Below are 115343 nucleotides of genomic sequence, written 5' to 3' on the forward strand. Positions count from 1 at the left end.
AGTCTGCCCGGCCACCGTCTGCCGCGTGCCCTGGAACGCGTGCACGCCGACGATGGCCGCCAGCAGCGAGGTGCGCACCACGGTGCCCTTGCCGGTGCGGTTGCGCTCGTGCAACGCCGCGACCACCCCGTAGGCGCCGTACATCCCGGCCAGCAGGTCACCGATCGGCACCCCCACTCGGGTCGGGTGGTCCGGGTCCGGCCCGGTCAGCGACATCAGCCCGGCCTCCCCCTGGGCGATCTGGTCATACCCCGCGCGCCCGCCCTCGGGCCCGTCGTGACCGAACCCGCTGATCGAGAGCTGCACCAACTGGTCGTTCAACTCCCGCAACCGTTCCTCCCCGAACCCGAGCCGGTCCAGCACCCCGGGCCGGAAGTTCTCCACCAGCACGTCAGCCCGCTGCACCAGCGCGGTCAGGGTGTCCCGGCCGTCGTCGCTCTTGAGGTCCAGGACGATGGACTCCTTGTTCCGGTTGCAGGACAGGAAGTAGGTGGAGATGTCCTGCTCCTCCCCCACGAACGGTGGCCCCCATCCGCGGGTGTCGTCCCCGGCACTGGATTCGACCTTGATCACCTTGGCCCCCAGATCCCCGAGCATCATCGAGGCGTGCGGGCCGGCCAGGGCTCGGGAGAGGTCGACGACGACGATGCCATCGAGCGGAAGTGCCATGGTGTGCTCCTTAACGGGTCGGGCGGCTCAGGTCGCGGTGCAGCGCGGAGGTCAGGTCGGTGGGGCGCCGGCCCAGCAGGGCGCGCAACGCCAGGTCGCTGCCGCACAGCCCGTACCGGTCGTACCAGTCGAACATGGCGGCCAGGTCCTCGACCTCCTGGGCCGGGCGACCGTTCTCGGTCATCGCGGCGCGCCACTGCTCCAGCGGCTGGGCGGTGGCGTGCACCTCCCGGCCCACCAGGTCGCCCAACACCCTCGCCTGATCCTGCGAATCCAGTCGCTGCGGCCCGCACAACTCGAACGTGCCGTAGATGGTGGCCTCATCCTCGAGGAGGACGACGGCGACATCGGCCACGTCGTCCAGGTCCACCGGGGTGAAGGGTGCTTCGGGCGAGTACGGCACGCGGTAGCGGCCCTCCGAGCGGGCCGGTTCCAGGTAGCCGAGCAGGTTCTGGGCGTAGGTGGCCGGTTGCACGATGGTCCAGTGCAGCGGACGAGTGCGCAGCGCCAGTTCGGTGCTGGCTTTGCGCAGGTGGTGCGGCATCGCGGGCACGTACGGGGCCAGCACCGAGTGCAGAATGAAGCGGCGCACCCCGGCCGCCACCGCGGCATCGGCCACCCGGGCCCCGATCGCGTCCTCCTCCGGGTGCATGTTCGGGGGCACGTGATAGACCGCGTCGGCGCCACCGAACGCCTCGGTCAACGCCGTCGCATCGGTGAAGTGGGCGGTGCGGGCCGCCACGCCCTGGCCGCGGAACTCCTGGGCCGCCGCCGCGCGCCGCACCAGGGCGATCGGCTCATGCCCGGCCCGGCGCAGCCCCGCGATGACGGCTCGGCCCGTCTTACCGCCGGCACCGGTGACGACCACGCGCATCGGCACACCTCACAGGTAGTCGTAGGGCGAACTGTGGGCACCACCGGACAGGCTGGCATAACCCGGGCCGCGGTCGAAGAACGGCTCGTCGGTGCCGCGGGCGGCCCGCAACTGCCGGCGCAACTCCGCGGTGGCCTCGACGTCCACCGCCGGTGGCTCCACCAGGTCGGCCATGGCCTGCGCGTCACCCGGGCCGCCATCGGCCAGCACCACGCCGTAATCCTCCCGGGCCGCGCGCGGGGAGACCTTCCGCCACCACACGTCACGGGCCACCAGGTCCGCGTCCCGGTCGAGCGGGTCACCCCACCCGCCGCCACCGGTGGTGCGGATCCGGATCACCTGACCGGCGCGCACCGGGACGGCATCGGCCAGGGCGTCCACCTCCTGCTCCGCCTCCCCGCCGGGGTCGATGGTGACCTGGAACGGGGTGCCGGCCTTGCCGCCCTTGACGCCCCAGCAGGCCAGGATGGACCGGTCGGCGATGGACATGAAGTGACCATCGGACAGCATCCGGATGTGCTTCTCATAGCCGAGCCCGCCGCGGAACCGCCCGGCGCCACCGGAGTCGGTGGCCAGGCCCAGTTTCTCCACCCGGAACGGGAAGCGGGACTCGGTGAACTCGGTGGGCAGGTTGCGGGAGTCGGGCACCACGTGGATGGTGTCCTCCCCGTCGGCGTAGTAGCGCCCGCCGGAGCCGCCGCCGAGCACCTCCCGCATCAGGTAGGGGTTGCCGTCGTCGTCGTTGCCGTACACGCCGGTGTAGCGGATGGTCTCCTGGTCGGCGGGCATCCGCCCGTCCACGGCCTTGGCGACTGCGCCGGCGAGCACCCCGAGGATGCGCAGGATCACGAAGGTGCGGGCGTTGGTGGGGGCGGGGAACTCCGGGGTGATCAACGTGCCCTTGGGTGGGAAGCGCATCTCGATCAGCGGGGAGATGCCCTCGTTGACGTCGAGTTGTGCCATCCGCTCGGGGCTCTCGGCCAGGTTGCGCAGGATCGGGGCGACCCACTTCTTCAGGAACGCCCCGTCGGCGTAGTCACCGCAGTGGTTGATCGGTCCCTTGGCCTGCGGGGAGGTGCCGGTGAAGTCGATGATCAGGCGGGGGCCGTCGTCGGGACCGCCGGTCTCCTCCTTGGTCAGGGCGATCCGTTGGGTGTGCAACCTCGGGTCGTCCACGCCGTCGTGCTCGGCGTAGTCCTCCCACACGAACGTGCCGGTGGGGATCTGGGAGAGGATCTCGCGGCGGAACGTGGCGGTGGTGTTGTCCAGGATGGCGTCGAAGGCGGCGAAGACCTCATCGCGCCCGTACCGCTGGAACAACTCCCCCATCCGCCGGGCGCCCATCAGGCACGCCGAGCACTCCGCGTCCAGGTCCGCGGCCAGGGAATCGGGCATCCGGGAGTTGCGGGTCATGATGCGCAGGGCGGCGGTGTTGGGCACCCCTTCGTCCCAGAGTCTGATCGGGGGGACCATCAGGCCCTCCTCGAACACCGACGTGGCGCCGCTGGGCATCGACCCGGGCACGGCGCCGCCGATGTCGTCGTGGTGGCCGAACGCCTGCACGAACGCCACCACCTCGGGTCCGTCGCCGGAGTCGAAGAACACCGGGGCGGTCACGCACAGGTCGGGCAGGTGGCCGATGCCGCCCTCGGAAGCGTAGACGTCGTTGTGGAAGAACACGTCCCCGGGGCGCATGTTCTCCAGCGGGAATTCCCGGATGATCGGCTGCACCAGCGCGGAGTAGGACCGGCCGGTGAGTTTGCGGGCGTGCTTGTCGTGGATGCCGGCGCGGTAGTCGTGCGCGTCCCGGATCATCGGGGAGCGGCTGGTGCGCCCGATCGCGGTCTCCACCTCCTTCTCCACCGAGGCGAGGTAGCCCTCCACGATCTCGACCACGATCGGGTCCACGTCGATGCCGGAGGTGAGCCGGTACGGTCCGTCCCCGCCGGGGGCACGACGGCCGACGGCGGGGATGGCGCTGCCTGCTTCGGTGGCGCTGCCTGCTTCGGTGGCACTGCTTGCGTCCGTGGCGCTGCCGGTTTCCGTGGCACTGCCGGCTTCCGTGGCACTGCCCGTTTCCGGACCGGGGCTCGTCCCGCTACGCGCGGGCGGAGTCGTCGTCGTGTGCTTCCCGTCGGGGGTCTCGGTCATGATGCGTCCTCCACACGGGCGATGATCAGGTTGCCGAAGTCATCCACCCGGGCGGCGAAGCCCGGGTGCAGCGGCACGGTGGCGCTGAACTCCTCGAACACGGCCGGGCCTTCGATGGTGTCGCCGGCGCCCAGGCGGTGCCGGTCGATGACCGGGGTGTCGTGCCAGTCGGAGAAGTACACCGGGCGCCGGGAGGTCACCGCCCGCTCGGCACCGCGGCCGGTCTCGATCCGGTGCGCCTCGGGTTTGCGGATCGGGCCCACGCCGGTGACGCGCAGGTTCACCCACTCCACCTGCTGGGTGTCATCGCCGCGGAAGTCGTAGCCGTACAGGCTCCGGTGCTCGGCATGGAAGGCCTGCGCCACCGCGTCGGTGAACGCGGCGTCCACCGGGCCGTCGGGGACCGGCACCCGCACCTCGAAGGCCTGGCCGAAGTACCGCAGGTCGGCGCTGCGCTCGAACCGGCGGTCGGCGGGGTCGAACCCCTCCCGGGCCAGGGCGTCGTCGGCCTCGGTGGCGAGCTGGTCCAGGACCTGCTGCAGACGGGTGGTGTCCAGGTTGTCGTGGCGGGCCACGGCGGTCTGGACGTAGTCGTTGCGGACATCGACCGTCAGCAGCCCGTAGGCCGAGGTGTTGCCGGGGTTGGGCGGCACCACGATGCCCCGCAGGCCGAGGATGTCCACCAGCCGGCAGGCCAGCAGCGAACCGGACCCGCCGAAGGTGACCATCGGGAAGTCGCGGGCGTCCAGTCCCCGCTGCACGGTGACCTGACGCAGCGCGTTGGCCTGGTTCCAGGCCGAGATCTCCAGGATCCCGCGGGCGGCCTCCTCCACCCCCAGTCCGAGCCTGGCCGCCAGGTCCGCGACGCCGCTGCGGGCCGACTCCACGTCCAGGGGGATCTCCCCGCCGAGCAGGTGCGGTGGGATCCGTCCCAGGATCACGTGGGCGTCGGTGATGGTCGGCTCCGTCCCGCCCTGGGCGTAACACATCGGTCCCGGATCGGCGCCGGCCGAGCGTGGCCCCACCTTCAGGGTGCCCTCGGGGCTGATGTGGGCCACCGAGCCGCCGCCGGCGCCGACGGTGACCACGTCGATCATCGGGATCTTGCTCGGGTAGGGCCCCACGTGCCCCTCGGTGGTCAGGGCCGGGTGGCCGTCCAGCACCACGGAGACGTCGGTGGACGTGCCGCCGCCGTCCAGGGTCAGCACGCTGGGGAACCCGGCACGCCGTGCGATCACCGCTGCCCCCAGGGCGCCGGCGGCAGGTCCGGACAGCACGGTGGTGATCGGCTGGTGCACCACTTCCTCGGCCGAGAGCACACCCCCGTTGGACTTCATCACGTAGAACGGCAACCCGCGCGGGGCAGCACCCGCGGTGGTGCCGGCCGGGCTGGGGGGCGGTGCGTCGTCGTTCTTGTCGTCGCTTCCGGGTCCACCCCCCGCGGTGGCGCCGTCCGGGCTGCCGGCCGGACCGTCGTCGTCGCTCTCCGGTGCGCCCCCGGAACTGGCCGTGAACCGGTGCAACTGGGCGGAGATGTTGGTGACGTAGGTGCGGATGTTCGGCTTGACCGCCGCATCCACCAGCGTGGTCACCGACCGCTCGTACTCGCGGTACTCCCGCAGCACCCGCGAGGACAGCGAGATGTCGGCTTGCGGGTACTCTCCGGCGATGATCTGCGCCAGGTGCTCCTCGTGGGCGGGGTTGGCGTAGGAGTGCAGCAGCGACACCCCGATGCTGGTGATGCCGCGGTCGCGGAAGTAGCGGGCGGCGGCGACCACGTCCTCGATGTCCAGCGGGCGCACCTCGGAGCCATCCGCGGCCAGCCGCCCGCCCACCGTGCGGACCAGGTCCACCGGCACGATCCGGTCCGGCTTGACCCAGAAGTAGCTGTTCCCGTACCCGTCCGGCACCGACTGGCGGGCGATCTCCAGCATGTGCAGGTAGCCCTCGGTGGTGATGAACCCGAGGTTCTCGACCTTCTCCTCCAGCAGCTTGTTCGTGGCCACGGTGGTGCCGTGCGACACGGCGGAGACCGACGCACCCGTCAGCCCGGTGGCCTGCAGGACCTTCTCGATGCCCGCGATGAACCCCTCGGCGGGATCGGCCGGAGTCGAGGGCGTCTTGGTGGTGGTCAGTTCCCCGGTGTCCTCGTCAACGGCGACGACGTCGGTGAACGTTCCCCCGGTATCGATGCCGATCCGGATACGGCGAGTGGCGCCCATGCAACTCCAAACGTTGTACGTGCCCCGATTGAACCGCGACCCACCCGCCGACTTCTTCGGCAACACCTGCCGGAAAACCCCTGCCCGGGTAGTCCAATGCGATGAAAGTCCGATCACCGGCCGAACACGCCTGCAGCGGCACTGAGCGATTGGTGCCAGTTCGCCGGGCAGCGATTTGTCGGGAGCGACCGAACCGCTCCCGATCACCCGCAACTGCCGGGCCCCGTCGCCGTCGACCGGGTTAAGGTGACGCGAGCAACACCCGGTCTGGTTCGAGGAAGGTCAGGCGATGACGATGCGGCGGATGGTGCGCCATGACTGAGCGCGGCGACCTGTGCTTCTGGTCCGCCCGCGACCAACTCCGTGCCCTGCGGGAACGCCGGATCAGCGCCGAGGAACTGATGCGGGCCACCCTCGAGCGCATCGGCGCCGTCAACCCTGCCGTGAACGCGGTGGTCAGCCTCGACCCCGAGCGCGCCCTGGACGCCGCCCGCCGTGCCGATGAGCGGCTGGTGCGCCAGGGCCCCGACGGCCCGCTGCACGGCCTGCCGGTGGCGCACAAGGACACCCACGTCACCGGCGGCATCCGCACCACCCACGGCTCACCGCTGCACGCCCACGACATCCCCGACGACGACGAACTCGTCGTGGCACGGATGCGCACCGCCGGTGCGGTCAGCTTCGGCAAGACGAACGTGCCGGAGTTCGCGGCGGGTTCGCACAGTTTCAACCCGCTGTTCGGCGTCACCCGCAACCCCTACGCCCTGGACAAGTCCGCCGGGGGCAGCAGCGGGGGTGCCGGGGCCGCCCTGGCCACCGGGATGCACGCGCTCGCCGACGGCAGCGACATGGGCGGTTCCCTGCGCAACCCCGCGTCCTTCTGCAACGTGGTGGGACTGCGTCCCTCCCCCGGGCGGGTGCCCACCCACCCAGCGGTGCTGCCGTGGTCGACGCTCAGCGTGCAGGGCCCGATGGCCCGTGACATCGACGACCTCGCGCTGCTGCTGTCGGTGCAGGCCGGCCCGGACGACCGCGTCCCGATCGCGCTGAGCGAGCCCGGCCAGACCTTCGCCCATCCCGAGCCTGCCGACCCGACCCGGCTCCGAGTGGCCTGGACGCCGGACTTCGGCGGCCTGGTACCGGTGGACGAGGCGGTCCTGCAGGTACTGCGCGCCAACGTGGGGACCTTCGCCGACCTGGGCTGTGCGGTCACCGAGATCAGCCCGGACCTGTCCGGTGCGGCCGAGACCTTCCGCACGTTGCGCGCCTGGCAGTTCCAGCACAACTTCGCCGACCGGATCGAGGCCCACCCCGATCAGTTCAAACCCAGCGTGGTGGCCAACGCCGAGGCCGGGCGGAACCTGACCGGACGCCAGATCGCCGCGGCCGAGGCACACCACGGGGCGCTGTTCGCGCGCATGCACCGCTTCTTCGCCGACTACGACGTGCTGCTGGCCCCGGTGAGCCAGACCGTGCCGTTCGACGTCGAACTGGAGTACCCGATGCAGATCGCCGGGGTGGACCAGCCCGACTACCTTGAGTGGATGGCGTCGGCCTACATCATCAGCATCACCGGCGCCCCGGCGCTGTCGGTGCCCGGAGGCTTCACCCCCGAGGGGCTCCCGGTGGGGCTGCAGATCATCGGCCCGCACCGGGCGGACCTGCGGGTCCTGGAAGTGGGCAGGATGTTCGAGGCGGCCACCCGTTTCGCCGACCGGCGGCCGGACATCGCGGCACTGGCGGGAGCCGCGCCGCTGACCAGCCGCTGGGACCCGGCGCCGCACACGTGACCGGGCCGGGTTAGCCAAGGAGGAACGGCGTTGATCGAGGACATCGATACACTCACCACGCGTCTGCACGACGCCGGTTACCTCGCCGATGAGGGCACCAGCACCGCGGCCTGGGTCGCCTGGCGCACCCAGCGGCCGCTGTTCTGCGAGGGTGAGCCGGGCGTGGGCAAGACCGCGCTGGCCCAGGCCATGGCCACCGTGCTGGGCCGCGAACTCGTCCGGCTGCAGTGCTACGAGGGCATCGACGCCGCCCAGGCCCTGTACGACTGGGACTACCCCCGCCAGCTCCTGCACGTGCGCGCGAGCGCCGCCGCCGGGGACGTCACCGACGCCAAGGCGTTGGAGAGCGGGTTGTGGACGCGCCGGTTCCTGCTCGAGCGGCCGCTGCTGCGGGCCCTGCAGGTGCCCTCGGTGCTGCTGATCGATGAGATCGACCGGGCCGATGACGAGTTCGAGGCCTTCCTGCTCGAACTGCTCGCGGACTTCACCGTCTCCATCCCCGAGTTCGGCGTGGTCCGTGCCGAGGTGCCCCCGCTGGTGATCCTGACCAGCAACCGCACCCGGGACGTCCACGACGCGCTGAAGCGCCGCTGCTACTACCACTGGCTGCCGCACCCGGGCATCGAACGCGAGGTCGCCATCGTGCGCTCCCGCGTTCCCGAGGCGACCCAGGCGGTGGCCGAGGGGGTGGCCCGGATCGTGGGCGCGCTGCGCGAGGTTGATCTGCTCAAGCCCCCGGGGGTGTCGGAGAGCATCGACTGGGCCACCACCCTGGTCGCGATCGGGGCCGGTGAGATCGACGTCGAGACGGCCGCGCGCACCCTGGGCGCGGTGCTGAAGTACCACGAGGACCAGGAGGCGGTGCTGCCGCGCCTGGGCGAACTGGTGGCTGGATCGGTGTGAGCGCGGTCCCGGCGCTGGAGGCCGAGCTGGTCGGCCTGGCCGCGGCGTTGCGCCGGCACGGGATGGCGGTACCCGGTGGGGCCGTCGCGGCGGCGTTGACGGCGACCGGCGCGCTCGGCGAGCCCTCCCGGCGCCACCTGTACTGGGCGGGCCGGCTGGCGTTCTGCACCTCCCCCACCGACGCGCGCACCTACGACCGTGCGTTCGAGGCGTGGTTCAGCGACCGTTCCTGGGTGAAGCAGGTGCGCCCCAGGCCACTGGAGCCGGTGCTGCGGGACCGCCTGGAACTCTCCGACGGTCTGGCCGGCGACCCCGACGCCGACACCCCGCCACCGACCGCCAGCAGGACCGAGATCCTGCGCAGCCGTGACCTGAGCGAACTCACAGCAGCCGACCGGGAGTTCGCCCACCGCCTCATCGCACGGCTACGCCGTCGTCCCGCCACCCGGCGCACCCGCCGCACCCGCCCGGGCCGGCGGGGCCGGACCGACCTGCGCGCGATGGCCCGGGAGGCCATGCGGCTGGGCGGGGAGACGATCCGCTGGCGTCACCGCACCCACACCCACCGCCGCCGCCGGGTGGTGGCGCTGGTGGACGTGTCCGGGTCGATGACGTCCTACGCCGACTCCTACCTGCTGTTCGGGCACGCGCTGCGCCGCAGCGGCCGGGACAGCGAGGTGTTCTCCGTGGGCACCCGGCTGACCCGGCTCACCGAGCCCCTGGGCGCGCTCGACCCCCAGGCTGCGTTGGACCGCGCCGGTTCCCGGGTCTCGGACTGGGCCGGCGGCACCAGGCTGGGCACCGAACTCAAGACCTTCCTGGACCGGTGGGGCCAGCGCGGGATGGCCCGGGGCGCCGTCGTCGTGGTGTTCTCCGACGGCTGGGAGCGCGGCGGTGCCGACCTGCTCGCCACCCAGGCCCGGCGGCTGCGGCGGTTGGCGCACACGGTGATCTGGGTGAACCCGCACCGGGCCCGGCCCGGCTATGAACCGCTCACCGCGGGGATGCGGGCCGTGCTCGGCCACATCGACGCGTTCGTGTCCGGGCACAGCGTGGCGGCGCTGGAGGAGTTGATGGACCGGATCGACGCGGCCTGACTATGCGACGGCGGATCCGGAGCAATTCGCTCAGGACTCGATGTCCAGGTCTACCTGGAAACCTCGTGCAAGTGCTGCCAACCAGCCTCACAGGTCAGTCTGGCTGCTCGTGAGACTGAGCCCGGCGTCCGGGTGGTAGGTCCAGAAGGCGGTGTACTCATCCCATCCGCTACGCGATCCGCACGGGATCCTCCGCTTGCTCGGCCAGCGCCGCGATCGCTCCCTCGAAGCACTCCGCCGGCGGGTTCACCAACCCCGCCCCCACCTGCCCGACGCCGGCGAGGCGCCCGGCCATGCCGGTGTTGATCTGCGGCAGCACACCGGTCTCGACCACCTTGGCCACGTCGATGCCGGTGGGGGCGCCCCGGAAGGACAGGATCGGCACCCCGAACCGGGGGTTCTCCGCGGTGGTGATCTGGTACATCAGCCGGGTCGCCTCCAGCGCGTCGGGCACCTCCCCGCCCACGAACCGCACGATCGCCGGGGCCGTGGCCATCACGAACCCTCCGATGCCGGCGGTCTCGGTGATCGCCGAGTCCCCGATGTCGGGGTTGGCGTCCTGCGGCCCGAAGTCACCGAGGAAGAGCCCCTCGGGGGTGTTCGCCGGGCCGGTGAACCACTGGTCGCCGGTGCCGGAGGTCTGGATCCCGAAGTCGGTACCGTTGCGGGCCATCACGGTCACCACCGAGGACCCGGGGACGCCGGCGCCGGCGCTGGTGAGGAGTTTGCACGCGGGCATGCCCAGGTTCAGGAAGAAATGATCGTTGCCCCCGATGAACCGGACCACCTCGGCGACGTCGGCCGGGGAGGCACCGGACTCCACCACCGCGGGCAGCACGTCCCGCATGAACATCAGCGTGCCGGCCCGGTTGCGGTTGTGGCCCTCATCGCCCATCTGCACCATCTGGGCGATGATCGCCATGATGTCGATGCTGCCGGTGGCACGGACCCCGTCCCGCAGGATCGGGCCGAGCACCTCGGTCATCCAGCGCAGCCGGGTGATGACGCTCTCCTCGTAGGCGCCGTAGCGCAGCACCTTGCCCAGGCCCTCGTTCAGCGAGCACCAGGAGCGCCGCCCGGAGGCGGGGTCGGTGAGTTCGAACATCCACATCGACGAGCTCACCACCCCGGCCATCGGGCCGACGGCGCCGCGGTGGTGGCATGGCTCGAACGTGAAGGTGCCGCGGGCCAGTTCGGCCTCGGCCTCCTCCGGGGTGCGGGCCAGACCCTCGAACAGCACCGCCCCGATCATCGCGCCGCGCAACGGACCGGACATCCGCTCCCACTCGATCGGGGGCCCGGCGTGCAGGAAGTGGCCGCGCTCCAGCCCGACCGCCTCATGCGCGGGCCGCACGTCGATGAGTTCGGCGCCGGCGGCCATCATCCGCTCCACGGCGGTGGCGTTGGCCCGGGCGCGCCGCGGATCGGCGACCACCCGGCTCAGCGGCTCACTCGTCCCGTCGGCCGGGGGCGCCCACTGCACGTCGGTGACGTCGACACCCTGGGCGCGCATCCCCTCCGAGAGCAGCGAGGCCCCCACGGCCACGACCGAGGGTGGGGCGGACAGCAGTTCGCGGGTGGACATCAGGCACCTTCCTTGACGAGGTCGGCGGCGAATCGTGCCGCGGCGGCGTTGGACGTGTGGACGACGGCGCCGGCATCGCGCAGTGTCTCCGCCTGCCGGTGCAGGCCCTGGGGGTCGGCGTCGGTGCCGCACAAGGAGACGACGACGTCGAGGCGGCGACCGTCCGCCCGCGCCGTGGCGAGGGCTGCTTCGAGCGCCGGGGCGAGTTCGCCCGCCGGGTTCTCGTGCGCGCTGTACCCGAGGACGACATCGAGCAGGATCACCCGGGTCCGGGGGTCGGCGGCCTCCTCGGCGATGCGGGCCAGGCGCAGCCCGCCGTCGATCATCGGGTGCGGGCGGCCCTGGGTGAGTTCGTCGTCGCCGAAGTCGACCATCAGGTGCCCGTCGTGGCGCAGGTCCGCCGGCAGCGCCAGGTCCGGGTGCAGGGGGATGTTGGAGTGGATCGGCCCGAGCGATTCGCCGGCCACGATCATCGCCTCGTCGCACAGCGTGCCGCCGGCGAACAGCCCGCGCAGCAGGCCCGGCTGGCCGGTGGGCTGTGCATCCGGCTGCGCGGCTCGCCGCTCAGCCGGCTGACCGTCGGATCGGGTGGCCGACTGGCCGTCAGGCTGGCCGGCCGCCGGCTCAGCTGCGGGCGGGGACCACACCGGCCACTGCGGAACCGGCCGGTCCAGGTGGTCCAGCACCGCCTCGGCGGCCTCGGTGATGGTGGGTTGGCCCTCCCCGAGTAGCGCGAACAGCACCGGGGTGGCCAAGCCGGCGGCGAACTCGCGCAGGTCGGCCGCGACCCCCGGGTGCGGGGGTTTGGACACCAGCACGATGACCTCGGTCTGCTCATCGGCGTCCAGGGCCGCCAGCGCTGCGCGCGCCGAGCGGCCGGCCACCAGCTCCGACAGGTCCCGCCCACCCAGACCCAGGCAGTGCGAGATGCCCACCCCGGCGGTGTGCAGCAGGCTGGTCAGGTGCTGGGCGCCGGTGCCGGAGGCGGCCGCCACCCCGACCGGGCCGCGGGCCAGGTGGTTCGCGAAGCCCAGGCCCACGCCGCCCACCACGGCGGTGCCACAGTCCGGGCCCATCACGAGCAGGTCCCGCTCCGCGGCCAGGTCCTTCAACGCGATCTCCTGCTCGATCGGCACGTTGTCGCTGAAGATCATCACCGAACTGCCCTCGGCGAGCGCACCGGCGGCCTGGACGTAGGCGTGCGGGCCGGGCACCGAGACCACCGTCAACGGGGCCCCGGTGCGGCGCACCGCCCAGCCGGCGCTGCGGGGGGCGGGCTCGCCGGAGAAGGAGCCTGCCCCCGAACCGGCCTGGCCGATGGCCGCGATCTGGGCCTCGACCTGCGCCAGCGCCGCGGCGACGGCGTCGTCGTCCTCGGCCTCGATCGCCACGACCAGATCGTTGGGGCTGGCCTCGGCCGGGATCTCAAAGCCCATGCCGGCGAGCAGGTCCAGGTTCAGTTCGGTGGCCATCGCCACGTTCGCCCGGCTCACCCCGGGGCCACCGGCCACGGCCGCGCTCACCTGCATCAGGGAGACCGAATCGATGTACTGGCCACCTCGCACCTCGACGTGAGTGGTCACGAGACCTTCCTTTCTGCCGCGACGTGTGTGGTCGCGATCAATGCGTCATGCAGTCCCCGGAGCAGGTCAGCCCCCGAGGTGTGGCCCAGCGCCAGCACCGAGCGCAGTTCGGGTCCGGCGTCGCCGCCGGCGGCCAGGGCGACCAGTGCCCGCCGCAGTGGTTCGGCGGCACGGGCGTCCGCGGCCCCGCGGGTGGAGGTCACGGCCGCGGCGGTGGTGCGGCCGGCGCTGAGTTGGACGATCCGGGCCGCTGCCGCGCCGATCCCCGGGGTGCCCAGCGCGGTATGGGCCAGGATCGCGCCGGCCAGGATGTCATCCCCGCTGGGGGTCACGCCCGGCCCGCGCCCGATCAGGCCGGGTGCGTCGGTGACCAGGGTGGCCGGGTCGGCGAACCCCGAACTCCACTGGTGGGTGATGGTGGGCCAGGGCCCGGCGCCGGCAGCCGACCTGGCGCGAGTAGTCCGGTGCGACCGGTCAACCGGGCGGAGTGAACGCGGCGCCGCGGTGCGCAACACGTCGGCGATCTGCGTGATCGCCCACGACGACGCTGCGGCGGGCAGCGCCCCGATGCGCAGATCCAGATCTGCCTGCACCGCCACCTCGCGCGGCCCGCACCGCACCCGTCCACCCCCGACGACGAGCGGGGCGCCGCCGTCCAGGTGCGGCGCCAGCAGCCGGCGACCGGTCAGCCCGGGCGGCAGGCGCACCGCATCCGGGACCACGATGCCGCCGTCGTCCACGAGCACCACGCACGGGTCGGCGCCGTCGCCACGCGCGCCGGCGTCGCCGTCGTCGCCGTCGTCGCCGTCGTCGCCGTCCATGAAACCGAGGTAGGCCGCGGCCGAGGTCTGCAGCAGCACCCGCAACCGGCGCGGCGCGCCCGCGAGCGTGGCGGCGAGGGCACGGTCGGCCCGAGTGGTCAGCACACCCATCACCTCCCGCAGCCGTGGCACCGACGGTAGTGCGCAGCGGTACGCTCGACCCATGGTCGAAGTTGCCAATGATGCCGCTCCGAGTCCACACATTCTTCCAAAGGTTCTCGAGGGTGAGTGGGGGTACGGCATCACCGTCGCCGAGTTGGTGAGCCTGCCCGCCCTGGCCGGAACCCGCGTGCTCGCCGGCGCCACCGGGCTGGACCGGCGCATCGAACGGGCGAACGTGATGGAGGTCCCCGACATCACCGCGTGGGTGAAGCCGCGCGAACTGCTGATCACCACCGGGTACGCGATCCGGGAGACCCCGCAGGTGCTGCCCTCGCTGATCGCGGAGTTCGACGACCGGCACCTGGCCGGCCTGGCGATCAAACTGGGCCGCTACCTGGACGAGTTGCCCGAGGCGGTCATCGTCGAGGCCGACCGCCGGGGCTTTCCGATCCTGGCCCTGCCGGACATCAGCTTCGATGAGGTGCTCACCGCCGTCTTCACCGAGGTGCTGGACCGCCAGAGTGCGCTGCTGGCCGGATCCGAGCGCCTGCACCGCGAACTGCTGCACCTGGTGGCCGCCGGCGGCACCCTGGCCGACGTGACCAACCGGCTCGCCACGCTGATCGATGCGCGCATCATGGTGACCACGGCGGACGGGCGGGTGCTCACCGAGGCCGGCGCCGGATCCGCCGAGGACGGCCTGCGGCGCGAGGCCAGCGGCCGGGTGCTGGTGGAGGACCTGGCCTACGGCTACGGCGCCGGACCCCCGCACCGGATCGTGGTGCCGGTGGTGGCCGGGCGTTACGACCACGGCCGCCTGGTCGCCACCTCCGCCGAGCGGCCACTGCGCCAGGTGGATGTGCACGCCATCGAACGGGCCGCGATCGTGGTGGCGCTGAGCCTGTCCAAGCAGCGGGAGCTGTCCGCGGTGGAGGGCAAGTACCAGGGCGACTTCCTGCGTGATGTGCTGATGGGCCGGGCCGGGGACCGTGATCAGGTGCTGGCGCACGCCCGCGGGCTGGGTTGGGACCTGGAGCGTCCGTTCGTGGTGCTGGTGGCCGAGCACGACGACCCGGCCCCACGATTCGCCGGCAGCGGGGACCGGCCGCAACCGCCGCAGGACCGCTTCGCCGCAGCCTGGCGCTCGATCGTGACGGCCAAGGACCCGGCGGCGGCGGTGGTGAGCCTGAGCAGTGAGGTGGTGGCCCTGATCGGGGTGCCGGCCGGGGCGCCCACCGACGCCGAGAGCATCGCCCGCGGCTTCGTCGCCGCGGTCTCCGGTGACGGCGGGGGCGGGCGGCAGAGTTTCTGCACCGGCATCTCCCGGGTGGTCCATGACGTGGCGGACCTGCGGCGCGGCTACGAACAGGCTCGCAGTGCCGTGCGGGTGGGCCGCTGGCAGCACGGCCCGGGAGCGCTGGTGGAGTTCGACGCCCTCGGTGTGCAGCGCCTGCTCAGCCTGGTGTCGGACCCGGCCGAGATCGACTCCTTCATCACCGACGTCCTCGCCGATCTGGCCGAGGACACCCCCGAGGCCGAGGACCTGCGCCAGACCCTGGACTCCCTCCTGGCGCACAACCTGAACGTCGCCGAGACCGCCCGCGATCTGCACTTCCACTACAACACCCTGCGGTACCGGATCTCCAAACTTGAGCGCCTGGTGGGACCGTTCACCTCCGACGCACACCTGCGTCTGGACCTGGCCGTGGCCCTGCGCGCGCACCGGCTGCGGCCCTACGGCCCGACGCGGCGTTGAACCCACTGAAGTTCGCAGCGTTCGTGGTGGTTCGCCCACCTGAACACCGCCGGGTGCCCTACGCTCACACCGCCGGAGCCCCTACGCTCACGGCACCACACCGACAGGATGAGCGATGACGACGACCTCCACAGCACGGCAAGACTCCGACTTCTCCTTCGAACCGGTCCCACTGCACCGCCGCAGAAGTTTCTGGTCGGTGGGCTTCGTGATGCTGGGCTTCACCTTCTTCTCGGCTTCCATGAGCGTGGGCGCCAGCCTGGGCAACGGCCTGGACTACGCCGACTACGTGTGGGCGGTGATGATCGGCGGCATCATCCTCGGCGCGTACACCGGGGCGCTCGGCTTCATGGGCGCCAAGACCGGGATGGGTTTCGACCTGCTCGCCCAGCGCGCGTTCGGCACCAAGGGCTCCTACCTGCCCTCCTTCCTCATCGCGCTGACCCAGATGGGCTGGTTCGGCGTCGGCGTGGCGATGTTCGCCCGGCCCACCGCGGAGATGCTCGGCACCAGCCCGTGGGTGATCGTCTTCGTCTCCGGTGCCTTCATGACCGCCTCGGCCTACTTCGGAATCAAGGCCATCGAGATCGTCAGTTTCATCTCGGTGCCGTTGATCGCCGGGCTGGGGACCTACTCGATGTTCACCGCGATCAGTGAGGGCGGCGGCGTCAACGAGGTCTTCGCCACCTCCACCGGGATGCCCCTGGTGGTCGGCATCGGGATGGTGATCGGGTCCTTCATCTCCGGCGGCACCGCCACCCCGAACTTCACCCGGTTCGCCCGCACCCCGCTCTCCGCCATCGTCACCACCGTGGTCGCGTTCTTCCTCGGTAACACCCTGATGTTCAGTTTCGGGGCCGTGGGCGGGGCCTTCACCGGCCAGGACGACATCTTCTACGTGATGATCGCCCAGGGTCTGGCCATCCCCGCGCTGATCGTGCTCGGTGCGAACATCTGGACCACCAACAACAACGCCCTGTACACAACCGGTCTGGGGTACGCCAACGTCACCAAGATCAACAAGAAGCCGCTGGTGCTCATCGCCGGCGTCCTCGGCACCGTCGGCTCGCTGTGGCTGTACGACAACTTCATCGGCTGGCTGAGTTTCCTCAACGCCACGCTGCCGCCGATCGGGGCGATCATCATCGCCGACTACCTGGTGAACCGTCGCTCCTATGACCCCGCTCGCCCGCCGTCACGGACCGTGGTTCCCGGCGGGCTGGTGGGCATCGTGGCCGGCGGCCTGGCCGGCTGGTTCATCCCGGTGGGTATCGGCGCCCTGAACGCCATGGCGGTCGCCCTGATCTGCTACCTCATCGGGCGGGCCCTGAACGGCGTCATCGGGTCGGACTCCTCCGAGCACGGCACTGCTGCCCAGCACGGCACCGCCGCGCAGCACGGCACCGCCGAGCACGTGACAGCCGAGGCACCGGGGGAGGACGCTCGTTGAACCTGCTGATCAAGGACGTCCACCTCGAGGACAACCCCGACTCCACCGACCTGCGGATCGCCGAGGGTTACTTCACCGAGATCGGTCCCGGACTCGAGCCGGCCCCCGGGGAGACCGTGGTGCCCGGCGGCGGGCGGCTGGTGCTGCCGCCGATCATCGAGTCGCACGTGCACCTGGACTCGGCCATGACCGCCGGCCAGCCGCGCTGGAACGCCTCCGGAACCCTGTTCGAGGGCATCGAGGTGTGGAGTGAGCGAAAGCGGGACCTGACCGTCGCCGACGTCAAGGAGCGGGTCAACCGGGCGGTACGCCAACAGGCCCGCTTCGGCGTGCAGTACGTGCGCACCCACGTCGACGTCACCGACCCCGGTCTCACCGCGCTGCGCGCCCTGCTGGAACTGCGGGAGGAACTGGCCGACTTCGTCACGCTGCAACTGGTGGCCTTCCCCCAGGAGGGCATCGAGTCCTACCCCAACGGGCGTGACCTGATGCGCGAGGCCGCCTCGATGGGGGTGGACGTGATCGGGGCGATCCCCCACTTCGAGTTCACCCGGGAGTACTCGGTCAGTTCGCTGCGCTACGCCGTCGACCTCGCCCTGGAGTTCGACCTCCTGGTCGACGTGCACTGCGACGAGACCGACGACGAGGCCTCCCGCGGGCTGGAGACGCTGGCCACCCTGGCGTATGAGAACCAGATGGGCGCCCGGGTCACCGCCAGCCACACCACGGCGATGCACTCCTACAACAACGCCTACGTCAACCGGCTGATGCGCGTGCTGACGCTGTCCGGCATCAACTTCGTGTCCAACCCGCTGGTGAACACCCACCTGCAGGCCCGCACCGACACCTACCCGAAACGTCGCGGGGTCACCCGGGTCAAAGAACTCACCGAGGCCGGCCTGAACGTCAGCTTCGGCCAGGACGACATCGTCGACCCGTGGAACCCCCTGGGCACCGGGAACCTGCGCGACGTGGTCTTCAACGGCCTGCACGTGACGCAGATGATGGGCCACCAGCAGATCGTCGATTCCTACCGGTTCATCACCCACAACGCCGCGCGCACCCTGAACCTGTCCGACTACGGCATCGAGGTGGGCCACAGTGCCGACTTCGTCATCTTCGACGCCCCCTCCTGGTACGAGGCGCTCAGTTTCAACGCCCCGGTGGTCGGCTCCTACCGGGGCGGTCGGCTGATCGCCCGCACCGAGCCCGTCGAGCACGAGGTCCTCTTCTAGCGCTCTGGTAAGGACCCGCTAAGGCGCTCCGGTCCGCCCTGTGAGTTGTTGCCAATGCCCGGCGCAGGAGTGGCTGCGTAGTCTGCTACCTACTGTGTTTCGCGCCACAGTCCCAGCGTTCGGGTGCAGAGTAGCCCCGGCACGAAAGAGGAGTCACACATGGCGATCTGGAAGTTGTACAACGAGGGGAAGACACCTCCGCCCGGTGCGGTCGTCGCCCCCGATGAACGGTTGTCCTGGCCGCGCACCGTCGGGCTGGGGGGCCAGCACGTCGTGGCGATGTTCGGGGCCACGTTCGTCTTCCCGATCATCATGGGCCTGAACCCGCAGCTCGCGGTGATGATGTCCGGTATCGGCACGATCATCTTCCTGCTCATCGTCAAGAACAAGATCCCCTCCTACCTCGGCACCAGCGCCGCCTTCGTGGCCGCCGCGGCCGCGATCCGCGCCCAGGGCGGCGACAGCGCCGACGTCACCGGCGCGTTCCTGATCGCCGGGCTGCTCCTGATCGGCATCGGGCTCATCGTGCACTTCATCGGCGGGCACTACCTGAACAAGGTGCTCCCGCCGGCGGTGACCGGCGCCGTCGTCATGCTCATCGGGTTCAACCTGGCCCCGGTGGTCGCCGGGATCTACTGGCCGGCCGATCAGTGGGCGGCCGTGCTGACGATGATCTTCGTCATCTTCGCCGCGGTGGTGGTGCGCGGCTTCCTCGGCCGGGTCGCGGTGCTGCTCGGCCTGATCTTCGGCACGGTGATCTCCTGGATCTTCGACCTCATCGACGGCGGACAGGTGAACGAGGCCGGTGAGTCCGTCAACCGGGTAGACTTCTCCGCCGTCGCCGACGCCGCCTGGTTCGGTCTGCCCCAGACGATCACCCAGCCCGACGGCACCGTGCTGGCCGGCGCGCACCTACCCACCTTCTCCGCCACCTTCATCCTGCTCGTGGTACCCGGCGTGATCGCCCTGGTCGCCGAGAACGCCGGCCACGTCAAGGCCGTGCAGGAGATGACCGGCAGCGACCTGAACCCGTACATGGGCCGGGCCTTCATCGGTGACGGTGTGGCCACCACCCTGGCCGGTTTCGTGGGCTCCTCCCCGACCACCACCTACGCCGAGAACATCGGGGTGATGGCCGCCACCCGCGTCTACTCCACCGCCGCGTACTACGTGGCCGCGCTGGTGGCGATCCTGTTCGGCTTCTCACCCAAGTTCGGTGCCGCGGTCGCCGCGGTCCCCGACGGCGTGCTCGGGGGCATCACGGTGGTGCTGTACGGCATGATCGGGCTGCTCGGGGCGAAGATCTGGGTGGACAACAACGTCAGCTTCGCCAACCCTGTCAACATGGTGCCCCTGGCCGCCGGGCTGATCATCGGGGTGGGGGATGTGTCGCTGGAGTTCACCGAGTCCTTCTCCATCACCGGCATCGCCCTGGGCACCATCGTGGCGATCGGCTTCTACCACCTGTTCCGCCCCTTCGCCCCGAAGCAGTGGCAGGACGAGTTCGGGATCATGAAGGTCAACAACGGCGAGGTGGAGGAGGGCGAGGCCCCCGAGGAACTGCAGGAGCACCAGCGCTGATCGCGTCCGTCACGGAAGAAGGAGGCTCGTGAAGCCCTCGAAGTTCACCTACCACGCACCGCGCTCGGTCATCGAGGCGTTGGACATGCTGGCCGAGCATGGTGCGGAGGGAAAGGTGCTCGCCGGTGGGCAGAGCCTGATGCCGGTGCTGGCGATGAGACTCGCCGCACCGGAGCACCTCATCGACATCAACCGGCTCGAGAGCGAGTTGGGCGGCGTCGAGGTCGACGACGAGGGCGCCACCATCGGCGCCCTCGTCCGGCACGCCGCCCTGGCACGCCACGAGCGGGCCCACGAACGCGTGCCGTTGCTGCGTCAGGCCCTGCAGCACGTGGCCCACCCGGCGATCCGTAACCGCGGCACCACGGTGGGCAGCCTCACCCACGCCGACCCCGCCGCCGAGATGCCCGCGGTGCTGGCGTTGCTCGGCGGCTCGATCACCGCCCGATCCGCGCAGGGAGAACGCACCATCGCCGCACCGGACTTCTTCACCGGCCCGATGGAGTCCTCGTTGCGGCCCGACGAGTTGGCCGTGTCCGCACGGTTCCCCGCACCACAGGGCCGGGCGGGCACCTTCTTCGATGAGTTGGCCCGGCGCCGCGGGGACTATGCCATGGCCGGGGTAGCGGCGGTCAGCGTGCTCGATGACGCCGATGCCTTCGTCTCCCTGCGCGTCGCCCTGGTCTCGGTCACCGAGGTCCCCGAGGTACTCGACCTGTCCCCGCTGGTGGCCGGGGCGCGCTGGGAGGACGTCGACGTCCAGGCCCTCGGCGAGCACGTGCGCGACACTGTCGAGACCGAACCGGACCTGCACGCCAGCGCCGACTACCGGTTGCACCTGGCCGGGGTCCTGACCCGACGAGCCGCGCGTCAATCGGCGATGCGGGCCAAGGAGCGTGTCGCATGAGCGAGCAGACCATGCAGGTGAGCCTGACCGTGAACGGCGTGCCACGCCGGGCCGAGATCCCCGTGCGGCGCACCCTCAGCGACGTGCTGCGCGTGGACCTGGGCCTGACCGGCACCCACGTGGGCTGCGAGCACGGGGTGTGCGGGGCGTGCACGGTGCTGCTGGACGGGGAACCGGTGCGCAGCTGCCTGATGCTGGGCGTCACCGCCGACGGGCATGAGATCACCACCGTGGAGGGCCTCAGCCCGGACGACGGGTCGCTGAGCCCGGCGCAACAGGGGTTCGTGGACTGCCACGGGCTGCAGTGCGGCTTCTGCACCCCGGGGTTCCTGACCACCGTCACCGCGTTCATCGCCGAGAACCCCGACCCCACCGAGGACGAGGCCCGCGAGGCCGTCGGGGGGAACCTGTGCCGCTGCACCGGGTATCACAACATCGTCGCCTCGGTGATGCGCGCCGCCGAACTGGCCCGCGGGCAGGACAGCGGTGCCGAGCCCGGCCACACCGGCGGCAGCAGGCCGGACAGCAGCCCTGGCCCCGGCCAGACCGGCGACGCCGGTGGCAGCGTGCAGGACAGCGCCGCCGAGGCCGGCCACGGCGGCAGCAGGCCGAGCACCGCCGTCGCCGACCGGAGCGACCAGAGCAACCCCGCCACCAGCACGCCCGACGACGGCGACCCCGCCGGAGGCGCGCGTGCCGCCACCGAAGGGGCCCAGCCGTGAGCACCCGCAACTTCGGTGAGCCGGTCAAGCGGGTCGAAGACCCGCGCCTGGTGCGCGGCCACGGACGGTACGTGGACGACATCGGCGACGAGAACACCCTGCACGCCGCGTTCGTGCGCAGCCCGCACGCCCGCGCCACGATCACCGACATCGACCCGGAACCGGCCTACGACGTCGACGGTGTCATCGCGGTCTACACGTATGAGGACCTGGACGGGGCGCTGGCCGAGCCGATGCCCCTGCTCATCCCGCACCCGGACCTGACTCACCCCCGCCACCCCTACCCGCTGGCCAAGGACCGGGTGAACCACGTCGGGGAAGCGGTGGCGATGATCGTCGCCCGCGACCGGTACGTCGCCGAGGACGCCGCTGCCGCGGTCCGGGTCACCTACGAGGCGGCGCCGGCGGTGGTCGGTCTGGACCGTGCCGTCGAGGCCGCCGAACTGGTGCACGAGGACGTCCCGGGCAACACCGCGGCGGTCTCCACCCAGTCCTACGGGGACGCGGCCGGGCAGATCGAGGACGCACCCCACCGGCTGTCGCTGACCTGGGACATCGAGCGCAGCGCGGCAATGCCCATCGAGGGCAAGGGGGTGCACGCCCGGTGGGACGCCGGCGACGACAAGCTCACCGTGTGGACCTCCACCCAGACCTCGACCGGGGTACGGGGTGCGGTCAGCGCCAAACTCGGCCTGGACACCTCCCAGGTGGACGTCATCACCCCGGACGTGGGCGGGGGCTTCGGGGTGAAGATCATGCATCCCTGGCCCGAGGAACTGCTCATCCCGTGGGCGTCGATGCGCCTGGGCAGGGCGGTGAAGTGGACCGAGGACCGGCGCGAGCACTTCGTCTCCAGCGCCCACGAGCGGGCCCAGCGACTGCACGTGCAGGTCGGGTTCGACGACGACGGCCGGGTGCTCGGCCTCGAGGTGGACATCCTGCACGACAACGGCGCCTACATCCCCTACGGGCTGATCGTGCCGATCAACTCCTCCACCCAGCTGCTCGGGCCCTACAAACCGGCCGGCTACCGGGTCACCTTCACCAGCCTGTACACCAACACCGTCATCGTCACCCCCTACCGCGGCGCGGGCCGGCCGCAGGGGGTGTTCGCGATGGAGCGCACCATGGACCGGATCGCCCAGTACCTGGGCAAGGACCGGATGGCGGTGCGGGAGGCGAACTTCCTGCAGCCGGAGGACTTCCCGGTGGAGTTCGGCAACCTGATGTTCCAGGACGGCCGGCCACTGCGGTACGACTCGGGCAACTACCCCGAACTGGCTCGCAAACTGCGCGACCTGGTCGGCTGGGACGACTTCGCCGAGTACCGCGCCAAGGCCGCCGAGCAGGGCCGCCGGGTCGGCATCGGTGTGGGCTTCTACGTCGAGGGCACGGGCCCGGGTCCGTACGAGGGTGCCCACGTGGAGATCCTGACCTCGGGGAAGGTGAAGGTCGCCACCGGCCTGACCAGCCAGGGCCAGGGTCACCAGACCGTGTTCGCCCAGATCGTGGCCGACGAGCTCGGCGTGGCCTTCGCCGACGTCGCCGTCACCACCGGTGACACCCGGCGGTTCGCCTACTCGGTGGGCACCTTCGCCTCCCGGGGTGCGGTGATGAGCGGCAGCGCGGTGGCGCTGGCTGCGCGCAAGGTCCGTACCCGCATCACCCAGGTGGCCGCGGACGCCCTGGAGGCCGACCCGGGCGATCTGGAGATCGTCGACGGCCAGGTTCGCGTCAAGGGGGACCCCGCCACCGCAATGGCCCTGGGGACGGTGGCGGTGCTGGCGAACCCGCTGCGGTACGCCTTCGACGAGGCGTCCAAGGCGGCGACCCAGTTCGCCGGTGGCGCCGACTTCGACAAGCCCCCGGTCGCACCGGGCCAGGCCCCGGGGCTGGATGAGACCGACTACTACTCCCCCACGCACTCCACGTTCGCCGCCGGGGCACACGCGGTGATCGTGGAGACCGATCCCGAGACGGCCGAGATCACGATCCTGAAGTACGCCGTCGTGCATGACTGCGGGCCGATGATCAACCCCCGCATCGTCGAGGGCCAGATCCACGGCGGGGTGGCGCAGGGCATCGGGGGCGCACTGTATGAGGTCATGTCCTACGACGAGGCCGGCCAGTTGACCAACGCCTCCTACATGGACTTCCTGATGCCCTACGTCTCGGAACTGCCCACCAGGATCGAGGTGGACCACCTGGAGACGCCGTCGCCGTTGAACCCGCTGGGCGTCAAGGGGGCCGGGGAGGCCGGGGTGATCCCGACCTCGGCAGCGATCGCCGCGGCCATCGAGGACGCCGAGTCCTTCCCGATCACCCGGATGCCGATCTCGCCCAGCGAGCTGTACGAGCTCCGTACCCGCGGCAGCGGCGCAGGCACCGGTACCGGTAGCGGCACAGGCCCTGACGCCGACCAGCAGCCGCTCATCAACACCATGCCCGGAACCACGGCACGCCCGTGGTCGGCTACCAGTGAGAAGGAGACAGCGTGAAGGTCACCGGCGAGGCTTCCCTGAAGGCGGGACCGGAGCAGTTGTGGGCCGCGTTCAACGACCCGGCCGCCCTGGTCCACACGATCCCGGGCTGTCAGCGCCTGGAGGAGACCGGAACCGACACCTACAAGATGACCCTGAACGCCGGGGTGGCGGCGATCAAGGGTGTCTACGACGGGCGGGTTCAGTTGCTGGACAAGGTCGAGCCCCGCTCGCTGCGGATGGTGGCGTCCGGGTCGGGCGGGCCGGGCACGATCGAGGTCAGCGTGGACGTGCAGGTCGAGGCCGACGACGACGGGTCCCGGCTGACGTATGACGCCGACGCCACTGTCGGCGGCATGATCGGCGGGGTCAGCCAGCGGATGCTGGCCACCGTCGGCAAGCGCCTGGCGGCGGATTTCTTCCGCAACATGGACTCCTACATCGCCAACGCCGGGCCCGATACTGCTGTGCAGTCACAGGCGCCGGCGGGCGAGGCTTCCGCGCCGGCAGCCTCGGGCCAGCACGGCACTGACACCAGCACTGGCACTGGCGCTGGCGCTGGCGCTGGGTCCGGCCCCGGGGTGTTCGAGCGTCCGCCGACGGCACCGGCCGCGGGAGTGAGCGGTGACCTGCTCAAGGGCGCGTTGGGCGGCGCCGCTCTGGTCCTGGCCGGCGTCATCGCCGGCGGGCTCCTTGGCCGGCGCCGAGGCTGAGCCACGCCCAAAGCCGGGCCCGCCACCCCGCCGGCCCAGTCGCCACGGCCGGCGGCGAGGCTGAGCCAAGCCCGAAGGCGGGCCCGCAATCCCGGCATCCCATCGGCCCATCCGGCATCGACACCTCAACCGGTGCCCACCCCGTGGCCACCGAGCCCGGACCCGGCCCTACGGCATTGCTGGGACGCCGGCCATTGCCCGGCTACTGCGGCGGCCGGGCCAGTTCCGACGCCAGTCCAACCGCCCACCGCAACCAACGCCAGTCCAACCGCCCACCGCAACCAACGCCAGTCCAACCCCCCGGCGCCGCCAACGCCAGTCCAACCCCCCGGCGCCACCAAAGCCATCAACGCCACCAAAGCCATCAACGCCACCACAGCCAACACAGCCACCAACGCCAGTCCAAGCCGCAGCGGAGCGCCGTGCCCGCGGATATCCTGGAATCAAGCCCCTCGGAGGTACCAATGCGCGACGTGCTGACCGAACTGCACGAGCGTTGGGCGCGTGGGGAGACCACCGCCCTGGCCACCGTGGTGCGGACCTTCCGCTCCGCCCCGCGCGAGCCCGGAGCCAGCATGCTCCGGCTGGCTGATGACACCGTGCTCGGTTCGGTCTCGGGTGGTTGCGTCGAGGGGGACGTCTACGAACGCGGCGGCCAGGTACTCAGCGCCGGGACCCCGATGTTGCAGCGCTACGGCATCAGCGACGACGACGCCTACGCCGTCGGCCTCACCTGTGGCGGGGTGATCGACGTCTTCGTCGAACCGGTCTCGAAGGGCACCTTCGCCGACTTCGACTCGCTGGCGGCCGACATCGAGGCCGAGCGCCCGGTCGCACTCGCCACGATCATCACGCACCCCGACCCCGCTCGCCTCGGGCGGCGCCTGGTGGTGCGTCCTGACGAGGTGAGCGGTTCGCTCGGGTCGGACTTCGCCGACCACGCGATCACCGACGACGCCCGCGGCCTGCTGGAGGCCGGCGCCACTTCCGTGCTCACCTACGGCCCGGAGGGGGAGCGCCGCGGTGAGGGCATGGAAGTATTCGTGAACAGTTTCGCCCCCCGCCCCCGGATGCTGGTTTTCGGGGCGATCGACTTCGCTGCCGCGATGGCACGGCAGGGCACGATGCTGGGCTACCGGGTGACCCTGTGCGACGCCCGGGCGCTGTTCGCCACCCGGGCCCGGTTCCCCGACGTGGACGAGATCGTGGTGGACTGGCCGCACCGGTACCTGCGTGCCGAGATCGATGCGGGCCGCGTGGATAAGCGCACGGTGGTGTGCATCCTGACGCACGACCCGAAGTTCGACGTCCCGGTGCTGCAGGCCGCGCTCGATCTGCCGCAGCGGTGCTACATCGGCGCGATGGGTTCACGGACCACTCACAAGGACCGGATGGACCGGCTCCGCGAAGCGGGGGCCACCGAGGACCAGCTCGCCAGGATCCACAGCCCCATCGGCCTGGACCTGGGCGGGCGCACCCCGGAGGAGACCGCGGTGTCCATCGCGGCGGAGATCATCGCCAACCGGTGGAAGGGCAGCGGCGAGTCGCTGTCCCGAACCGATGGCCGCATCCACCACAGCGACTAGACCACAACGCACGCACCGCCCGCGCGCACGCACGGGCGCGCGCAACACTCATCTCCCGCACGGCCGGCTGCGTCCCACACCTCACCCGCACAACGCCCGCGCCCTATTGGCGCATCGCGAAGGTGACCGTGCCGCCTGGCGAGCGGGTGTGGTGGTAGCGATGATCGTGGATGAGTCGATGATGTCGGTGGCATAGCGGCACTGCCTGGTCCAGGTCGGTGCGCCCGCCGTCGGCCCACGGTTTCAGATGATGCAACTCGCACCACGCATACGGTCGTTGACATCCGTCGGCGGCACAGGCGGTGTGTTGGACCGACAGTGCGGTGCGCTGGGATTCGCTGAAGAACCGGGCGCTATGACCCAGGTCCAGCGGCACCGACTTCCCACCCAGCACCACCGGAACCAGACCGGAGTTGCAGGCCAGTTGGCGCGCCTGGGCGGCCGAGATCTTCTCCCCGGTGTCCAGCCCGGCTGCTGCCAGTCGCCCGCGCAGAACCTCTTCATCGAGGGTGACCACGATCGTCGCGGCGGTCTTGGGGCTCAGGTGATCGGTGGGCAGGTGCTCGATCAACTCACACAGTGCCAGGCCGTGGGCGTGGGCCCAGTCGGCCCGCCTGGCTTGGGCCACCCGACCCGGATCAGGCAGACCGACCAGATCGCCCGACTCCTGCGCCGAGGCACCCGCACCGGCACCTCCGGCCCTACCCGCGACACCCGAGCCGCCTGTACTACCCGCGCCACCCGCGCCACTCCCACCGCCAGCACCGCCAGATGCGCCAGATGCGCCAGATGCGCCAGATGCGCCAGATGCGCCAGATGCGCCAGCACCACCCGTACCACCCGGGCTACTCCCGACGGCGGCCGGGCTGCCGGACCCGCAATCCTCAACGCCTCCGCTGGCTGCGCCGTCCTGGTCCTTGCGGTTCTCCCGGCGCGGTGCGGTCATGGTCTGGAGCAACTTGCGCAACAGGTGCCCATGAAACACCGGCACGGTGAAGTGGCCCGTGACCGTTCCGTCCTGGTTATCCCGGAGTGTCACCCTGGTGCGCGCCCTGGCCCGCTCCTCCTCGTCGGCCACCTGGCCCTCTTCGTGAGCGTCGACCTCATCACGCTGCCTCTCGATGGCTTCCAACGCTCGGCGAGCCCGTTGCCGCAACACCGAGGGCGGCATCGTCTTGGCCTTCTCAACCAGGTCATCCTCGATCCGTTTGCGTTCCGCGGCGCTGAGATCCGCCGGGAGTTTCTCTCCCGCACCGACGATCGTCTCGGCGTGCTCCTGGGAGATCTCTCCCCCGTCCAGCGCCTTCTGCGTCGAACTGCGGTCCTTGATCCGAGTGGCCAACTTCGTCTGCCGGCTGGTCTCGCGGCCATCTTCATTGGTGCGCTTCGCCGCCCATGATGCCGTGTCCGCATCCCCGGCACGCTCGGCCGCCTTGGCCTTCTCCGCAGCCGCCAACACCTTGAGGCGGTAGGCGCACACCCGCGACTCGATCCGCTTGAGGTCCACCAGCAACTGCGCCTGACCCACATCGCTCAGCCCACCCGGATCCATCTGCGCCAACTCATCCAGCGCCGCATGCACGCCCTGGGTGGGCGAGATGGTGGGGAGGGGGTGTACCGCCATAACCCAACATTACTACGAACGCCCGTTCGAATCAAGGGTTTTGAACGTTCTGTTCCACCGCTCGTCCTCGCGCCCCACAGCGCCACCTCGACAGCGTCGCCATCCGAGCGCCACCACCAGCACCGCAGTCCCAGGACCACCACGCGCACCGCAGTCCCAGCACCACCGCGAGCGCCACCGCCAGCACCACCACCAACCCCCTGGCCTACCTCATCGACCGGTACCGATCATGACGAATCCGCAGGCGCTCCTCGGTCCTCATCGCCATGAGTTCAGCAAGGTGCGCCGTAGCCGAGGCGATCAGCCGGCGGCAGAACGCGGCGGGCTCCTCGGCGGCGTCGGGTCGCTCGGGCACGATCTCGTCGACGGCACCAGCCTCGAGCAGGTCCACCGCCCGGATGCGGTGCGCCGCCGCCATGTCCGCCGCACGGTCCGCGGTGCGGTGGATGATCGCGCTGGCGCCCTCGGGCGGCAGCGGCGCCACCCAGCCGTTCTCGGCGCACACGGTGCGATCGGCCGGCAGCAGGGCCAGGGCGGCCACACCGTTGCCCTCGCCCAGGATCGTGGAGACCACCGGCACCCGCACCGTGGCCAGCGCCGCCACCGTGCGCGCGATCTCACCGGCCAGCCCGCCGTGCTCGGCCTCGGTGGTCAACTCCGGGCCCGGTGAGTCGATCACGGTGACCAGCGGCAGGTCCAGCTCCTCGGCCAGGTGGAAGCCGCGTTGGGCCACCCGCAGCGCCGCCGGGCTGAGCGAGGCGTCCCGGCGGGGCCGGCGGTCCTGGCCGATGAGCACACAGGACAGCCCAGGGAACCGGGCCAGTCCCACCGTGATGGTCCCGTCCGACTCCCCGGTCCCGGTGCCGCGCAGCGGAATGAACACCTCCGCCGCGTGCTGCAACAGGTGGTGCAGCCGGGGCCGGTCCGGATTGCGAGTCGCCTGCACCGAGTCCCACGGGGCCCGGTCGGTCGCGATCGTCGCATCGACGAAACGCTCCCCGACCGGCTCCTGGGGCGAGGTCAGCACCCGCAGGGCCTTGACCGCCGTCGTCCGCAGTTCTCCCAGCGGCACCACCCCGTCGATCACACCCTTGCGGGCCAGGCTCTCGGACTGCTGCACGCCCTCGGGCAGCGGTTCGCCGAGCATGATCTCCCGCACCCGGGGACCGAGCAGGCCCACGAGCGCTCCGGGCTGGGCGATCGTGAGGTGGCCCAGGGACCCCCACGAGGCCAGTGCGCCCCCGGTGGTGGGGTCGCGCAGGTAGACCAGGTAGGGCAACCCGGCGGCGCGGTGGGCCAGCACCGCCTGGCTGATCTTGATCATGTGCAGGAACGCCGGGGTGCCCTCCTGCATCCGGGTGCCGCCGGACATCGGCGAGGCCAGCACCGGCAACCCTTCGGCCGTGGCCCGTTCGAACGCCAGCGTGATGCGCTCGCTGGCAGCGGCACCGAGGGACCCGGCGAGGAAGTCGAAGTCGCCGACGATGACGGCGACCCGGTACCCACCGAGGACGGCCCGCCCGGTCACGACCGCCTCGTCGGCACTGCTGCACTGGGTGGCCCGCGCGAGCTGGGCGGCGTAGGCGGGCCCGTAGTCCGGCTGGGTGGGCGGTGCGTCCCACGGCTCGAAGGAGTCCGGATCGAGGACGGTCTCGATCACCTCGTTCAGGGAGATCCTGGCCACGCCCCGCATCCCTTCGCCGGCGAACGTCTGTACCGCCTCACGTTAGCCACGCGCGGGCGCCGGGAACATGGGCATCCTTGCCAGGACAATCCGGCATCGTTGGGCAGTGTTGTGCCTGACCCGGATGCGGTTGTGCCTGACCCGATGCGGTTGTGGCGTGGACGTCGTCGGTGTCCTTCGGTCGCGGCTAACCCAGGTGCCGCTCATCCGGGCCGTTGTAAGCGCTCAGCGGCCGGATCAGCGCGTTGGAGGCCCGCTGCTCCATGATGTGGGCGGTCCAGCCGGTGATCCGGGAGGCCACGAACAACGGGGTGAAGATCTCGGTGTCGAAGCCCATCAGGTGGTACGCCGGGCCGGAGGGGTAGTCCAGGTTCGGCTTGATGTCCTTGCGGGAGGTCATCGCGTTCTCGAGGTTGTCATACATCGCGGCGATGTCCGGACGGTCGTAGTGCGCCACCAGGCTGTCCAGGGCTGCCTTCATGCTTGGCACGCGCGAATCGCCCTTCTTGTACACGCGGTGACCGAAGCCCATGATCTTGCGCTTCTCGGCCAGGGCCTGCTCCAACCACACCTCGGCGTTGTCCGCTTCGCCGATCTCGTCGAACACGTTCATCACCGCCTCGTTCGCCCCGCCGTGCAGCGGACCCTTGAGCGCACCGATCGCGGCCACCACCGCCGAGTACAGGTCGCTCAGGGTGGAGGTGACCACCCGGGCGGTGAAGGTGGAGGCGTTGAAGGAGTGCTCGGCGTACAGGATGAGGGAGACACGGAAGGCATCGACGACGACGTCGGCGGGCACCGATCCGAAGGTCATGTGCAGGAAGTTCTCGGCGTACCCCAGGTCCTCACGCGGGGGCACCAGGTCCTCGCCGCGCCGACGGCGCTGGTCATAGGCGACGACGGCGGGCAGCTGGGCGAGCAGCCGCACCGACTTGGTGAGGTCGGCGGCCTCGGAATCGTCCCCGGCGTCGGGATCGTTGGCACCGACGACGCTGACGGCGGTGCGCACCACGTCCATCGGGTGTGCGGTGTGCGGGATGGAGTCGATCACGGACCGCACGTTGTCGGCCAGGGCGCGCTGGGAGCGCTCGGTGCGCTCGAAGTCGGCCAACTGCTCTTCGGTGGGCATCTCGCCGTGCCAGAGCAGGTAGGCGACCTGCTCGAAACTGCACTGCTCGGCCAGTTCCTGCACCGGGTAGCCGCGGTACAGCAGGGAGTTGGTGTCCGGGTTGACCTTGGAGATGGCGGTCTCGTCGACGTAGACGCCGGCCAGGCCCTTCTTGATCTCGGGGGCTTCGTTGCTCATGTTCACTCCTTCGTTGTGGCTTCGTCCCCGGCATCGCCGGGGGCCGTGCCTGTGGGGGAGGTACCGGGGGTCGGGGCGGGTGTGTAGGTGAAGACCGAGGCGTCGAACGCGTTGTAGGCCTCGTAGTCGATGAGTTCGTACAGGCGGGCACGGTGCTGCATCTGATCCACGACGCCGGCCAGGGTGCCCTGCGCCTGCAGGGTCTCCAGGCCCCGTTCGGCCGCGCCCATGGCAAGTCGCAGTAGCGACACAGGGTAGATGACGATGGCGATCCCGGCACCGGCGAGTTGGTCGCGGGTGAACAGTTCGGACTTGCCGAACTCGGTCATGTTCGCCAGCACCGGGACGTCGACGGCGGCGCGCACCGCCTCGAACTCGGCCAGGTCACGCATCGCCTCGGGGAAGATGGCGTCGGCCCCGGCGTCCACCAGGGCCTTGGCCCGGTCCTTGGCCGCGTCCAGACCCTCGACCGCGCGGATGTCGGTGCGGGCCATGATCAGCAGGTTGTCGTCGCGGCGGGCATCGGCGGCGGCGCGGATCCGCTTGGTGGCCGTGGCGGCGTCCACCACCTGTTTACCGTCCAGGTGCCCGCACCGCTTGGGGTTGACCTGGTCCTCGATGTGCAGGCCCGCCACCCCGGCGTCCTCCAGGGCGTGCACGGTGCGGGCCACGTTCATCGGCTCGCCGAACCCGGTGTCGGCATCCACCAGGGCCGGCAGGTCGGTGACCCGGGCGATCTGCTGGGACCTGCCCGCGACCTCGGTCAGGGTGGTCAGACCGATGTCGGGCAGGCCCAGGTCGGCCGAGAGCACCGCCCCGGAGATGTAGACGCCGTCGAAGCCCTTGTCCTGGATGAGTTGGGCACTCAGCGGGTTGAACGCACCGGGGAAGCTGAGCAGGTCGCCGCCGGCGAGCCGCTCGCGGAAGCGCGCGCGCTTGACGTGCGCCGGTGTGGAGGCGTGCAACATCAGAAGATCCCGCCCGGGGCGCTCACGCCGGCCAGCAGACCGGCCGGAGCGGTGATGGTCAACTCGCCCAACTCCGCTCCGCTCAGGTGCGGCAAGCGCTGGGCGACGTCCAGGAACCGCTCGATCTCGCCGTCGTCCAGTACACCCTGCGCCAGGCGGGAGAACTTGGCGACGTACTGCTCCCGGCCGAAGGGGCGGGCGCCGTAGGGGTGGGCATCGGCGACGGCGATCTCCTCCACGATCGTCGAGCCGTCGGTCAGGGTGATCTCCACCCGGCCACCGAAGGCCTTCTCATCGGGGTCCTTGGAGTGGTAGCGGCGGGTCCACTCGGGGTCCTCTGCGGTGGTGATCTTGTGCCACAGCGCGACGGTGTCCTCGCGGGCGGCGCGTTCGGGGGCGTAGGAACGGGCGTGGTGCCAGGCGCCGTCCTGCAGGGCGACGGCGAAGATGTAGGGGATGGAGTGGTCCAGGGTCTCCCGGGAGGCGGTGGGGTCGTACTTCTCCGGGTCGCCTGAGCCGGATCCGATCACGTAGTGGGTGTGATGGGAGGTATGAATCACGATGCCTGCGATGTTGGCAGCGCTGTCAGGGTCGCGGAGCTCGGGCCGCTCGTTGTGCAGTTTGCGGGCCAGGTCGATCAGCGCCTGGGACTGGTACTCCGCGGAGTGCTCCTTGGTGTAGGTGTCCAGGATGGCGCGTTTCGGTGCGCCGGCCGCCGGCAGCGGCACCCGGTAGTGCGCCTGCGGTCCGTCCAGCATCCAGGCGATCACGCCGTCCTCGCCCTCGTAGATCGGCTCGGGGGAGGTCTGCCCGCGCATGGCCCGGTCGACGGCCTCCACGGCCATCTTCCCGGCGAAGGCGGGGGCGTGGGCCTTCCAGGTGGAGATCTGGCCCTTGCGGGACTGCCGGGTGGCGGTGGTGGTGTGCAGGCCCTGGCCGACGGCCTGGAAGATCGTGGTGGCATCCAGGCCGAGCAGGGTGCCGATGCCGGCCGCGGCCGAGGGGCCCAGGTGGGCGACGTGGTCGATCTTGTGCTCGTGCAGGCAGATGGCCCGCACCAGGTTCACCTGGATCTCATAGCCGGTGGCGATGCCGCGGATGAGCTCTGTGCCGGTGAGACCCCGGGAGTCGGCCAGGTGCTGGGCGACGGCGAGGATCGCCGGGATGTTGTCGGCCGGGTGGGAGTAGTCGGCGGCCAGGAAGGTGTCGTGATAGTCCAGTTCGCGCACGGCCACACCGTTGGCCCAGGCGGCCCACTCGGGGCTGACGCGCTCGGACTGGTCCAGGCCGAACACGGTGGCACCGGGGTTGTAGGGGTGGGCCCGGGCCTGGGCCCGGGAGGCCACGGCCGGCGCGCGGGTCAACGAAGCGGTCGCGACGGCGGCGTTGTCGATGACCCGGTTGATGATCATGTCGGTGACCTCATCGGGAACCTCGACGGGGTCGGCGGCGACCTCGGCGATCTTCCAGGCGAGTTGGTCCTCGCGGGCCAACCCGTCGGCGCTGGGGTGGACCCGGACGTCGTGGGTCACCATGTCCGCGGAACTCATGTGGGGTGCTCCTCATCTGTGGTCGAGCGGTGCTAGAGGTCGAGCGGTGCTGCAGGTCAGGCGCTGGTGGCCGCGGGGGCCTCCTTGTCCAGGGCGATCAGGATGCTGGCCAGGCTCGCGCGCAGGTGGATGGCGGTGGCCTGTGCGGCCAGCGTGCCGTCACCGGCGGCGATCGCCTCGGCGATGATCCGGTGTTCCTGCGCCGCCTGCACCAGCCGCTGGTGGTCATCGCGGGAGAGCCGGCGAGCGCGCGCCACCTGCGAACGCAGGGAGACCAGGGCCCGCTGGATCGCGGGGCTGTGCATCGCCGCATCGAGCGCGCCGTCCAGGTCCGCGACCAGCCGGTAGTAGCCGGCATGCTCGGGATCCTGGGGGATGAGCAGTTCGGCGGCCTCGGCGAAGCGATCGGCCAGGGCGGTGAACACGGCGGGCTCCCCCCGCAGCGCCGCCAGCCGCGCCGCCTGGGTCTCGAGCGCCTCGCGCAGTTCGAACAGGTGCCGCACGTCCTCCGGCGAGATGGCCGAGACGGTGTAGGTGCGACCCTTGCCGACCACGCACAGCCCCTCGGCGCCCAGTCGTCTCAGGGCTTCGCGCAGCGGTGTGCGTGAGACCCCCAGCCGCCCGGCCTGGTCGACCTCACCCAGCGCGGTGCCCGGAGGCAGGTGGCCGGAGATGATGTCCTGGCGCAACTGCACGTAGGCGCGTTCGCTGGCGAGCATGGCTCCGACGATAGCCATTCGTCTCGCCCTTGTATACATCAGACATGGAATCGGCGCTCTCGACTAGATTGATTGATCCTGATGCATACAACGATCGATCCCGCTCGGTCACCACCGTGCGTGGAGCCCCACCAGGCCGCGGCGCCCGGGGAACCGCCGTAGGCTACGCCGGATGAGCAGGAGCGATCGCCTGTACAGCGCGGTGGTCACACGCGACCCGGAGGCCGAAGCCGACCTGGACGACCAGGTCCGCGCCGACGTACCGCGCAACGGGATCCGCCTCGTCGGTGCGCACGCGTTACAGAGCAGCGGCGACCAGACCGTCAACGCTTCCACCGTGCTGCCGTGGCTGTTCCAGGCCATCGGGGTGCCACCGGCGTTGACCGGGCTCCTGGTCCCGATCCGCGAGGCCGGTTCGATGCTGCCGCAGGCGATGCTCACCCCGCTCGTGCTGCGGGTGCGCAGGCGCACGCTGGTGTTCGTCACCGGTGCCCTGGTGCAGGCGGTCGCGGTGGCCGCGATGGCCTTGGTGGCCGCGACCGGCTCCGGCCTCGGTGCGGGGGTGGCGATACTGGCCGCCCTGGCCGTCTTCTCCCTCGGGCGCTCGCTGACGTCGATGTCCTCCAAGGACGTCCAGGGCCGCACCCTGCCCAAGGGTCAACGCGGGCAGATCAACGGCCTGTCCACCACCGCCGCCGGAATCGTGGCGATCACGCTGGGGGCGGCGCTGCGGATCCTCGGCGGCGGGGAGTTGGGCGCCGGGCAGATCGCCTGGCTGCTCGGTGCCGGCGCGGTGCTGTGGGTACTGACCGCGCTCGTCTACGCCGGCATCCGCGAGCCCTACGACAAGCCGGACAAGGAAGCCGACGACGACGCGAACCAGGCGGCTGCGTCGCACGCGCAGGGCGCCACCACGGAGCCGGGTACCACCAAGAGCCCGGGTTGGCTGGTGGCCTCGGTGACGTTGCTGCGCGAGGACAAGCCGTTCCGAGGTTTCGTCATCGTCCGCAGCCTGCTGCTGGTCTCCGCCCTCAGCCCACCCTTCCTGGTCTCCCTGGCGATGACCTCCGGGGCCGGGGAACTCAGCGGCCTGGGAGGCTTCATCATCGCCTCGGGACTGTCGGCGCTCCTGGGTGGGCCGGTGGCCGGGCGTCTGGCGGACCGCTCCAGCCGCAACCTGATGGCCGCCGGGGCCGGGATCGCCTCGGCACTGCTGATCGCCATCGTGGTGGCCACCCTGCTGCCGGGTTTCGACGGCGCCAGCGGGTGGGGCGTGGCACTGTTCGTGGGCTCCTATTTCGCCCTCACCCTCATCCATACCGGGGTGCGGGTGGGGCGCAAGACCTACCTGGTGGACATGGCCGAGGGCGATCAGCGCACCAAGTACGTGGCCGTGTCGAACTCGGCGATGGGCATCATCCTGCTGGTCGCCGGTGCCCTGAGTTCGGCGCTGTCCATCCTCGGAGTGCACTGGGCGCTGGTGTTCCTGGCCGGCCTCGGCGCCCTCGGCGTGCTGGCGGCCCGCCGCCTACCCGACGTCTCCGCCGGCTGACCCACCCCATCCACATCCCCTATCCCCGCGGCCATGGTCCGCGAGAGCACGGAACGAGGTCCGGTGACTGTAGCCTCCTTCCCATGGTGTCATCTCCCACCCACGGCGAGACTGCGAACATGATCGTTGTCGGCGGTGGGATCGTTGGCCTGGCCACGGCGCGAGAGGCGCTGCTGCGTCGTCCTGGCTCGGACGTCGTTGTGCTGGAGAAGGCCGACGACGTCACCACCGCCCAGACCGGGCACAACTCTGGGGTGATCCACGCCGGGTTGTACTACTCGCCGGGATCGCTCAAGGCGCGACTGTGCAGGGCCGGAAGGGAACACACCATCCGGTTCTGCGACGAGCGCGGCATCGACTATCGCTCCATCGGCAAACTCGTGGTCGCCACTACTCCAGTTGAGGTGGACCGGATGCGTGGTCTGGCTCAACGTGCGAAGGCCAACGGCCTGGAACTCGAGGAGATCGAAGGCAGCCGGTTGGCCGAGATGGAGCCGAACGTCCGCGGCCTGGCTGCCCTGGTCTCACCGACCACCGGCGTCGTGGACTTCACTCGGGTTGCACGCGCCATGGCGGACCAGATCATCGAATTGGGCGGCCGGGTGGTGACCGGCGCCCAGGTGCAGCAGATCGCTGAACGACCCGACGTCGTCGTCGTCACTACTCAGACCGGGGAGTACCGCGGCGAGCGCCTGGTGGCCTGCGCCGGCTTGCAGGCCGACCGGCTGGCCCGCATGGGCGGGTTGGAAGTGGACTTCCGGATCGTGCCCTTCCGCGGTGAGTACTACCAGTTGCCCTCGCGACGCTCCGACGTCGTACGCCACTTGATCTACCCCGTACCGGACCCGGCACTGCCCTTCCTGGGGATCCACCTCAGCCCGACCATCGACGGACGGGTAACCGTGGGCCCCAACGCCGTCCTGGGTCTCGCCCGCGAAGGCTACCGGCGGGGTTCGGTTCAACTGGCAGACGTGGCTAGTTACGCGTTCTTCCCGGGCATGTGGCGCTTCGCCGCCAAGTACGCACGCACAGGGATCACTGAGATGGGTAACTCCCTCCTCCGCCGCCGGTACCTAGAACTGGTCCGCAAGTACTGCCCGAGCATAGAGTTGACCGACCTCCAGCCACACCCGGCGGGGATCCGGGCCCAGGCCCTGCTACGCAGTGGGTCGATCGTGGACGACTTCCTGTTTCGCTCCACGCAGCGTCAACTCCATCTATGTAACGCACCCTCGCCGGCGGCGACCTCGGCGATCCCGATCGCCTCGCTGATCAATGATCGGCTCGAGACGACGGGCACGGAGCGGTGACTCGCCAGCGGAGCGCTGCTCGGCGCGCTGGGCGTGCTGGCGGCCCAGCGCCCACCGACCTCTCCGCCGGCTGACCCACAACCCCCGGCTCCGCTGAGACCGCGTCAGGCGGGGTCGTGACCCAGGTGCGCCAACTGGGCGCGCACGGTGGCCGTCGCCGCCCGGGCCAGGGTCTCCCCGAGGTCGCCGTAGACGGCGGTGACCACCTCGCTCGCGGTGCGGGCACCGGCGCGCACCGCGGCGCTGACCTGGTCCAGCCGCTCACGCCGGTGCGCGAGCAAGGCGTTGAGGAAGTCCAGCGGCTCGGTCACCACCGGGCCGTGACCGGGGGCGATCGTGCGCACCACGCCCTCCCGTGCCAGCGAGATCAGCCGGGTCAGGGAGTCGAGGTAGTCACCGAGGTGACCCTCGGGCCAGGGAACCACCGACGTCCCCCGGCCCAGCACCGTGTCGCCGGTGAGCAGCACACCCTCCTCCGGGATCAGCAGGCACACCGAGTCCGCCGTGTGGCCCGGGGTGGCCAGCACCTCCAGGTTCCACCCGGCCGCCTGGATCCGCTCCCCCTCCCGCAGCGGCGAGTCCGAGTCGGCCCCGCGTACCGCCGAACCGGTCAGCGCGGTCCACTCCGCGACCGCGCCGGTGTGGTCCCGGTGATGGTGGGTCAGCAGCGTCAGCGCCACCGGCCCGGCCACCTCGTGCACCACAGCGAGGTGCTGCGGCACCCCGGCCGGCCCGGGGTCGACGACGACGGCGCCGCCACCGGGTGCAGGACCGGGCGCCCGGAGCACCCAGGTGTTGGTGCCCTCCAGCGTCATCGGCCCTGGATTCGGCGCCAGGACCGCCCGGACCCCGGTGCCGGCAGCGCCACCGCGCCACGCCCTCGTCACGCCCGGCCCGCTTCCGGTGCGCACGCCACCGCAGGGCCCGGGCAGGCGCCGCCCGACGGCAGACCGCGGCCGGGTGCGGCTGCGCGCGATCGCCCCGCCACGTCGTCGGCCATCAGCCTCAGCGGGTGACCTTGCCGCTCATGGAGGCGATCGGGGACAGGAACACCGGCCGGGCCAGGACCCAACCGATGACGGTGACCACCAGTGAGGCGGCGAAGACGCCCAAGCCCACCCAGCTGACCTCGTCACGGGCGGCGTACATCACGTTCAGGTTCTGCAGCACACCGGTGGTCAGCACCAGCGTGACGTGCACGATGATGAAGAACACGAAGTACACCATCACCGCGAAGTGAACCTTGCGAGCCGCTTCGATCGGCACCAGTCTGCTCGCGCGCCACTCCGGCTTCCACGCCGGAGATATCCGCGCCCCGGTGATCGCCGCCAGCGGCGCAGCGATGAACACCGTGATGAAGTAGGCCAGCACCTGCAGCCCGTTATAGGCCGCCCACCCACTGTGGCTGGGGATATCCAGGGACAGGTACTGCAGCGCGGCCGACAGCGCGTTGGGGAAGATCTCGAGGCTGGTGGGCACGATCCGCATCCAGTGCCCGGTGGCGAAGATCAGCACCGCGAACACCAGGCCGTTGAGGACCCAGAGCACATCCAGGCTCACGTGCAGCCACTTGTCCATGCTGATGCGCTGCGGGCGCTTACCCCACAGGAACCCGGGTTTCTTCGCCGTCCAGTGCGCCTTGGGACGCTGGGTGGTGCGGATCAACCACCCGGTGCGGATGATCAGCACGATCAGGAACATGTTCAGGAAGTGCTGCCAGCCCACCCAGCCCGGGATACCCACCGGAGCGGTCTCCGGCTGGGGAGCATCCCCGCCGTACGTGGCGATGAAGGACTCCACCCCCTCCATCCCCCGCAGCCACCGGGCCAGCAGCACCACCACCACCAGCACCACCAGGGCAGCCGGGATCGCGATCGCCAACTGCTTGCCCCGGCTGCGTTGCCGACCGGTCGTGCTCATCGTGTTCTCCTCCTGGGCCACGGGCCGGTGAGTCGCCCTCGCTGACCCACCGGCCCACCATCATGCCGCCTGCTTCGCATTCCGCGCTGACTTCCGAACGCGCGCCGGCGCCGTCACTGCGTGCGGTGACGCTCCAACGCCTCCAGGAACTGCGGGACCACCTCGAACAGGTCGCCCACCACACCGAAGTCGGCTAGTTCGAAGATGCCCGACTCCGGGTCGCTGTCGACCGCCACGATCGTCTTGGAGGTCTGCATGCCCGAACGGTGCTGGATCGCACCGGAGATGCCCAGCGCGATATACAGCTTCGGGGACACGGTGGTCCCGGTCTGGCCGACCTGCGCCGAGTTCGCCACGTAGCCGGCATCGACCGCCGCACGGGAGGCACCCACGGCGGCGCCGAGTGCGTCGGCCAACTGCTCCACCAGGGCGAAGTTCTCCTTCGATCCGACGCCGCGGCCACCGGCCACCACCACGTCGGCGGCGCGCAGGTCGGGGCGCTCGGTCGCCGCGGTGGCCTCACGCAGGTTCGCCACCGGCGCCCCGTGGCCGGCCTCGACCGACCCGCGGGTCACCGCCGGCTCGGCGGCCGGCGCGGCGCCGGAGATCGCGCCCTCACGCACGGCGATCACCGCCAGTGGGCCCTCGATGGTGGACTCCACGTCCCACTCGCCACCGAAGACCGAGTGCGTGAGCACCAGTTGCTCGTTCTGGGTACGCAGCCCGGTCACGTCCACCGCCAGGCCGGCACCGGTGCGCATCGCGAACCGGGCACCCGCCTCGCGGGGCTCCAGCGCATCGGGCACCAGGACCACCGCCGGGTCGTACTGGCCGGCGGCCTGCTCCAGCGCCGCCACCATCGGGCCCACCAGGACCGAACCGACCCCGTCGGACTCGGCAAGGTGCACATGGGCGGCACCCAGGGACCCGAGTCGTGCCACCAGCGCGTCGCCGGCCCCCGGCGCCGCGGCCACCACCGCGACGGGGGTGCCCAGATCGGCAGCGGCCTTCAGCAACGGCCCGGCCGATGCTGCGACGTCCCCGGTCGGGGAGAGGTCTACCAATACAAGAACGTTCGCCATGGATCCTCCCTCAGACCAGGTTCTCTTGGGACAGGTACTCGAACAGCTTCTGCCCGCCGTCGCCCTCATCGACCACCTTGACGCCGGCCTCCCGGGCCGGGCGTTGGGCGGCGGACAGCACCGAGGTGCGGGTGACCGCCTGCTCGGGCAGCCCGGCGATGTCGCCCAGGGACAGCGCCTGGGTGGGCTTCTTGCGGGCCCTCATGATGCCGCGGAAGTTCGGGAACCGGCCCTCCGGGGTGCGCTCGGTCACCGAGACCACTGCCGGCAGGTCCGCGCGCACCTCGGCCACGCCGCCGGTCGCCTCGCGCTCACCGGAGACGCCCTGCGCGGTGATGCTCACCGAGTCCAGGTGGGTCAGGTGCGGCACACCCAGCGCTTCGGCCACCATCGCCGGGACCACGCCACCGCCACCGTCGGTGGACACGTCGCCGGCGATCACCAGGTCGAAGCCGACCTGCTTGATCGCCGCTGCGAGCACTCCGCTGGTGCGCACCATGTCCGAACCGACCAGGCCGTCGTCCTTGATGTGCACGGCGGAGTCGGCGCCCATCGCCAGACCCTTGCGCAGCGACTCCTTGGCCGCCTCGGGCCCCATCGTCATCACCACGACCTCGGCGTCGGCGCCGTCCTTGTAGACGAGGGCGGCCTCGATGGCCCGCTCGCCGACCTCGTCTATCACCGCCTCGCTGGCTCCGCGGTCCACCCGCCCGGTCTGGGGGTCGAGCCTGCGTTCACCCCAGGTGTCCGGAACGTTCTTGATCAGAACGACAATCTTCATTGGCTCCATCCATCCATTCCTCGACCTCATGCATGTGCTGGGTGACCGTCACCGTGCTCCTGCGCTTCCGCTGGCGCGGCGCGCGGCGGGCCACCTCGGTTCAGTCCGGTACCGGTTGAACCCACCGCGCTCCCGCGGGAGCGCGGCGACGCTCATCTCCTGGACTTCTTCAGCAACTCCCTGGCCATGACCACCCGCTGGATCTGGTTGGTGCCTTCGTAAATCTGGGTGATCTTGGCATCGCGCATCATCCGCTCCACAGGATAGTCCCGCGTGTACCCGTAGCCACCGAGCAACTGCACCGCGTCGGTGGTCACCTCCATCGCCACATCGGAGGCGAAGGCCTTGGCGGCGGCCCCGAAGAAGGGCAGGTCGGGAGCCTCGCTCTCGGACTTGCCCGCAGCGGCGTAGGTGAGCTGGCGGGCCGCTTCGACCTTCATGCCCATGTCGGCGAGCATAAACTGCAGACCCTGGAACTCCGCGATCGCGCGGCCGAACTGCTGGCGCTCCTGGACGTAGCCCAGGGCCAGGTCAAGAGCGCCCTGGGCGATCCCCACGGCCTGGGCGGCGATCCCCACCCGGGTGTGATCCAGCACCCGCATGGCCAGCACGAAGCCGGCGCCCTCCGGCCCGATGATCCGGTCCGCCGGGATGTGCACGTTTTCCAGGTACACCTCGCGGGTGGGCGAGCCCTTGATGCCCATCTTCTTCTCCGGGGCACCGAAGGAGACACCCTCATCGGACTTCTCCACCACGAACGCCGAGTGGCGCTGATTCCGGGAGGTGGGGTCGGTGACGGCCAGCACGGTGTAGTAGTCCGAGACGCCGGCGTTGGTGATCCAGCGCTTGACCCCGTTCAGAACCCAACTGCCGTCCTCCTGCTTGACCGCGGTGGTCTTCATCGAGGCCGCGTCGGAACCGGCGTCCGGTTCGGACAGGCAGTAAGAGAACATCGCCTCACCACTGGCCACCGGCGGCAGGTACTTCTGCTTCAACTCCTCCGAGCCGCCCAGGATGAGCGCGAGGGTGCCGAGTTTGTTCACGCCCGGGATCAGCGAGGCCGAGGCGTCCACACGCGCCACCTCCTCCACCACGATGCAGGCCGCCAGCGCATCGGCGCCCTGACCGCCGTAGGCCTCCGGGATGTGCGGTGCCATGAAGTCGGTGGCGGTGAGCGCCTCCCGCGCCTCCGCGGGGAACTCGCTGCTCTCATCCACCTTCGCGGCGTGCGGGGCGATCTTGGTCTCACAGATGTCGCGCAGTGCCGCGCGGAGTTCGACGTACTCCTCTGGCAGCACGAATGCCGGATTCGCTGCGAATGCCGTGTCAGTCATCGGATCTTCCTCCTGGTCGTCATCGTCCGGCGCGCCGCTGGTACGCAGTTCCATAATGACGGTACCATGTTCCAACTACACGTGGTAGTGCGCATGAGGAGGATGGATGAGCGAGCCGAACCCCCAACGTGAGCGGGTCATCGAGGCGGCGTTCCAGCTCTTCGCTGAACGCGGGTACGACGGCACCACCGTCGAGGACATCGCCGCCCGGGCCGGGGTGGGTCGGACCACGTTCTTCCGGTTGTTCCGCACCAAGGAGTCGGTGGTCTTTCCCGCCCACGAGCATCTGCTCGCCGCCATCGAGGCGCGCCTGGCCACCGCCACCCCGAGCACCGGCAAGGTGGCCCTGACCGAGGCCTCCGGGCTGGTGCTGAACCATTACCTGGGCGAGGGCGAGCGGGCCCGGCAACGCTATGGCCTGACCCGGCAGGTCGAGGCACTCCGGGAGCGTGAGCGCGCCAGCATCCACCAGTACGAGCGGCTGTTCAAACGCTTCATCCACCAGTGGTGGGGCGGGGACCTGACCTCGCTGTTGCGGGCCGAACTCACCGCCAACGCGGTGGTGACCGCACACAACCACGTGCTGCGGGCCTGGCTGCGCGGCTCGATCAGCGCCGAGGAGGCCCTGCCCTGGTTCCGCGAGGTGATCGCCGAACTGGACTCCATGCTCGTGTGGTACGGCGAGCACGGCGACGTGGCCGTCGGCGGGCAGCAGATCGGCCGCACGGTCAGCGAGGGCCCCGGCCCGGCGGATGCAGCCGGCGGAGATGCCGACGGCGGTACGCACGGTGCCCCAGCGAGCGAGCCCGACCCGGCGGTGATCGTGATCCGCGACGCGGCCCGCCTGGAGGAACTCCTCCCCCGGATCCAGCGAATGCTCTCCTAGCCCCCGAGCCGGCCGGTTTTGGGGCCCGTCCGACCGGTTTCGCCGGGGAAGTACGTCAGGGCCGGGTCAACTCCAGGGCCCGCTGCAGGATGGTGTCCTCGTCAAGCAGCACGTCCAGGGCGGCATCGCCGAGCGGGACGAAACTGTCCGCGCTGGTCACCCGCGCGATCCGGCCGGTGAAACCTCCGTCGATCAACGCGGCCACGACCGCCTCGGCGACTCCCCCGGAGCGGCGGGTCTCATCGACCACGAGCACCGTGCCGGTGGCCTCGGCAGCCGCCAACAGATCCTCCTCCGGCAGCGGCGCCAACCAGCGCAGGTCCAGCACCCGGGCCCGCACCCCGCGGGCCTCCAGTTGCCGGGCCACCCGCAGGCTCATGTGCAGCCCGTTCGCCCAGGACACCAGGGTCAGGTCCGCACCGTCCCCGTAGCAGCGGGCCGACCCGATCGGCACGTGCGCCTCCGCCCACCGGTCCGGGCCCGGATAGGGGTCGGTCCACAGCCCATCGCCCTCGGTGTGCAGATCCCGGGTGTGATAGAGCGCGATCGGCTCCACGAACGCGCTCACCGTGCCATCGGACAACCCGGCGGCCACCAGGGTGCGCAGCATGGCCGCCGCGTCTTCGGCCCGCGCCGGCGAGGCCACCACCAGGCCCGGGATGTCGCGCAGCACCGCCACCGAGTTGTCGTTGTGGAAGTGGCCCCCGAAGCCCTTCTGGTACCCGTACCCGGCGATCCGCACCACCATCGGGTTGCGGTAGGCGCCGGTGGAGAAGAACTGCAGCGTGGCGGCCTCACCGCGCAACTGGTCCTCGGCGTTGTGCAGGTAGGCCAGGTACTGGATCTCCGGGATCGGCAGCAGACCGCTCAGCCCCGCCCCCAGAGCGACCCCGAGGATGGTCTGCTCATCCAGGATCGTGTCGAACACCCGCGCCGGCCCGAAGGCCTTGCGCAGACCCCGGGTCACCCCGTACACCCCGCCCTTGCGGGCCACGTCCTCACCGAACACCAGCGCACCCGGGTGCGCCGCCAGCACATCGTGCAGCGCGGCGTTGATCGACTGCGCCAGCGTCCGCCCGGACCCCTCCTCCGGTAGCGAGCGGCCGAACACCGCCGAGCGCGCCGCGTCATCACCTGCCCGCGGCACCACCCGCGCCACCTCCGCCGGCCGGCGCGGCGCCAGTGGGCCCATCACCTGCTCCCGGCCGGCCAACCGGGGCAGCGCGGCCACCTCCCGGGCCATCCGCCGCACACGCTCCCGGGCGGCCTCGTACCGGTCCAGCACCTCATCGGGCCGCAACACCCCGGCCTGCACCAGCCACCGGGCCGTGCCCAGCAACGGATCCCGGTCCAGGTCCGCGGCGATGGCCGACGGCGGGCGGTAGGCACTCTCCACGTCCGAGCCGGCGTGTCCCATCAGGCGCACCGTGCGTAGGTGGAGGAACGCGGGCCGACGACGACGACGCACGTACTCGGCCGCGTCCCGTGCCGCTGCGAGCGCCTCGGGCAGGTTCGCCCCGTCCGCCTCGAGGTAGCGCAGCCCGGTTCGACCGGCGTAGGCGGCGGCGATCCACCCGGGCGGGTTCGGCACGCTCAGACCCAGACCGTTGTCCTCGCACACGATCAGCAACGGCATCGGCAGGCCGCGGTGGGCCACCTGGAGAGCGGCGTTCACCGCGCCGGCGGCGGTGGAGTGGTTCATCGAGGCATCCCCGAAGCTGGCGGCCACCACCGCGTCGGTGGGCCACGGCGTGGGCACGCCCAGCTTCGCGGCCAGGGAGATGGAGAAGGCGGTGCCCATCGCCCGGGGGGCGTGCGAGGCGATCGTGGAGGTCTGCGGGACCACGTGCAACTCCCCGCGCCCGAACACCTTGTGCCGGCCGCCGGCTATCGGCTCACCAGCGGCACCGACCAGCCCGAGCAGGATGTCGCGCTCACCGTCGATGCCGGGCACCTGGCGGGCGCGCTGGAGATAGAACGCCCCGGACCGGTAGTGCAGCATGGCCGGGTCGGTGGGGCGCAGCGCGGCGGCCACGGCGGCGTTGCCCTCGTGGCCTGCGGACCCGATGGTGTAGAACCCCTGGTTCCGTGCCCGCAGTTCGCGGGCCACCAGATCCAGGTGGCGGGAGGCGATCTGGACCTCGAACAGTTCCAGGGCCTCAGCCGCCGGCAGCCCCGGACCGGCTGGAGCGGCTGACCCCGCTGCACCGGCTAGCCCGGCCGGCGCGGCAACACCGGACACCCCGGCCGGTCCGGCGGAACCGGCCATCTGCCGGACCCGCTCGACGAAGTGCTCATCCGGACCCTGCATCACGGGCACCTCAACGGAACGCGGCGATACCCGTGAGGGCCTGCCCGATCACCAGGGCGTGCATCTCGCTGGTGCCCTCATAGGTCAGCACCGACTCCAGGTTGTTCGCGTGCCGCATCACCGGGTACTCGGCGCTGATCCCACTCGCACCGAGGATGGTGCGACAGGTCCGGGCGATCTCCAGCGATTCGCGCACGTTGTTCAACTTGCCCAGGCTCACCTGCTGGTGCGCCAGATCCCCGGCGTCCTTGCGCCGGCCCAGATGCAGTGCCAGCAGCACGCCCTTGCCGTACTCCAGGGTCATGTCCGCGAACTTGGCCTGGGTGAGTTGGAACCCGGCGATCGGCCGGTCGAACTGCTCCCGCGTGCCCGCGTACTCCAGGGCGGTGAGCAGGCAGGTGCGGGCCGAACCCAGCGCCCCGAACACGATCCCGAACCGGGCCTCGTTCAGGCAGCGCAACGGCCCGGACAGCCCCCGGGCTTCCGGCAGCATCGCCGCGGCGGGCAACCGCACGTCCTGCAGTACCAGTTCGGAGGTGACCGAGGCGCGCAGGGACATCTTCCGTTCGATCTCCGGGGCACTGAAGCCGGGGGTGTCGGTGGGGACGGCGAATCCGCGGATGCCCTCCTCGGTACGCGCCCACACCACGGCCACGTCCGCGATGGAGCCGTTGGTGATCCACATCTTGGTGCCGTTGAGCACCCAGTCGCTGCCGTCGCGGCGGGCGGTGGTGCGCATCCCGGCAGGGTCGGAGCCGTGGTCGGGTTCGGTCAGGCCGAAGCACCCGATCGCCTCGCCGGTGGCCATCCGCGGCAGCCAGTGCTCCTTCTGCTCCTCCGATCCGAAGGCGTGGATGGCGAACATGGCCAGGGAGCCCTGCACGCTGACCAACGATCGGATCCCCGAGTCCGCGGCCTCCAGTTCCAGGCACGCCAGCCCGTAGGCGGTGGCGGACATGCCCGCGCACCCATAGCCCTGCAGGTGCATGCCCAGCAGGCCCACCTCGCCCAGGGTCCGGGCCAGTTCCCGGGCCGGTAGTTGCCCGTCCTCGTACCACTGCGCCACGTCGGGCAGCACGTGCTTGTCCATCATGGCCCGAACGGTGCCCCGGACCTCCTTCTCCTCCTCCGACAGGAGGGAGTCGATCGCGAACAACTCATCAGGGGTCATCGACGCCGGTCGTTGCGAGGAGGTGCTCATCCGAACTCCACCCCCTGGGCCAGCGGGAGTTCGCGTGAGTAGTTGACTGTGTTGGTGGTCCGGCGCATGTAGATCTTCCACGCATCGGACCCGGACTCGCGCCCGCCACCGGTGTCCTTCTCCCCACCGAAGGCACCACCGATCTCCGCCCCGGAAGGCCCGATATTGACGTTGGCGATCCCGGTGTCCGAGCCGGTCGCGGACAGGAACGTCTCCGCCTCCAGCACATCGCGGGTGAAGATCGAGGAGGACAGCCCTTGGGTGACGCCGTTGTGCAGCGCGATGGCCTCGTCGAAGTCGGTGTAGGTGAGCACGTACAACAGCGGCGCGAAGGTCTCGGTGCGCACGATCTCGGTCTGGGCGGGCATGTCCACGATCGCCGGCTGCACGTACACCCCGGACCCGGGCCCGGGCACGCGCTCGCCGCCGGTGATCAGCGTGCCGCCGTCCGCGGTGGCCCGGTCGATCGCGGCGGTGAACCGCTCCGCCGAAACCTCCTCCAGCAGCGGGCCCACCAGCGTGCCCCCGTCCAGCGGGGAGCCGATCGGGAGCGTCTCATACGCCGACTTCAACCGCCCGACCAGTTCGTCCTTGACGTCGGCGTGCACGATCAGGCGGCGCAGGGTGGTGCACCGCTGCCCGGCGGTTCCGACGGCGGAGAACACCACCCCGCGCACGGTCAGGTCCAGGTCGGCGCTCGGGGCCACGATCGCGGCGTTGTTCCCGCCCAGTTCCAGCAGGGTGCGGCCCAGGCGGGCGGCCACGCGGGGGGCGACCTTCTTGCCCATCGCGGTGGAGCCGGTGGCCGAGATCAGCGGCACCCGCTCGTCGTCGACCATCACCTGCCCGACCGCTGCGTCCCCCAGCAGCACCGCGCCGAGCCCGGCCGGTGCCCCCACGCGCCGGGCTGCCTGCTCCAGCAGCGCCAGGGTGCCCAACGCCGTCAGCGGCGTCTTCTCCGAGGGCTTCCAGATCACTGGGTCACCGCAGGTCAGCGCCAGTGCGGCGTTCCAGGAGAACACGGCCACGGGGAAGTTGAAGGCGGTGATCACCCCGACCACGCCGAGTGGGTGCCACTGCTCCATCATCCGGTGCCCGGGGCGCTCGGAGGCGATGGTCAGCCCGAAGAGTTGGCGGGACAGCCCGGTGGCGAGGTCACAGATGTCGATCATCTCCTGCACCTCACCGGCGCCCTCGCTGGGGATCTTGCCCGCCTCCAGGGTGACCAGGGTGCCCAGGTCGTCCTTGTGCTCGCGCAGCAGGTTCCCCCACTCGCGCACCAGGGCGCCGCGCTCGGGGGCCGGGACGGTGCGCCAGGCTGTGAAGGCCTCCTGAGCGGTGGTGATGAGATCGTCGACGTCCGCTGGGGTGTGGCTGCGCAGCCGGCCCAGTTCGCTGCCGTCGATCGGGGTGCGCACGATCAGGTCGCCGTCGTCGTGGAAGGGGTCCTGCGCCCCCAGTCGCGCCAGTGTCTGCTGCGCCAGTGTGGCCAGATCCGTCATGACAGGTCCTTTCCGCGGGAGGTGGTTCCGTGGGTGGTGATCAGCGAACCCGCCTGGGTGTCCACCAGGTCGGACAGGGCGATGTCCTCCTGGCGGATGAAGCCGGTATTCGGCAATCGTCCCGTGGCGGCCAATTCCACCATGGACACCGCTGAGGCGGAGGTGATCCAGGAGATCGCCCGCCAGGTGCGCCCGCCGATCTCGATGGGCCGGAAGGCGCGCACGTCGTTGAGGCGTTGCAGCGTCCCCTCACGCACACCCTCCACCGCGGCGTGCAGATGCACCACATCGTCGTTGACTGGCGGCTTGGCGTTGACGAGGATCTCATCGGCCAGTTCGCGCCGGTCGCGCAGGTGCAACTCGTCGAAGAGGAACTGCATCTGCTTGAAGTGGCCCGGGTAGCGCAGCGTCTTGTAATCCAGCCGTTGCACCCGGCCCTCGTAGGTCTGGCACATCGTGCCCAGCCCGCCGGAGGTCAGGGCCGCCTCGAACTCCACGCCCCCGATCACCACGCGTTCCTTCGCGGTCATCGCCGGGACCATCTGGCGGCGGCCGCCGCGCACCACCTCACAGTCGTTCAGGTACTCGTTCACCACCCCCAGGGAGGACCAGTTGAACGCATAGCCGAGCAGGCCGGTGGGGTTCTGCGGCAGCGCACCCACCTTGAGCTCGATGGAGCGGATCTCCTCGAAAACCGCCGCCATGGACGCACCGATGATGCCGATCAACCCCGGGGCCAGGCCGCACTGGGGGGCGAAGATGGCGGTGGAGTCCTGGGCGAGGTCACGCACCCGGTTCGTGGTCGGGACGTCCTCGGTGAGGTCGAAGTAGTGCACACCCACCTGCCGGGCGGCCTCGGCCACGGCGATGTTGTGCTGATAGGGCAGGCACGTCAGCACCGCGTCGGCCGTGCCCAGCGCCTCGCGCAAACGGTGGGAGTCGGTGACGTCGAGCTGCTTGACCGCGAAGCCCAGGTCCGCCCGCGGACGAGAGTCGTACCCCACCACGCTGAACCCCGAACGCATCAGCAGATCGGCAACGAGTTCACCGACCTTCCCGATCCCGAGCACGGCAACGGTATTGAACGAACGTTCCACAGTGAACTCCCTCTGATTCGGGCGGGTCCCGCCCTTGTCGGCGTTGCTCCGGTGCAGATGTTACCCAGCACCGTCTGGAGTCTATCGTTGTGACTCATTTACCTGTAGGGGCCCGCAGCCGGCGCTGACTTCGCGGCACATGGATCGACTGCGGGCCGACGCTTGCGCGCACTCGGTCCAGGATCCGCGAAGTCAAGCGATCAGTGTTCGGAGTCTTCCGGCAGCGGGTCCTGGGGGTCGGCGCAGTGGAAGAAGTCCTCCTCGGCGGCGGCGTGGTAGCGGTGCTCGACACCGTCGGCGGCCAGGACGAGCAGGTCACCCTCGGTCAACACCTGGATGTAGGACATGCCCTCCTCCGGGCACCCGATCGACCCATCCGGCCACGTCACCGACCGCTGCTCGATCACCTCGATGTCCCCCGGGTCGGCGCCGGTGCGCTCGGCCAGGTCCGCCCGCGCGTCCTGCACGCGTGGGTCATCAGAAGCGTCCGCGCCGTCATCCTCACCCGCGCCGTCGTCGTCACCCGCGCCGTCGTCCTCATCCGGGGCGGTGGGGCTCTCGGGCACGGTTGTGTCGGGATCCTCCCCGGGGTCAGTGCTGCCCGCCCCACAGGCACTCAGGCCGAGCAGAAGCCCGAGCACCAGCGCCGCCACACGATGTCCTCTGTTCGCCATCGCCGATCACCTCCGCCCGGCCTATGTCACCGGCGCCGGAATCGCTTCACCCGGACTCACCACAGACGACTCACCACAGCCGACGGCGGGACTCGCCCTCGGCGGGTTCAGCGAACGGTCCCGCCGGGTAGCGGGCGCCGGCGGTCCTGTCCCGGCCGAGCAGGTCCGAGCCGAGCACCACCGGGCTGCCGTCGGGCTGGTCGAACTCGGCATCGACGAGCCGCACCCGCGGCAGGTCCTCGCTGGTGATCACGCCCAGCCCTGCCTCCCCCGACCCCTCCGGCAGGAGGAGGTGCAGGTAGCCGGCATCGCCGTCGTCGTGGATCTGCAGGCTCGCCGCCCCGGCGAGCACCCGCGCGGAGTCCTCCCCCTCGAAGGGCCGGGCCCCGGCGAGGTAGAGGTTCTCTCGTGCGTAGACCGCCTGTGGCACACCGTTGAAGCGGCGGTGGTCCCCGTTCGGGAACCGGCTGTGCACGCGCTGGATGTACTCGGCGAAACTGCCCGGATAGCCGTTGTAGCCGGCCAGCCCGTATCCGGCGTTCGGGTCGGCGAGGATCGTGTCGGGGCCGTAGGCATCGGCGATGTCGCCGCCGAGGAAGATGTTGCCGAGCCACCGGTCGTCGCCGGCCTGGATGAAGGCGTAGCCGGCCACCTGGGTGCTGTGCGGCAGGTGGTAGGGCGTGGCCCGTTCCATCTCCTGCTCGATCCGCACCGACCCGCCCACCAGGTTGTGCACGTACGCGCCGCCCTGGCTCATCGACTCGATCGCGACCGGGGAGGCCAGCAGGTTGTGGTCCACCAGGTAGGGGCCGTGGCTGACCTCGATGAACAGGTCGCGCTTGTTGGCGTACAGGATGTTGTGGTTGACCCGGGTGCCCTGGGTCTGCCAGTCCAGCCAGATCGCCAGGGTGCAGTCGTGGATCCGGTTCCGGCTGATCTGCACGTCGATCGGGGCGTGCAGTTTGATGCCGCCGATCTCGTGGCCGAAGAACTCCCGCTTGATCGCGATGTTGTGGATGTGGTTGTCCTCGATGGTGGAGAAGACACAACCCAGGTGGCCCACGATGCCGTTCTGTCCGCAGTCGTAGATGGTGTTGCCGCGGATCACGTGGGAGCCGATGTGCTCGCGGTCCCAGCCGTACTGGCGGGCGGTGAAGACCGACTCGATCTGGTACTGATAGCCCGGTTTGTCCCGGCGGGTGGTGGCGAAGTTGTGCCCGGTGGAGGCCTCCTTGCCGATGGAGATCGCCGAGCACTTGGCGTCGTGGATGATGTTGTTCTCGATCACCCAGCCCTTGGCCCAGTTCGGGCCGATCAGGCCGGGCTGGTCGGCCGTCGGCGGGGTCCAGGGGGTGGCGGCCTGGGCCAGTTCGAAACCGCGCACTGTGATGTAGTCCACGTGCGGTCGGTCGGGCAGGAACACCGCCGGGCGCACGTTCACCTCGACCAGGGCCTGGTTGGGGTCCGCGTCCTGGAAGTTCGCCCAGACGGTGGTGCTGTCCCGCCCGACCTCGGCGTACCACACGAAGCGGGTCTGCTCCGGGTCGCGGATGTGGTCGGTGGTGTCGGTCCAGTGGTCGACGGCGGAGGTGCGCAGGGGTGGGTCGGCCACCTCGGCGCGGGAGTGGACCTCGTAGAAACTGCGCCCGTTCAGGTACACCTCGCCCAGGTGCTTGGGCGGAGCCCCGGCGGGGTAGAGGACCCAGTCCCCGGAGACGGTTTCGGCGAACGGGTTGAACTCACCGAAGAGGCTGTTGTCGATGGTTGCGCGCCACACCGTGCCCCCGTCGCGCTCCCAGCCGGTGATCTGCTCGGAGCCCTTGATCACCACCTGCTCACCATCGGCGGCCTGGTAGGTGATCCGGCGCCGGTCGCTGCGGCCACCGTGGGCCGGGCGTACCCACTCCCGGTACACACCACCGTGGACGAGCACGGTGTCACCCGGCTGGGCGATCTGGGCGGCGTGGTTGATGGTGCGCAGCGGGGCGGAGGCCGAGCCGTCGTCCCGGTCGGAGCCGGTGGTGGCGACGTGCAGCACAGCAGACATTGACGGTTTCCTCCGGTCGGTTGTTCGGGTGATCCCCTGGTCGGTGACGGTACGCGGGGTTCGCTGCGTTGACCACACCCCGGTCCCCGCGGGGGTGCGCACACTGCTGGACCTGATGGAGGGGCACCCACCGGCCTCCCACCACATCCAACTCGCCACCCACCTGGTGGCCCGGGACTCCACCCGACCGCTCCCCTAGGCTGGTACCCCACGGCAGATCCAGCGGGAGCACAGGTGAACAGCGCAGACACCAGCCAGGACGAGACCGAGGCCGAGTCCACGCCCACACTCGCATCGCCGGCCGCGCCCGGATCCGCATCCGCGACCCCCGCCGATCACGACTACTCGCCCTGGTTGTTCCCCGGCCGCGCCACCGATGACCAGCGCCGGGCCCAGGCCGACCACCAGCACCGGTTGCGGCAGCAGAATCCGGGCTGGCGGATCGGCACCGACGCCTACCTGAGCCCGCTGGCCTCGGTCCAGGCCGAGCGGCTCGACCTCGGCGATCGCACCTACGTGGCCGCCCACGCCTACCTCACCGACGAGGTGGCGTTCGGTCCGGACTGCTCGATCAACGCCTTCACCGTGGTGCGCGGGAGCGTCCGGGCCGGAACCGGGGTGCGCATCGGCGCACACACCTCGATCCTGGCCTTCAACCACACCATGGACGACCCCGAGGAGTTCATCTTCCGCCAGCCGTTGACCGCCCGCGGCATCACCATCGGCGACGACGTCTGGATCGGCTCACACGCGGTGCTGCTGGACGGCATCAACGTCGGGGACAAGAGCGTCATCGCCGCCGGCGCCGTGGTCACCAAGGACGTTCCGGACGGAGCGGTGGTGGGCGGGAACCCGGCACGCCTGATCCGGTGGCGGGTGCCCCCCGAGGGGCCGACGACGACGGCAGCCGGGCTGGGCGCACCGGCGGGGGCCGGGCAGGGCGCACCGGCGGGGGCCGGGCAGGGGCGCACCGGAGCCGAACCGGCACGCACCGGACCGGCCGACACCAGGCCCGCGGACGCGGGAAGCGCCGAACCGGATCCGGCCGGAGAGCTGCGAACGTTCGCCGACCGCGCCCGTGCGCAGGCGCGGGAGTTGCTGGAGCGCGCCTTCGATACCGACCTGGGCCTGTTCCGGGACCGCCCCGGCACCGGAGTCACCGTACGGGCCCAGTGCGACGCGATCGAGATCGCCGACCTGCTGCTCGGCCGCGCCCCGGACCAACTCGACGAAGCGGACCAGATCCAGCGACTGACCTCCTGGCAGCGCCCGGGCGGCCAGATCCCCGAACTGCGGCCCGACGGCACCCAGGAGGAGGGTGACGCCGGCCCGCGCTACCACGTCCTGAGCGTGGGGTACGCCCTCGACCTGCTCGGCGCACACCTGCCGCACCCCACGCCGTCGTCGGCACTGACCCCGGCGCAACTACGCGAACAGGTCGGCGCCCTGCCCTGGCGGACCAACGCCTGGAACGCCGGCGACGGCGTCGACGCGCTGGCGACCGGGCTGCGCTGGGACCTGCCGCGCGGCAGGGCCGATCAGACCCTGGCCGATGCGCTGTTCGGCTGGCTGCACCGGCACGTCGACCCGGGCACCGGGATGTGGGGCAGCCTGCGCGACCAGGAACCGCTGCTGGTGGTGAACGGCTACTACCGGCTCACCCGCGGCACCTTCGCCCAGTTCGGGCTGCCGGTCCCCTACCCCGAAGCCGTGATCGACACGGTGCTGCGCCACGCCGGCGGCGAGCGCTACTTCACACCGGAGCGGCAGAACGCCTGCAACGTGCTGGACGTAGCCCACCCGTTGTGGCTGGCCGGGCGGCAAACCCCACACCGACGCGGCGAGATCACCGCGCTGGCTCACCGGCTGCTCGGCGACGCCCTGGGCACCTGGCACCACGGCTCCGGCTTCGCCTTCGCCGCTCCCGGAGCAGCCGACCAGGGCGCGGCGGGCAACCGGCCCGGCCTGCAGGGCACCGAGATGTGGCTGAGCATCATCTGGCTGCTGGCCGACCTGGTCGGCCAATCCGCCGACCTGGGCTACCGGCCGCGTGGGGTGCACCGGGTGGAGCCGGTGCCGCAACTACGCACCTAGTGCAGGTGGTCGGGTAGTCAGCGCACCGGCCCGCAGCTGCCGCGCTCCACCAGTCGCGTGGGCAGCCGCACATGCGCCTCGGTCTGCCGGCCCGCGAGCAGGTCGATCAACATCGTCAGGGCCCGCTCACCCATCTGTTGGATGGGCTGTTCCACCGTGGTCAGCGCCGGGGTGGTCAGGGCCGACTCCGGGATGTTGTCGAAGCCGACGATCGACAGATCCTCCGGCACCCGCAAGCCGGCCTCGGCAGCCGCCTCCAGAACACCCATCGCGGACAGGTCGTTCGCGGCAAAGACCGCCGTGGGCGGATTCTGCTCCGCCAGCATCTCCGCCACCGCGCCTGCGGCCGGCTCCCCGGTGTAGTCACCGAAGCGCACCAGTGCGTCGTCGACCTCCAACCCGGCGCCCTGCATGGCGGCACGGTACCCACGCTCGCGCTCCCTGGAGGAGTTCAGGTCATCACGCCCGCCGATGAAGGCAATGCGCCGGTGGCCCAGCCCGAGGAGGTGCTCGGTGGCGGCCTTCGCCCCGCCGAAACTGTCGGAGTCCACGGTGGGCAGCGCCGTCGGCCCGGTGTGGGGGTCCACCGCCACCACCGCCACTCCCGCAGGAACCTCCACGATCGTGGGGGTACACAGGATCGCCCCGTCGATCAAGGTGCCGTGCAGTTGGCTGAGCGAGCGCCGCTCCCAGCCCGCGGTCTCCTGACCGGCCCGGCCCACCGAGTAGGCGAGCAGTTCATAGCCGGTGTCGTGCACCGCCCGGGAGGCACCCTTGAGCAACTCGGTGCTGAACGGCTCGAAGTCGGCCACCAGGATGCCCAGCACATTGGTGCGCAGGCTGCGCAGGCTGCGCGCACCCAGGCTGGAGACGTAGCCCAGATCCTCGATCACCCCACGCACATGCGCGCCGGTGGCGGCCGCTACCCCGTAGCGGTCATTGATCACCTTCGACACCGTGGCGGTGGAGACACCCGCCACCCGTGCCACATCAGCGATCGTCACTCGCCGCGCAATCGTCATTCCTACAACCTAGCGCGCTCCGGACTGAATCTCGCTTTGTCTATAAATCGTTATCGAAATCGATTGACGAGTCTTTGTTCAACCTGCAAACATTCAAGCCACGTCAAGGACGACCTTGGAGGAGACATGTCACGACGTCGAGTAGCGACAACGATCGCCGCAGCAAGTTTGACCGCGCTGGTTCTCGCCGCCTGTGGCGGCGACAACGGTACGAACGGAGACACCGACCCGGGCAGCAATGGCACGCAGAACGGTGCGGCCGACGGTGAGGAGGTCACCATCACGTGGTGGCACAACTCCAACAATGATCCGGGCCAGTCCTTCTACGAGCAGGCCGCCGAGGACTTCATGGCGGACAACCCGGGGGTGACCATCGAGATCACCGCGATCGCCCACGACGACATGCTCACCCGGTTGGACGCGGCCTTCCAGACCGGCGACCACCCGGACATCTTCATGGAGCGCGGTGGTGGGGAGACCGCCTCACACGCCGAGGCCGGCCTGCTGCGCGACCTGACCGACGACGCCGCGGACACCATCGGCGTGGTGGAGGCCTACACCGGTGGCTACACCGTGGACGAGCGTGTCTACGCCATCCCCTTCACCTCCGGCGTGGTGGGCTTCTGGTACAACCAGGACCTGTTCGAGGAGGCCGGGATCTCCGAGACGCCCACCACGATGGACGAGTTCAACGACACGGTGGACGCACTCAAGGCAGCCGACATCGAGCCGGTCTCGGTGGGTGCGGGCGAGGGCTGGCCGGCAGCGCACTATTACTACTACTACGCCCTGCGCGCCTGCGCCGAGGAGTCCGTGGTGGCCGCGGTGGAGCAGCACGACTTCTCCGACGCCTGCTGGGTCAGTGCCGGGGAGCACCTGCAGGAGTTGATCGAGACCGAGCCGTTCAACGAGGGCTTCCTGGCCACCCCGGCCCAGACCGGCCCCACCAGCGCATCCGGCCTGCTGGCCACCGAGCAGGTGGCGATGGAGCTGGCCGGGCACTGGGAGCCGGGTGTGATGCAGGGCCTGATGGATGACAACACCATCCCGTTCAACCTGGGCTGGTTCGGCTTCCCCGCCATCGACGGTGGCGAAGGAGACCAGGGCGCAGTCCTCGGCGGCGGTGACGCCTGGGGCCTGAACGCCGACGCCCCGGACGCCGCAGTGGACTTCGTGGCCTACCTGCTCAGCGACGAGATCCAGATCGGCTTCGCCGAGAACGACATGGGCCTGCCCACCAACCCAGCGGCCAGTGACTCGGTCTCGGATGAGGCCCTGGCCGAGCTGCTCACCACCCGGGACGAGGCCTCGCTGGTGCAGCTGTACTTCGACACCGCCTTCGGTGAGAACATCGGTGGCGCGATGAACGAAGCCGTCGTGGACATCTTTGCGGGACAGGGTTCCCCGCAGGACGTGGTCGACGCGATGGTCGACGCCGCCGCCAACGAGTAATACCCGATGGCACAACCGGTTTCCGCCCCGCCGGGCCGCCCAGGTTCTGAACCTGGCGGGCCCGGCGGGGCCTCCCGCACCCGGAAGGGCCGGTCCGCACCGCAGCGCAGGCCACGGTCCTCGTGGCGCAAGCGCGCCGAGATCGCCTTCTTCACCGCCCCGGCCCTGGCCCTGGTGGCCGTCTTCATCGCCTTCCCGGTGGCCCAGGCGGTGCGGTACTCCTTCTACCGGTGGAACGGCCTGGGACCGCTGGAGAACTGGATCGGGCTGGAGAACTACGCCCGGGCGCTGAGTCACAGCGTGTTCACCGACGCGGTGGTCAACAACCTGACCATCGTGGTGTTGTCGGTGCTGATCCAGTTGCCCCTGGGCCTGGGGATCGCGCTGCTGCTGAACCGGCAGATGTGGGGCCAGTCGCTCCTCCGGGTGATCATCTTCATCCCCTACGTGCTCGCCGAGGTCGTGGCCGGGGTGGTCTGGTTCCTGCTGCTGCAGCCCCGCGGCATGGTCAACGACCTGCTGGAGACGGTCGGCCTGGGTGAGTGGACCCAGTTGTGGCTGGCGGACACCGAGATCGCGCTGTGGACCGTGATGGGGGTGCTCACCTGGAAGTACCTCGGCCTGGCGGTGATCCTGATGCTAGCCGGCCTGCAGGGTGTGCCCCCCGAGTTGTACGAGGCCGCACAGATCGACGGCGCCTCCTGGTGGAAGGTGCAGTTCAAGATCACCATCCCGCTGCTCGGTCCCACCATCCGCACCTGGGCCTTCCTGTCCATGATCGGGTCCCTGCAACTGTTCGACATGGTATGGATCCTGACCGGCGGCGGGCCGGCGAACGCCACCGTCACCATGGCGGTGTACCTGATCGACCAGGGCACCAACCGCAGCCTGTACGGCTACGCCTCGGCGGTGGCGGTGCTGCTGTTCGCGATCTCCCTGACCCTGGCCGCGCTGTACCAGGTGTTCGTCCTGCGCCGCGACACCACTGACGCACCGAAGCCGAGAAGGAAGAAGCGATGAGCGCGCCCGTGGTCCCGTCCGAGAAGCCGGCCGTCCTGGACGAGCCGGCCACCCGTCGTCGTCGACGGAGCTCCAACGCCTTCGCCGGCGGCAACCCGATCGTGTACGCCATCGCGCTGGTGGTGGTGGCCATGACCGTGGGCCCGGTCCTCTACGCCGCGCTCGGTGGCTTCCGCACCAACGCCCAACTCGCGATGAACCCGGTGGGCATGCCGGACCCGTGGGTGTTCACCAACTACATCGACGTGATCACCTCCGGTACCTTCTGGCGCCTGGCGATGAACTCCACCGTGATCGCACTGGTGACCACGGTGGTGGTGTGCGTGGCCGGAGTGATGGCCGCCTACCCACTGGCGCGGTACACCTTCGCCGGCCGGGAGATCCTCTTCCTGATCTTCACCCTCGGCCTGCTGTTCCCGTTGACGGTGGCGATCATCCCGCTGTTCCTGATGATCCGGGACATGGGACTGACCAACTCCGTCCTCGGGGTGGCGCTGCCCCAAGCGGCCTTCGCGCTGCCGATGACGGTGGTCATCCTGCGCCCGTTCCTGCGTGCCCTGCCGGTGGAACTCGAGGAGGCCGCGCTGATCGACGGTGCCTCCCGGATCGGGTTCTTCTGGCGGATCCTGCTGCCGCTGTCCGGCCCCGGTCTGGTCACCGTGGGAGTGCTGGCGTTCGTGGCCTCCTGGAACGCCTACTTGCTACCGCTGCTGATCCTGTCCTCCCCCAGCGCACAGACCCTGCCGCTGGGGGTGGCGAACTTCTCCACCGAGCACGCCCAGGACACCGCCGGTGTACTCGCCTTCACCACCCTGGCGATGATCCCGGCACTGGTGTTCTTCCTGGCGATGGAGAAGCGGATCGTCTCCGGTCTGCAGGGCGCAGTGAAGGGGTGATGCCCGTAACCCACCAGAGGGACTGACCGGCCACTCCGTCCACCGCCGCGGAGTGCGCCTCGACTACACCGGCGGGTAGAAAAGGAGAGATCGATGACGATGACATCCATCAAGCGGGCCGCCGCCATCCTCGGCGCGGGACTGTGCACCGCCGCCCTGGCGGCACCGGCCGTGGCAAGCCCGCCCGGACACGCCGGGCCGCCCGGACAGGAGGGCGAACTCCCACCCGGCCTCGCCGAACAGGACACCCTGCGCTCGTGGGCCCCGGACGATCTGCGAATCGGCACCGCGGCCGCCGGAGGCGGGCATCACGGGAACCAGGACTATCCCGAGCCGTTCCCCAACGACGCCGAGTACCGGGACTTCCTGGCGGCGCAGTTCTCCTCCCTCACCCCCGAGAACCAGATGAAATGGGACGCCCTGCGGCCCGATGCCGACACCTTCGACTTCGCCGCGGCCGATGAGGTGGTCGCCTTCGCCGCCGACAACGGCCAGCACGTGCGCGGGCACGCCCTCATGTGGCACAGCCAGAACCCGGCCTGGTTGGAGGAGGGCGACTTCACCGCGGAGGAACTGCGCGACATCCTGCGCACCCACATCCACACCGTGGTGGACCGCTACGCCGGGCAGGTCCAGCAGTGGGACGTCGCGAACGAGATCTTCGACGACAACGCCGAACTGCGCATGCAGGACAACATCTGGCTGCGCGAACTGGGCCCGGAGGTCATCGCTGACGTCTTCCACTGGGCCCACGAGGCGGACCCGGACGCCCTGCTGTTCTTCAACGACTACAACGTCGAGGGCACCAACGAGAAGGCGGACGCCTATTACGACCTGATCCAGGACCTGCTCGCCGAGGGTGTCCCGGTGCACGGTTTCGGCATCCAGGGCCATCTCGGCCTGATGTACGGCTTCGACGGCCGACTGCAGGAGAACCTCGAGCGCTTCGACGCCCTGGGTCTGCAGACCGCGATCACCGAGATGGACGTGCGCGGTTACGTCGACGACGAGGGTCGGTTGAGCCCGGAACTGCTGGAGCAACAGGCCGACTGGTACAGCCAGGGCCTGCAGGCCTGCCTGAACGTGACCGGCTGCACCTCCTTCACCGTGTGGGGTGTACTGGATGAGCACTCCTGGGTGCCTGCCACGTTCGAGGGTCAGGGCGGCGCCCTGCTGCTGGAGGGCGATTACGAGCGCAAGCCCGCCTTCTGCGCCGTGCAGCAGACCCTGGTGCAGACCAATCCCGGTGGTCACGCCCGGTGGAATAATCACCCGGCACTGGCCGAGTGCCGCACCATGCTCGGCTGAACCACCCACCACCAGTGCCCCGGGCCGGTTCGCACGCGGCCCGGGGCACCGGTATGAACAACGCCGCACGGAAGGTAATCACGAATGAACATCCCCACCGGCTCACCCGCCGGGCACCAGCGCGCCGACGAGCAGAGCCAGGGTGGGCTGCGCGCCCATGCGCCCGACCGGCTCCGGATCGGCGCCGCGGTGGCCGGGTACGGCCGCACCGCCACGACGATGCCGCTGCTCACCGCCGCCCGGTACCGGCAGGTGCTGGCCGCCGAGTTCTCCTCGCTGACCCCGGAGAACCAGACGAAGTGGGAGTGGCTCCAACCCGCGCCCGGCGAGTTCGACTTCGCCGCGGCCGACGCGATCGTCGACTTCGCCGCCGAGCACGGCCAGCACGTGCGCGGACACACGCTGCTGTGGCACAACCAGAACCCGGGTTGGATCACCGGCGGGGACCACAGCCCGGAGGAGTTGCGGCGGCTCCTGCGCACGCACATCCAGACCGTGGTGGGTCGTTATGCCGGTCGCATCCAGCACTGGGACGTGGTCAACGAGATCCTCGACGACGACGGCCGGTTGCGTACCGAGCAGAACCCGTGGCTGGGCGCACTCGGGCCGGAGATCATCGCCGACGCGTTCACCTGGGCCCACGATGCGGACCCGGACGCGTTGCTGTTCGGCAACGACTTCGACGTCGAACGTCACGGCGCGAAGTCCGACGCCTGGTACGCGTTGCTCCGGGACCTGCGGTCACAGGGTGTGCCGGTGCACGGGTTCGGTGTGCAGGGGCACCTGGACATGTCCGCGCCCTTCCCCGAGGACCTGCCCCAGAACCTGAAACGGTTCGCTGACCTGGGCCTGCGCACCGCGATCACCGAACTCGATGTCCGCGGCCCGGTGACGGGTGAAGGCGGCCTCAGCGAGGAACACCTGGATCAGCAGGCCGACTGGTACGCCCGGATCACCCGGATCGCCCTGGATGTGCCCGGTTGTGAGTCACTCACCCCCTGGGGCGTGCTGGATGAGCAGTCCTGGGTGCCTGGCTGGTTCCCCGGCACCGGCGGCGCGCTGCTCCTGCACGGCGACTACCAGCCCAAACCCGCTTACCACGCCGTGCGCGAGGCGCTCGCTGCCGGGGGTCAGCGTCCGACGGCGTAGCCCTGCATCCGCCGGGGGTTCGCGCCCGCGTGCAGTAGACCGTCGGCGCGCCGGCCGGCGGCACTGATGAAGCCGAGCGACCAGGGTCCGGCGTCGGTGACGCGGTGCCCACGGCGGCGCAGTTCGGCCAGCACCTGCTCGCCCAGACGTGACTCCACGTGCAGCCCGGCCATCTCGGCCTGGCGCGGGTAGAATGAGGAGGGCAGGTGCGTGGTGTGCCAACTCGGAGCATCGATCGAGGCCTGCAGGTTGTGGCCGCCGAACAGGTGGGCGATCAGGAACGGGATGGTCCACTGGTCCTGCTGGTCCCCGCCGGGGGTACCGAAAGCCATCGGCCCGTGCTCGCGCAGCACCATCCCCGGCGACAGGGTGGTACGCGGGCGCCGGCGTGGGGCGATGCTGGCCGGAAGGCCCTGCTCCAACCAGAACATCTGCGCCCTGGTGCCCAGGGCGAAGCCGAGCCCGGGAACGACCGGGGAGGACTGCAGCCACCCGCCCGAGGGGGTGGCCGAGACCGCGTTGCCCCACCGGTCCACCACGTCGAGATGGCAGGTGTCGCCCCGACCGGCGCGCTCGGCGCCCTCGATGTCGGCGCCGGCGACCGGGCCGGCGGAGGCGGTCCCACCGTCCAGCGTGGGCTCACCCTGACCGGGCAACCGCACGCCGGCGTCGTGCCCGGCATCAGCGGCCATCGCCGCAAGCACCGCCTGCCCCAGGTGCGGCGTGGTGCCACCGGGTGAGCCGGGCCGGAAGTCGGTACTGGCTTCGGGACCGACCAACGTCGCCCGCTGCGCGGCGTAGGCGGGGCTGAGCAGGTCCTGGATCGGGACCCGCACGTGGTCGGGGTCGCCGTAGTAGGCCTCCCGGTCGGCGAAGGCCAACTTGGCCACCTCGGTCACGGTGTGCACCATCTCCGCCGAGCCCAGTTCGGCCGAGCCGATGTCGAGGGCGTCCAGCATCGCCAACTGCTGCAACATCACCGGGCCCTGGCCCCACGGCCCGGTCTTGGCAACCGTGGCACCGGCCACGTCCAGCAGCAGCGGATCCTCCTCGGTGGCCACCCAGGAGTCCAGGTCCGCGCCGGTGAGCAGGCCGGCGTGCGGTTCGCCGCTCCCGTCCCACTGCTTGGTGGCGGCGAAGGCGTCGATCGCCTCGGCCACGAAACCGGAGTAGAAGGCGCGCCGGGCAGCCTCGATCTGCACCTCACGGTTGCGGGAGGCGGCTTCGGCCTCGGTGACGATGCGTTCCAGCGTGGCGGCCAGGACGGCGTTGGTGACCAGGGCACCGGCCCGCGGGGCGGCGCCGCCGGGCAGGTAGACCTCGGCCGAGGTGCCCCAGTGCTCGGTGAACACCGGCGCCACGGCCTTGATCGCGGCGGCCGCGCCGGGCAGCACGGGGTGGCCGTGGGCGGCGTAGCCGATGGCGTAGCGCAGTACCTCGCGCAGCGACTTGGTGCCGTAGGCGGCCAGGATGTGCATCCAGGCACCGAAGCTGCCGGGCACCGTGGCCGCCAGCAGGCCGGTGCCGGGCACCACGTCCAGGCCCAGGTCGGTGAAGGCGCCGGCGGTGGCCGCGGCCGGAGACACCCCCTGCCCGGAGACCACGAACGTGCGGCCGGTGGCGCCTTCGTGCCCGATCAGGGGCATCTCCCCGCCGACCCCGTTCAGGTGCGGCTCCACCACGTGCAGCACGAACCCCGCCGCCACGGCGGCGTCGTAGGCGTTCCCGCCGTCCTCCAGCACCGCCATGCCGGTGCTGGAAGCCAGCCAGTGGGTGGAGCCGACCATGCCGAAGGTGCCGAGGAGCTCGGGGCGCGTAGTGAACATGGCCTCTAGTCTGGCCGATCCCGGCAGCGGCTATGACCGATGTCATCGGGAGCAGGTGACAGCAGGGTCTGACCGGTGAGGGTCCAGGCCGAGCACTCTTGTCACCATGCACCCCTCAACTACCCAGAACGCGGTCGTCGCCGATCGCGGTGCCGCCCTCGCACCGAGACCACCGGCTATCGCCGTCCGGGGCCTGCGCAAGAGCTTCCCCGGCAAGGACGGGCGCATCCACGCCGTCGACGGGGTCGACCTGACCATCGGCCATGGCGAGATCGTGGCCTTCCTCGGACCGAACGGGGCCGGCAAGACCACCACGCTGGACATCGTGCTGGGCCTGGTCCCACCCGACGCCGGCAGCGTCGCGGTGATGGGGCTGGCCCCCCGTGAGGCGGTCCTGGCCGGAAAGGTCTCCGCGCTACTGCAGACCGGTGGCCTGCTCCGGGACCTGACGGTGGCCGAGACGGTGCGCTACGTCGCCTCCACCTTCACCGCACCCCGCCCGGTGCAGGAGGTGCTCGACCGGGCCGGGCTGAACGAGTTGGCCAACCGGAAGGTTTCCACATGCTCCGGCGGAGAGCAGCAACGGTTGCGGTTCGCCCTCGCGCTGCTGCCCGACCCGGAACTGCTGATCCTGGACGAGCCCACCGCGGGAATGGACGTGACGGCACGGCGGGAGTTCTGGGACACCATGCGTACCGAGGCCCGCGCGGGGCGTTCGGTGGTCTTCGCGACCCACTATCTGGAGGAGGCGGAGAACTTCGCCGAGCGGATCGTGATGATCTCCGGCGGGAAGATCGTGGCCGACGGCGCCACCAGTGAGATCCGGGAACGCAACTCCGGGCGCACCCTGTCGGTGGACCTACCCGAACACGGTGCCCAGGACCTGCTCGACGACATCGCCGCGCTGGACGTCATCACCGATGTCCGCCGCAACGGGCGGCGGGCCTACCTGCGGGCCAGCAATACCGACGCCGCCGCTCTGGCCCTGCTCAGCGAGGTGGGCGCCAGTGGCCTGGAGATCGCCAGCGCGAACCTGGAGAGCGCCTTCGTGGCGCTGACCGGCGCCGCGCCGGTGGAGCAGAGCGAGACCGACCATGAGGAGGACCGATGAACGTCACCATCCTGGGACTGGAACTGAAGCGTCAGTTCCGCGAGTTCATGGGCATCTTCTTCATCGTGGTGCTGCCGGCGTTCTTCTACCTGATCTTCGGTGCCGCGATGGAGTTCAGCGGTGAACCGGCGGGTAACGGCAACGTGGCGATGTCGATCATGATCGCGATGGCCGCTTACGGGGCGGTGGTGGCGACCACTTCGATCGGTGGGCAGACCGCGGTGGAACGGATGCAGGGTTGGGGCCGCCAACTCGGCCTGACGCCACTGCGTGACTCCATCTACGTGGGCACCAAGGCACTCGTGGCGGTGGTGATCGCGGCGTTGCCGATCGCCCTGATCTACGGCCTCGGCGCCCTGACCGGCGCCGAGGGTTCGGCCCGGGCGTGGGTGCTCAGTGCCCTGATCGTGATCCCCGGCGCCGCCCTGTTCGCCCTGTGGGGCCTGGTGTGGGGCCTGGCGATCAAGTCCGAGTCCGCCATCGCGGTGGCCAGTGGCTCCACGGTTGTGCTGGCGTTCCTGGGCAACATGTTCATGCCCCTGTCCGGGGCGTTGCTGGCCATCGCCAAGTTCACCCCGCTGTACGGGTACGCCGCCCTGGCCCGCTACCCGCTCACCGAGGGGTGGCTGGCCACGATGAACGGCGACCCGGTCCACGAACCGCTGTGGGTCCCGCTGACCAACGTTGTTGCTTGGACCCTCATCCTCGGCCTGATCGCGATCGCCCTGGTGCGCGGCGGCCGCGCCCGGCAGTGAGGGGGTCGTGATGAACCCGGCGAGGGAGACCGAGTTGGAGCGGTCGGCGTCGATCCGACTCCTGCCGACGACGAGACATCCATGGCAGGATCGACGTCAACGATGACTTCCGACCAGGGCGACCGGCACACCGAGCCCGCGACCAGCATCGCCGAGCGCACCGGCGATGGTTCGTCGGTGCCCGGAGCCGACGACGCCGACCTCGGGACGAACCCGTGGGACCGGTTCGGCTGGGTGATGGCCACCATCTGGCTGCTCTTCCTGGCCTTCCCCATCATCGCCGTCTATCAGAGCGACCACTCCCTACTGGTGCGGGTGCTCGCGATCGGTGGGGTGCTGCTCTACGCCGCCGTTTACGTCGCCGGCTTCGTACGCCTCGGCTGTACCGAAACTGCAGCCCAGGCCACCCGGGTGGGCGTGACACACCTGAGCGTGCTGACGCTGCTGATCCTGGCAGTAGTCCCCGTGCTCGGGCCCTGGGTGCTCAGCCTGGTGGTGTTCCTGGTCGCCCTGAGCGCCTTCACCCTGCCGCTGCGCTGGGCCGGCGTCGTGATGGTCCTCGCGCTGGCAACGGCCATCATCTGGCCGGCGATGATCGGCGAGTTCGATTCGATGTGGTTCTTCGTGGCGATCATCCTCGGGGTGGGGGTGGGCAACGGCCTGGTCCGGGTGCTGGAGGAACGCCAGACCGCCCACCGGGCGCTGGAGGACGAACGCCAACTCGCGGCCGAACGCGACCGGGTGGCCCGGGACGTGCACGACGTGCTCGGTCACTCCCTGACCGTCATCACGGTCAAGGCCGAACTGGCCGAACGACTGATCGAGGTCAACCCCGAGCAGGCTCAGCACGAACTAGCCCAGATCCAGGCCCTGACCCGCGAGGCCCTGGCCGAGGTGCGCGCCACCGTGGCCGGGTTGCGCGTGGCCCGGCTGGACGATGAGCTGGAACGCGCCGGTGCGGCCCTGTCCGGGGCCGGTATCACCGCGGAACTGCCCACCGACACCAGCGCCGTGGACCCGCGGCACCGGATCGTGCTGGCCTGGGTACTGCGAGAACTGGTCACCAACGTGGTGCGTCACTCGGCCGCCACCCGGTGCCAGGTGTTGCTGGGCAGTTCCTGGATCCGGGTGACCGACGACGGCGTGGGGGTTCCCGAAGGTGCGACCGGCCACGGGTTGCGCGGGGTCGCCGAGCGCATCGGATGCGGCACGCTGTCCATCACAACCGGCGCCGGAGGTCGTGGCACCGAGGTGACGGCCACCCTGGACCCCGACGCCGACCCACCCGAGAGCGCCCGCACGGCAGGCGAGCAGGCAGGAACCGGTGGGAACCGGTCCGCCGGGACCGCCACCGCCACCGCCACCGCCACCGCCACCGACCAACCCGAAGCGCGAGCGACCACCCATGGGTGATGGACCCATCCGGCTGCTCCTGGCCGACGATCAGGCGCTGGTACGCGGGGCCCTGGCCGCCCTGCTGAACCTGGAGAAGGACCTGCAGGTGGTGGCCGAGGTGGGCCGGGGCGATGAGGTGCTCGACGCCGTCCGCCGGCACCGCGCGCAGGTGTGCCTGTTGGACATCGAGATGCCGGGCATGGACGGCATCGCGGTGGCCGGACAGTTGCACCAGCAGACCCCGGGGGTGCGCTCGCTGATCGTGACCACCTTCGACCGGCCCGGCTACCTGCGCCGGGCGATGGACAACGGTGCCAGCGGATTCGTCGTCAAGGACACCCCGGCCACCGAGTTGGCCGAGGCGGTCCGTCGGGTTCATGCCGGTCTTCGGGTGGTGGACCCGACGCTGGCCGCCGAGTCCCTCTCCGGCGGCCCGAACCCGCTGACGGACCGGGAGAAGGACGTGCTGCGCGAGGCCCTGGAGGGAGCCCCGATCGCCACCATCGCCGCGCACGTGCACCTGTCCACCGGGACGGTGCGCAACTACCTGTCCTCGGCGATCGGCAAGACCGGCACCACCACCCGGGTGGAAGCCGCCCGCACCGCTCAGCGCCGTGGATGGCTGTGAGCCTCGATGAGGACAACCTCGCGCCGTCGTCGCACCGTGCTCGCCCTGCCCGCGCTGCTGGGCGGGACAGTCCTGGCCCTGGCGGCCTGCTCAGGCATCCCGGAGGACGCGCCGAACTCCGAGGACGCCGAGGCAACCGTGACCTTCCGCATCTGGGACGACACCGTCGCGGCCGCCTACGAGGAGTCCTTCGAGGCCTTCACCGAACAGCACCCGGAGATCACCGTGGACGTGCAGGTGGTGGCCTGGGAGGACTACTGGGATCGGCTACCGGAGGACCTCGAGGCTGGCACCATGGCCGATGTGTTCTGGACCAACACCGCCAACTTCGGCGCGCACGCCGACACCGGCCAGATGATCAACCTGGACGAGGCGATCGGTGGCGACCACGACGCCTGGACGGAGCCGGTGGCCGACCTGTACCGCCGGGACTGCACCCAGTGGGGGGTGCCGCAACTGTGGGAGTCGACCGCGCTGTACTACAACACCGACCTGGTCGAGGAGGCCGGTGTCGATCCGACGAGCCTGCGCTGGGACCCCACCGGAGCCGCGGACACGTTGGTGGGGGCGGCCCAGGCGCTCACGGTCGACGCCGAGGGGAGCACCGCCGACGAGCCGGGCTTCGACGCGGAGGACGTCGTCCGGTTCGGATTCAACGCCCAGCACGACGCGCAGGCGATCTGGCTGAGTTTCCTGGCGGAGAACGGGGGCCGGTTCCAGGACGGGTCCGGCAGGTACACCTTCGCCACCCCGCCGGGGGAGGCCGCGTTCGGATACGTGGTGGACCTGATCCAGACCCATCAGGTGGCCCCCGCGGCCGAGGACACCAACAACGACCCCGCCTTCTCCCGCGAGTTGTTCCTGCGGGAGGAACTGGCGCTGTTCCAGGCCGGACCCTCCGCACTGGCGCACCTGGTCGATGCCGGTTTCGACTGGGACCTGGCGCCGAAGGTCGAGGGACCGCGCGGGCGCATCAGTGTGGTGCACGGGGTGGCCGCGGTGGGTAACGCCCACGCAGCCGACTCCGAGGCGACGATCGAGGTGCTTCGCTGGCTCGGTTCGGCACAGGGTCAGCGACCGTTGGGCGAGAGCGGAGCGGGCATCCCCGGGGTGGTGGAGGCCCAGGAGGCCTACGTGCAGTACTGGGCCGGTCAGGATGTCGACGTGCAGGTGTTCCTCGACGCCGTCGAGGAAGGCACCACGCCCGCACCGCTCGGCCCCCGGGCGAGCGGTGGATCGAACGAGATCAGCCCGGTGTTCCAGGACATGTTCGCCGGCCGCATCGAGGTGCCCCAGGCCCTGCGCCAGGCCCAGCAGGCGGCGAACGAGGCCATCGGCGACTGATCAGAGCCGCACGTACCGGGACTGGGCGAAGCAGAACAACCCATAGCAGACCAGCCCGACGCCGGTGATGATGAGCAGTACGGACCCGTAGGGCTGCGCCCCGATGGCAGCGAACGCCTCATCCAACCCGCCGGCCTCCTCCGGGTCCGCGGTCCAGGCTGCGATGCCGAACAACACCCCGAGCACCGCCAGCGCCGCCCCTTTGGCCCAGTAGCCCGCGCGGCCCAGACTCCTCACCGCCCGGGATATCTCCGGTCGCCTGCTCGCACGCAGGTCCTGCTGGAAACGCTTGGTCCAGCCGATGTAGACGTGCACGATGCCGGCGATGAGGAGACCGGCGCCGACGGCGGCGATCGCGATCCGGCCCGCTGGGTAACTCATCACCTGCCGGGTCAGACCTTCCTCGTCCTGGCCTCCTTCGCCCAGGCCGACGGCGTACCGGGCGGCGAGCACCGCGAGCACCAGGTGCACGGCGGCTTTGCCCGCGGCCTTGAGCCGCTCGCGTGCCGGCCCACCCCGGACGATGGTCAGGACTCGCCAGATCACCAACGCGGCGAGGCCGGCCGCCACCACCGCGAGGGCAAGTCGCCCGAAGGGTTGGGAGGCGATCTCGGTCAGCGCGCCGCTCTGGTCGGCATCCTCCCCCGACGAATCGGCCGTGCCCATCCGGATCACGATCCAGCCGAGCACCAGATGGAGCAGCCCGGTCGCGGCATAGCCAATGCGGGCCACGACCTTCATCGTCGGACTGGTCCGGACACGCCTGGCGGAACTCTCCGCCGATCTGTGTGTGGTGCTCATGGCCTCGGTTCCATCGGTCTGCGGCCCTGAGTCTGGCACGGCACCGCCGCGATCGCCTGCCAGGGTGGGCGCCCGGGGCCGCCCCAGCCGGTGGTGCGCGCTAGGGGGCCGAAGCGGCGCCGTCGGGGGTGCTCACCGCACCTGCTCACGCACCCAGGTGAGTTCCTCGGCATGGCCCGCGCCGGGGGTCTCCAGTACCACCGGGGACTTCGCGGCCGCGGCCAGGGTGCCGAGCGCACCGGGCTCGATCAGACCGTCGGCCGCGTGGATGCCGGCGTGGCGGTCCTGCCCGGAGTTGAAGGCGCCCAGCGAGTTGTTCAGGTGCACCAGGTCGATGCGGCCGGTGATGGCCCGGATCCGGTCGGTGAGCCCGTCGAGTTCCTCGCCACCGGCGAACGCGTGGGCGGTGTCCAGGCAGAACCCCACCTGCTCGCTCCCCTCGGCCGCGCTCACGGACTCCCACAGCCGTGCGATCCGCTCCACCCCCCGCGCCATCGAGTGGTTGCCGCCCGCGGTGTTCTCGATCAGGATCGGCACCGGCTTGGGCGTCTGTTCGATCGCCTTGCGCCAGTTGTCGAAGCCCACCTCCGGATCGTCCTCGGCCCGCACGTGCCCGCCGTGCACCACCACCCCGATCGCCTCGATCTGCCCGGCCAGGTCCATCACCTTGGCCAGGAGTTTGCGGCTGGGGATCCGGATCCGGTTGTTCAGGCTGGCCACGTTGAGCACGTACGGGGCGTGCACCACCAGGGCGATGCCGGCCTGCTGCGCGGCCCGGCGAAGCCCGTCGGCCCCGTCGGGGTGCGGCGCACTCGGAGCCGACCACTTCTGCGGGTCGCCGAGGAAGATCTGCACCAGATCTGCCCCGACCTCGCGTGCGTACCCGATCGGATCGTCCTGCCCGGCGTGGGCGCCCACCAGTTGCGTCATGCATCCGAGACTAACCGCCCGTGCCCACACACGTGGGCCCCGGGGCCCACAGCGCACCCTGCCTGCCCAGCCGAGCACATCCACCGGGCGCGCAGCCTGCTCGGATCAGGTTCGCGCCGGGTAACTACCGGGTTGCATCGGCGCCCACCCCCACGGGCGCTGCGGCGCCCGAGTAGACCGGGGTAGCCACAGCAAGGCCCGGGCGAGCCCAGTGTTCGCCGGGCGATAAAGCCTTCCCCAACTCCCGCCGTCGTGCTTACAGTAGAAACCCACACGGGAAAGGAGGTGGTCCGAGAAGTGATTTCTTATAGGACTCGTGAGGTGGCTGCCCGCTAGCAGCCCGTAGCAACGGACCCGACGCGGGTTCGCCCGCGATAGCGCTGGCGAATACCCGGCAGTCACCGCGACGTCCCGTGGAAGGGGCACCCTCGTCCAGTGCCTTTCCGGCCCATTCGGGCTGGACCACGGGACGTCGTCATGCCCGGGCCGGGCCACCATCGCGGCCTCAAGATGCGAAACCGCCCGCAGGGAGTTGACTGGGCCCGATGAGAAGGATCGCGGTCGCGGCCATGCTCCTGATCCTGGCGCTAGGTGCCTGCAGCGCCGTGCCGGCCGACCCTGACGGCACACTCGACCGCGTCACCGGGGGCACCCTGCTGGTCGGCGTCTCCCCGAACCCGCCGTGGACCGACCTGCCCGAGGGAGCCGACGGGGACCCCGCGGGCACCGAGGTAGAACTCGTGACCGAGTTCGCTGCCACACTCGATGCCGAGGTCGTGTGGGTGCCGGGCGGGGAGGAAGCGCTGATCGGGCAACTGGAGCGTGGTGATCTCCACCTGGTGATCGGGGGCCTCACCGCGGACTCGCCCTGGCGGGAGATGGCCGGCTTCACCCGCCCCTACACCGAATCAGCCGACGACGGCGCGCAGATCCCCCGCGTGATGGCCGTACCGGCGGGCGAGAACGCCTTCCTGGTCACCCTCGAGCGGTTCCTGCTGGCGGCGCGCTGATGGCACGTTTCGGACACACCGAGTTGCCCCCGCAGGTGCAGGCGGCGCTGCGCCGGGCGGTTCGCCTGGCGTGGATCACCATCGGATTCTTCGCCACGGCGGTGGCCCTGCTGCTGCTGACCATGGGGGACTCCAAGGCGATGCAGGCCGCGGTGGTGGAGAACACGCTCTCCTTCATCCCGCCGATCGCCTTCCTCTTCGCCGTCCGCGCCACCAAGCACCGTCCCAGCCCGCGCCACCCGTACGGGTACCACCGGGCCGTCGGCGTGGGGCACCTGGTGGCCGCGACCGCCCTGTTCGGTCTGGGGGCCTTCCTGCTCGTCGATTCCGCCGCCGGGTTGCTCTCCGGCCATCGCGCCTCGGTGGGCCTGGTGGAGATAGGCGGGCAGGTGGTGTGGTCGGGGTGGCTGATGATCGCCGTGCTCGCCTACACCGCCCTGCCGCCGGTTCTACTCGGTCGGGCGAAGATGCCCCTGGCCCGGCACCTGCACGATCGCGTGCTGTACGCCGATGCCGAGATGAACAAGGCCGACTGGATGACCACGCTGGGCGCCATCGCCGGGATCATCGGGCTCGGCGCGGGACTGTGGTGGGCCGACACGGCATCGGCGCTGTTCATCGCCGGCAACATCCTGCGCGATGGGGTGCGTAACGTTCGGGTCGCCACCGCCGCCCTCATGGACGCCCGCGTGGAGACCTATGACGGCAGCGGCCCGCATCCGTTGCTCCCGGAGATCGATGAGACCCTGTCCGCGCTGCCCTGGGTCCAGGCCGCCCAGTCCCGGGTACGCGACCAGGGCCATGTGTTCCACGTGGAGTCGTTCGTGGTACCGGTCCAGGGCCACACGCCCACCCTTGCGGAGATGACCCGGGCACGGGAGGCGATCATCGACCTGGACTGGAAACTCGAGGACGTCGTGGTGGTCGTCGTCGCGGAGTTGCCGGCGCGGATGCTGCCCGGAGTTCAGGAGGATGTCTCGAGCACCGGCTACGACGCCTCGTCCTGAGACAGCCTCCCCCCTCCCCGCGCCCACCCGAGGCATGGCAGGGTGGTACACCATGGACTTCCGCATCTTCATCGAGCCCCAGCAAGGCGCCTCCTACGCCGACCAACTCGACATGGCCCGCACCGCCGAGCGTCTGGGCTTCAACGGGTTCTTCCGCTCCGACCACTACATGGCCATGGGCAAGGGTGACGGACTGCCTGGCCCCACCGACGCCTGGACCACGCTGGCCGGCCTGGCCAGGGAGACCTCCTCGATCCGCCTGGGCACCCTGGTCTCCTCGGCCACGTTCCGCTACCCCGGGGTGCTGGCCATCCAGGTGGCACAAGTGGACGCGATGTCCGGAGGCCGGGTGGAACTGGGGCTGGGCACCGGTTGGTACGCGGAGGAGCACAGCGCCTACGCGATCCCGTTCCCAGCCAAACGCTTCGGTCTGCTCACCGAGCAACTCGAACTGATCACCGGGCTGTGGCAGACCCCGGTCGGTCAGCGGTACAACTTCGACGGCGAGCACTACCAGATCTCCGACTCCCCCGCCCTGCCCAAGCCGGTGCAGTCCCCGATGCCGGTGATCATCGGTGGCGGCGGACCCCGGCGCACCCCGGCGCTGGCGGCCCGCTTCGGCACCGAGTACAACGCGGGCTTCCCGACGCTGGCCGACCTGCCGGAGATGTACGGCCGGGTCCGCGCCGCCTGCACCGACGCCGGACGGGACCCCGACGACCTGGTCTACTCCACCGCGCTGATCACCGTGGTGGGCCGTGATGAGGCCGAGTTCACCCGCCGGGCCGGGGCGATCGGCCGCGAACCGGCGGAGTTGCGGGAGAACGGCCTGGCCGGGACCGTCCCGGAGGTGATCGAACGTATCCGCGCCTTCGCCGCCGTCGGTGCCGAGCGCTTCTACCTGCAGATCATGGATCTGTCCGACCTCGAGCACATCGCGCTCATCGCCGACGAGGTCCTCCCGCACGTGGAAGCCTGATGCGCTACCGCCAGATCTCTGCTCACCCCGAACCCGGCGCCGTCGAGCGGCTCACCATCGTGCCGGTGCTGCCCGACGGGACGCTGGGCGCGCTGGCCGGCACAGGCGTCGGAACCGGCGCGCTGGAAGACACGGCCGCCGGAACAGGCGCGGCCGACGACGGCGCATCCCCCGAGCGCGCACCGCTCACCCTGATCCATGGCGAGGTCGGTGCGGAGGAGGACTGGTACGGCCAGGCGGTCGCGCGGATCAGTGCCGAGCGGGCCGGCTTCGCGGTCGATCGGGTGGAGTTGGTGGCCGCGGAGGGATTGGCCGGGGCGCTGCACCTGATCGTCTGGGCGGACGGTGACCTGGCGCCGGAGGGCGAGGAGGGTTCCGGGCCCCAGTACCCCGCTCCCCTGCTCGGCCTGGCGCCGGATCAGTTGCGGCTGCGGGTCGCCGCCGATCAGGGCATCATCCCCGGCGGGGCCTCGCCGGCCTGGATCGTCGCGGACGTGGCCGCCGCCATCGCCACCTCGAGGTAGCGCAAGGCGCCGGGGATGAGCCGATCGATCGCGGAAGTTCGGGCTCGGGAGATCGGACTGCCGGCTGCCCGCGTGCGGCAGGATGGGTAGATGCGATTCGGAGTGCATCTGGGATATTGGCCGGCCGGCCCACCGGAGGGGGCGGCGGAGGCGGTGCGGGCTGCCGATGACGCCGGACTCGATTCGGTGTGGACCGCGGAGGCCTACGGTTCCGATGCGTTCACGCCGCTGGCCTGGTGGGGAGCGGCCACCTCCCGGGTCCGCTTGGGGACCGCGATCGCGCAGATGTCCGCGCGCACCCCCACGGCCACCGCGATGGCGGCGCTGACGCTGGACCACCTCAGTGGCGGGCGGTTCATCCTCGGGGTGGGCGCTTCCGGCCCGCAGGTGGTGGAGGGCTGGTACGGCCAGCAGTATCCCCGCCCCCTGGAGCGCACCCGGGAGTATGTGGACATCATCCGGCAGGTGCTGCGCCGCGAGGCACCGGTGACCTTCGACGGCGCTCACTACCAGCTCCCCCATCCCGGCGGAACGGGGCAGGGCAAGGCGCTGCGCTCCACCGTGCACCCGCTGCGCGCGGACCTGCCGATCCACCTGGCCGCCCAGGGCCCGAAGAACACCGCACTGGCCGCCGAGATCGCCGACGGGTGGTTACCCGCGTTCTTCTCCCCGCGGCTGAACGATGAGTACACCGAGTTGCTGGCCACCGGGTTCGCCCGGCGCGCCGGTGACCTGCGCCCGGCCGAGGAGTTCGAGGTGAGCGCCTCGGTGCCGGTCTCGATCGCCGGTGACGCCGAGGCTGCCGCGGACCGGGTACGCCCGCACCTGGCGCTGTACATCGGCGGTATGGGCTCGGAGAGCACGAACTTCCACCGCCAGGCCATCGCCCGGATGGGCTATGAGGCCGAGTGCGATGAGGTGCAGCGCCGCTACGCCGGCGGCGACAAGGCCGGAGCGGCAGCGGCGATCCCGCTGGAACTGGTCCAGGACGTGGGCCTGGTCGGAACCCCGGACCAGGTGCGCAGCCAGTTACGCACCTGGTCCGAGACCGCGCTGACCACATTGATCATCCAGACCGACCTGCGCGCCGTGCCCGACCTGCTACCCATGCTCGGCGCAACGCTAGGCTAGGTAGCCCAGCGGCGTTGCCCGCGCTCAGAGCAGGTCCAGGATCGCCACGGCCCGCTCACGCAGGTCGACCCTCGCCTCCTCGGTCAGGGTGTCGGGTGGCTTCGGACTGTCCAGGTGCCGGATGAGCCGGGTCAGCGCCTGCTCTGCGGGCTCTGTCCGCCCCCTCTCCAGGTGCTGCTGAGCCTGGTTCGTGGCGTTCGTCAACCGGTGTGCGATCGGGCCATCGACCGCCCCGGCGTCCCGGTACTCCGCCAGCGCATCCCGCAACGCGATGACCGCCTCGAGCGGATCGGCCGGTCCCTCCTCGGCGTCGGCAGGGACCAGCCGCACGTCGTCGAAGGTTCCCCAAGCACCCCCGGGCAGACTGAACGATGCCTGGATGGTGGCCTCGCCGTCGTCGGATACCTCGATCTGTTCCACCACGGTGGTGCGGTAGTTCTGCCACCCGGCCAACGCCAGCGGCTCGCTCCACTCCCCCGCGGAAGTGGTCGCGGACAGTGCCATGTCGGCACCGGCGGCGTCATCGCCCTGGGTGACGGCCGAGAGGGCGTACTGCCCGGGTGGCAGGTCCCGGAGGTGCTGGGTGATGGTGAAGGTGTAGTCGCTGCCGTGCCAGAAGTCCACCGCCCGCTCGCCGGCGTTGGTGTTGGACGTCCCGGTGATCTGCGCCCCGGTGCCCTCGATGATCCACATCGAGGTGTCGGGGTCCTCGAAGCTGGGGTTGAGCACGTAGTTGACCAGTTCCACGATCACCGTGGCGGTCACCGACAACCCGGTCTCGGTGGTGCCCTCGACCGTGTAGGTACCCGGGCCGGCGATGTGGGAGGCGTCTGCCCAGGTGACGCCCTGGTCCTCGGTGCTGCGGTCGTTGAACCGCACGCGCACCGTCTCGGGCAGTTCGACCGGATCACCGACGCCGATGATGAGTTCCACCGGCTCGACGGCGGTGACCTCCCTGGGTGCGGTGGCGCCGGTGCGGGCGTAGGTGAAGATGTTCAGGGTCTCCAGCGGGTGGCCGTCGAAGTCGAACAGGGCCTGGTTGTCCCAGGAGGTGCCGCCGTAGTACTGGCCGGCGTCGGCGGGGTCGTAGTCGCTGGCGTGACTGGTGGCCCAGCCCGAACCGTGGGCCTCCCACAGTGCGGCGTTGGCCTCCCACTGATCGGGCGGGCCCACCGGCAGCCAGGCCGGTTCCCAGTAGAAGACGCCGATCCCCTGAGCGTTCACGGTTGCCTCGATCACGTCGCGGATCGCATCGGCCTGACCCTGTTCGGTGAGCGGGTAGTCGTAGGTGTCGGAGTTGACCGAGTTCGGGTGACCGTCGCCGTCGTCGGGGGTGTAGGCCCAGGAGGTCTCGACGACGAGTACGTCCTTGCCGTACTCGGTGCGGATCTCGTTCAGCACGTTGGTGAGGTTGGTCAGGCTGCCGTGCCAGAAGGAGTAGTAGGAGCTGGCGAAGACGTCGTAGTCCACGTCCGCCGCCTGCAGTGCCGCAGCCGCTGCCGCATAGCGGCCCTCGGTCTCGGGGTTGGTGAAGTGCACCGCGATCAGGGCATCGGGCAGCACCTGCCGGGTGGCCTCGGCTCCGGCGGCAAGGACCCGGGCGAGGTTGTCCAGGCCGGTGACGCCAGCGACGCCGTTGTTGGTCTCATTGCCGACCTGCACCATGCCGACGTCCACACCGGCTTCCTCGAACGCCTCGAGGGCCCCGGTGGTGAAGTCGTGCACCGCCGCGGCGGTTTGCTCCACGTCACCGTCGAAGCCCTGCCAGGCCTTGGGCGCCATCTGCTTGGCCGGGTCGGCCCAGAAGTCGGAGTAGTGGAAGTTCACCAGCACGCGCATGCCCGCGGCCGTGGCCCGCTGGCCGATCGTGATGGCGCGGTCGACGCCGACGTTGCCACCGCCGTAGCCGTTGCCATCGGCATCGAAGGGGTCGTTCCAGACCCGAATCCGCACGTAGTTCACATCGTGCGCGGCGAGGAGTTCGAAGATGTCGGCACCGGCCCCGGCTGCGTCATGGAAGGTCACGCCGGACTCCTCCAGGGACAGGATCGAGGAGATGTCCACGCCGTTGATGAAGTCCTCGGGCAGGCCGGCGACGGGGTCGACGTGAATGGTGGACTCCACCGGTCCATCCTGGGAGGTCGCGGCCGGTGGGGCCACCGAGGTGCTCGTGGGCGCGGCGGCGGCCGTCCCCGGGGGAGCCGCGGCACCGGCGGCCAGGGGTGCTGCGAGCAGGGCGCCCGCCGCGGCCAGGACGGCCACGCCCCGGAGTCGGGTGGGGTCAGATGATTCGCGATCGAGGTGAGCCACGATCGATCCCTTCTGTTGAACGTCGATGTTCTGAGCCGGAAGGCCGGAGCACGGGGTGTGCGATCAGCCTTTGACGGGGTGGGCGATCAACCCTTCACGGAGCCGGCGGTCAGCCCGCCCACGATGTACTTCTGCAGGAACAGGAACAGCAGCAGCACCGGCAGGGCCGCGATCACCGCACCGGCGGCGAACAGGCCCCAGTTGGCGTTGAGTTGCTCCGAGACCCAGGTGTACATCCCCACCGCGAGGGTCCAGTTGCCCTCGGAGGTCAGGATGATCCGGGCCAGGATGAACTCCCCGAACGTGGCGATGAAACTCAGCAGCGCCACCACCGCCAGGATCGGGGTGGCCAGGCGCAGGATGATGCTCCAGTAGGTCTGGGAATGGGTGGCGCCGTCGATCTTGGCGGCCTCGTCCAGGTCCCTGGGGATGGTGTTGAAGAACCCGTACATCAGGAAGGTGTTCGAGCCCAGGGCACCGCCCAGGTACACACAGATCAGCGCGACGAGCGAGTTCAGCCCCAGTTGCGGTACCACCCTGCCCAGCCCGATCAGCAGCAGGAAGATCGCCACGAACGCCAGCATCTGCGGGAACATCTGCGCGATCAGCAACATAGTCAGGGAGAGCCGCCGGCCGGTGAAGGAGAACCGGGAGAAGGCATAGGCCGCCGCGGCCCCCATCAGCACCGAGCCGAGGGCCACCGAGACGCCGATGATCAGGCTGTTGACGGCCCAATCCCAGAACCGGGTCCCACCCAGCGCGGTGAAGTTGTCCAGGGTGAAGGTGGTGAACAACGAGGTGGACCCGGTCAGGGTGCCGGTGGTGGCCACCGCGGCGGAGAGCACGTACACCAGCGGGAACGCGGCGTAGAACACCACGATCGCGCCCAGCGGGTACTTCCAGCCGACCTCGGCCCACCACCGCGCGCGCCGCGGGCCGGTCGGGGTCGAATCCGCACCCCTGCCCCGGCCGGAGCCGAGCGGTCTTTCACGAGAAATCGAAGGAGTGGACATCACATGATCTCCTCGAGCTTGCGGGTCTGCCGGAAGGCCAGGGCGGAGATGCCTCCCACGATCAGGAAGATCACGATCGACAGCGCACTGGCCAGACCGAAGTCAGCGCGCCCGCCGGCCACGCCGGAGATCTGGTAGACCATCGTGATCAGGATGTCGGTGTGGCCCAGCACGGCGGTGGTGTCGGTGAACCTGGGACCACCGCCGGTGAGCATGTAGATCAGCGTGAAGTTGTTGAAACTGAACGCGAACGAGGCGATCAGCAGTGGCGCGGTGGAGATCAGCAGCAACGGCAGCAGCACCGAGCGCCAGGTGCGCAACCGGCCGGCCCCGTCCAACGTGGCCGCTTCGGTCACGTCACTGGGCAGTGACTGCAACGCCCCGGTACAGACCAATAGCCAGTACGGGAAACTCAGCCACAGGTTCACCCCCAGGATCGCCAGTTTGGCCAGCCACGGGTCGGTGAGCCACTCCACCCGGGTGCCGAAGAAGAAGATCTGGTTGATGATCCCGTAGTCGGGGTTGGAGTTCAGCATTCCCCGCCACAGCAGGGCGGACAGGAACGCCGGGAAGGCGTAGGGCAGGATGAACAACGTCCGCCACACCCTGCGGCCGCGGATCCGGGTGTCGTCGAAGATCGCCGCCAGCACCAGCCCCATCAGGAAGCTGCTCAGCACGGTCAGCACCGCGAAGGAGAAGGTCCAGGCCAGGATCTTCACGAACGGGCCGGAGTAGTTGGTGTCGGTGAAGGCGGTGGTGAAGTTCTCGAACCCCACCCCCACTCGCCAGCCCACCGGCAGCACCGATCCGTCCTCGGCCTGGAACTGACCCCGGTCGTTGGGGGTGTAGGCCACACCGGTCTCGGTGTTGGTCATGACGTCGGCATCGGGATCCCAGTCCAGCACCGAGGTGTAGACCGCGCCGGTGGAACCGTCCCGGGTGCGGATCGACCCGTCGGTGGCCTCCTGTGAGACCGGCACCCGCAGCGCCACCACCTCGTTCTGCAGTTCACTGAGGATCCGGGCTCGCTCCACCACCTCCCAGCCCGGTACCGCCGTCACCCGCTCGTCGGTGACGGTGGCCTCCGGCTCCTCCGCCAGGGGTTCCTCGGCCGTGCCCACCCGGGCCACGCCGTCGTCGTAGATGGCGAAGCCGAGTTCGCCGTCGGCCTCCAACACGGTCAGGGGGTAGGAGGGGGACTCCGGCGCCCGCCGCTCGTCCTGGATCAGCAGGGCGTCCACGGCCTGGGCCTTGGTGGCGTTGTGGCCGGTGCCGTAGTTGGTGAAGGCCACGTACCCGGTGTAGACCATCGTGAACAACTGGAACACGATGAGGAATACCAGGCCGGGCGCGATGTACTTCAGCGGCAGCGTGCGGCGGGAGAAGTAGACCCAGTTCGCCGCCACCACCAGGATGAGCGAACCGGTGAAGATCCCCCAGGAGCCCTCGGTGTAGGCGGACCAGAGCAGGTAGACCCCGAAGGCGTTCACCAACGCCATCAGGGCCAGTTTCACCGCGTACCCCACCGGGGAGTTCCACTCCTTGGCGTGGGCCGTGCGCACCTTCGACGAGGCGGGCCCCGGTGGCTCGGGTACGGTCTCACCGGGCGGCGCCCCCGCGGTGGGGGGCTGGGAAAACTGGGACATCGACGTCTCCGTTACGGGGCGCTAAAGGGAAGGGCCCGCCGGGCCGGCGTGCGGGTGGTGGTGCCGGCCCGGCGGGTGGTCTGATCAGCCGAGGGTGTCCTCGAGGTTGGTCAGCATCCGCTCCCAGGCCACCTCGGGGTCATCGGACCCGGAGATGATCGCGGCCTGAGCGGCGTTCCAGTGGTCCCACACCTCAGCCATCTCCGGGATGGAGGGCATCGGCGCACCGTTCTGGGAGGAGGCCAGGAAGCCGGCCACGACCTCATCCTCGGCGACCTGCTCGGCCACCTCGGTGAAGGCCGGGATGCGCGGGTCGGCCTCGTGCAGCGCCGTCATCGCCTCCGGGGTTGCGATGAAGTTGACCAGGAAGTCGTTGGCCACCAGGGCGTTCTCGCTCTGTGCCGAGACGTAGAAGCCCTGCACGCCCACGAACGGCGCGGCGGTCTCGCCGCCGGCCGAGGGGATCGGGTCCACGGCCACGTCCACACCAGCGCCGGTGAAGTCGGCGATCGCCCACGGGCCGTTGATGGTGAACGGGGCGTTGCCGTCGGCGAACTCCTGCACCGCGATGTCGTAGGTCCAGTCGGTGGAGAAGACTCCCTCGTCGGCGCGCTCACCGAGCCACTCGGCGAAGGCGTAGCCGCCGTCACCGCCCATGCCCACCTCATTGGTGTAGGAGCCGTCGGGGTTCTGCTCGAACACCGGGGCCCCGAAGGAGGTCTGCATGGCGTAGTAGTTGTAGGCGTCGCCGTCGGCCCCGCCGGTGTTGATCACGAACGGGTAGTTGGTGCCGATCTCACGGCCCAGCTCGATCATCTCGTCGAAGTCCGCCGGGACCGGGTCCGGGGCCAGTTCGGTGTTGCGGATCAGGGCGATGGCCTCCAGGGCGTAGGGCAGGCCGTAGAGCTGGCCGTCATAGCTGAAGCCCTCGATCGCGACGTCCTCGAACTGGCCCTCGTTGCCGGCCAGGTCGACCGAGTCCACCACACCGTTGACGATGAAGGACCCGAGCCAGTCGTGGGCGCCGACGGTGATGTCGGGGCCCTCCCCGGTGGGAACCTGGGCCAGGAAGTCGGCGCGGATGTCCTCGAAGTTCTTCACCACGAGTTCCACCTCGATGCCGGTCTCATCGGTGAAGGAGGCGGCAGCGGACTCCACGGCCGGCTGGCGGTTCTCATCCACCCAGATGAGCAGGGAACCGTCGGCGGCCGGAGCCTCTTCTTCCTCGGTTTCCTCCTCGACCGGGGCTTCGGTCTCCTCGGGTTCGGCCGGCTCACCGTTCGTGTCGCCGTTGCCGCAGCCCACCAGTAGGGCCGCCGAGGCGAGCATCGCGATCGGGATTGCTGTTCTGCGCATGTGATCATTCCTTCACTTGTGAAAGCCGGGCCGGTCCGGTGACGGGCCGTGGCGGGTAGGGGATGGAGGGGCACCCGGGGGTCAGTCGACCTCGGGTGAGTCGGGAACGGGGACGCGCACGACGGCGTGACCGCCGGCGGGTAGGTCCAGCGGACCGGACAACGGGGCATCGGTGAGCAGATCATGCGCACCGGACTCGAACGGCACGGTGGCCCCGACGTGGGAGTGGTTGAGGATGACGACGTAGTCGCTGCCGCTACCGTGCCGGCGCACCACTTCCACCTGCTCGGGAAGGGTCGACGGCGACAGTCCGGCGTCCGCGTAGGCGGCACCCAGGACCGGGGCCAGGTGCTCCACGTCCAGTTTGGTCGCCACGTACCAGCCGGTGCCGGAGCCGTGGCTGTGCCGGGTGATCGCCGGCATGCCGTGGCTGGCCGCCTCGGTGCCTGCCCGGCCGTCCCCTGCGGCGGCGCCACCGGCGCTGCCGGGTGCGGAGTCGCCGTCGGGCGCTGCGGCGGCCGGGGTACCGGCGCCGGCGTCACGGTCCTGGAAGTAGCCGGGCTCGGCCGCCGGGCCGCTGGCGAAGGTGGCCAGCACCTGCGCGCCGTGGGTGATGACCGCTTCCTGCCAGGTGTCCACGGGCAGTTCGCGCACACCGCCGTCCGGTTCGGGCCAGCTGAGCGCGGCCCGCTCACCGGAACGCATCGGCAGGAACTCCTCCACGCTGACCCCCAATGCCTCCCGCAACGGTGTACCGAACCCGCCCTCGTGGACCGCGTCGTGCTCATCGACCACTCCGGAGAAGAACGACACGACCAGTGTGCCGCCTTGGGCGACGTAACGGGTCAGATTCGCCGCTGCCGCGTCGGTGAGCAGGTAGGAGGCCGGGGCCACCACGAGTCTGTAGGCGCTCAGATCGGACTCCGGGTGGGCGAAGTCGGTGGTGATCCCGTCGCGCCAGAGGCGTTCGTAGTAGGCGCGGATGCGCTCCTTGGCGTCCACGTCCACGCTCGGGCGCCACTCCAGGGACTGGGCCCAGTGCGACTCGGTGTCCCACAGGATCGCGGCCTCGGCCCGCACGGTGGAACCGGCAATCTCGCCCAGTTGGCCCAGCGTGGTGCCGAGCCGGCGCACCTCGCGCCAGATCCGCGAGTCGGTGCCGGCGTGCGGGAGCATCGCGGAGTGGAACTTCTCGGCGCCGAAGCGGGAGGCCCGCCACTGGAAGAAGCAGATCGCATCGGCCCCGCGGGCCAGGTGACCCAGGGAGTTGCGGGCCATCTCGCCGGGCCGTTTGGCCACGTTGCGCGGTTGCCAGTTCACTGCGGAGGTGGAGTGCTCCATCATGATCCACGGCTTGCCACCACCCACCGAGCGGGTCAGGTCCGCGGCCAGGGCCAGGCCGATGTGGCCTTGCGGGTCGGCGGCGGTCAGGTAGTGGTCGTTGGAGACGATGTCCACTTCCTCGGCCCAGGCGAACAGGTCCGTGGTGGGGCATTCGTTCGCCATGAAGTTGGTGGTGATCGGCTGGCGCGCGTGTGCCCTGATCGCGTCACGCTCGGCGATGTAGCACTGGCGCAGCTGGTGGTCGGTGAAGCGGGCGAAGTCCAGGCTCTGGGACGGGTTGCCCACCGACGGCGTGGGTCCGGGCGGGTTGACGTGGGACCAGTCGGAGTAGGCCTGACCCCAGAACGCCGTGCCCCAGGCCCTGTTCAGCCCGTCCAGGTCGGTGTAGCGCTGCTGCAACCAGAGGCGGAACTCCCGGGCGGCGTTGTCGGAGTAGTCGGCTCCGACCGGCGCTCCGTACTCGTTGTGCACGTGCCACATCACCACCGCCGGGTGGTCGGCGTACCGCTTGGCCAGTTCCGTGGCGATCCGCACCGCGGCGGTGCGGTACTCCGGGGCGTTGGGCGAGGCCATCCCCCGCGAGCCCGGTCCCAGCGGCACTCCGTCCCGGGTGCGCACCCGGGCCTGGGGATAGGCATGGTAGAACCAGGCCGGCGGGGAGGCGGTCGGGGTGGCCAGGTCCACCGAGATGCCCCCGGCGTGCAGCAGGTCCAGCAGGTCATCGAGCCAGCCGAAGTCGAAGACGCCCTCCTGCGGCTCCATGAACACCCAGGAGAACATTCCCAGGCTGACCATGTTCACCCCGGCCTGACGCATCAGGGCGACATCGTCCTCCCAGGTCTTCCGCGGCCACTGCTCGGGGTTGTAGTCCCCGCCGAACGCCACCGTCGGAATGCCCTTCCACGGGCTGGTGATCATGCACGCTCCATCAACTCGGGGTCACCGGCGCCCCCGAGAAACAGAAGCGCCGGCGTCAACTGGGATCGTGCACAGCCTAGCGGCGATCACCAGGGTTGTAACCCGCGAGTATCGTGCCGTAACCAAACTGTGACCGCGCACAGTCTCACCAGGTGAGTTTTGCCTGATCTCGGGGTGAGAACGGGTCTAAAGTCCGTTCTGTGACCGTGCACCGTCGTCCTACGATTCGCGACGTCGCCGCCGAGGCGGGCGTCTCGCGAGGGACCGTGTCGCGCGTGATCAACGGCGGGCACTGGGTCTCCCCGCAAGCCCGGGCGGCGGTGGAGCGGGCCATCCGGGTGACCGGCTACCGGGCGAACCAGCATGCTCGCAGCCTGGTCACCGGCCGAGCGAACTCGGTGACGTTCCTGCTCACCGAACCGCAGCAGTTGTTGTTCACCGACCCGACGTTCGCGGTGCTGCTGCGCGGTGCCGCCGAGGCGCTGTCCAGCCGGGGCATGACGCTGGTGCTGCTGGTGGCCTCCACCGACGCCGAGCGGGAGCACGTGGCCCAGTACGTGGGGGCCGGGCACGTGGACGGGGTGCTGCTGATCTCCTCCCATGAGCAGGAGCCACTACTGGACTCCCTGGTGGCGCTCAACGTCCCGATGGTGGCCTGCGGAGTGCCGCTCGGGGCGGAGGACCGGGTGCCCTCGGTTGCCGTCGATGAGGTGGGTGGCGCCAGGACCATGGTGCGCCACCTGCGCGAGCGGGGACGGCGCCGGATCGCCACCATCACCGGTCCGCTGGACACCCCCGGTGGCAAGTTCCGCCTGGCCGGGTACACCGAGGAACTGGGCGATGACTTCGATGAGGCGCTGGTGGCGCACGGGGACTACTCGGCCGAATCCGGTTCGGCGGCGATGGCCCAACTGCTGCAGCAAGCCCCGGATCTGGATGCGGTCTTCGCCGCCTCGGACCTGATGGCCGCCGGGGCACTGACCACTCTGCGCAGGGCCGGCAAGGTGGTGCCCGACGACGTGGCAGTGGGAGGCTTCGACGACTCCGGCATGGCGGGCACGCTCGACCCCCCGCTGACCACGATGCATCAACCTTTCGCCCAGATCAGCACCGAGATGGTCACCCTGTTGCTGGACATCATCGACGGCGCGGGGCCGAAGTCGGTGACGATGCCGGTGGAACTGGTGGTCCGCGCGAGCACGTGAGGGATGCGGCTCACCACCGCACGCGGTTCATCATCGCACTCGGCTGACGGCGGCTCGTGCGCTCCAGGAGTCGGGTCCGAGCAACTGCTCAGTGCTGCGGTGGTATGTGGAAGTCGATGGCGTTGTCGCGTACGACGCCGTTCTCATCTCCGACCGTGGCGATGGTGTACGGATCGAGGTTGAGGGTGTCCCCGGCATAGACGGGCATCGAGCCGGTGTCCGTGATCGACGTGCCTTCACCACGGCGGATGGCGTTGATCCACTCGAGGTAGGGGTAATGGTCGATGCAGAATCGGGCTGCGATTGCGGACATGGTGTCACCGGGTGCGGCGACATAGGCCACGGGCTGGTCGTGTTCGTCGTGGATGGCCTCGCCCCTCGCGCCGTCGATCGGACCGACGTCGCGCAGTTCGGAGTACCAGTACCCGTGGACACGCTCGTCGGTGTCGCCGGACCGCGGCTCCAGGCTGGGTAGGCCCTCGCATCCGGCCCCGCCGCGCTCAATCCCGTTGCCCACCGCAGGGCACCTCACGCACAACCGTCGCCGAAGCCAGCATTGCTCGGCTGAAGCAGCCGGTTGAGCCGAACAATGCTGACTTCGACAGGTGAGGGATACTCACCCGCCCCAGCGGCGCCGGGTGGAGGCGGACCGGATGACGGCGAGCAATCCTACCAACCCCACGAGCACGAACCCGGACGTGGGCGCCATGCTCACCCCGATCAGGGCGACCACCAGCAGCGTGAGGCTCACGGACCACGGCAGCGGCCCGGCGCGTTCGAGCACCGTGATCGCCACACCGGCTACCAGGCCCACCAACCCGGTCATCAGGAACCATTGGACCACCGCCCGCTCTCCGGTGAAGGCCCCCGCCCATCCCTGCCGTGCGGCATCGGTCAGTTCAGATCCGCCGACCACCACGGCGACCACCGTGTGCAGCACGCACACGCCGATCAAGGCCGGTCCCACCAGGGAACGTGGGGGTTGCTCGGGCTTTGCAGGTGCGGAGGCATGGGGGCCGGCATCGGTCATGACCCCATGCTCCCAGCGGCGCCGGCGGGTCCGGAAGTGGCAGCAGTCACGGGCCTTCGCCCAGCACCGCTCCACTGTGGGCGCCGGTAGTTCGACCTTCGGGTGGGTCCTCCAGTCGGGCTGGATGCAAGGGCTGGCCGTCGACCGGCCAACCTCTGACCGCGGGGCTGGGGCCGGCGCGCGGACCGAACCACCCTGGCGGACATCGACCGAGGCGGTCGGCGTTCCGGCCGATCTCCTCTTCCCGGGCCAACCCTGACGAACGAGCACCCATGTCAGTTCTGAGCGCGTGGCACCATCGCGGGGGAGTCCCGAGCTTCTTGACGTCGGAAAGTCAGCGGCGGCACCCCGACCCGGCACCGGAACAACCGGGAGAAGTAGCCGGGATCGTCATAGCCCACCTGGCGCGCTACCGCCGAGACGCTCATCGGAGTCTCGGCCAGCAGGACCTGGGCCCGGGAGATCCTGACCTGGATGATGAACTCATGCGGACTCAGGCCAGTTGCCTCCAGGACGTGAGCGCGCAGGGCATCCTCGGTCAGCCCCAGCTGCTGGGCACGCTCGACCACTGACATCTGTACGAACGCCGATGCCATCATCGTCTCAATGACAGAATCCGCCCGGGACTTCACCGAGACCACTGCCTCGGCGGCCACTCCGATCAGGTGATGCGTCGTGGTCGCGGCGATCAGCGCGGCCCGCTCGTTCGGCGTCGCCAACACCGAACGGAGTTTGGCGAAGGACGGGGCAATGTCCTCGTGCAAGCCGGTCCGGGCAGGAGCTACCGGAACGGACTGGGACCAGGCGCCCACGCTCTCCATGGCACGTGCGCTGATTCCCTCGAAGAGCACCCAGTGCTCACGCCATCCCTGGCGGTCCGGTCCGTAGTCATGAGGAACACCCGGAAAAAGCCACATAACCGCCGGCGCCTGGACGCTGTGCCGCCTGCCGTCCGTGCCTGCGAACTGCCCTGAGCCCTCAGTAACGAACACCAAGGCGTGCGTCGCCAAGCGCCGACGAGCCCTGGTATGTCGCAAGAAGCCAGTCTGCTCGCCCGCTCCTCGACAACTCAGCGAACCATCGCGCAGGGCGCGGGAGACACTCAGGTAGGCGGCCCAATTGGGCTCGCGATGAGGGGCCATGGAACGGCCAGCATAGTCCAAGTCCTCTTCGTCGATCCTCTATATCCCCGACGTCGTAGCACGGCTAGCGTGCCACCATGCTCACCTCGAACGGCTACACGTTGGCCCCCGGGTCGAACCGGCTCGGCCGGCTGCAGGAAACCCCCGACCACGAACTCCAGAACCGAGATGCCCTCTGGGACCGGATTCGTGATCAGGGATATCTCCTGCTGCGCAATCAGATCCCTGCCGCGGATGTGCTGGCCTTCCGGCAGTACTACTTCTCCCGGCTAGCAGACAGCGGACTCGTCCGTGAGGGAACCGAGCCGATCGAGGGCATCGCTTCCGGGGACGGTATCGACCCCGGACTGTACCGCCAGGCGCTCTTCGGGGAGATCGTCTCGTCCCAGGAGTACGAGGCGCTGTGCACCCATCCGGCTGTGCGGGATTGGTTCGAATGGTTCCTCGGTGCCGACACCCACCTGCACAAGCGCAGGATCCTGCGGCATACTCAGCCTGGCGAGAACGGTATCGGGACCGCGACCCAGGCCCATTACGACCTGGTGTATCTGCGAGAGGGCACCGATCGGGTGCTCTCGATGTGGATCCCGCTCGGCGACTGTCCCGTGGACCTCGGTGGATTGATCTATCTGGAAGGCACTCATCACGCGATCATGGCCGAGGAGGCCGAAAGGCGGCTGAAGCGCCCGGCTGCTTCGATCACCGCCGACCTCCCGGCACTCGCCGATGAATACGACTCCCGATGGTTGGTCACCGACTACGCCGCCGGGGACGTCGTCGTGCACTCTGCCCACGTGATACACGCCGCGCTGGACAACGTCAGGACCGACGGGCGGATGCGGCTGTCCACGGACATTCGCTACCAGCGCGCATCGGACCCCATCGACTGGCGGTGGCAGCAGCATTGGCACGACCGCGACGGTCTCTGAGAGATCGCAGGTTCCAAGACATCGGCGATTCCACGGCATCGGCGCGACAGCGTGGAGCGATAGAGCCCCTCAACGGTTGTGTGCGGCCAACCACCCGGCCAGGCGATCTGGACGGTCGGTGATGATGCCGTCCACACCGAGGTCCACCAACGAAGCCCACTCCGAGGGCTCGTTCGCCGTCCAGGCCATCACCTGCTGCCCCGCAGCGTGGATCTCCGCGAGCACATCCGGTTGCTCCAGCAGCAGGCTGAACCGGGGATTGCAGGCCACCACGCCCAGGTCGGCGCACAGATCGCGAACCTGGGCGTCATAGGTGGAGGTCAGATACCCACGGCGCAGATCAGGCGCCAGTTCGCGCACCATCTGCAGCAGATTCACCGCAGCGCTCTGCACGAGGACCCGCTCACCCAGGCCGGCATCGCCGATCTGGGTGAGGACCCGCACCAGTGACTGCTGATCCCACGGGGCCTTGAGTTCCAGGAGTAGGTCCAGACCAGGGCGGCGTTTCATCAGAGCCAGTACCTCACCCAACAGCGGCATCGGCGTCCCGGCGAATGCGGGGTCGAACCACGACCCCGCATCCACCCGGGCGATCTCGATGGCATCCATGTCCGCCACCGCGCCGCTCGCGTTACTCGTGCGGTGCAACGTCGCGTCATGGATGAGCAGCGGCTCCCCGTCCCCAGTTGGACGCAGGTCGATCTCGATCATGTCCGCGCCGACGCTGGCCGCGAGTGCCGGCATCGTGTTCTCCGGCGCCACCGAGGAGTTGCCCCGGTGAGCGATCACGAGCGGTGTCACAGGTACGGCTCAACATTCTCCTCGTAGGCCCGCTCCAACTGACGGGTCACAGTGGGCCAGACGTCCTCGGCGTTCGCGCCTTCGAGAATCAGCTGCTCCATGCCGTCGGTAATGATCTGGTCACCACCGGGGGTGAACACCCGGACCCAGTCCTGGGTCCGGGTGCGTTCCAGTTGGTCCACCGAGGTGCGGAACTGCGGCGTCTCCTCGTACAGCGCCGCCATGGTCTCGCCCTCGATCGCCGAAGTCCGCACCGGCATGTAGCCGGTCTCAGAGGAGTAGGCGGCGGTATTATCGGCGTCGGTGAGGAAGGCGAGGAACATCGCCGCAGCCAGTTGCTGCTCGGGGGTACGCTCCGAGGCGATGGCCACGCCGGTCCCGCCGGTGGGTACGTTCGGCCCGTCGACCGGGCCGCCGGGCAGGAAGGCGGCTCCGACCTCGAAGTCGGCAGCCTCCAGATGTGCGGTCAGCGAACCGGTGGAGCCGATCAACGAGGCGAACACGCCGGACTGGAAGTCGGCGTTGGTGTCGGAGCCGAAGTCTGCGAAGTAGTCGTCGCCGGTGAACATGTCCCGCACGAAGTTCCCTGCGGCCAGGGACTCCTCGGTGTCCAGGGTGACCTCCCACTCCTCGCTCATCTGAGCGCCCATCCCCCAACTGAGGTTGGAGTACCACCAGGCCGCCCACGAGGGACCGATACCGGTACCCATCGGTGCCCCGTTGGAGGGCACCACATCCCACAGCGCCTCGGACCATTCCTGCAGTTCGGCCCAGGTCTCCGGACCGCGGTCGGGCAGGCCGGCCTGCTCCCACAACTCGGTGTTGTAGTAGAACAGCGGCGTTGATCGGGCGTAGGGGGCTGCGTAATGCTGCCCCTCGTAGGCGTAGTCCTCCCAGAACGTCTCGACATAGTCGCCGATGTCCACGCCGAGGTGCTCGAATACGCCGTCGATCGGCAGGATCTGGCCGTTGACGAAGTAGCGGAACCACCACACGTCACTGGCTCCGACGAGTTCGGGCACCTCGTCGGTGCCCGCCGCGGCCTGGAACCGCTGGGCGATTTCGTCGTAGTTCGCTCCGGCGGTGACCAGGTCCACCTCGATGCCGTGCTCAGCGGTGAACGCATCGATAACGGACTGTTCCCACTCGAGGGTGTTTCCGGGGTGGTTGGACCACCAGGTGATCCGCTCGGCCGGCTCGACGCCGTCCCACTCGGTCTCCTCGTGTTCCTCACGACCGGTGTCACCGCCCACGCTGGGGCCAGCACAGGCGGCTAGCAAGCCGCTCGCGGCGGCGACGCCGCCCAGGGCCAGCACGTTTCGCCGGCTGGGCTGCCAGAGCCTCCCGTCGTCGGGTGGCGTCCACAAGCGGGAGGATCGGCGAGAGTTCTTGGACATGTGGGTGCTCCTTGTGGGTGGGTGCTATCAGCCAGTGACGGCGCCGGCGGTGAGGCCGGCCACGAGTCGGCGTTGCAATATCAGGAAGACGAGCAGGATCGGCAGCGTGACGAGAGTCGTGGCGGCCATCAGCACGCCCCAGTTCTGGAGTCCCTCGACGCGTTGCAGCAGGGTCAGTCCGACCGGAAGCGGCATGGTGTTGGGGTTGTCGACCACGAGCATGGGCCAGAGGTATTCATTCCACTCGCCCACGATCGACACGAGGCTCACGGCGGCGATGGTCGGCACCGACATCGGCACCACGAACCGCCAGAGCCTCCGGAAGTGACCGGCGCCGTCGACCTCTGCGGCCTCCAGCACCGAGATCGGCAGGGACAGGAAGTGCTGGCGGAACAGGAAGGTGCCGAAGGCGCTGGCCAGTCCGGGCACGATGATCCCCTGATAGCTGTTCAGCCAACCCAGATCGGCGATCAAGGTGTAGTTCGGGATGATCGTGATCTGGCCCGGAATCAGCAGGGCGAAGAGCACCAGGATGAAGAAGGCCTTGCGGAACGGAATGTCCACGAACACCAGGGCGTATGCGCAGCAGAGTCCGAGCAGGACTTTCAGCCCCGCACCGACGATGGTGATGAAGACGCTGTTCAGGAACATCCGGCCGATCGGGATGGAACTGGCGACCATCCGGAAGTTGTCGAAGTTCCAGTTCTCCGGCAGCCAGATGAGGGGCATGGAGTACAACTCGTTCGGGGCCTTGAAGCTGGCCAGGAGCATCCAGATCAGCGGTACCGACATCACCAGCGCCGCGGCGATCATGGTGCCGTAGAGGCCGAATCTGATCGGGACCCGCAACAGGCGGGCACGGGCGGACGTCCTGCGCTGGCCGGCGTGCTCGACCGGTGCTTGGGTCCTGTCCTCGGGTTCGGATGCGGTGAGCGTGTCGGTCATGAGTAGTGCACCTTCCGCTCCACGAACTTGAGTTGAATCGCCGTGATCACCAGCAGGACGATGAACAGGATCGTCGCGGCCGCTGAGGCGTAGCCGGCCCGTCCGGTCTGGAAGCCTTCGACGTAGATCTGGTACATCAGCGTGGTCGTGCTGCCCAGCGGCCCGCCGTCAGTCATCGCGCGGATCAGGTCGAAGGACTGCAGCGAACTCAGCATCGTGGTGATCAGCAGGAAGAAGGTCACCGGACCGAGGAGCGGGAAGACCACCGACCAGAACGTGCGGAACCGGCTCGCCCCATCGATCGCCGCGGCATCCCGCAGGTCCTGGGGCACCGCCTGCAGGCCGGCCAGGTAGATCAGGGCGACGTAGCCCATGTTCTTCCACAGGTAGACGATGATGATCATCACCAGGGCCCAGGGTGTTGTGGAGTACCACTCCGGCGATGTCACACCGATCCAGTCCAGGAACACCGAGAGCAACCCGTACCGGGGGTTGAATATGTACAGCCAGAGCATGCCGACGGCGATGCCGGAGAGGACGTAGGGCGCGAAGGCCACGGTCCGGGCGACCCCCCGACCCATCAGTTTCTGGTTCAGCAGCAGCGCGAGGAGTAGGCCGAGCACCAGGCCACCGCCCACGGTGGTCAGTCCGAAGACGGCGGTTGTGGTCACCACGGTGGGCGTACGCGGGTCGCCCAACCATTCAACGTAGTTGCCGAAGCCGATGAACCGGGCGACGCTGGAGCCGAGGTTCCACTGCAGCATCGAGTAGTAGAAGCTGAGCAGCAGCGGTCGATAGGTGAAGATCAGCAAGATGGCGATGTTCGGCCCGGCGAGCAGTGCGAACGCAATGATGTTGCGTAGACGCACCCGAGAGCGCCGATTCTGCGGCACCGGGCGGGCAACCGCGGTGGCGCTCTGGGCTGCGAGCGCCGGGGCAGGAGCAACTCTGGTCATCTGCGTGGGGGCCATTCGATCGGGAAGGTGGCAAGACGCTAGCAACAGAGTCCACATATACGGGACGCAATTTCCAAAAAGTCCCATAGTCGGTAATTGAGTTCCTCCGGTCCCGCGCGTCGTGCCGCGATCCGTTAAAGCGTCCGACGGCGATGCTGCAGTTGCGGTGTTATCAAGGGTTCGGAAGCCATTGGCGGGCTGCTTGAAGGCCCTCCGCCGATGCACAGCCTGGTCCCACCTACGCGCTCCCGGATAGGACTATCGTCGAGCAAGTCGCCAATGCCGGGGTGAACTCCATCGGCCAGGCCTGTGCTCACAAGGCGGTCGGTTACTCTATGCGCATGTGCGCAACTAAGCGAGTAGCCTCGGACAGTCCCTACGTCGAACTGGCGGTCGAGGTCTTCGCGATGCTTGCCGATGCCACGCGGGTGCGGATCATCCTGGCTCTATGGGATGGCGAGTTGGCAGTGAAGGAGTTGGCCGAGATCGTCGGCAAGTCCTCGGCCGCAGTGTCGCAGCATCTGGCCAAGATGCGCTTGGCGCGCATGGTGACAACCCGGCACGACGGCACCCGGGTCTTCTACCGGCTCGCGAATGAGCATGCCCGTCAACTCGTCGCGGATGCTGTCTATCAAGCCGAGCACGCCGTGGACATACACCCGGCCCATCACCGTCGTCCCTCCGCGCAGCCCGGGCATGGGATTTCCGATGCTTGAGGTCCTGCGCAACGCTGCTTACGCCAGACTCTTCCGCGCCCAGGTCATCGCTCTCCTGGGCACCGGACTGCTGACCGTCGCTCTGGGGCTGCTCGCCTTCGACCTGGCAGGTGTGCAGGCCGGCGTCGTCCTGGGAACCGCGCTGACGATCAAGATGCTGGCCTACGTCGGCGTCGCGCCGCTCGTCTCGGCGATCGCCCACAAGGTCCCGCGGAAGACGCTGATGGTCGGGGCCGATCTCGTGCGCGCCCTCACCGCGCTCTGCCTGCCGTTCGTGGACCAGGTCTGGCAGATCTACGTCTTGATCTTCGTTCTCCAGGCGGCCTCGGCCACCTTCACTCCCACGTTCCAGGCCGTCATTCCCGAGATCCTGCCCGATGAGGCCCAGTACACCCGGGCGCTGTCCCTCTCCCGCCTGGCCTACGATCTCGAGGCACTCCTCAGCCCGGTCATTGCCGCCGCACTGCTGACACTGGTCGGTTACCACAACCTCTTCCTGGCCACGGTCGCAGGATTTCTCGGCTCCGCACTTCTCGTGCTGGCCACCCGATTCCCGCCGTCCATCCCCGATGCGGCGGGTGCCTTCGGCGAACGGCTGACCCGCGGTGTGCGGGTCTTCGCCAAGCGTGATCAACTGCGCAGCCTCATGGCGATGAACATCGTGGTTGCCTGCGCCACCGCGATGGTCCTGGTCAACACCGTGGTCCTCGTGCGCGGTGTCCTTGGGCGCTCCGACGCCGAGGTCGCGGTCCTGTTGGCCGCCTACGGTGCCGGATCGATGCTGGTGGCGCTGGCCCTGCCCCGAACCCTGGACCGCATTCCCGACCGTCGCGTCATGCTCACCGGAAGCGCTCTGCTGCCCCTGGGCCTGGCTGCAGCCTCGGCGTTGATCGCCCTGGCACCCCAAGCCTGGGCGGCACTGCTGTTGTTGTGGTTCGTCCTGGGCGCAGCCACCTCCTCGGTACTCACCCCCTCGGCCCGGCTGCTGCGACGCGCATCGACCCAGGCCACCCGCCCCGCTGTCTTCGCCGCTCAGTTCTCCCTGTCCCACGCCTGCTTCATCCTCACCTACCCGCTCGCCGGTAGCCTCGGCGCCCACCTCGGCCTCCCCGCAATCGCACTCGTCCTCGCCGCAATTGCCATCACAGCGGCCGTCCTGGCACGCGTCGCGTGGAAGCCGGGTGCCACCGATGTCCAGGAGCCGGTCGATGCGGGTGCACGAGCCACTTGAGCCCGGTTGATTCGGAGTGGCAAGCACTAGGCGACCCGCTGACTGCTGTTCGTTCCATTGCCACTCCAATCGTTGCGACTGCGGACGCTCCGTGGTTGGGTAACCACCGTGGGACAAGGAGCCACGCCGGCACACCGTCGACCCGCTCGGCCTGGTCACCGTCGCGGCCGCACCTACCTGCTAGCCACCAAGGCAGACGGCTGGGTTCTCCTCGACGTGACCTTCGAGGATCTCCGACACGCTGCATGGGCCCTCTGGCAGTTGGGCACCGCTGCTGAAGTCATCCGTCCGACATCACTGCGGGCTGCCCTCGGATAGCGAGCGGCGGAACTTGCGGAGCGGTACGCCGACCCACGCTAGGCTGGCGCCATCGCTCAGGATTCGAGAAGCGGACCCCAGTGCATCGCTCTAGCGTGGGCCCGATCAGCCACGAGAGGAGTACTGATGACAGACAACGCATCCGGTGGGTTCACTGACGTCGAGTTTGCTGCGATCAAGGAGCGCGCCGCAGAACTGCGCGCAGAGAAGGGAGGCAAGAAGGCTGCGGCCGCGTTGGAGGATCTGCTGAAGAGTATCGAGGCGATGCCGGAGGACCAGCGGGTCATCGCCGAACGCATCCATGTCATCGTCTCCGAGGTCGCGCCGGACCTCCGGCCGAAAACCTGGTACGGACAGCCGGCTTGGACGAACGCCGAAGGCAAGGTGGTGGTGTTCTTCCACTCTGCCGCCAAATACGGCACCCGATACAACAGCCTGGGGTTCGAGGAGGCGTCTCACCTCGACGACGGGGTCATGTGGCCGACGTCATACGCGATCACCGGCCCCCTCGACGTCGCCGAAGAGAAACTGATCGCTCAACTCGTAAGGAAAGCGTCGGGATCAGCGAACTCAGCGCCCGGCGTGTAGGCCGTCCTCCACCACCGCGAGCGCCGCAGGTCCCGACCGGCAGCCTCATCGGCCATGATTGACCGATGGCCTTCGCAGAGGAGTTGCTTCACCGGCACATCGACGCCTTCAACGCCGGCGATGCCGATCGCCTTCTCGCTGATTTCACCCCCACGGCCACGTGGGTCACCGGTGACTACACCGTGCTCGATGGCGGACTCCGGTCCTTCTTCGAAGGAGCGATGCGTTCCATCAGGCCGCGTCTCACGCTCAGACGCACGATCGACGGCGGGAACACGGTCGTTGCGGAGATGACCGAGACCTGGACCCATGGCGGCGAATCGAAGAGCGCGGCCCTCGTCGCCGTGTTCGACCTCGTCGGGGGAAAGATCGACAAGGCCAAGATCTATCGCGAAGGGTCGGCAGACGTCTAACAACTGCAGGGGCAGCGCCCCGCCGGAGCACGTCAAAACGCCGCGGGCGGCGACGGCGCACTTCCCCTTGCGCTATCACCACCCGCGGCGGGTGGAACGGATTGCCCGGACCGGCCTACGCCTGGTCCGGACAATCCGGGTCTAGAAGTCCCAGTCGTCGTCCTCGGTCTCCTCAGCCTTGCCGATCACGTAGGAGGACCCGGAGCCGGAGAAGAAGTCGTGGTTCTCATCGGCGTTCGGGGACAGTGCGGACAGGATCGCCGGGTTCACCGCAGTGGCATCGGCCGGGAACAGCGCCTCGTAGCCCAGGTTCATCAGGGTCTTGTTCGCGTTGTAGCGCATGAAGGCCATCACGTCCTCGGTCAGGCCCAGCGGGTCGTACAGGTCCCGGGTGTAGGCCTCCTCAACCTCGAACAGGTCCTGGAGCATCTCGAAGGTGTAGCCCTTCAGTTCATCCTGATGGTCGGCCGAGAGTCGCTCCAGGTTCTTCTGGTACTTGTACCCGATGTAGTACCCGTGCACGGCCTCATCGCGGATGATCAACCGAATGAGATCGGCGGTGTTGGTGAGTTTGGCCCGGGAGGACCAGTACATCGGAGCGTAGAAGCCGGAGTAGAACAGGAACGATTCCAGCATCACCGAAGCGATCTTGCGCTTGTACGGGTCGGCGCCCCGGTAGTGCGCCACGATCGTCTGGGCCTTGCGCTGCAGGTGCTCGTTCTCCACCGACCAGCGGAACGCGGCATCGATCTCGTTGGTGGAGATCAGGGTGGAGAAGATCGAGGAGTAACTCTTCGCGTGCACCTGCTCCATGAACACGATGTTGGACAGCACCGCCTCCTCGTGCGGGGTGATCACATCGGGGATCAGGCTGACCGCACCCTGGGTGCCCTGGATGGTGTCCAGCAACGTCAACCCGGTCAGCACCCGGGTGGTCATCGCCTTCTCGTCATCGGTCAGGGTGGCCCAGGACTGGATGTCGTTGGACAGCGGCACCTTCTCCGGCAGCCAGAAGTTCGACGTCAGCCGCTCCCAGACCTCCAGGTCCTTGGGGTCCTCGACCCGGTTCCAGTTGATCGCGTGGATCGGGCTGATGAGCGGATTGTCGCTGAGGGTGGAGGACTCAGGCGTAAGCGTGCTCAAGGGTTGTCTCCAATGCTTGGTGAACGGCGTCGATGTCCGATGGGGTGCCGAGCAGTTCGAATCGGTGCAGGTGCGGCACGCCCAACTTGCGGGCGATGATGTCGCCGGCGATGCAGAATCCGGCGCCGAAGTTGGTGTTGCCACCCGAGACCACACCGCGGCACAGGGAGCGGTTGTGCTCGTCGTTGAGGAACTTGATGACCTGCTTGGGCACGGCCCCGCGCTGGGTCCCGTGCCCGTAGGTGGGCGTGATGAGGATGTACTCGGTGTCCCCCACGTGCAGGAACTCATCGGTGGGGCGTAGCGGAATGCGCAGCGCCGGCACCCCCAGTCGTTGCACGAACCGGTGAGTGTTGTTGGACACCGAGGAGAAGTAGACGATGCCGGCCATCGTGATCAGGCCGTCCCTGCCGGCGGTCCGGCCGGCTGCTCGATCGTCATCTGGGGTTCCTTCGTCGCCTTCGGGTGTGGGTCATGTGTGGTGTGGGGCCCGACGGCGAGTGGCCGAGTGCGTCGGCCACTCACCGCTGGTCACGGGTCAGGTGGTCACAGCGTGCAACTGACGCAGCCCTCCACCTCGGTGCCGGTCAGCGCCATCTGACGCAGCCGGATGTAGTACAAGGTCTTGATCCCCTTGCGCCAGGCGTAGATCTGCGCGCGGTTCAGGTCCCGGGTGGTGACGGAGTCCTTGAAGAACAGCGTCAGGGACAGGCCCTGGTCCACGTGCTGGGTGGCCGCGGCGTAGGTGTCGATGATCTTCTCGTAGCCGACCTCGTAGGCATCGGCGAAGTACTCGACGTTGTCGTTGGTCATGTGCGGGGCCGGGTAGTAGACCCGCCCGATCTTGCCCTCCTTGCGGATCTCCACCGGCGCGGCGATCGGGTGGATCGAGGAGGTGGCGTTGTTGATGTAGGAGATCGACCCGGTCGGGGGCACTGCCTGCAGGTTCTGGTTGTAGATCCCGTGGGCCATCACCGAAGCCTTGAGTTCGCGCCAGTCGTCCTGGGTCGGGATGTGCACCCCGGCCTCGGTGAAGAGTTGACGCACGCGCTCGGTGGCCGGCTCCCACGCCTGGTCGGTGTACTTGTCGAAGTACTCCCCGGAGGCATAGGTGGAGTCGGGGAAGCCCTTGAACGCCTGGCCGCGCTCGATCGCGAGTTTGTTGGACTCGGTGATCGCGTGGAAGGCCACGGTGTAGAAGTAGATGTTGGTGAAGTCCACCCCCTCCTCCGAGCCGTAGTGGATCCGCTCCCGTGCCAGGTAGCCGTGCAGGTTCATCTGGCCCAGGCCGATGGCGTGGGATTCGTTGTTGCCCAACTCGATCGAGGGCACCGAGTTGATGTGGGTCTGGTCCGACACCGCGGTCAGGGCCCTGATCGCCGTTCCCACGGTCTTGCCGAAGTCCGGGGAGTCCATCGCCATCGCGATGTTCAACGAACCCAGGTTGCAGGAGATGTCTTTGCCGACGTGGGCGTAGGACAGGTCCTCGTTGTAGGTGGACGCGGTGGAGACCTGCAGGATCTCGCTGCACAGGTTGGAGTGGGTGATCTTGCCGGCGATCGGGTTCGCCTTGTTCACCGTGTCCTCGAACATGATGTAGGGGTAACCGGACTCGAACTGGATCTCGGCCAGGGTCTGGAAGAACTCACGGGCCTTGATCTTCTTCTTGCGGATCCGGCCGTCGTCGACGAGTTTGCGGTACTCCTCGGTGACGTTGATCTCGGCGAACGGCTTGCCGTACACCCGCTCCACGTCATAGGGCGAGAACAGGTACATGTCCTCGTTCTTCTTCGCCAGCTCGAAGGTGATGTCCGGGATCACCACGCCGAGGGAGAGGGTCTTGATCCGGATCTTCTCGTCGGCGTTCTCCCGCTTGGTGTCCAGGAATCGCATGATGTCGGGGTGGTGGGCGTGCAGATACACCGCCCCTGCGCCCTGGCGGGCCCCGAGCTGGTTGGCGTAGGAGAAGGAGTCCTCCAACAGCTTCATCACCGGGATCACCCCGGAGGACTGGTTCTCGATCTTCTTGATCGGGGCCCCGTACTCGCGAATGTTGCTCAGCAGCAACGCCACGCCGCCGCCGCGCTTGGACAACTGCAGCGAGGAGTTGATCGCCCGGGAGATCGACTCCATGTTGTCCTCGATGCGCAGCAGGAAGCAGGAGACCGGCTCCCCGCGCTGCTTCTTGCCCGAGTTCAGGAACGTGGGCGTGGCCGGCTGGAATCGGCCGGCCACGATCTCATCGACCATCTCGCGGGCGAAGTCCTCATTGCCGGCGGCCAGCGTCAGGGCCACCATGACGACCCGGTCCTCGAACCGCTCCAGGTAGCGCTTCCCGTCGAAGGTCTTCAGCGTGTAGGAGGTGTAGTACTTGAACGCCCCGAGGAAGGTCTTGAACCGGAACTTCTTGGAGTAGGCGTAGTCGAACAGGTCCTGGACGAACTCGAAGGAGTAGGCGTCCAGTATCTCGGTCTCGTAGTAGCCGTTCTCGATCAGGTAGTCGAGTTTCTCGCGCAGGTTGTGGAAGAAGACGGTGTTCTGGTTGACGTGCTGCAGGAAGTACGCCCGCGCCGCCTCACGGTCCTTGTCGAACTGGATGTTCCCGTCGGCGTCGTACAGGTTCAGCATCGCGTTCAACGCGTGATAGTCCATCGCGGGCTCGGCGAGCTCGATCTCCTCGCGCGTCAGTGTCGCTGCCACAGTTGTTCCCATCCCTCATGGACGCCATGCGCGTCCTCAGTTGTTCCAGTAGTCGAGTTGTCCGGAATCGGCTCCCGTCTCAGGTGCCGGCGCTTCCCGGTTGTGTAGTTGCGGTGCCGTTGTTCAGGTGATGGATAACAGAACCGCCCGGCCGGCTGAGTCCGACGGGCGGTCTGTGGGTGGCGGCCTCAGGCCGTGGCGGCCTGTGGTACCCGGGCCACGAGGGACTTGATCTTGTCGGGCCGGAACCCGGACCAGTGATCACCGTCGGCGAAGACGACCGGTGCCTGCTGGTAGCCCAGCGCCTTCACCGTCTCCAGCGCCTCGGCGTCGAGGCTGATGTCCACGATGGTGTAGTCCAGGCCGTGCTTGTTCAGCGACCGGTACGTGGCGTCGCACTGCACACATGCCGGCTTGCTGTAAACGGTGATGCTCATGCCGTTTCCCCTTCTTCGAATGCTGCCCGCTGGTCTGAGGGTCTGGCGGTTCCGCCACACAAATCACGAGCACGTAACTACATGGATGTTGTTCGCTCGACCACTATACCTAGTGGTGCGGAACTTACGTGGACCCTAGGTGTTGTGTCGTGCCGACGGGCGCGTCGCGCACGCGGCGTGTCCTCCACACCCCCTGCGGGGTTTCCTGTGGACGACGACGGCGAACCTGTGGATAGCGTGTGCGCCGCCTTGTGCACAACGTTGAGATGGCAACGATCGACCCCCTATGGTCCACATCCACAGGAGGAGGAGCCTCATCCAAGGAATCTGTGGGTCCACCGCGGTGTGCACAGGAACGCGCGGTGTCCACAACCTCCGACACACCCCGCGCCCGGCGTGTCCGCACCAGACCCGGAGAGTCCATCCTCAATCACCTCCACACCGGGCCGGGCCCGGCCGGACCCGAGTTGCGCCGTCGTGCATATTTTCCCACCGGCCACTGACATCGGCCGTGGACGTGGGCGGCTCCGGCCCGAGGACCGGACCTTCGATGGGCTCCTCTACCCATTCCGTAACCGTCCAGGTGGCAGCACAGTGGTGTCCATGAAGACACCACGTATCATCGCCGCCCTTCTCGTCGCACTCGGCGCCGGAACTCTCGTCAGCGCCTGCACCACCACCCAGTACAACTGCCAGAACAGCGCCTGCTCCATCACCCTGAGCGGTTCGGGTGCCAGCACCGAACCGGCCGGGTACACCGTGGAACTGCAGGGCTCGGACGGTCAGAGCGCCGACTTCTCCATCAACGGGCAGGCGGCAACGTGTACCGAGGGCGAGACCGTGGAGGTCGGTGGTTACAGCGCCACCTGCACCGAAGTGGGCGACAACCATCTGGTCGTCGACATCGCCTGATCGACCCCGGAGCGCCCGCGTAGGGCCGGAAGCGGCCGGTCAGGACGGGGCGACGTCGACGAGGACCTTCATCACCTCGGCCTCACCGTTACGACGGATCGCCTCACCCAGCGCCTCCAGGGGGAACCGGGCCGAGACCAACCGGTCAAGGTCGAGGTCGGCTGCCAGAGCGATAGCGGCCGGCCATGTATCGGTGTACCGGAACAGCCCCTCGATCTTCAGTTCCCGGCTCTGCACCAGGAACACATTCAGCGCCACCTCCTCGGCTGCCATCCCCACCAGGACCGCACGCCCGCCGCCGCGGAGGGCACGCAACCCAGCAGCGAGCACGCCCGGCGCACCAGAGGCGTCGATGAAGGCGTCGAAGGCCCCTTCGGGAGCCGTCTCCGTGAGCGGGTCGAAGACCTCGGTGGCGCCCATGTCCTGCGCGACCTCGCGGCGCGGCTGCACCGGATCGGCCACCACGACGTCGGTAGCCCCGAAGCCCCGGGCCGCGGCTGCACACAGCACCCCGATCGGTCCGGCGCCTGCCACGAGAACGCGCGATCCCGGGACCACGGCGGTCTTCCGCGCTGCGGCGATCCCCACCGACAGCGGCTCCAGCAACGCCACCGCGTCGTCGGAGTATCGCTCCGGCACCGGATGGGCGAGGTCCGCCGGCACGGTGACGTACTCGGCGAAGCACCCGTGCACCGGTGGTGCGGAGAGGAACTGCATCTGCGGGCACAGGTTGTACTGGCCGGTTCGACAGTGCCAGCAGTACCGGCACGGCCGCTGCGGCTCGATCGCCACCCGGCGCCCGATCAGTGAGTCGGGCCCGCCAACCTGCTCACCGGTGGCAACGATCGTGCCCGCGGCCTCGTGGCCGAGCACCAGCGGCTCGAGCACCTCCAGATCACCGACCCGACCGTGCTCGTAGAAGTGCACGTCGGAGCCGCACAAACCCACCGTATGGACGCGGATGAGGACCTCGCGCGGACCCGGAGCCGGAACCGGCCACTCCTCCAGGTGCAGTTCCCGCGCCCGGTGCAGCACCGCGGCACGCATGGTTCGCGGGACCGTCGTCGTCCTTCCCGTTGGTGTGTTCACGCAGGCACCCTACTGCGCGCCATCAACAGTCTCGAGGCGGACGAGGTCTCCGCCTGCGCGGGCGGAGGCATGGGCCGCTTCCAGGACGGCGACGGTGTGAGCCGCTTCCCTAGGATCCACCGGCACCGGACCGTGCCCACGTATTGCCGCGGCCAATTGGTGGTAGAACTCATCACAGGACTGCAACGGCGCCAAGTCACCGTAATGCTGAGTTGTCCCGTCCGCCCGCTCCAGGCGCAGCGAGGTGAAGTCATCACACATGATCGTGCCCTGCTCTCCGAAGACGGCCCACTTGGGCAGATCGAGCACATTCTCCCGGAAGATCTCGATCCGGGACAGCACCCCACCCCCGAAGCCGAGCCGCAGATCCAGATAGTGCTCGACCTCGTCGCCGGCGTAGGTGTGCATCACTGCCGAGACCGTCTCCGGCGGCTCACCGTGGAGGACGACTTGGTGATCGATCAGATGCGGCGCGATCAGGTAGGACACCCCGCCACCACCTCCTCGATGGGCCCAGGTGGCCAGGTCCGACCCGGCGTGCGGCCGGTCGGTACCCGCGACGACGTACTTGCCGCCATGCATCCGTCGTTCCTCGACGCGCCACACGGGCCCGACTTCGCCCTCGCCGACCAGCCGCCTGATCAACTGGAACGAGGGTTCCCATCGGCGGTTCTGGAAAACGGTCAGAATCCGGCCATGGGCCTGAGCCGCATCGAGCATCGCACCGGCCTGGGCTGTCGTGACAGCCATCGGCTTCTCCACGACGACATGCTTCCCAGCGGCCAGGGCGGCCACCGCGACCGACTCACGCAGATGGTGCGGCGTCGCAACCACGACCACCTCGACCCGGTCGTCGGCGATCAGGCCTTGCCAGTCCTGGTGGGCGACGGCACCGAAGCGGGCCGCCGCGGCTTCCCGGCGCTCGGCACGGGCGCTGGTCACCGCCACCAGCTCGAAGTCGTTCGACCCCGCCAGGGTGCCCTCGGCGTGGTAATGCCAGCCGCTGTTGCCCAAGCCGATCAGGCCGACGCCGATGCGCTCACCACTCATTCGGCGTCGTTTGCCGCACTGGTCTCGGCGGCGGATGGCCGGTACCACTCGACCAGCGCCGTCTGGGTCCACCGGGAGTCGCCGGCAGCCAACACATCCTCGAACACCCGCCGCAACGCCGCGGTGAACGGCATCCGCGCCCCGATGCTCTCCGCAGCCGTGAGGGCGTATCCCATGTCCTTGGAGTGCAGCGCCATCGTGCCGCTGGTGCCGTAGCGGCGCTGCACCATGGCCGGCAGTGTGCGTTCCAGCATCCGCGAGTTCGCGCCGGTACGGCGAAGTGCCTCCGGTAAGACCTCCAGGTCCACCCCGGCGTGTTCGGCGAAGCCGATGACCTCACCGATCACCCCCATGCCGACACCGCTGAGCACGTTCTGCACGAGTTTGACGTACTGCCCATGCCCGTGCGGGCCGACGTGCTCGGTGTGCACCGTGACCGCATCGACCCACGGCCGTACGGCCGCAAGCGCCTCGGCCGGCCCACCGGCGAACCCGACCAGGCCCTCGGGACCGTAACTGACCGGGATGTCGAGCACGTGCACCCCGCGGGCATTCCCCTCGGCGGCCAGGGCCTGGGAGCGTGCCGGGTGATTGGTGCTCATGTCGACCAGGTACGCCCCCCGGCGCAGCACCTCGATCGCGCCCTCGTCGAAGAGCACCTGATCCACGATCTGGGAGTTCGGCAGTGACAGCACGAACACGTCGGCCACGGCGGCAACGTCGTGCGCCGACGCTTGCACCGTGGCTCCGGCGCTGCCGGCCCGCTCCCGGGCGTCCGGATCCACGTCGTAGCAGTGCACGACCAGGCCTGCCTCGACCGCTGCGGCTACCAGATCTGCTCCGACGTTTCCGAGGCCGATGAGGCCATAGGTGTCGGTTCTGTCCTCGATGGTCATCGGCTTGCTGCTCCTCCTCCGTCGACGGCGACGGTCGTCCCCGTCATGAAACTTGCGTCATCGCTGGCAAGGAAGGCGATCGCTGCCGCGATCTCCTCCGGTTCGGCCAGCCGACCCAACAGATTCCCGCCCGTAGCACCGCGCATCTGCTCACGCGCTGCCTGTGGGTCGGCATGATCGTTGATGTGCATCTCGGTGATCGTGCCCCCGGGAGCCACCCCCAGCACGCGCACACCCTGCGGTGCCAGGGCCGCAGCCATTGACCGGGTGACTGAAACCAGCGCCGCCTTCGTGGCGTCGTAGATCCAGCGTCCCGCTCGGGACCGGTAGGCCGCCTCGGAGGAGACGGTCACCACCACCCCACGGGCCGCCACGAGAGCCGGGGCCAGTTGGTGGACCAGGTCGGCCATCCCGCGTACGTTCACGGCGAAGAGTTGGTCCCAGCCGGCGAGCCCCTTGCTCAGGAACGGATTCTCCTGGACACCGTCAACATGTACCGCCCCGGCACAGCCGATCAGACCGCCCAGTTGTGGGTACCGGTCCGCGATCTGGGTGACCGCTGCGGCGATCGAAGCCGGATCGGCGAGGTCGCAGCCGATGACGGCGGCGCTCCCCGCTGCGCTGCGCACCGCCTCCTCGGTGGTGGCGGCACCGGGAAGGTCCCGGTCGAGCAGGATCACGTGTGCACCCTCGGCTGCGAGCCGCTGCGCGGTGGCTCGTCCGATCCCGGAGGCCGCGCCGGTCACTGCGATGGCACGGCCGGCGAATCGCTGCGGATGCGCGTTCATCATTTGATTCCAGTGGTCGAGATGCCGTCGAGGAGGAGTTTCTGGAATGCCAGGAAGAACCCCAGCACCGGCAGTAGCGACAGCAGGGACATCGCGAAGAGTCCTCCGTAGTTCGAGGTGCCGGACGCATCCACGAACAATGCCAGACCGATGGGCACCGTGTAGTTGCCCTGGCTGGTGAGGTAGATCAGCGGGCCGAGGAAGTCGTTCCACGCCCAGATGAAGGAGAACGCTCCCGTTGTGGCCAACGCCGGCACCGACAGCGGCAGCATGATCTTCAGGAAGATCCGGGGGTGCCCGCATCCATCGATCCGGGCCGCCTCCATCAGTTCCTTGGGGATGAGCCGGAAGAACTGAACGAGCAGGAAGACGAAGAACGCCTCGGTCGCCAAGAACTTCGGCACGATCAACGGCAGGAACGTGTCCACCCAGCCCAGGGCGTTGAAGAGCAGGTACTGCGGGATCAACAACACGTGGAAGGGCAACATGATCGTGCTGATCATCAGCGCGAACCAGATTCTTCGCCCCCGGAACGGAAGCCGCGCGAACGCGTAGGCAGCCAGCGAACAGGACAGGATGTTCCCGGTCACGGTGAGGCCGGCGATGATGAGGGAGTTGAGGAAGAACGTTCCGAAACTGGTCTGTGCGACGGCGCTCCAGCCCTGGGCGAAGTTCTCCAGGGTGGGGTTGGCGACCCACAGGCTGTCCTCGACCAGCACCTGCTCGGAGGGTCGGAAGGCTGAGGACGCCATCCACAACAGCGGGTAGACCATCACGAACGCGGCAGCCACCAGGCCGACATGGATCAGCGTGCGCTGCGTATAGAACGGCACGGTGCCCAGTCGCCGTCGCGCCATCGCCGAGGTCGCCGCACTCATGACTCACCATCCCCGTAGAAGACCCAGTATCTGCCGCTCGCGAAGACCGCCGCGGTGGCCAGCGCGATCACGATAAGCAGCACCCAAGCCATCGCCGAGGCGTAACCGAAACGGGACTCGGTGAACGCCCGCTGGTACAGCAGCAGTGTGTAGAACAGGGTGGAGCCGGCCGGGCCACCGCTCCCCCCGCTGATGACGTAGACCTGGGTGAAAGCCTGGAACCCGCCGATGATGGCGAGGACCCCGTTGAACAGGACGATCGGGGAGATCGAGGGCAGCGTGATGTGCCGGAAGCTGCGGAACCGGCTTGCGCCGTCCAACGCCGCGGCCTCATAGAGTTCCGCAGGCACTTGACGCAGGCCGGCCAGGAAGATGATCATCGGGGCGCCGAACGTCCACACGTTCAACACCATGATCGTGATGAGCGCGGTGTCGGGGTGTCCGATCCAACTACGTCCGTCGATTCCGACCACCGACAGGACGGCGTTGATGAGGCCCGCCTCACCCCAGACGAATCGCCACAGCACCGCGATCGCCACGGAGCCTCCCAGCAGGGAAGGGACGTAGAAGATGGTGCGGTACAGCCCCAGTGCGCCGATCCCCTTGTTCAGCAGCGTGGCCACAGTCAGGGCGAACGCCAGCATCACCGGTACCGAGATGCCCACATACAGGAAGGTCACCTTGACCGAACCCCAGTACGCGGGGTCCACGGTGAACATCAGCCGATAGTTGTCCAGACCCACCCAGCGCATCGCCTGGAAAGATCCGGAGTAGTTGGTGAAGGACAGCGCCAGCGAGGCGAGCATCGGCAGGACCGTGATCCCGAAGAATCCGACCAACCAGGGGGACAGGAAGGCGTAGCCGGCTGCGGTGGTCCGAGCCGACTCGCTCCACGCGCGCCTCGCTCGGCGCGGTTTCGCGCTCGACGCCGCCGACGTCGGCGGTACCGAATTGCGCGGTTCGATGTCGATCATGTCAGACGCCTTTCCGGGGTGGGCGCAGGGTGCGCGCCCACCCCGATCTTGCCGCTCAGAGTCCGGAGAGCGCGGTCTCGACCTGGGCCATGAACGCGGCCGCAGCGTCCTCTGACGTCGACTGGCCGAACACCACCTCTTCCCACGCTGTGGACAGTTGGGTGATCAACGGTTGGGTACCGTCCGGCCACACGTCGATCACCGCACCGGATTCGCGCAGGTCGTCATAGAGCGTGATCCGGTCCTTGATCGACTCATCGACGTCCGGGCTCGCCAGCATCTCCTCCAGGATCGAAGTCACCGGCGGCAGGCCGGTCTGCGTCTGCAGGATGAACGCGCCCTCGGAGGAGTTGATGAAGAAGTCGATCAGCGCAGCCGAGTCGACCACGTTGGTGCAGTTGTCCGAGATCGCCCACGAGTTCGCACCGACAACCTGGGCGGGACCTCCGGTGGGCGCGGGGGCCAGCGAGACCTGGCCCAGATCGAGTTGATCCAGCGTCCGTTGGAAGTCGGGCATGTTGTTGTCACCGGTGAAACTGACCAAGAGCCGGCCGGTCGCCATCATGCTCTGCGCGGTGGGCACGCCCTGGTACTCAGCGGTGACCTCACCGGAGGGCGCGGCGCCCTCCTCGACGGCGCGCATCCACAGGTCGAACCAGTCCACCAGCGTCTGTTCGCTGAACCCTGCCTCACCGTCGTCGAAGAGGCTTTCCCCCCGTCCGATGGCGAAGACCTGGAACTGGGTGACCGAGCCTCCGCTGGCGTTGATCGCGAACCGATCGTCGGAGATGCTCGGCTGCGCCTCGATCGCCCAGTCCACATAGTCCTCCCAGGTCCCGCTTGGATCTGGTGGCGTGCCCCCTTCCTCCTCGATGAGGGGAACATTCAGAAGCGCACCCTCGTACCAGATGCCCTTCGGTATCGAGTAGAGGTTCCCGTCCGGCGCCCGCTGGCTCTCCAGAATCTCCTCCGGGATCCCGGAGACGTCGATGGTGCCGTCCTCGATCAGATCATCCAGTGGGAGGAGTGAGCCCCGGTCCTCGTACCGCGCCTGGTACCGGGACTGCATCGCGGGGATACACGGCAGGTTGTTCGCCGCTGACTGCACCGAAAGACGGTCCCAGTGACCATCGAAGGTGGTCGGTTGAGTCTCGATCGTCACGTCCGGGTTCTCTTCCGAGAACAGGTCGACCACTTCCTGAACCGCGGCGTTACGTTCATCGGAGCCGTACCAGCTGATCGTCACCGGACCCTCGTTGGGCAGGTCGTCGCTGGCGGTGCCACTGTCCGAGCCACATGCCGCAACGAGCGCGACGGAGGCGAGTCCCGCCACCACCGGTACGACTCGTCTACGGCCATGGATCGGTGCCATGGCCTCGTTGCCATTGTGCTTCATGATCATCCTCATCTCTCGAGATCAGAATCTGATAGGGGCAGATAGCGCGCAGCGATCTCAGCACCTGCGCGAAGGTCGGCGAGCATGGTGTCCTCCTCAATGAGGGGGAGCTCGATGACCACGTGTCCGTCGAATCCGGTTGCCAGGATTCGTGACAGAACTGCATCAAAGTCGACGGCGCCGGAACCGAAGCGAACGAAGGTGGCCGCTCCGGGTGCTGCGCAGTCCTTGAGGTCCACCTGGACGATCCGTCCGGCGAACTCCTCCACGATGGCGACCAGATCATGGCCTGAGGCAAGGAAGTGCCCAGTGTCCAGGCACATCCCCACCGCCGGTGTCTGCACCGCATCGAACAGGTCCCGGTAGTCCTGCGGGTGCTCGATGACGTTGCTGAAGTGGTTCTCCACGGAGATGGTCAGGTTCCGCTGTTCTGCTACCGGACCGATCAACGCCAAGAGGTCGATCAACCGCTCCAGACCGCCTCGTTGCCCGCGACCCGATCCGGTCGCCTTGATCACGCGCACGCCCAGGCGCTCGGCGGCTTCCAGCAGCCACATCCATCGAGCCGTCTCCCGCGCCAGGTCCGGTGCATCCGGCCCGGGGGCGAACGGAGAGATCTGCAAACTGGCCGGCGTGAGGTCATGCTCTCGGCATCGCGACACGATGCTGTCCAGACCAGCGGGCGTGAGGTTGCGGGCGTACCAGGCATTGAACTCGATCTGCCGGACACCGACCTGCTTGGCGTGGGTGAAAGTCCGGTGAAAGTCCTCGTCACCGAATCCGTCGAAACAGATGGTGGCGATGCTGACAGTCGCGGTGCTCATCGTGCACCTGCCGAGAAGTCAGGAATGTGCACACGCTCGCCATCGGCCATCGCCGACTGATGGGCGCAGATGCCCACCGAGGTCCAGTTCGCCGCTGTGACGGCGTCGATAGCGGAGGGGCGGGCCTCCACGATGCTGCGCACGAACTCGTGCGCCAGGTGCGGATGCGATCCGCCGTGCCCCCCGCCCTGGATGAAGGAGAGGTGCTCGTTGTCGTCGTCGTAGACGCCCTGCGTGGTGAACCCGGCGATCTCCTCCGGTAGCCGGCCGGCGAAGTCGGGGATCTCGATCGGTTCGGGGTCCTCCCCGACGTGCAGGATGTGACCACCGCCCTCGATCTGCTCCCACTCGAAGGACGCGCGGTCCCCGAAGACCGTGAAACTCTCGACGTACTGGTGGGCCGTCTCGAACAGGGATCGTGCAACCTCGGCGCCGAGAACCGAGTCCTTCAGGGTCAACAACGCACTCTCGACGGCGAACGGGGACCCGTACTTGCCGGCCAACTCCGGTGAGATGCGGCCGGATCCGAGGCAGACGACGCTCTCCGCCAGAGTGCCGGCCAATGCGAGCACCGGTCCGACCGCGTGGGTGGCGTAGTGCATCGGCGGCAGACCTTCCCAGTAGCCCGGCCAGCCGGCCATTTCCTGGTAGTGCGCGCCGCGGAGGAACTGGATCCTGCCGATGGTGCCGTTGTGGACGAGTTCCTGCACGTGCAGGAACTCCCGGGAGTACACCACCGTTTCCATCATCATGTAGTTGCGCTCGGCTTCTTCCGCCGCGGTCACGATGGCTTGGCACTCCTCCAGGGTCGTTGCCATCGGCACGGTGCACGCCACGTGCTTGCCCGCCCGGAGCGCGGCGATGGTTTGCCCGGCGTGGTCGGGAATCGGGGTGTTGATGTGAACCGCGTCGATGTCCGGGTCCTGGATCATCTCGTCGTAGTCGGTGTAGCGGCCCGGGACCCCGTACCGGTCTGCCGTCTGCTTCAGGGCACTCTCGCTGCGTTGACACACCGCGACCAACTCGGCATCGGGGTGCGCCTGGTAGATGGGTATGAACTCGGCGCCGAAGCCGAGACCAGCAATGGCTACCCGTACCTTCTCTGTCATCGTTGACCTCCTTGCTCTCAGATTAGGAAGCCGACTGACCCGAACTCCATGCGTGATCCAGCATTGAACCTTAGATTTGTTACATGAACGTCACGAGGGCATCTCGGCACGTGGCACTGCTCGTCGAGACCTCGAACGCCTACGCTCGCGGTCTCCTCGCCGGAATCCGCAAGTACGTGACCGACCGGCCCGGGTGGTCGATCTACCTTGCCGAGCACTCACGTCACGAGACCGACTTCTCCTGGTTGGAGGGGTGGCAGGGTGACGGGGTCCTTGCCCGCATCGAGAACACGGAGACAGCGGACTTCATCGGGCGGCTCGGGCTGCCGACCGTCGATCTGAGTGCTGCCCAATTGGTACCCGAACTGCCCGGTGTGGAGACCGACGACCGTGCCATTGCCCGCTCCGCGGTCCAGCACTTCGCTGATCGTGGCCTGACCAACTTCGCGTTCTGTGGGGATGCCCGGTTCCGATGGTCGACCAAACGCGGACACTGGTTCAGCGCGCATGTCCTCGCCCGCGGGAGCCAGGCTCACTCCTTCGAGATCCAGCCTTCCGGCATGCGCGCCACAGATCGGGACCGGCTCGCCACCTGGCTGCTCCGCCTTCCCAAACCCGTGGGAATTCTGGCCTGTTACGACATCGCCGGCCAAGAGGTACTCGAAGCCTGCAAGATCGCCGGCCTGCCGGTCCCGGACAGCGTGGCCGTGCTGGGGGTGGACAACGACGAACTCATGGTGAACCTCACGGCACCGCCGCTGTCCAGTATCGAACCCGACACCACCCGGACCGGCTATCTGGCGGCCTCGCTCCTCGATCAACTCATGAACGGGCACCGACTCGAGCCAGGGCTACGACTGATCGCCCCCGTGCGCACCGTGGCGCGGCAGTCCTCGGACATCCTCGCCGTCGACGACCCGCTCGTGGCCAAGGCACTGCGCTTCATCAGGGACCGCGGGCACGCGACCATCTCGGTGGAGCAGGTGCTGCGCCATGTCGGTCTGTCCCGTCGTGCCTTGGACTACCGGGTCCACGACACCGTGGGACGGACGGTCCACGGAGAGATCCTACGGGTCCGCATGGGGCATGTGGCCGAGTTGCTGACCTCGACCGATTGGACGTTGCCGCAGATAGCCGAGCGCCTGGATTTCAAGCACGCCGAGTACATGGGAGTGGCGTTCAAGAAGGCCACCGGGAAGTCGCCCGGTCAATACCGCCGCGACAGCAACGGCGCGATCGCGCGGCAGGATTTCGGGGTCCCGGCACCGGAGGAGGCGCCTACTGAGCAGACCTGATCCGAAGTGTCGGTCGGGGCGGTTCGGGCGTCGTCACCAGAACTTCGTGTCGTCGGCTTGGCCTCACCACGGTCATACCGTCGTCAGGGCCCCCACGATCGCGGCCAGGGACTCCTTGGCGTCGCCGAACAGGACCTGGGTGCGCTCGGCGAACAGCAGTTCGTTCGCGATACCGGCGAACCCCGGGCGCATCGAGCGTTTCAGGAAGATCACCTGTCCGGCCCGGTCGGCGTCGATGATCGGCATCCCGTAGATGGGTGCACCGGGATCGGTGCGGGCTGCGGGATTGACCACGTCGTTGGCGCCCACCACCACCACGACATCGGTGTTGGGCATCGAGGGGTTCACGTCGCCGGCCTCGACCAGCAGGTCATAGGGCACGTTCGCCTCCGCGAGCAGCACGTTCATGTGCCCGGGCATCCGTCCCGCCACCGGGTGGATGCCGTAGACGACGTCCACACCACGCTCGCGCAAGCCGGTCACCAACTCGGCGACGGTGTGCTGAGCCTGGGCGACAGCCAGCCCGTACCCGGGCACCACCACCACCCGGCGCGCATAGGCCAGGGTGATGGCCACGTCCTCCGCATCAGCCCTACGAACCGGACGATCGGAGGCCTCGGTGGATCCCGCCGTCGAACCCCGCAGCGCCCCGAAGAGGATGCCGGTGACCGACCGGCCCATGGCCCTGGCCATGGCGTGGGTGAGGATCGAACCGGCGGCGCCGACCAAGGTTCCGGAGATCAGCAGCAGGGTGTTACCCATCGCCCACCCGGAGGCCGCCACGGCCAGACCGGTCAGGGCGTTCAGCAGGGAGATCACGATCGGCACGTCCGCTCCGCCCACCGGCAGCACCAGCAGCACCCCGACGACCACGGAGATCAACGCGGTCGCGATCCCGGCGCCGACGCCGGCAGTCACCCCCACCATCACCGCACCGGTCAGGCCCGCCAGCACGCCTACCACCATCAGCACCGGGGCGCCGGGCAGCACCACCGGCCGGGAGGTCATCAACCCTTGGAGTTTGGCGAAGGTGACCATCGACCCCGACAACGACACCGATCCGGCCACGATCCCGAAGGCGGTGGCCGGGCCCGCCACGGCGGCGCTGACCGCCAGTTCCCCGACGCCCGGGCCGGCGGCGGAGAGTTCGGTCAGCTCGCTGATGCCCACCAGGGCCGCGGCGCCACCACCGACACCGTTGAACATCGCCACCAACTGAGGCATCTGGGTCATCTGCACGCGCGCAGCCGCGGGGATCGCGATCGCCGATCCGAGCAGCATCGCGGCAAGCACCACGTACAGGTTCATCGCCTCGAACTCGGTGGACAGCATCACCACGACGACGGCGACCACGGCGCCGGCCACACCCATCAGGTTCCCGTTCCGGGCGGTCCGCGGGGCGGCCATCGACTTCAGCGCCAGGATGAACAGCACGGCGGCGAGCAGGTACCCCAGTGCCGTGACCGTGGGAGGCAGCAGATCCACGACTCAGCCCTCCGCCCGGTCCGGTCGGCGTTCGGCGGAGAACATCCGCAGCATTCGCGCGGTGACCCAGAACCCGCCCACCAGGTTCACCGTGGCCAGCACCACTGCGAGGGCCCCGACGGTGGTGACCGCCCAGTGCTGGGAGTGGGCCGTCACGATGATCGCGCCCACCAGGATGATGCCGTGGATGGCATTCGCCCCGGACATCAACGGTGTGTGCAGAATGGTCGAGACCTTGGAGACCACCTCGAACCCCACGAACGCCGCCAGCACCAGCAGCGTGAGCGTCAGTACCGCGTCCATCACCGGCTCCCGCCCTCGTGGGTGTAACACATCCCGTGGATCAACTCATCGTTGAGGTTCAGGGTGAGGGAGCCGTCCTCGACGACCATCGCACGGAGCACCTGGGCCACGTTCCGGGCGAACAGCCCAGAGGCGTCCACCGGGAGGTCCGCGGCCGCCGCGGCCAGCCCGAGCAACGTCACCTCACCGCCCCCACGGGTGGAGGGGATGCGCGCCTCCACCCCGGGCAGGGACCCCTCCACGTTCCCACCGGCCGAAGCGGCCAGATCGACGACGACCGAACCCGGGCGCATCGCGGCCACCGTGGCGGCTGCGACCAGTCGGGGGGCGGGGCGGCCGGGCACCGACGCGGTGGTGATCAGGACGTCGGCGTCCATGATGTGGTTGGCCAGGACGTCCTGTTGGGCGTGCGCGGCGCCGGCATCCAGGTCGCGGGCGTACCCGCCCGCCCCGGCCTGCGGGGCGATGCCGACGTCGATGAACTCCGCACCGACCGAGCGCACTTCCTCGGCGGAGTCGGGCCGGATGTCGTTGGCCGCGACCTTGGCACCCAGGCGCCGCGCGGTGGCGATCGCCTGGAGCCCGGCCACCCCCACGCCCAGCACGATCACCTTCGCCGGCGGCACGGTCCCGGCGGCGGTCATGGCCAGCGGGAAGAACCGGGGCAGGCGGATCGCGGCCTCCAGCACCGCCCGGTAGCCGGCGACGAAGGCCTGGGAGGACAGCACGTCCATCACCTGCGCCCGGGACGTACGGGGCAGTCGCTCGAAGGACAACGCGGTGATGGATCCGGCGTTCAGGGCCTCGACGATCACCGGATCCACCCCTCCGGTCAGGCCCAGGGTGATCATCCCCGGCGGCAGGGCCGCGATCCGCTCGGGATCCAGGGGCTGCACGTGCACCAGGACCTGCGCGGTCGCCAGGGCGCGGGCCAGATCACCTCCGGTGGCGACGGTGGCGCCGGCGGCAGCGAAGTCGTCATCGGTGTGCAGCGCGAGCGTCCCGGCCCCGGACTGGATGGTCACCGACAGGCCGTGGCGAACCAACTGGGCGACTACCTCGGGAACGAGGGCCACCCTGGTCTCCGGATCCGGCTCGCGCAGAGCCACCACGGTGCTCACACTGCCCAGGTTAGGGTCGCGGATCGGGACGCGCTGGGGCTTTGGTCCCTGCGTGTGGGCGAGAACCCGTTCAGGCGTGGTCGGTGGTGCCCGCGCGTGCCGCGGCGACCACAGTCCCCGCCTCGGTCACGAGTCGGCGCATCGCCGTGGCGGCAGTGGGCCCATCCTGCTCGCGGATCCCGGCGGCGACGAGTTGGTGCAGCAGCACGGCGATATCCCGGGGGTGGTCGGGCACCAGGTGCCGGGCGTGGCGGGCTTTGAGTGCCTCACCGATCGGGGCGTCGAGCGCGGCGAACATCTCGTTGCCACAATGCTGCAACAGGAGGGAATGGAACGTCAGGTCCGCAACCAGGAACGCGTCCAGGTCGCCCGCGGCGGCCAGGGCCGCCATCGTCTCGGCCAGCGCCACGAGTTCGGCGCCCACATGCTCCGGCGCGTGCGTCGCGGCCAGTTCCGCCGCCTGTGGTTCCACCGCGGTGCGCAACTGGGTAAGCGAAATCAGTTGTGCCGGTGCGTCCGGCCCGGCGAGGCGCCAGTGCACCACGTCCGGGGCGAACACGTTCCAGTGCGATCTCGGCGTCACCCGGACCCCGACCCGCGGGCGGGATCGGGTCAGGTGCAGTGATTCCAGATACCGGAGCACGTCCCGGATCACGGTGCGGGAGACCCCGAAATCGGCCTGGAGATCCTCGATCCGCAGCGTGGTGCCCGGAGGATGAACACCGGAGACGATGGCCTGGCCGAGTTGATCCAGCACCTGCCGGGACAACGTGTTCGGACGATCGGCCGGCACGGCTCACCCCTTCGTGGCTCCGGCCGTGCGGCCGGAGACGATGCGCTGTGCTGCGTCGGAGGTCGATGACGTGACGGTCCTGGCGCTGGTACTCATTCGGTGGCGCACCCCGGACGTGCTGTTCAGCGGCAGCGTGGGCACTCCGGTCACGTCGGGTTCTCCGGTCACCACTCGGCGATGCTGCCGTCCTCGCGGTGCCAGCGAGGGGTGCGCCAGCGGTGCGGGCGCCGGCCGAGTTCGCGGACGACGTTCTCATCGATCTGCACGCCCAGGCCGGGTCCGTTGGGGCGGTGGATGTAGCCGTCGGAGAAGTCGAACACGGAGGTGTCGAGCACGTAGTCGAGCAGTTCGTTGCTGCCGGTGTTGTAGTGGATGCCGATGGACTGCTCCTGGATCATCGCGTTCGGGCTTGCGAAGTCCACCTGCAGGCTGGCGGCCAGTGCGAGCGGACCGAGCGGGCAGTGCGGGGCCAGTGCGGCGTCGTAGGTCTCGGCCTGGGCGGCGATGCGCCGCACCTCCGAGATCCCACCGGCGTGGGCCAGGTCGGGCTGGACCACACCGACCCCGGCCTCCAGGGCGGTGCGCATCTCACCGCGGGAGTACAGCCGCTCCCCGGTGGCGATCGGGATCGAGGTACCGGCCACCAGGGTGCCCAGGGCGGAGGTGTGCTCGGGCAGCACCGGCTCCTCCACGAACAGCGGGTGCAGGTCCTCCAGCGCGGCGAGCAGCCGGCGGGCGTACGGCAGGGAGACCCGGCCGTGGAAGTCCAGGGCGAAGTCGCCGTCGTCGCCCAGGGCTTCCCGTGCAGCGCCGGCACGTTCGATCACGCCCCGGGTGTCGGCCAGTGTGCCGAGGTGGTCCACCGGGCCGGTGGCGTTCATCTTCACCGCGGTCAGGCCCGCTTCCCGGACCGCCTGCACGGCTTCGCGCACACCGCCGGGGTTGTCCCCTCCGACCCAACCGTAAACCCGGATCTTGTCCCGGACCGCCCCGCCGAGCAGGTCGTGGACCGGTACGCCGAGTTCCTTGCCGCGGATGTCCCACAGGGCCTGGTCCACACCGGACACCGCCGAGGAGAACACCGGCCCACCGCGATAGAAACCGGATCTGGTCATGGTGCCCCAGAGCTGTTCGATCCGGGTGTGGTCGGCGCCGATCAGAATGTCCTCGAACGCGTGCACGGCGGCCTGAGCGGTCTCCCCGTGCCCCTCCAGGCTCGACTCACCCCAACCGACGACACCATCGGTCGTCTCCAGGCGGACGAACAACCAGCGTGGGGCGACCAGGAAGGTCTCCACGGTCTGGATCGGCATGTGACCTCCGTTGCTGACATACCTGCATGAGGCAGTGTTGGCGAAGCGGTGGCGCGGTCCGATCTGGCTGACGCAACTGTCCGGTCGGCCCGATCGGGATCCCGCCGCTCTGGGCTCACGTATTGATAGCACTATTGCCGGCGATCGTGCAATGTCCCCGTCTGAGGACGCCGGGCGCGGCCCGGAACCAGCGTCCGGTCAGGTCCCGCCCTGGGCGGCGATGAGCGCGGCTTCCCGCTGTGCCGCTTCCGGGTCGAGGTACTCTCCGCCGCGTGTTTCCGGGGCTAGGAGGGGATCGGGTGAGCCGGGGGTGATGGATCGGCCGGGGTCGGCGTCAGTGCCGGGTCCGACGCCGGCCAGGGGCTCGGCGCCGGCGCGGTGGGGGGCTGCGCTGCTCGGACCGGCACCGACGGCGAACCGGT

General features: G+C 69.3%; 100 protein-coding genes (2 of these 100 running past the window's edge). 40 read left to right on the forward strand and 60 right to left on the reverse strand.

Features of this window, described 5'->3' with window-relative positions; translation table 11 throughout:
- The 4 genes in view from ACO0LV_RS06705 to ACO0LV_RS06720 are tightly spaced (at most 10 nt apart) and all read right to left on the reverse strand, a layout consistent with a single transcriptional unit that may run on beyond the window.
- On the reverse strand, positions 1-669 hold the 5' portion of the coding sequence (locus tag ACO0LV_RS06705) for a CaiB/BaiF CoA transferase family protein (protein WP_424787105.1). It extends 501 nt beyond the left edge of the window; 669 of the gene's 1170 nt are visible here — the first part of the coding sequence; its start codon is at positions 667-669; its stop codon lies off the left edge, out of view.
- 10 nt (positions 670-679) lie between these two features.
- Positions 680-1543 (reverse strand): SDR family oxidoreductase, encoded by an 864-nt coding sequence (locus tag ACO0LV_RS06710; RefSeq protein ID WP_424787106.1) that lies wholly within the window; start codon positions 1541-1543, stop codon positions 680-682.
- 9 nt (positions 1544-1552) lie between these two features.
- Entirely contained in the window at positions 1553-3694 is a 2142-nt protein-coding gene (locus tag ACO0LV_RS06715; RefSeq protein WP_424787107.1) for a hydantoinase B/oxoprolinase family protein, read from the reverse strand.
- Positions 3691-5916, reverse strand: a complete 2226-nt coding sequence (locus tag ACO0LV_RS06720; RefSeq protein ID WP_424787108.1) for a hydantoinase/oxoprolinase family protein — start codon at positions 5914-5916, stop codon at positions 3691-3693. The genes ACO0LV_RS06715 and ACO0LV_RS06720 overlap by 4 nt, the downstream gene beginning before the upstream one ends.
- Positions 5917-6230: 314 nt before the next feature.
- Here ACO0LV_RS06720 and ACO0LV_RS06725 point away from each other — a divergent pair, with 314 nt between their 5' ends.
- The 3 genes from ACO0LV_RS06725 to ACO0LV_RS06735 are packed head-to-tail and all read left to right on the forward strand — an operon-like array spanning position 6231 to position 9706.
- The gene (locus tag ACO0LV_RS06725; protein ID WP_424787109.1) at positions 6231-7706 is read left to right on the forward strand and encodes an amidase; all 1476 of its coding nucleotides are present in this window, start codon (positions 6231-6233) and stop codon (positions 7704-7706) included.
- A 30-nt stretch (positions 7707-7736) separates the two neighbouring features.
- Positions 7737-8609 (forward strand): AAA family ATPase, encoded by an 873-nt coding sequence (locus ACO0LV_RS06730; protein ID WP_424787110.1) that lies wholly within the window; start codon positions 7737-7739, stop codon positions 8607-8609.
- The gene (locus ACO0LV_RS06735; RefSeq protein WP_424787111.1) at positions 8606-9706 is read left to right on the forward strand and encodes a vWA domain-containing protein; all 1101 of its coding nucleotides are present in this window, start codon (positions 8606-8608) and stop codon (positions 9704-9706) included. Before ACO0LV_RS06730 ends, ACO0LV_RS06735 begins: the two co-directional genes overlap by 4 nt.
- A gap of 169 nt (positions 9707-9875) precedes the next feature.
- On the opposite strand, the gene ACO0LV_RS06740 is transcribed toward ACO0LV_RS06735, so the two are convergent.
- From ACO0LV_RS06740 to ACO0LV_RS06750, 3 genes are read right to left on the reverse strand one after another with little or no spacing between them, the layout of a single operon-like run.
- Entirely contained in the window at positions 9876-11291 is a 1416-nt protein-coding gene (locus ACO0LV_RS06740) for a DUF1116 domain-containing protein (RefSeq protein WP_424787112.1), read from the reverse strand.
- Entirely contained in the window at positions 11291-12874 is a 1584-nt protein-coding gene (locus ACO0LV_RS06745) for an FdrA family protein (RefSeq protein WP_424787113.1), read from the reverse strand. Before ACO0LV_RS06745 ends, ACO0LV_RS06740 begins: the two co-directional genes overlap by 1 nt.
- On the reverse strand, positions 12871-13800 hold the full coding sequence (locus ACO0LV_RS06750) for a DUF2877 domain-containing protein (protein ID WP_424787114.1): 930 nt from the start codon (positions 13798-13800) through the stop codon (positions 12871-12873). Before ACO0LV_RS06750 ends, ACO0LV_RS06745 begins: the two co-directional genes overlap by 4 nt.
- A gap of 58 nt (positions 13801-13858) precedes the next feature.
- Between ACO0LV_RS06750 and ACO0LV_RS06755 the strand changes: the two genes are divergently transcribed.
- The 9 genes from ACO0LV_RS06755 (at position 13859) to ACO0LV_RS06795 (ending at position 26227) form a co-directional block, all read left to right on the forward strand.
- The gene (locus ACO0LV_RS06755) at positions 13859-15553 is read left to right on the forward strand and encodes a PucR family transcriptional regulator (protein WP_424787115.1); all 1695 of its coding nucleotides are present in this window, start codon (positions 13859-13861) and stop codon (positions 15551-15553) included.
- Positions 15554-15668: 115 nt separating this feature from the next.
- Positions 15669-17003 (forward strand): cytosine permease, encoded by a 1335-nt coding sequence (gene codB / locus ACO0LV_RS06760; protein WP_424787116.1) that lies wholly within the window; start codon positions 15669-15671, stop codon positions 17001-17003.
- Entirely contained in the window at positions 17000-18238 is a 1239-nt protein-coding gene (codA, locus tag ACO0LV_RS06765) for a cytosine deaminase (protein ID WP_424787117.1), read from the forward strand. The genes codB and codA overlap by 4 nt, the downstream gene beginning before the upstream one ends.
- 159 nt (positions 18239-18397) lie before the next feature.
- Entirely contained in the window at positions 18398-19819 is a 1422-nt protein-coding gene (locus tag ACO0LV_RS06770; RefSeq protein ID WP_424787118.1) for a uracil-xanthine permease family protein, read from the forward strand.
- Between the two features lie 28 nt (positions 19820-19847).
- Positions 19848-20726, forward strand: a complete 879-nt coding sequence (locus ACO0LV_RS06775) for an FAD binding domain-containing protein (protein WP_424787119.1) — start codon at positions 19848-19850, stop codon at positions 20724-20726.
- Positions 20723-21448, forward strand: a complete 726-nt coding sequence (locus ACO0LV_RS06780; protein ID WP_424787120.1) for a (2Fe-2S)-binding protein — start codon at positions 20723-20725, stop codon at positions 21446-21448. The genes ACO0LV_RS06775 and ACO0LV_RS06780 overlap by 4 nt, the downstream gene beginning before the upstream one ends.
- Positions 21445-23946: an aerobic carbon-monoxide dehydrogenase large subunit gene (gene cutA, locus ACO0LV_RS06785; RefSeq protein ID WP_424787121.1), complete on the forward strand. Its 2502-nt coding sequence runs from the start codon at positions 21445-21447 to the stop codon at positions 23944-23946. Before ACO0LV_RS06780 ends, cutA begins: the two co-directional genes overlap by 4 nt.
- Complete coding sequence (locus ACO0LV_RS06790; protein WP_424787122.1) at positions 23943-24641, forward strand: SRPBCC family protein; 699 nt, start codon at positions 23943-23945, stop codon at positions 24639-24641. Before cutA ends, ACO0LV_RS06790 begins: the two co-directional genes overlap by 4 nt.
- 464 nt (positions 24642-25105) lie before the next feature.
- Positions 25106-26227 (forward strand): XdhC family protein, encoded by a 1122-nt coding sequence (locus ACO0LV_RS06795; protein WP_424787123.1) that lies wholly within the window; start codon positions 25106-25108, stop codon positions 26225-26227.
- 103 nt (positions 26228-26330) lie between these two features.
- Here ACO0LV_RS06795 and ACO0LV_RS06800 read toward each other — a convergent pair whose 3' ends face one another.
- From ACO0LV_RS06800 to ACO0LV_RS06825, 6 genes are all read right to left on the reverse strand, one after another.
- On the reverse strand, positions 26331-27851 hold the full coding sequence (locus ACO0LV_RS06800; protein WP_424787124.1) for a DUF222 domain-containing protein: 1521 nt from the start codon (positions 27849-27851) through the stop codon (positions 26331-26333).
- A 205-nt stretch (positions 27852-28056) separates the two neighbouring features.
- On the reverse strand, positions 28057-29544 hold the full coding sequence (locus ACO0LV_RS06805; RefSeq protein WP_424787125.1) for a carboxyl transferase domain-containing protein: 1488 nt from the start codon (positions 29542-29544) through the stop codon (positions 28057-28059).
- Between the two features lie 178 nt (positions 29545-29722).
- On the reverse strand, positions 29723-30841 hold the full coding sequence (locus tag ACO0LV_RS06810) for a bifunctional 2-methylcitrate synthase/citrate synthase (RefSeq protein WP_424787126.1): 1119 nt from the start codon (positions 30839-30841) through the stop codon (positions 29723-29725).
- Positions 30842-30843: 2 nt separating this feature from the next.
- A complete protein-coding gene (prpB, locus tag ACO0LV_RS06815; protein ID WP_424787127.1) occupies positions 30844-31809 on the reverse strand; it encodes a methylisocitrate lyase in 966 nt (321 codons plus the stop codon).
- Positions 31809-33344, reverse strand: a complete 1536-nt coding sequence (locus tag ACO0LV_RS06820; RefSeq protein ID WP_424787308.1) for an MmgE/PrpD family protein — start codon at positions 33342-33344, stop codon at positions 31809-31811. Before ACO0LV_RS06820 ends, prpB begins: the two co-directional genes overlap by 1 nt.
- Positions 33345-33415: 71 nt before the next feature.
- A complete protein-coding gene (locus ACO0LV_RS06825) occupies positions 33416-34078 on the reverse strand; it encodes a GntR family transcriptional regulator (protein WP_424787128.1) in 663 nt (220 codons plus the stop codon).
- A gap of 172 nt (positions 34079-34250) precedes the next feature.
- Here ACO0LV_RS06825 and ACO0LV_RS06830 point away from each other — a divergent pair, with 172 nt between their 5' ends.
- Both ACO0LV_RS06830 and lhgO read left to right on the forward strand, forming a co-directional pair.
- Positions 34251-35630, forward strand: a complete 1380-nt coding sequence (locus tag ACO0LV_RS06830; protein WP_424787129.1) for an MFS transporter — start codon at positions 34251-34253, stop codon at positions 35628-35630.
- Positions 35631-35713: 83 nt separating this feature from the next.
- Positions 35714-36940: an L-2-hydroxyglutarate oxidase gene (gene lhgO, locus ACO0LV_RS06835; RefSeq protein WP_424787130.1), complete on the forward strand. Its 1227-nt coding sequence runs from the start codon at positions 35714-35716 to the stop codon at positions 36938-36940.
- 104 nt (positions 36941-37044) lie between these two features.
- Here lhgO and ACO0LV_RS06840 read toward each other — a convergent pair whose 3' ends face one another.
- The 5 genes from ACO0LV_RS06840 to ACO0LV_RS06860 all read right to left on the reverse strand — a co-directional run bounded on the left by ACO0LV_RS06840 (position 37045) and on the right by ACO0LV_RS06860 (position 42057).
- Positions 37045-37851 (reverse strand): MBL fold metallo-hydrolase, encoded by an 807-nt coding sequence (locus ACO0LV_RS06840; protein ID WP_424787131.1) that lies wholly within the window; start codon positions 37849-37851, stop codon positions 37045-37047.
- 94 nt (positions 37852-37945) lie between these two features.
- A complete protein-coding gene (locus tag ACO0LV_RS06845; RefSeq protein ID WP_424787132.1) occupies positions 37946-38860 on the reverse strand; it encodes a cytochrome b/b6 domain-containing protein in 915 nt (304 codons plus the stop codon).
- 113 nt (positions 38861-38973) lie between these two features.
- A complete protein-coding gene (locus ACO0LV_RS06850; protein ID WP_424787133.1) occupies positions 38974-39942 on the reverse strand; it encodes an electron transfer flavoprotein subunit alpha/FixB family protein in 969 nt (322 codons plus the stop codon).
- Positions 39943-39952: 10 nt separating this feature from the next.
- Positions 39953-40723, reverse strand: coding sequence for an electron transfer flavoprotein subunit beta/FixA family protein (locus ACO0LV_RS06855; protein WP_424787134.1), 771 nt, complete (start codon positions 40721-40723; stop codon positions 39953-39955).
- Between the two features lie 152 nt (positions 40724-40875).
- Positions 40876-42057: an acyl-CoA dehydrogenase family protein gene (locus ACO0LV_RS06860; RefSeq protein WP_424787135.1), complete on the reverse strand. Its 1182-nt coding sequence runs from the start codon at positions 42055-42057 to the stop codon at positions 40876-40878.
- A gap of 106 nt (positions 42058-42163) precedes the next feature.
- On the opposite strand from ACO0LV_RS06860, the gene ACO0LV_RS06865 reads away from it, so the two are divergent.
- Complete coding sequence (locus tag ACO0LV_RS06865; RefSeq protein ID WP_424787136.1) at positions 42164-42943, forward strand: TetR/AcrR family transcriptional regulator; 780 nt, start codon at positions 42164-42166, stop codon at positions 42941-42943.
- Between the two features lie 55 nt (positions 42944-42998).
- Here the strand turns inward: ACO0LV_RS06865 and ACO0LV_RS06870 are convergent, their stop codons facing one another.
- The 6 genes from ACO0LV_RS06870 to ACO0LV_RS06895 all read right to left on the reverse strand — a co-directional run bounded on the left by ACO0LV_RS06870 (position 42999) and on the right by ACO0LV_RS06895 (position 51775).
- Positions 42999-45254, reverse strand: a complete 2256-nt coding sequence (locus ACO0LV_RS06870) for a transketolase C-terminal domain-containing protein (protein ID WP_424787137.1) — start codon at positions 45252-45254, stop codon at positions 42999-43001.
- A gap of 10 nt (positions 45255-45264) precedes the next feature.
- Entirely contained in the window at positions 45265-46455 is a 1191-nt protein-coding gene (locus ACO0LV_RS06875; RefSeq protein ID WP_424787138.1) for an acyl-CoA dehydrogenase family protein, read from the reverse strand.
- Positions 46452-47957, reverse strand: coding sequence for an aldehyde dehydrogenase family protein (locus ACO0LV_RS06880; protein ID WP_424787139.1), 1506 nt, complete (start codon positions 47955-47957; stop codon positions 46452-46454). Before ACO0LV_RS06880 ends, ACO0LV_RS06875 begins: the two co-directional genes overlap by 4 nt.
- Positions 47954-49111, reverse strand: coding sequence for a saccharopine dehydrogenase C-terminal domain-containing protein (locus tag ACO0LV_RS06885; protein ID WP_424787309.1), 1158 nt, complete (start codon positions 49109-49111; stop codon positions 47954-47956). Before ACO0LV_RS06885 ends, ACO0LV_RS06880 begins: the two co-directional genes overlap by 4 nt.
- Positions 49112-49254: 143 nt before the next feature.
- Positions 49255-49728, reverse strand: coding sequence for a hypothetical protein (locus tag ACO0LV_RS06890; RefSeq protein WP_424787140.1), 474 nt, complete (start codon positions 49726-49728; stop codon positions 49255-49257).
- Between the two features lie 70 nt (positions 49729-49798).
- Entirely contained in the window at positions 49799-51775 is a 1977-nt protein-coding gene (locus ACO0LV_RS06895; protein WP_424787141.1) for a right-handed parallel beta-helix repeat-containing protein, read from the reverse strand.
- Positions 51776-52009: 234 nt separating this feature from the next.
- Between ACO0LV_RS06895 and ACO0LV_RS06900 the strand changes: the two genes are divergently transcribed.
- On the forward strand, positions 52010-53869 hold the full coding sequence (locus tag ACO0LV_RS06900; RefSeq protein ID WP_424787142.1) for an acyltransferase: 1860 nt from the start codon (positions 52010-52012) through the stop codon (positions 53867-53869).
- Positions 53870-53886: 17 nt separating this feature from the next.
- Here ACO0LV_RS06900 and ACO0LV_RS06905 read toward each other — a convergent pair whose 3' ends face one another.
- Positions 53887-54891, reverse strand: a complete 1005-nt coding sequence (locus tag ACO0LV_RS06905) for a LacI family DNA-binding transcriptional regulator (RefSeq protein WP_424787143.1) — start codon at positions 54889-54891, stop codon at positions 53887-53889.
- Positions 54892-55017: 126 nt separating this feature from the next.
- Between ACO0LV_RS06905 and ACO0LV_RS06910 the strand changes: the two genes are divergently transcribed.
- The 5 genes from ACO0LV_RS06910 to ACO0LV_RS06930 all read left to right on the forward strand — a co-directional run bounded on the left by ACO0LV_RS06910 (position 55018) and on the right by ACO0LV_RS06930 (position 60716).
- Positions 55018-56343, forward strand: coding sequence for an ABC transporter substrate-binding protein (locus tag ACO0LV_RS06910; protein ID WP_424787144.1), 1326 nt, complete (start codon positions 55018-55020; stop codon positions 56341-56343).
- A 6-nt stretch (positions 56344-56349) separates the two neighbouring features.
- On the forward strand, positions 56350-57363 hold the full coding sequence (locus ACO0LV_RS06915; protein ID WP_424787145.1) for a carbohydrate ABC transporter permease: 1014 nt from the start codon (positions 56350-56352) through the stop codon (positions 57361-57363).
- Positions 57360-58259 (forward strand): carbohydrate ABC transporter permease, encoded by a 900-nt coding sequence (locus tag ACO0LV_RS06920; protein ID WP_424787146.1) that lies wholly within the window; start codon positions 57360-57362, stop codon positions 58257-58259. Before ACO0LV_RS06915 ends, ACO0LV_RS06920 begins: the two co-directional genes overlap by 4 nt.
- 93 nt (positions 58260-58352) lie before the next feature.
- Positions 58353-59567, forward strand: a complete 1215-nt coding sequence (locus ACO0LV_RS06925) for an endo-1,4-beta-xylanase (protein ID WP_424787147.1) — start codon at positions 58353-58355, stop codon at positions 59565-59567.
- A gap of 84 nt (positions 59568-59651) precedes the next feature.
- Positions 59652-60716: an endo-1,4-beta-xylanase gene (locus ACO0LV_RS06930; protein WP_424787148.1), complete on the forward strand. Its 1065-nt coding sequence runs from the start codon at positions 59652-59654 to the stop codon at positions 60714-60716.
- Here the strand turns inward: ACO0LV_RS06930 and ACO0LV_RS06935 are convergent.
- Positions 60698-62542 (reverse strand): gamma-glutamyltransferase family protein, encoded by a 1845-nt coding sequence (locus ACO0LV_RS06935; RefSeq protein WP_424787149.1) that lies wholly within the window; start codon positions 62540-62542, stop codon positions 60698-60700. The two genes, ACO0LV_RS06930 and ACO0LV_RS06935, sit on opposite strands and share 19 nt — an antisense overlap.
- Positions 62543-62648: 106 nt before the next feature.
- Between ACO0LV_RS06935 and ACO0LV_RS06940 the strand changes: the two genes are divergently transcribed.
- The 5 genes from ACO0LV_RS06940 (at position 62649) to ACO0LV_RS06960 (ending at position 67775) form a co-directional block, all read left to right on the forward strand.
- Positions 62649-63653, forward strand: a complete 1005-nt coding sequence (locus tag ACO0LV_RS06940; RefSeq protein WP_424787150.1) for an ABC transporter ATP-binding protein — start codon at positions 62649-62651, stop codon at positions 63651-63653.
- The gene (locus tag ACO0LV_RS06945; RefSeq protein WP_424787151.1) at positions 63650-64408 is read left to right on the forward strand and encodes an ABC transporter permease; all 759 of its coding nucleotides are present in this window, start codon (positions 63650-63652) and stop codon (positions 64406-64408) included. The genes ACO0LV_RS06940 and ACO0LV_RS06945 overlap by 4 nt, the downstream gene beginning before the upstream one ends.
- A 102-nt stretch (positions 64409-64510) precedes the next feature.
- Positions 64511-65821: a sensor histidine kinase gene (locus ACO0LV_RS06950; RefSeq protein ID WP_424787152.1), complete on the forward strand. Its 1311-nt coding sequence runs from the start codon at positions 64511-64513 to the stop codon at positions 65819-65821.
- A complete protein-coding gene (locus tag ACO0LV_RS06955) occupies positions 65814-66431 on the forward strand; it encodes a response regulator (protein WP_424787153.1) in 618 nt (205 codons plus the stop codon). The genes ACO0LV_RS06950 and ACO0LV_RS06955 overlap by 8 nt, the downstream gene beginning before the upstream one ends.
- A 6-nt stretch (positions 66432-66437) precedes the next feature.
- Positions 66438-67775 carry an ABC transporter substrate-binding protein gene (locus tag ACO0LV_RS06960; protein ID WP_424787154.1) on the forward strand — a complete coding sequence of 446 codons (1338 nt, stop codon included), beginning with the start codon at positions 66438-66440 and terminating at the stop codon, positions 67773-67775.
- Here the strand turns inward: ACO0LV_RS06960 and ACO0LV_RS06965 are convergent, their stop codons facing one another.
- Together ACO0LV_RS06965 and ACO0LV_RS06970 are read right to left on the reverse strand one after the other, a co-directional pair.
- Positions 67776-68576, reverse strand: a complete 801-nt coding sequence (locus tag ACO0LV_RS06965; protein ID WP_424787155.1) for a DUF1206 domain-containing protein — start codon at positions 68574-68576, stop codon at positions 67776-67778.
- Between the two features lie 132 nt (positions 68577-68708).
- Positions 68709-69506 carry a deoxyribonuclease IV gene (locus tag ACO0LV_RS06970; RefSeq protein WP_424787156.1) on the reverse strand — a complete coding sequence of 266 codons (798 nt, stop codon included), beginning with the start codon at positions 69504-69506 and terminating at the stop codon, positions 68709-68711.
- A 545-nt stretch (positions 69507-70051) separates the two neighbouring features.
- Between ACO0LV_RS06970 and ACO0LV_RS06975 the strand changes: the two genes are divergently transcribed.
- The 5 genes from ACO0LV_RS06975 to ACO0LV_RS06995 all read left to right on the forward strand — a co-directional run bounded on the left by ACO0LV_RS06975 (position 70052) and on the right by ACO0LV_RS06995 (position 74157).
- A complete protein-coding gene (locus ACO0LV_RS06975; protein ID WP_424787157.1) occupies positions 70052-70516 on the forward strand; it encodes a transporter substrate-binding domain-containing protein in 465 nt (154 codons plus the stop codon).
- Entirely contained in the window at positions 70516-71523 is a 1008-nt protein-coding gene (locus ACO0LV_RS06980) for a cation diffusion facilitator family transporter (RefSeq protein ID WP_424787158.1), read from the forward strand. The genes ACO0LV_RS06975 and ACO0LV_RS06980 overlap by 1 nt, the downstream gene beginning before the upstream one ends.
- 52 nt (positions 71524-71575) lie before the next feature.
- A complete protein-coding gene (locus tag ACO0LV_RS06985) occupies positions 71576-72502 on the forward strand; it encodes a TIGR03560 family F420-dependent LLM class oxidoreductase (protein WP_424787159.1) in 927 nt (308 codons plus the stop codon).
- On the forward strand, positions 72502-73026 hold the full coding sequence (locus tag ACO0LV_RS06990) for a hypothetical protein (protein ID WP_424787160.1): 525 nt from the start codon (positions 72502-72504) through the stop codon (positions 73024-73026). The genes ACO0LV_RS06985 and ACO0LV_RS06990 overlap by 1 nt, the downstream gene beginning before the upstream one ends.
- 90 nt (positions 73027-73116) lie before the next feature.
- Complete coding sequence (locus ACO0LV_RS06995) at positions 73117-74157, forward strand: LLM class F420-dependent oxidoreductase (protein ID WP_424787161.1); 1041 nt, start codon at positions 73117-73119, stop codon at positions 74155-74157.
- A gap of 24 nt (positions 74158-74181) precedes the next feature.
- On the opposite strand, the gene ACO0LV_RS07000 is transcribed toward ACO0LV_RS06995, so the two are convergent.
- The 5 genes from ACO0LV_RS07000 to ACO0LV_RS07020 all read right to left on the reverse strand — a co-directional run bounded on the left by ACO0LV_RS07000 (position 74182) and on the right by ACO0LV_RS07020 (position 82744).
- Positions 74182-76467, reverse strand: a complete 2286-nt coding sequence (locus tag ACO0LV_RS07000) for a glycosyl hydrolase 53 family protein (protein ID WP_424787162.1) — start codon at positions 76465-76467, stop codon at positions 74182-74184.
- A gap of 86 nt (positions 76468-76553) precedes the next feature.
- Positions 76554-77480 carry a sugar ABC transporter permease gene (locus ACO0LV_RS07005; protein ID WP_424787163.1) on the reverse strand — a complete coding sequence of 309 codons (927 nt, stop codon included), beginning with the start codon at positions 77478-77480 and terminating at the stop codon, positions 76554-76556.
- Positions 77480-79126, reverse strand: coding sequence for an ABC transporter permease subunit (locus ACO0LV_RS07010; protein ID WP_424787164.1), 1647 nt, complete (start codon positions 79124-79126; stop codon positions 77480-77482). The genes ACO0LV_RS07005 and ACO0LV_RS07010 overlap by 1 nt, the downstream gene beginning before the upstream one ends.
- An 84-nt stretch (positions 79127-79210) precedes the next feature.
- On the reverse strand, positions 79211-80482 hold the full coding sequence (locus ACO0LV_RS07015) for a sugar ABC transporter substrate-binding protein (protein ID WP_424787165.1): 1272 nt from the start codon (positions 80480-80482) through the stop codon (positions 79211-79213).
- 81 nt (positions 80483-80563) lie between these two features.
- Positions 80564-82744, reverse strand: a complete 2181-nt coding sequence (locus ACO0LV_RS07020; protein WP_424787166.1) for a beta-galactosidase — start codon at positions 82742-82744, stop codon at positions 80564-80566.
- A 200-nt stretch (positions 82745-82944) separates the two neighbouring features.
- Between ACO0LV_RS07020 and ACO0LV_RS07025 the strand changes: the two genes are divergently transcribed.
- Positions 82945-83949, forward strand: coding sequence for a LacI family DNA-binding transcriptional regulator (locus tag ACO0LV_RS07025; protein ID WP_424787167.1), 1005 nt, complete (start codon positions 82945-82947; stop codon positions 83947-83949).
- Positions 83950-84037: 88 nt separating this feature from the next.
- On the opposite strand, the gene ACO0LV_RS07030 is transcribed toward ACO0LV_RS07025, so the two are convergent.
- From ACO0LV_RS07030 to ACO0LV_RS07040, 3 genes are all read right to left on the reverse strand, one after another.
- The gene (locus ACO0LV_RS07030; RefSeq protein WP_424787168.1) at positions 84038-84466 is read right to left on the reverse strand and encodes a hypothetical protein; all 429 of its coding nucleotides are present in this window, start codon (positions 84464-84466) and stop codon (positions 84038-84040) included.
- A 99-nt stretch (positions 84467-84565) separates the two neighbouring features.
- Positions 84566-84979, reverse strand: a complete 414-nt coding sequence (locus tag ACO0LV_RS07035) for a DUF6463 family protein (protein ID WP_424787169.1) — start codon at positions 84977-84979, stop codon at positions 84566-84568.
- Positions 84980-85254: 275 nt separating this feature from the next.
- Entirely contained in the window at positions 85255-86121 is an 867-nt protein-coding gene (locus tag ACO0LV_RS07040) for an AraC family transcriptional regulator (RefSeq protein WP_424787170.1), read from the reverse strand.
- A gap of 77 nt (positions 86122-86198) precedes the next feature.
- On the opposite strand from ACO0LV_RS07040, the gene ACO0LV_RS07045 reads away from it, so the two are divergent.
- Positions 86199-87050 carry a phytanoyl-CoA dioxygenase family protein gene (locus ACO0LV_RS07045; RefSeq protein WP_424787171.1) on the forward strand — a complete coding sequence of 284 codons (852 nt, stop codon included), beginning with the start codon at positions 86199-86201 and terminating at the stop codon, positions 87048-87050.
- 69 nt (positions 87051-87119) lie between these two features.
- On the opposite strand, the gene ACO0LV_RS07050 is transcribed toward ACO0LV_RS07045, so the two are convergent.
- From ACO0LV_RS07050 to ACO0LV_RS07065, 4 genes are read right to left on the reverse strand one after another with little or no spacing between them, the layout of a single operon-like run.
- A complete protein-coding gene (locus ACO0LV_RS07050; protein ID WP_424787172.1) occupies positions 87120-87851 on the reverse strand; it encodes a glycerophosphodiester phosphodiesterase in 732 nt (243 codons plus the stop codon).
- The gene (locus tag ACO0LV_RS07055) at positions 87848-89248 is read right to left on the reverse strand and encodes an ABC transporter substrate-binding protein (protein ID WP_424787173.1); all 1401 of its coding nucleotides are present in this window, start codon (positions 89246-89248) and stop codon (positions 87848-87850) included. Before ACO0LV_RS07055 ends, ACO0LV_RS07050 begins: the two co-directional genes overlap by 4 nt.
- Positions 89249-89275: 27 nt before the next feature.
- Positions 89276-90193 carry a carbohydrate ABC transporter permease gene (locus tag ACO0LV_RS07060; RefSeq protein WP_424787174.1) on the reverse strand — a complete coding sequence of 306 codons (918 nt, stop codon included), beginning with the start codon at positions 90191-90193 and terminating at the stop codon, positions 89276-89278.
- Positions 90190-91149 carry a carbohydrate ABC transporter permease gene (locus ACO0LV_RS07065; RefSeq protein WP_424787175.1) on the reverse strand — a complete coding sequence of 320 codons (960 nt, stop codon included), beginning with the start codon at positions 91147-91149 and terminating at the stop codon, positions 90190-90192. The genes ACO0LV_RS07060 and ACO0LV_RS07065 overlap by 4 nt, the downstream gene beginning before the upstream one ends.
- A gap of 335 nt (positions 91150-91484) precedes the next feature.
- On the opposite strand from ACO0LV_RS07065, the gene ACO0LV_RS07070 reads away from it, so the two are divergent.
- The 5 genes from ACO0LV_RS07070 to ACO0LV_RS07090 all read left to right on the forward strand — a co-directional run bounded on the left by ACO0LV_RS07070 (position 91485) and on the right by ACO0LV_RS07090 (position 94415).
- Entirely contained in the window at positions 91485-91865 is a 381-nt protein-coding gene (locus tag ACO0LV_RS07070; RefSeq protein ID WP_424787310.1) for an ArsR/SmtB family transcription factor, read from the forward strand.
- On the forward strand, positions 91858-93096 hold the full coding sequence (locus tag ACO0LV_RS07075) for an MFS transporter (protein ID WP_424787176.1): 1239 nt from the start codon (positions 91858-91860) through the stop codon (positions 93094-93096). The genes ACO0LV_RS07070 and ACO0LV_RS07075 overlap by 8 nt, the downstream gene beginning before the upstream one ends.
- Positions 93097-93312: 216 nt before the next feature.
- Complete coding sequence (locus ACO0LV_RS07080) at positions 93313-93414, forward strand: hypothetical protein (RefSeq protein ID WP_424787177.1); 102 nt, start codon at positions 93313-93315, stop codon at positions 93412-93414.
- Positions 93415-93540: 126 nt separating this feature from the next.
- Positions 93541-94002: an iron chaperone gene (locus ACO0LV_RS07085; protein ID WP_424787178.1), complete on the forward strand. Its 462-nt coding sequence runs from the start codon at positions 93541-93543 to the stop codon at positions 94000-94002.
- Positions 94003-94067: 65 nt separating this feature from the next.
- Complete coding sequence (locus ACO0LV_RS07090; protein WP_424787179.1) at positions 94068-94415, forward strand: nuclear transport factor 2 family protein; 348 nt, start codon at positions 94068-94070, stop codon at positions 94413-94415.
- 141 nt (positions 94416-94556) lie between these two features.
- Here the strand turns inward: ACO0LV_RS07090 and nrdF are convergent, their stop codons facing one another.
- The 4 genes from nrdF to nrdH all read right to left on the reverse strand — a co-directional run bounded on the left by nrdF (position 94557) and on the right by nrdH (position 98695).
- Positions 94557-95558, reverse strand: coding sequence for a class 1b ribonucleoside-diphosphate reductase subunit beta (gene nrdF / locus ACO0LV_RS07095; protein ID WP_424787180.1), 1002 nt, complete (start codon positions 95556-95558; stop codon positions 94557-94559).
- Complete coding sequence (gene nrdI / locus ACO0LV_RS07100) at positions 95539-95949, reverse strand: class Ib ribonucleoside-diphosphate reductase assembly flavoprotein NrdI (protein WP_424787181.1); 411 nt, start codon at positions 95947-95949, stop codon at positions 95539-95541. Before nrdI ends, nrdF begins: the two co-directional genes overlap by 20 nt.
- A 155-nt stretch (positions 95950-96104) precedes the next feature.
- The gene (gene nrdE, locus ACO0LV_RS07105; RefSeq protein WP_424787311.1) at positions 96105-98210 is read right to left on the reverse strand and encodes a class 1b ribonucleoside-diphosphate reductase subunit alpha; all 2106 of its coding nucleotides are present in this window, start codon (positions 98208-98210) and stop codon (positions 96105-96107) included.
- Positions 98211-98446: 236 nt separating this feature from the next.
- The gene (gene nrdH, locus ACO0LV_RS07110; RefSeq protein ID WP_424787182.1) at positions 98447-98695 is read right to left on the reverse strand and encodes a glutaredoxin-like protein NrdH; all 249 of its coding nucleotides are present in this window, start codon (positions 98693-98695) and stop codon (positions 98447-98449) included.
- 603 nt (positions 98696-99298) lie between these two features.
- Between nrdH and ACO0LV_RS07115 the strand changes: the two genes are divergently transcribed.
- On the forward strand, positions 99299-99607 hold the full coding sequence (locus ACO0LV_RS07115; protein ID WP_424787183.1) for a hypothetical protein: 309 nt from the start codon (positions 99299-99301) through the stop codon (positions 99605-99607).
- A gap of 39 nt (positions 99608-99646) precedes the next feature.
- Here ACO0LV_RS07115 and ACO0LV_RS07120 read toward each other — a convergent pair whose 3' ends face one another.
- The 9 genes from ACO0LV_RS07120 to ACO0LV_RS07160 are packed head-to-tail and all read right to left on the reverse strand — an operon-like array spanning position 99647 to position 108611.
- Complete coding sequence (locus ACO0LV_RS07120) at positions 99647-100696, reverse strand: NAD(P)-dependent alcohol dehydrogenase (protein WP_424787184.1); 1050 nt, start codon at positions 100694-100696, stop codon at positions 99647-99649.
- Between the two features lie 9 nt (positions 100697-100705).
- Positions 100706-101746, reverse strand: a complete 1041-nt coding sequence (locus ACO0LV_RS07125; protein WP_424787185.1) for a Gfo/Idh/MocA family protein — start codon at positions 101744-101746, stop codon at positions 100706-100708.
- Entirely contained in the window at positions 101743-102642 is a 900-nt protein-coding gene (locus ACO0LV_RS07130) for an NAD(P)-dependent oxidoreductase (protein ID WP_424787186.1), read from the reverse strand. The genes ACO0LV_RS07125 and ACO0LV_RS07130 overlap by 4 nt, the downstream gene beginning before the upstream one ends.
- Positions 102639-103430 carry an SDR family NAD(P)-dependent oxidoreductase gene (locus ACO0LV_RS07135; protein WP_424787187.1) on the reverse strand — a complete coding sequence of 264 codons (792 nt, stop codon included), beginning with the start codon at positions 103428-103430 and terminating at the stop codon, positions 102639-102641. Before ACO0LV_RS07135 ends, ACO0LV_RS07130 begins: the two co-directional genes overlap by 4 nt.
- Positions 103430-104308: a carbohydrate ABC transporter permease gene (locus tag ACO0LV_RS07140; RefSeq protein ID WP_424787188.1), complete on the reverse strand. Its 879-nt coding sequence runs from the start codon at positions 104306-104308 to the stop codon at positions 103430-103432. The genes ACO0LV_RS07135 and ACO0LV_RS07140 overlap by 1 nt, the downstream gene beginning before the upstream one ends.
- Complete coding sequence (locus ACO0LV_RS07145) at positions 104305-105282, reverse strand: carbohydrate ABC transporter permease (RefSeq protein WP_424787189.1); 978 nt, start codon at positions 105280-105282, stop codon at positions 104305-104307. Before ACO0LV_RS07145 ends, ACO0LV_RS07140 begins: the two co-directional genes overlap by 4 nt.
- A gap of 55 nt (positions 105283-105337) precedes the next feature.
- Positions 105338-106678, reverse strand: coding sequence for an ABC transporter substrate-binding protein (locus ACO0LV_RS07150; RefSeq protein WP_424787190.1), 1341 nt, complete (start codon positions 106676-106678; stop codon positions 105338-105340).
- 8 nt (positions 106679-106686) lie between these two features.
- On the reverse strand, positions 106687-107502 hold the full coding sequence (locus ACO0LV_RS07155) for a sugar phosphate isomerase/epimerase family protein (RefSeq protein ID WP_424787191.1): 816 nt from the start codon (positions 107500-107502) through the stop codon (positions 106687-106689).
- Complete coding sequence (locus ACO0LV_RS07160) at positions 107499-108611, reverse strand: Gfo/Idh/MocA family protein (protein ID WP_424787192.1); 1113 nt, start codon at positions 108609-108611, stop codon at positions 107499-107501. The genes ACO0LV_RS07155 and ACO0LV_RS07160 overlap by 4 nt, the downstream gene beginning before the upstream one ends.
- Before the next feature lie 83 nt (positions 108612-108694).
- On the opposite strand from ACO0LV_RS07160, the gene ACO0LV_RS07165 reads away from it, so the two are divergent.
- Positions 108695-109906: a XylR family transcriptional regulator gene (locus ACO0LV_RS07165; protein ID WP_424787193.1), complete on the forward strand. Its 1212-nt coding sequence runs from the start codon at positions 108695-108697 to the stop codon at positions 109904-109906.
- Positions 109907-109978: 72 nt separating this feature from the next.
- Here ACO0LV_RS07165 and ACO0LV_RS07170 read toward each other — a convergent pair whose 3' ends face one another.
- The 7 genes from ACO0LV_RS07170 to ACO0LV_RS07200 form a co-directional block, all read right to left on the reverse strand.
- Entirely contained in the window at positions 109979-111391 is a 1413-nt protein-coding gene (locus ACO0LV_RS07170; protein ID WP_424787194.1) for an NAD(P)(+) transhydrogenase (Re/Si-specific) subunit beta, read from the reverse strand.
- A gap of 3 nt (positions 111392-111394) precedes the next feature.
- Entirely contained in the window at positions 111395-111694 is a 300-nt protein-coding gene (locus ACO0LV_RS07175) for an NAD(P) transhydrogenase subunit alpha (RefSeq protein ID WP_424787195.1), read from the reverse strand.
- Positions 111694-112815: an NAD(P)(+) transhydrogenase (Re/Si-specific) subunit alpha gene (locus ACO0LV_RS07180; RefSeq protein ID WP_424787196.1), complete on the reverse strand. Its 1122-nt coding sequence runs from the start codon at positions 112813-112815 to the stop codon at positions 111694-111696. Before ACO0LV_RS07180 ends, ACO0LV_RS07175 begins: the two co-directional genes overlap by 1 nt.
- Positions 112816-112885: 70 nt before the next feature.
- Positions 112886-113608, reverse strand: coding sequence for a FadR/GntR family transcriptional regulator (locus tag ACO0LV_RS07185; RefSeq protein ID WP_424787197.1), 723 nt, complete (start codon positions 113606-113608; stop codon positions 112886-112888).
- Between the two features lie 3 nt (positions 113609-113611).
- Positions 113612-113779, reverse strand: a complete 168-nt coding sequence (locus tag ACO0LV_RS07190; RefSeq protein WP_424787198.1) for a hypothetical protein — start codon at positions 113777-113779, stop codon at positions 113612-113614.
- A complete protein-coding gene (gene dgoD / locus ACO0LV_RS07195) occupies positions 113773-114921 on the reverse strand; it encodes a galactonate dehydratase (RefSeq protein ID WP_424787199.1) in 1149 nt (382 codons plus the stop codon). The genes ACO0LV_RS07190 and dgoD overlap by 7 nt, the downstream gene beginning before the upstream one ends.
- 198 nt (positions 114922-115119) lie before the next feature.
- A protein-coding gene (locus ACO0LV_RS07200) for a 2,3-bisphosphoglycerate-dependent phosphoglycerate mutase (protein ID WP_424787200.1) crosses the window boundary here: on the reverse strand, positions 115120-115343 show its 3' end. Its footprint extends 703 nt past the window's final position; only the last 224 of its 927 coding nucleotides appear in the window; its start codon lies beyond the right edge, outside the window; it ends in the stop codon at positions 115120-115122.

Origin of the sequence: Pseudactinotalea sp. Z1739 (assembly GCF_049725055.1) — a bacterium.
Taxonomy (GTDB): Bacteria; Actinomycetota; Actinomycetes; order Actinomycetales; family Beutenbergiaceae; genus CALKWS01.

Coding starts and splice junctions, on each gene's coding strand:
- ACO0LV_RS06860 (WP_424787135.1), bottom strand. CDS start 42,057: ATGACTGACACGGCATTCGCAGCGAATCCGGCATTCGTGCTGCCAGAG.
- ACO0LV_RS06895 (WP_424787141.1), bottom strand. CDS start 51,775: ATGTCTGCTGTGCTGCACGTCGCCACCACCGGCTCCGACCGGGACGAC.
- ACO0LV_RS06780 (WP_424787120.1), top strand. CDS start 20,723: ATGAGCGAGCAGACCATGCAGGTGAGCCTGACCGTGAACGGCGTGCCA.
- ACO0LV_RS07150 (WP_424787190.1), bottom strand. CDS start 106,678: ATGAAGCACAATGGCAACGAGGCCATGGCACCGATCCATGGCCGTAGA.
- ACO0LV_RS06950 (WP_424787152.1), top strand. CDS start 64,511: ATGACTTCCGACCAGGGCGACCGGCACACCGAGCCCGCGACCAGCATC.
- ACO0LV_RS06845 (WP_424787132.1), bottom strand. CDS start 38,860: ATGAGCACGACCGGTCGGCAACGCAGCCGGGGCAAGCAGTTGGCGATC.
- ACO0LV_RS07055 (WP_424787173.1), bottom strand. CDS start 89,248: ATGTCCAAGAACTCTCGCCGATCCTCCCGCTTGTGGACGCCACCCGAC.
- ACO0LV_RS06755 (WP_424787115.1), top strand. CDS start 13,859: ATGGTCGAAGTTGCCAATGATGCCGCTCCGAGTCCACACATTCTTCCA.
- ACO0LV_RS06880 (WP_424787139.1), bottom strand. CDS start 47,957: ATGACGGATCTGGCCACACTGGCGCAGCAGACACTGGCGCGACTGGGG.
- ACO0LV_RS07085 (WP_424787178.1), top strand. CDS start 93,541: ATGACAGACAACGCATCCGGTGGGTTCACTGACGTCGAGTTTGCTGCG.
- ACO0LV_RS06980 (WP_424787158.1), top strand. CDS start 70,516: ATGGCACGTTTCGGACACACCGAGTTGCCCCCGCAGGTGCAGGCGGCG.
- ACO0LV_RS06715 (WP_424787107.1), bottom strand. CDS start 3,694: ATGACCGAGACCCCCGACGGGAAGCACACGACGACGACTCCGCCCGCG.
- ACO0LV_RS07040 (WP_424787170.1), bottom strand. CDS start 86,121: ATGGCCCCTCATCGCGAGCCCAATTGGGCCGCCTACCTGAGTGTCTCC.
- nrdI (WP_424787181.1), bottom strand. CDS start 95,949: ATGGCCGGCATCGTCTACTTCTCCTCGGTGTCCAACAACACTCACCGG.
- ACO0LV_RS06905 (WP_424787143.1), bottom strand. CDS start 54,891: ATGACGATTGCGCGGCGAGTGACGATCGCTGATGTGGCACGGGTGGCG.
- ACO0LV_RS07020 (WP_424787166.1), bottom strand. CDS start 82,744: ATGATCACCAGCCCGTGGAAGGGCATTCCGACGGTGGCGTTCGGCGGG.
- ACO0LV_RS07015 (WP_424787165.1), bottom strand. CDS start 80,482: ATGCGCAGAACAGCAATCCCGATCGCGATGCTCGCCTCGGCGGCCCTA.
- ACO0LV_RS07115 (WP_424787183.1), top strand. CDS start 99,299: ATGAAGACACCACGTATCATCGCCGCCCTTCTCGTCGCACTCGGCGCC.
- ACO0LV_RS07175 (WP_424787195.1), bottom strand. CDS start 111,694: ATGGACGCGGTACTGACGCTCACGCTGCTGGTGCTGGCGGCGTTCGTG.
- ACO0LV_RS06825 (WP_424787128.1), bottom strand. CDS start 34,078: ATGCTCGCCAGCGAACGCGCCTACGTGCAGTTGCGCCAGGACATCATC.
- ACO0LV_RS06995 (WP_424787161.1), top strand. CDS start 73,117: ATGCGATTCGGAGTGCATCTGGGATATTGGCCGGCCGGCCCACCGGAG.
- ACO0LV_RS06935 (WP_424787149.1), bottom strand. CDS start 62,542: ATGTTCACTACGCGCCCCGAGCTCCTCGGCACCTTCGGCATGGTCGGC.
- ACO0LV_RS06955 (WP_424787153.1), top strand. CDS start 65,814: ATGGGTGATGGACCCATCCGGCTGCTCCTGGCCGACGATCAGGCGCTG.
- ACO0LV_RS06810 (WP_424787126.1), bottom strand. CDS start 30,841: ATGAGCAACGAAGCCCCCGAGATCAAGAAGGGCCTGGCCGGCGTCTAC.
- ACO0LV_RS07045 (WP_424787171.1), top strand. CDS start 86,199: ATGCTCACCTCGAACGGCTACACGTTGGCCCCCGGGTCGAACCGGCTC.
- ACO0LV_RS06890 (WP_424787140.1), bottom strand. CDS start 49,728: ATGGCGAACAGAGGACATCGTGTGGCGGCGCTGGTGCTCGGGCTTCTG.
- ACO0LV_RS06800 (WP_424787124.1), bottom strand. CDS start 27,851: ATGGCGGTACACCCCCTCCCCACCATCTCGCCCACCCAGGGCGTGCAT.
- ACO0LV_RS06805 (WP_424787125.1), bottom strand. CDS start 29,544: ATGCGGGGCGTGGCCAGGATCTCCCTGAACGAGGTGATCGAGACCGTC.
- ACO0LV_RS06940 (WP_424787150.1), top strand. CDS start 62,649: ATGCACCCCTCAACTACCCAGAACGCGGTCGTCGCCGATCGCGGTGCC.
- ACO0LV_RS06875 (WP_424787138.1), bottom strand. CDS start 46,455: ATGAGCACCTCCTCGCAACGACCGGCGTCGATGACCCCTGATGAGTTG.
- ACO0LV_RS06920 (WP_424787146.1), top strand. CDS start 57,360: ATGAGCGCGCCCGTGGTCCCGTCCGAGAAGCCGGCCGTCCTGGACGAG.
- ACO0LV_RS07165 (WP_424787193.1), top strand. CDS start 108,695: ATGAACGTCACGAGGGCATCTCGGCACGTGGCACTGCTCGTCGAGACC.
- ACO0LV_RS07010 (WP_424787164.1), bottom strand. CDS start 79,126: ATGTCCCAGTTTTCCCAGCCCCCCACCGCGGGGGCGCCGCCCGGTGAG.
- ACO0LV_RS07060 (WP_424787174.1), bottom strand. CDS start 90,193: ATGACCGACACGCTCACCGCATCCGAACCCGAGGACAGGACCCAAGCA.
- ACO0LV_RS07130 (WP_424787186.1), bottom strand. CDS start 102,642: ATGACCATCGAGGACAGAACCGACACCTATGGCCTCATCGGCCTCGGA.
- ACO0LV_RS06725 (WP_424787109.1), top strand. CDS start 6,231: ATGACTGAGCGCGGCGACCTGTGCTTCTGGTCCGCCCGCGACCAACTC.
- ACO0LV_RS06910 (WP_424787144.1), top strand. CDS start 55,018: ATGTCACGACGTCGAGTAGCGACAACGATCGCCGCAGCAAGTTTGACC.
- ACO0LV_RS06720 (WP_424787108.1), bottom strand. CDS start 5,916: ATGGGCGCCACTCGCCGTATCCGGATCGGCATCGATACCGGGGGAACG.
- ACO0LV_RS06985 (WP_424787159.1), top strand. CDS start 71,576: ATGGACTTCCGCATCTTCATCGAGCCCCAGCAAGGCGCCTCCTACGCC.
- nrdE (WP_424787311.1), bottom strand. CDS start 98,210: ATGGACTATCACGCGTTGAACGCGATGCTGAACCTGTACGACGCCGAC.
- codB (WP_424787116.1), top strand. CDS start 15,669: ATGACGACGACCTCCACAGCACGGCAAGACTCCGACTTCTCCTTCGAA.
- ACO0LV_RS06945 (WP_424787151.1), top strand. CDS start 63,650: ATGAACGTCACCATCCTGGGACTGGAACTGAAGCGTCAGTTCCGCGAG.
- ACO0LV_RS06930 (WP_424787148.1), top strand. CDS start 59,652: ATGAACATCCCCACCGGCTCACCCGCCGGGCACCAGCGCGCCGACGAG.
- ACO0LV_RS07065 (WP_424787175.1), bottom strand. CDS start 91,149: ATGACCAGAGTTGCTCCTGCCCCGGCGCTCGCAGCCCAGAGCGCCACC.
- ACO0LV_RS06870 (WP_424787137.1), bottom strand. CDS start 45,254: ATGCAGGGTCCGGATGAGCACTTCGTCGAGCGGGTCCGGCAGATGGCC.
- dgoD (WP_424787199.1), bottom strand. CDS start 114,921: ATGCCGATCCAGACCGTGGAGACCTTCCTGGTCGCCCCACGCTGGTTG.
- ACO0LV_RS06865 (WP_424787136.1), top strand. CDS start 42,164: ATGAGCGAGCCGAACCCCCAACGTGAGCGGGTCATCGAGGCGGCGTTC.
- ACO0LV_RS07160 (WP_424787192.1), bottom strand. CDS start 108,611: ATGACAGAGAAGGTACGGGTAGCCATTGCTGGTCTCGGCTTCGGCGCC.
- ACO0LV_RS06740 (WP_424787112.1), bottom strand. CDS start 11,291: ATGTCCACCCGCGAACTGCTGTCCGCCCCACCCTCGGTCGTGGCCGTG.
- ACO0LV_RS06820 (WP_424787308.1), bottom strand. CDS start 33,344: ATGGTGACCCACGACGTCCGGGTCCACCCCAGCGCCGACGGGTTGGCC.
- nrdH (WP_424787182.1), bottom strand. CDS start 98,695: ATGAGCATCACCGTTTACAGCAAGCCGGCATGTGTGCAGTGCGACGCC.
- ACO0LV_RS06975 (WP_424787157.1), top strand. CDS start 70,052: ATGAGAAGGATCGCGGTCGCGGCCATGCTCCTGATCCTGGCGCTAGGT.
- ACO0LV_RS06965 (WP_424787155.1), bottom strand. CDS start 68,576: ATGAGCACCACACACAGATCGGCGGAGAGTTCCGCCAGGCGTGTCCGG.
- ACO0LV_RS07135 (WP_424787187.1), bottom strand. CDS start 103,430: ATGAACGCGCATCCGCAGCGATTCGCCGGCCGTGCCATCGCAGTGACC.
- lhgO (WP_424787130.1), top strand. CDS start 35,714: ATGGTGTCATCTCCCACCCACGGCGAGACTGCGAACATGATCGTTGTC.
- ACO0LV_RS06795 (WP_424787123.1), top strand. CDS start 25,106: ATGCGCGACGTGCTGACCGAACTGCACGAGCGTTGGGCGCGTGGGGAG.
- prpB (WP_424787127.1), bottom strand. CDS start 31,809: ATGTTGCACGCCTCCACACCGGCGCACGTCAAGCGCGCGCGCTTCCGC.
- ACO0LV_RS06925 (WP_424787147.1), top strand. CDS start 58,353: ATGACGATGACATCCATCAAGCGGGCCGCCGCCATCCTCGGCGCGGGA.
- ACO0LV_RS07155 (WP_424787191.1), bottom strand. CDS start 107,502: ATGAGCACCGCGACTGTCAGCATCGCCACCATCTGTTTCGACGGATTC.
- ACO0LV_RS07145 (WP_424787189.1), bottom strand. CDS start 105,282: ATGATCGACATCGAACCGCGCAATTCGGTACCGCCGACGTCGGCGGCG.
- ACO0LV_RS07075 (WP_424787176.1), top strand. CDS start 91,858: ATGCTTGAGGTCCTGCGCAACGCTGCTTACGCCAGACTCTTCCGCGCC.
- ACO0LV_RS06915 (WP_424787145.1), top strand. CDS start 56,350: ATGGCACAACCGGTTTCCGCCCCGCCGGGCCGCCCAGGTTCTGAACCT.
- ACO0LV_RS06710 (WP_424787106.1), bottom strand. CDS start 1,543: ATGCGCGTGGTCGTCACCGGTGCCGGCGGTAAGACGGGCCGAGCCGTC.
- ACO0LV_RS07090 (WP_424787179.1), top strand. CDS start 94,068: ATGGCCTTCGCAGAGGAGTTGCTTCACCGGCACATCGACGCCTTCAAC.
- ACO0LV_RS07035 (WP_424787169.1), bottom strand. CDS start 84,979: ATGACCGATGCCGGCCCCCATGCCTCCGCACCTGCAAAGCCCGAGCAA.
- ACO0LV_RS06960 (WP_424787154.1), top strand. CDS start 66,438: ATGAGGACAACCTCGCGCCGTCGTCGCACCGTGCTCGCCCTGCCCGCG.
- ACO0LV_RS06990 (WP_424787160.1), top strand. CDS start 72,502: ATGCGCTACCGCCAGATCTCTGCTCACCCCGAACCCGGCGCCGTCGAG.
- ACO0LV_RS07070 (WP_424787310.1), top strand. CDS start 91,485: ATGCGCATGTGCGCAACTAAGCGAGTAGCCTCGGACAGTCCCTACGTC.
- ACO0LV_RS06850 (WP_424787133.1), bottom strand. CDS start 39,942: ATGGCGAACGTTCTTGTATTGGTAGACCTCTCCCCGACCGGGGACGTC.
- ACO0LV_RS06970 (WP_424787156.1), bottom strand. CDS start 69,506: ATGACGCAACTGGTGGGCGCCCACGCCGGGCAGGACGATCCGATCGGG.
- ACO0LV_RS07005 (WP_424787163.1), bottom strand. CDS start 77,480: ATGTCCACTCCTTCGATTTCTCGTGAAAGACCGCTCGGCTCCGGCCGG.
- ACO0LV_RS06830 (WP_424787129.1), top strand. CDS start 34,251: ATGAGCAGGAGCGATCGCCTGTACAGCGCGGTGGTCACACGCGACCCG.
- ACO0LV_RS06855 (WP_424787134.1), bottom strand. CDS start 40,723: ATGAAGATTGTCGTTCTGATCAAGAACGTTCCGGACACCTGGGGTGAA.
- ACO0LV_RS07125 (WP_424787185.1), bottom strand. CDS start 101,746: ATGAGTGGTGAGCGCATCGGCGTCGGCCTGATCGGCTTGGGCAACAGC.
- ACO0LV_RS06770 (WP_424787118.1), top strand. CDS start 18,398: ATGGCGATCTGGAAGTTGTACAACGAGGGGAAGACACCTCCGCCCGGT.
- ACO0LV_RS07140 (WP_424787188.1), bottom strand. CDS start 104,308: ATGAGTGCGGCGACCTCGGCGATGGCGCGACGGCGACTGGGCACCGTG.